Raw genomic sequence first — 112,415 nt, 5'->3', positions numbered from 1 at the left:
TCGCCCTGGTCGCGCCCACCCGCATCGACCCCACCGCCTTTGCCGGCCTGGGCGAACGCCTGCTCTATATCCGGCCCGAAGGCGGCATGCTGGCCCGCACCGCCGCCAGCGCCCTGCCCCAGTTGCCGGCGGCGCAAACCGCGCTGCTGGAGGGCTATGCCGCCGAGGGCTGGACCGATCTCGGTGCCGACCGGCCCGATCTCGTCGACCGCATTGCCGCCCATATGACGGCCATCGGCGGCGCCGATACCGGCAGCGGTCCGGAGCAAAGCGGCGAGGTGGCCGACATCCGCTACCACGTCTTGGGCCAGGGCCCGGTGCTGCTGCTGACGCCGATGGCGCTGGCGCCCTCGCAATGGGAGCCGCTGCTGCCGGCGCTGGCGGAGCGCTTCCGGGTGGTGGCGCTCGCCGGGCCGAAGCTCGGCATGCTGGCGCTGCTGGAGGAGCGCGCGGCGCTGGCCGACTGGCGGCGCATGTGCGCGAGCCTGTTCGACGATCTGGCGCTAGCGCCCGGCGCTTCCGTGCTGGATGTCGGCTGCGGCAGCGGCGCGGTGGCGATCCAGTTCGCCCGCCACACCGGCGGCCGCAACCCGCTGACCGCCCTGGACCTCAGCCCCTATCTGCTGGGCGAGGCGCGGATCGCGGCGGCGAAGGCCGACGCCGCCATCGCCTTCGCGCCCGGCAGCGCCGAGACCCTGCCGTTTGCCGCCGACAGCTTCGACGCCGCCTACACCATCACCGTGCTGGAGGAATGCGACGCGGCCAAGGCGCTGGCGGAGTTGAAACGCGTGGTGAAACCGGGCGGCCGCGTCGCCGTGGTGGTGCGCGCGACCGAGATGCACCAGTGGTGGAACCTGCCGGTCTCGCCGGAAACCCGGGCCCGGTTCAGCCTGCCGGCGCAGTCGGTCTCCGCCGCCGGCGTCGCCAGCGCCAAGCTGTACGACCTGGCGCTGGCCGCCGGTCTGGAGCCGGTGCGCATGGGGCCCTACACCGTCTCCAGCGAGCGCACGGACGGCCCGGTGCTGGGCCAGCCGGAAGCCTATGCCCTATCCCTGCTGACGCCGGCCGAACGGAAAGAGTATTTCGCCGCCAAGGCCGAGGCCATCGCTGCCGGCACGTTTTTCATGACCCGCGGCCATCACGTGTTCGTCGGCACCGTGCCCGGCTGACGGACGCGGCCGCCTCAGGGCCAGACCTGCGGCAGGCGGGTGGCGAGCCAGCCGACCAGGGCGGCGTTGACCGCGACCGGCTGTTCCTGGGCCATCCAGTGGCCGGACGCGATCACCCGTTCGGTCAGGTCCGCACACAGCGCCCGCATCGGCTCGCCCAGGCGCGAATCGACGCTTTCGCAGGTATAGTCGTAGCGGGCGGCCAGGAACAGCACCGGCATCGCCAGCCGCCCGCCACCGGCCGCGCTCTCGGCATAGGCGGCGTTGGCGGCGTGGTTCATATACCAGGAACTGGGGCCGAAAAAGCCGGTGCGGGCCAGGGCGGCGGCATAGACCGACAGGTCTGCCTCGCTGACCACGGCGGCGTCGCGCGGCACGTCCGGGGGCAAATCCGCACCGCCGAACCAGCCGCCGTCGCGACGCACGAACGCGGTCCGGCTCGCCTGGCCCAGCCCCTTGGCAGAGCCGCTGCGGAACAGCGCCTTCACGGCGCGGTAGGGATCCGCGTCGAACGGAGCGATGGCGGCCGCGAAATTCTCCTCGTAGAAGCGCTGGTATTCCCACTGGCCGACGGGAAACTCCGCCTCCGGATACACGCTGCGGTCGATCAGCGGCAGGGCCGGCTCCAGCCCGCGGTCGAGGGCGCCATAGGGGACGCAGAGATTGGCGACGCCGTGGCAGCGCGCCGGATGATGGGCGGCCAGGCTCCACACCGCCGGCGCGCCCCAGTCATGGCCGACCCAAACCGCCCGGTCGATGTCCAGCGCGTCGGCGAGCCCGATCAGATCGCCGACGATCGGGCGCAGGCCATAGTCCTCGTGCCGGTCATAGACGCTGGAACGGCCATAGCCGCGCATGTCCGGCGCGATGGCCCGGAAGCCCAGCCCGCCGAGGCAAGCCAATTGGTGGCGCCAGCTATGGGAGAGTTCGGGCCAGCCATGCACCAGGATCACCGGCGGCCCGTCCTCCGGTCCGGCGGCCAGGAAGAAAGTGGTGTGGCCGTTGGTGCGAACCACGTGTTCCGTCACGGTCATCATGCATCGGCGCCCGGTTGCGGTTTCCGTTGCCGCAGCATAGAGGCGTAGTCCCGCCCCCACAATCGACCTGGGCCCGGCCATGGAATACCCAGGCCGGTTGCGGCCCGGCTCCGGCCACAAAAATACCCAGGCCGGCTTCGGCCTGGGTCTGTGCTCTCTCGGGACTTCGCCTCTTTCGATGAAGCCAACCTAGCACCGCTTTCGCCGGCCTTCTGTGATCGTGGTCACACTTTTGCCAAACTTCGCACCCTGCGCCGGCGGGGACCGGATGGGCGTTCGGCGGACCGGAACGGACGCGCGCTTGACCTGAGACCGCCGCCGCCGCATGAATCGTAGCCCAATCGTCCCAGACCTGGGCCTTCAGGAGGAACCGCCATGGCCGAAACGCTGCGCAACGAACCGAAAGTCACCGAGGCGCTGGCCGAGTTCGCCGCCACCCTGACCTTCGACCGCATCCCGGTGGAGGCCCGCACCGTCGCCCGCCACTGCCTGCTCGACATGGTGGGCGTGACGCTCGCCGGCAAATCCGAGCCGCTGAGCCAGATGCTGCATGCCCAGGTCGAGGACGAGGGCGGCGCGCCGCACGCGACCCTGATCGGCTGGGGCGAGAAGACCTCGACCAGCCAGGCCGCGCTCTACAACGGCTCGGCCGCGCACGCGCTGGACTATGACGACGTGCTCGGCATTTTCACCGGCCACCCGACCGTCGCGGTCATGCCGGCGGTGCTGGCGCTGGCGGAACGCCACGGCAAGGACGGCAAGGCGGTCATCACCGCCTTCGTCGCCGGCGTCGAGGTGCTGGCGCGCATCGGCGGCATGATGAGCAAGGGCCATTACGCCCGCGGCTGGCATTCCACCGGCACGATCGGCGCCATCGGCGCGGCGGCCGGCTGCGCCAACCTGCTGGGCCTGGATGCGGAGGCGACCAACCGCGCCATCGGCATCGCCGCCAGCCAGGCCGCTGGCCTCAAGAGCAATTTCGGCACCATGACCAAGCCGCTGCACGCCGGCAAGGCGGCGCAGAACGGCCTGCTGGCCGCGACCCTGGCGGCCCGCGGCTTCACCGCCCGCGAGAACACGCTGGATATCGCCCAGGGCTTCGGCGACACCATGGCCGAGGGCGTCGACATCGAGCGCGCGCTGGAGCGGATCGGCGAGTTGTTCCACACCCAGGACACGCTGTTCAAATACCATCCGGCCTGCTACGGCACCCACGCGCCGACCGAGGCGGCGCTGCGCCTGCGCCTGCAGGACGGTTTCGACCCGGCCCTGGTCGAGAAGATCGAGATCAACGTGCCGACCAACGCCATCGGCATGTGCGACATCGCCGAGCCGAAAAGCGGCCTGGAGGCCAAATTCTCGCTGGCCCACAATGTCTCGCTCGGCCTGCTGAACAAGGCGGACGGCAGCCTGTCGCTGTATCAGGACGAGACATTCGAGGTCGACGGCGTCGCCGACCTGCGCCGGAAGGTGGTGGTGCACGGTCGCGAGGACTACGAGAAATTCTTCTCCGAGGTGGTGGTGACCCAGAAGGACGGCACCGTGCTGCGCCAGGAATTCGACATCGGCCAGCCGATGACCGACCTGGGCGAGCAGGAGGCCAAGCTGGAAAAGAAATTCCGCGCGCTGGCCACACCGCTGCTCGGCGCCGAAAAGGTGGACGGCATGGTCGCCGCCATTGCCGGCCTCGAAGACCAGGCGGCCATGGCCGGCTGGCTCGCCGACAGCCGGTTCGGCTAAGCCGCGCGCAGAGAGGGTTTATGCTGAACGGCAAACGCATTCTGCTGATCATCGCGGGCGGCATCGCTGCCTATCGCAGCCTCGACCTGATCCGCCGCCTGCGCGAGCGGGGCGCGGACGTGCGCTGCGTGCTGACCCGAGGCGGGGCGGAGTTCGTGACGCCGCTGTCGGTCGCGGCGCTCAGCGAGAACAAGGTCTATCAGGACCTGTTCAGCCTGACCGACGAGGCGGAGATGGGCCATATCCGCCTCTCGCGCGAGGCCGACCTGCTGGTGGTCTGCCCGGCGTCGGCCGATCTGCTGGCCAAGATGGCGCACGGCCATGCGGACGACCTCGCCTCCACCGCGCTGCTGGCGACCGACAAGCCGGTGATGGTCTGTCCGACCATGAATGTGATGATGTGGCAGCACCCGGCCACCCAGGCCAACATGCTGACGCTGGAGGCGCGCGGCGTGTTGCGGGTCGGCCCCGGCGCCGGCAACCTCGCCTGCGGCGAGATCGGCACCGGGCGGCTGGCGGAGGTGATGGACATCGTCGCCGCCATCGAGGGGTTTTTTGCTGCCGAGGCGGCGCCGAAACCGCTCGCCGGCCGCCATGCCCTGGTCACCAGCGGCCCGACCTGGGAGGCCATCGACCCGGTGCGCTATATCGCGAACCGCTCCAGCGGCAAGCAGGGCCATGCCATCGCCGCGGCGCTCGCCCGTCTGGGCGCCCGCACCACCCTCGTCTCCGGCCCCACCGCCATGGCGGACCCGGCCGGCGTCGACGTGGTGCGGATCGAAAGCGCCCGGCAGATGCACGACGCCTGCCACGCCGCCTTGCCGGCGGATATCGCGGTCTGCGCCGCCGCGGTGGCGGACTGGCGCGTCGACCTCGACACCGACAAGAAGATCAAGAAAGACGGCAAGGGACCGCCGCCGCTGCCCTTGGTGGAAAATCCGGACATTCTGAAAAGCCTGGGCTCGCTCGCCGCCAACGCCCGGCCGCGCCTGGTGGTCGGCTTTGCGGCCGAGACCGGCAATGTCGTCGCCTATGCGCGCGACAAGCTGGGCCGCAAGGGCTGCGACTGGATCGTCGCCAACGACGTCTCGCCCGGTACCGGCACGTTCGGCGGCGATGACAACACCGTGCATCTGGTCTCGGCAAACGCGGTGGAGGACTGGCCGCGCATGACCAAGGCCCAGGTGGCGGACCGGCTGGCCGACCGCATCGCGGCGCAGTTCGGCGAGGCCCTGGCGGACGCGGGGCGCGCGTGAGCGCCGCCGTCCGTGTCCCCGTCCCCGTCGCCGTCCGCGTGCTCGACCACGCGGCGAACCTGCCCCTGCCCCGCTACGAGACCGCGCTAGCGGCCGGCTGCGACCTGCTGGCCGCCGTGGCCGAGGGCGCAACCGTCACCCTCGCACCGGGCGAGCGGGCGCTGGTGCCCTGCGGCATCGCCATCGCCCTCCCCGCCGGCTATGAGGCGCAGGTGCGGCCACGCTCCGGCCTGGCGCTTCGCCATGGCGTGACCCTGCTGAATGCGCCCGGCACCATCGACGCCGACTATCGCGGCGAGATCGGCGCGATTCTCATCAACCACGGCGTCGCCCCCTTCACCGTGGAGCGCGGCCTGCGCATCGCCCAGCTGGTGCTGGCCCCTGTCGCCCGCGCCAACTGGCAGCCGGCCAGCGACCTGGACCGGACCGAGCGCGGCGCAGGCGGATTCGGCTCGACGGGGGTTTGACGACGCTTGAGCACGGCCCTTTTTCGGGACGTCATTGCGAGGAGCCCGGATCCATCCGGGCGACGAAGCAATCCATCGGCGGCCGACGTCATGATCCTGCCCGCAGTACACATCATGACCAATGACCGCGTGGGTGGATTGCTTCGGCCGCGCTGCGTCCTCGCAATGACGCCCTCGGGAGTTGGTGCTAGTGTTCGTTCCGGCGTCGTTGCGAGACGAAGCCGGAGCAATGACGCCAGATGAAGATATGGTGACCCCATGATCGACTGGACCGACGAACAACTCGAACGCTATTCCCGCCACATCCTGCTGCCGGAGGTGGGCGGCATCGGCCAGGAGAAGCTGCTGGAGGCCGCGGTGCTGGTGGTCGGCGCCGGCGGGCTCGGCGCGCCGATGCTGCAATACCTGGCCGCCGCCGGCGTCGGCCGCATCGGTGTGATCGACGGCGACACGGTCGACCTCTCCAACCTGCAACGCCAGGTCATTCACCGCAGCCGGGACGTGGGCGTGTCCAAGGCGGAGAGTGCCGCCCGCATGATCGGCGACCTGAATCCGGACGTGCGGGTCGATGTCTACCGCGAGCGCCTGACCGCGGCGAACGCCCTGGAGGTGCTCGCCCCCTATGCCATCGTCGCCGACGGCACCGACAATTTCGCGACCCGCTATCTGCTGAACGACGCCTGCCACCTGGCCGGCAAGACCCTGGTGTCCGGCGCGCTGCTGCGCTTCGAGGGCCAGTTGTCGACCTTCAAGAGCCACCAGGGCACCGGCCATCCCTGCTATCGCTGCCTGTTTCCGGAGCCGCCGGCGCCCGGCACGGTGCCAAGTTGCTCCGAGGCCGGCGTGTTCGGCGCGGTCGCCGGCGCGGTCGGCGTGCAACAGGCGGTGGAGGTGCTGAAGGAAATCCTGGGGATCGGCGAGAGCCTCTCCGGCCGGTTCCTGATGTATGACGGCCTCTACACCGAGTGGCGCAATATCAAGCTGCGCAAGAACCCGGCCTGTCCGCTTTGCGGGGAGCAGCCGACCATTCGGGACCTGTCGCTCCATGCCTGACCAACCCGCCCTCGGCCTGGTGATCCAGAGCGGCCGCGTCGACCGGGTGCATTACGCGCTGCTGTTCGCGACCGGGGCGGCGGCGGTGGGCCGGCCGGTGACGCTGTTCTTCACCATGGCCGGCTGCCGCGCGCTGGCGGGCCTGGACGCCCTGCTGCCGGCCGAGGACGGCACCGCGCCCGGTGCCTACGACGACGCGCTGACCGCCAAGGGCATCGCCGGCTTCGCGGAGTTGTGGGAGAGCCTGGAAGCCCTCGGCGCCCGGTTTCAGGCCTGCGACAGCGGCCTGGTCGCCTCCGGCATGTCCGTACCGCAGGGCGTGACGGTCACGGGCGTGGTCGGATTCCTGGCCGATGTCGGCAGCGACGCGCAATTGCTTTGGGTTTAGCCCCCTAGGCAGGCTAAGCAACACCGCGTAGCATTCGCAACCGACTTCCAATATCGTCACCACAAGGAACGCCCGCCGATGTCCCTGATCAATACCGAGAGCCTCCGGACCCTGTTCGATCCGCAATCGGTGGCCATCATCGGCGCCTCGTCCGAGCCGACCAAGATCGGCGGCCGGCCCATCGACAACATGAAGATCGCCGGCTTCCAGGGCCGGATCATCCCCGTCAACGCGCGCAGCAAGGAAATCCAGGGCCTGCCGGCCGTGCCCTCGCTGCGCGACGTGGCCGAGCCGGTGGACATGGCCATCGTCGTCGTGCCGCAACCGGCGGTCCTGGATGCGGTCACCGCCTGCGTCGAGAAGGGCGTGAAGTCCGCCATCATCCTGTCCAGCGGCTTTGCCGAGATCAACGAGGCCGGCGCCAAGGAACAGGCGCGCGTCGCCGCCATTGCCCGCGAGGGCGGGTTGCGCATCATGGGGCCGAACTGCATGGGCACCATGAACGCCAACACCGGCATGATCGCCACCTTCGCCAACCTGGCCGGCATCAAGCCGCAGACCGGCGGCATTTCCGTCGCGAGCCAGTCCGGCGCGTTCGGCGCCCATTGCTACACGGTCATGCGCGAACGCGGCTATGGCATGAATCTGTGGGCGACCATGGGCAATCAGTGCGACGTGGATTTCTCCGACTGCCTCGCCTTCATGGCCCAGGACCCGAACACCGACGTGGTCATGGGCTATATGGAGGGCATCACCGATGCGCCGCGCATGCTGGAGGCGCTGGAAATCGCCCGCGCCCACAAGAAGCCGGTGGTGCTGATGAAGGTCGGCACGTCCGACGTGGGCAGCGCGGCGGCGGCCTCGCACACGGCCTCCCTCACCGGCTCGGACGCGGTGTTCGACGCGGTGCTGCGCGACTACGACGTCTATCGCGCCCGCACCTATGACGAGATGTTCGACGTCGCCTATGCCTGCTCGGCCAAGAAATTCCCGACCAAGCGCGACCTGGGCGTGATCACCGTCTCCGGCGGCGTCGGCGTCATCATGGCCGATGCGGCGGCCGACAAGGGCTTCGACCTGCCGCCGCTGCCGGAGAGCACGCAAAAGCGGCTGAAGGAAATGGTGCCCTTCGCCGGCACCCGCAACCCGCTGGACGTCACCGCCCAGCTGGTCAACGACCCGACCATCATGCAGCCCATGTTCGAGTCGCTGCTGGGCGACGGCGGCTACACCAACGCCATTTGCTTCATGGCGAGCGTCGGCCTCTATCCGACCATGATGGAGAAGCTGCAACCGGCGTTCGAGGCGGTGGCGAAGGAATTCCCGGACCGGCTCATCACCTTCTCCGCCCTCACCCGCCAGGAAACGCGGCAGCCGCTGGAGGAGCTGGGCTATCTGGTCTACGAGGACCCGGCCCGCGCCATCAATGCCATGGCGGCCATGGTGCATTTCGGCGAGGCCTTCTATGGCGGCAAGGTGCGCCAGGCGCCACCCGCCCTGCCCGCCGGCGCGCCCAAGGTGCAGGCCGGCGCCCAGCTGAACGAGTTCGACGCCAAGAAAATGCTGGCCGCCGCGGGCGTGCCGGTGGTGGACGAGCGCATCGTCCAGTCGGCCGAGGCCGCCGCCGCGGCGGCAAAGGAGATCGGCTTCCCGGTGGTCGCCAAGATCGTCTCGCCCGACATCCAGCACAAGTCGGAGATTGGCGGCGTGCTGCTGAACATCGCCGACGAAGCCGAGGCCGCCGCCGCCTTCGACACGCTGATGCAACGGGGCCGCACCGCCGTGCCGACCGCGCGGCTGGAGGGCGTGCTGTTCGCACCCATGGTCCAGGGCGGGGTCGAGACCATTATCGGCGTGCAGCGCGACCCGGTGTTCGGCCCGGTGGTGATGTTCGGCCTGGGCGGCATTTTCGTGGAGGTGCTGAAAGACGTCACCTTCCGCCTCGCGCCCTTCGGCGTCGACGTGGCGCACGAAATGATCCGCAGCGTGCGCGGCTATCCGATGCTGGAAGGCGTGCGCGGCGCGCCGCCGGCGGATGTGGACGCGCTCGCCGAAGCCCTGGCCGCGGTCTCGGTGTTCGCGGCGGCCAATGCCGAGACGCTGGAAAGCATCGACCTGAACCCGGTCTTGGTTCGCCCCAGGGGCGAAGGCTGCGTCGCCGTCGACGCGCTGATCGTCGCCACGGCGGACTGACCGCACCCGAACCCATCCGATCGCAACCGCAGGGGAGGCTCCCGTCATGGCCAATCTTTCGACCTTCGTCACCAAGATCGAGAACTTCCTGAACAATATCGCCCACCTGGAAATCACCACGGCGGTGGGCGAGTTCAACCTGCGGTACGATCCGGCCACCGGCAAATGGGTGCCGGTGGAGTCCGCGGACGGCCTGAACGCCATCCGCACCGACATCAACCTGTTCCAGGGCGATCTGACCACCGCGATTCACAACCGGTTCGCCGGTGACGCCGGCAACGCGATCCGCGCCTTCCACGAAACCCAGGTCGGCAAGGCCGAGGGCATCGTCAAAGGCAATATCGACGCCTTCAAGGAAATGGTGATCCTGCTCGCCCAGGCCCGGGCCGAGAACGACGGCGCGCACGCGGCCGGGGACGGTCAGGACGGGGCCGGTCACGAGGGGGCCGGTGGTGCCGGCGGCGCCGCGGGTGGCGGCGGCTCCGATAGCTGACGGGCGGCCGCGGCCATGGCCTTTCGGGCAACGCTGGAGCATCTGCTCGCCGACCTCCACAAGCTGGAGATCAACACGATCGAGAAGCCCGGCCTGACGGCGCAGAAAATGCCGGCGCCGCTGCTGGCGATCCACGACATCGTCACCGCCTACGAACGCTTCGACCCCACCACGCGCTCGCACCTGGAAGCCGGGGTGGACGGCGACCGCACCGCCCATTCGCTGATCGGTCGGCTGGAACGGGTGCAGCAGCACGCGACCCAGAAGGCGCAGGCGATGCGGGATGCCGGCGATGCCGCCGACCAAAGCACGCGCCTGATCTACAACCGCATCCAGCAGAACTCGCTCACCGTGCTGGGCATTCTGCGGCGGGCACAGGAGGCGCGCAGCGGCGCCGGCCCCGAAATGGACGCGAAGACCATCGACGGCGTGCTGCGCCAGCAGGCCGCCAGCGCCCCGGACCGGCGCGAGACCGACACCACCGGCCCGATCCCGGACGTGGTCTACAACAAGCCGGCGGACGCGTTGTGGGAGATGGACCGCGGCAAGCTCGACAGCGCCTGGAATGTCTCCCAGGCGGACCGGGCGCAGATCCGCAAGATCTGGGAACTGGGCACGGAAAAGGTGCTGATCCAGACCGTGATCCAGATCGAAGGCGACGTCACCAACCGCATCAGCCCCGGCATCGTGAACCGGGGCAATCAACGCGATTACGTCCTGGAAATCCACCAGCGCGGCGTCGAAACCTCGCTGAACATGTGGTCGTCGCTGGTCGGCGTCGCCCGCGATCTGGTGGGCGCGCTGCTGCGGGCGGTCTAGGCCCCGTGGCGCGCGCGGCCGAACGCTTCCCGCTGACCCGCACGCTGCTGCGGGACGGGGCGTTGGTCGTCGAAACCCCTCTGCCCGACGCTGCCCCATCGGCTCAGAACGCGGCATTGGCTCAGGAGGCGGCTTTGGTTGCCCGGACCCTGATCCAGTTCGACGGCGACATCGTCACCAAGGTTCGCCCCGGCGCCGATCCGGCGCTGGTGGCCGCCCATTTCGCTGCGGTGGACCGGCAAAGCACCGCCCTCGCCAGCGAGTTCCGCACCTTGTGCCGTCGCCTGGCCTGGCTGCTGCGCGGCCTGCTGGCCGGGCGGGTGTGTCTGGCGGGCGGCAGTGGGCTCTCCCTGGCCTCGGGCGGGGCGCTGCTCTGGGGGGAGCACAGCGCCACCGTGGCCGGCTGGCTCAACCTGGCCGGCCCCTGGCTCTGGACGCCGGTGGTGGCGGCGGCCGTCGGGGCGGGGACGGAGGCCGCGCGCAAAACCCTGCTGCGCCGCTTCCGCTCCGCCCTCGGGCTTTAGCCGCCCGGCTCCATCGGGCGTGGCCAGCTATTCCGCCGCGGTCTTGACGCCGGCGTCGGCGCGGTCCAGCGCCTCCCAGTCGAACAGGGACGGCTCTTTCTCGCGGAAGCGGCGCACGGCTTCCTTGTGGAACTCGCTCATGCGCGCAATCGACTGGCCGGACGCTTCCAGCTCCAGCAGCGTGCGGTGATCCTGGTTGTGGGCCTGGTTCAGGATGTTCTTGGCGATGCCGATGGCGCTGGTGGATGCGTTGCGGAAGCGGCCGGCAAAGGCGCGGGCCTCGGCCATGGCGGTGTCCTGGCCGACGATCTTGTAGACCAGCCCCAGTTCCTTGGCCTCTTCGGCATAGACCTTGCGGGCGGTGAACACCAATTCCTTGGCCGTCTGCAGGCCGACCAGGCGCGGCAGCACATAGAAGCCGCCCCAGTCCGGCACCAGGCCGATGCGGCCGAAGGCCTGCATGAACATGGCGCGCGGCGTCGCCAGCACGAAATCCGCCGACAGGGCGATATTGGCGCCGGCGCCGGCCGCCGGGCCATCCACCAGCGCGATCACCGGCAGTTCCAGGTGCACGAGCTGGTACATGGTGTCGTGGCTGTCGCGCATGCGGGAGCGGTTGGCGATCGGGTCCTTGGAGCGGTCGCCCATGCCCTTGACGTCGCCGCCGGCACAGAAGGCGCCGCCGGCCCCGGTGATGATGACCGCCTTGACGTCGCGGCCGGCCCGCTCCTGGCATTCGGCCAGCGCCGCGTTCAGGTCGTCCCGCATTTCGTTGGAGAGCGCGTTCTTCGCCTCCGGCCGGTTGAGGGTGATGGTGGCGATCTCGTCGGAGACCTCGAACAGGGCATGACGGGCTGTCATCGGGGGCGTTCCTTTGCAAGAGAATTTCCGTCACCATCGCGCCCCTCACACAGAAAGGCAAGGCGAGACAAGCAATGACGGTGCGGATCGGAGTAATCGGCCATGGTGCCATCGGCCGGGAGTTGGCGACGGCGATCCGGGACGGACGGGCGGGCGACGCGCACCTGGCCGGCGTGCTGGTGCAGACGCCGCGCGAGCCGCCGCCGGGCCTGCCGCTCACCGCCGACGCGACCGCGTTCTTCGCTGCCCCCATGGACGCGGTGATCGAGTGTGCCGGCCACGGCGCCGTCCGCGCCCATGGCGAGGCCGCGCTGCGGGCGGGGGCGGACCTGTACGTCACCGCCGTCGGCGCGCTGGCCGATGCGGCGCTCAGGGCGCGGCTGGAGACGGCGGCGCGCGCGGCCGGCCGGCGGCTGGTGATCCCGTCGGCCGGCATCGGCGCGCTCGACATTCTGGCGGGCGCCGCGGTGGGCGGCCTCGACCGGGTCCGCATCACCGTGCGCAAGGACGTGGAAAGCTGGCGCGGCACGCCGGCGGAGGCGCTCTGCGATCTCGGCGCCCTCGCCGAGCCGTTCGAGGCGTTTCGCGGCCCGGTGGCCGACGGCGCACCGCTCTATCCGGGCAATGTCAACATTTCCATGGCGACCGCGCTGGCCGGCATCGGGCCGGAGCGGACCGAACTGGTCATCGTCGCCGACCCGACCATCGCCACCCATGTGGTGCGGATCGAGGCCGAGGGCGCGTTCGGCCGGTTCGCATTCGAGGAGGACGTGCTGCCGTCGGACGCCAACCGGAAGACCGGCCGCATCGTCGCCATGGCCCTGATCAAGACGGTGCGGCAGCTCTCCTCGCCGCTGATTGTGGGGGCGTGAGGGCGGCGATCAGCCGATGACCAAATGCTCCAGCAGGATTTTCGTGCCGATGGCGATCAGGCCCAGGCCGCCCAGCGCCTGCACCACCGCCCCCAGCCGGCTGCCGGCGACATGCCCCAGCCGCAGGCCGACCCAGGCCATGGCAAAGGTCACGGCGACGACCGCCAGCAGCATGGGCACGATCCGCTCGGTCATCAGCGCAAACGTCATGCCGACCGCAAACCCGTCGACGCTGGACCCGAACGCGGCCGCCGCCAAGGCGGCCAGGCTCGGCGCCACCATCGCCGCCGGGCCCGCGTCCCCGGTCGTGCCGGCCGCCTGCCAGATCATGCGAATGCCCAGCACGGCCAGGATGGCAAAAGCCAGCCAGTGATCGACCTCGACCAGCCAGGGGCCGAGGCCGCTGCCGATCAGCCAGCCGACCAGCGGCGTCAGCGCCTCCAGCACCGCAAAGCCGGCGGCGATCAGCAGCGAGCGCCGCACCGGCAGATGCGGGAACTGCGCCCCTTTCGCCAGCGACACCGCGAAGGCATCGGCGGACAGGCTGAGGGCAAAGGCGAAGGTGGCAGTGGTGAACATGTTCAAACATCTATTGCGGAAGCTGAACCCAATATACCCGCAATCGCAAAATACTCAAAATGATAATTTGTCACTATACTTGGCCAATCAATTTAGCCAAGGCTAACTTTTGAATATCTATCTTTCAAATGAAGACATGCGACAGATGTTCATTTCGGGCTCCCCTTGCCCGGTGCCACGGCCCCGTCTGGCCCTGCACAGGGCGGCCGGACCCATTGACATACGTTGGCAAACGGGCTTGGCGGCGAAGAGGGTTCATGGGTATAGTCGCGCCGCTTCAACCGCCGAACCTTCGGCCTCCGCCCCTCTGTTCAAACGAGATCAAAATGATGAGGAAACTTTTGCTTGGAGTGGCGGCCGCTGCCGTCGCTTTTGTTGGCGCTGCCCAGGCTGCGGAAACCGTCGACGGTCCGCGCGTCCATTGGAATTACGCCCTGTGGGGCAAGCCGCGTGCGGTGACCACGGCGCTGGAGAATATGGCGAAGTGGCTGCCGGAGAAAACCGGCGGCAAGTTCACGCTGCAACTGCATTGGGGCACCCTGTCGCCGGCGAAGTCGATCCCGGACGGCCTGAAGCTCGGCGCCTTCCAGGGCGGGTCTTATTGCGCCCCCTACTATCCGGCGAAATTCCCGGCCTTCACCGGCCTCGACCTGCCCTTCCTGCCGATTGCGAACCTGGACCAGCTGCGCGCCGTCACCGACGCCTACATGACCGACCCGGTGCTGGTGAAGGAAGCCAAGAAGTGGAACACCCGCTACCACATGGCCTCGCTGCTGCCGCTTTATGAAGTGGTGGGCAAGGGCACCCCGCCGAAACACCTTGAAGACTGGAAGGGCATGCGCATCCGCGCGCTGGGCGCGCAGGGCAGCGCGATGGCGAAGCTGGGCGCGGTGCCGACCAGCGTGCCGGCGCCGGAAGTCTATGTCTCGCTCGACCGTGGCCTGATCGACGCGGCCGCCTTCGCCTATTACGCCCATGACAGCTATCGCACCTGGGAACTGGGCAACTGGTTCACCAGCGGCCTGGCCCTGGGCTCGATCCACTGCGGCTCGCTCTGGAACATCGATGCCTACAACAGCCTGCCGAAGCAGTATCAGGCGTTGCTGAGCGAGTTCGACAACGAACCGGAAGGCTATCCGGCCCAGATCGCGGCGCTGAACGCCGCGGAAGGCGCGATGCCGGCCAAGTTCATCGAACGCGGCCTGACGGAAGTCAAAATCAACCCGGAAGAGCGGGCCCAGTTCGTCGAAGCCGCCGGCAAGCCGGTTTGGGCCGAATGGGTCGCCAAGATGAACGAGACCGGGTATGACGGCCAGCGGCTGATGAACCTGATCCTCGAACTCGCGGAAAAGAGCAAAAACCTCTAAGGACCGGCCCGACGCTGCGGCCACAGACCAACCGGTCCGCGGCCGCAGTGATGGGCAGGATGAAACGTCGGCAATACCTCCTCGGCTTGCAGGGCCAACCTGCAAGCCATTATAGTTTGCCGCGACGCTGGATTCCGGTGTCGCAACAAACAAATACAGCAATGGAGGAACGCCATGAGGAGACTTCTCAACACGATGGTTGCGCTCACGCTGGTTGCGCTGGGCGCACCGGCGGTCACCGCCCGCGCGGCCGAAACGGTCGACGGCCCGCGCGTGCACTGGAATTATTCCGGCTGGGGCAAACCCCGCGCCTCCAGCCGGATCTATGAGAACTTCGCCAAATACATGGACGAGCGCACGGGCGGCCGGTTCACCGTCGGATTGAACTGGGGAACCCTGTCGACGCCGCCGGCTTTGCCTATTACGCGCACGAGAGCTATCGCACCTATGAGCTGGGAACCTGGTTCACCAGCGGGCTCGACATCGGTTCGATTGCGTGTGGCATGATGTTCAACACCGACGCTTACAACCGCCTGCCGCAGCAATACAAGGACCTGGTCTGGGAGTTCAAACGCTCCGACCAGGCCTATCCGGCCCAGATCGCCGCCTACACGGCGAAAGAGGTCTCCGTGCCGAAAATGATGCGGGAGCGCGGCCTGACCGAGGTGAAGATCGGCAAGACCGAACGGACGGCGTTCGAGAAGGCCGGCGGCGAACCGGTCTGGCATGACTGGGCCAGGCAAATGACCGAAGAATTTGGCTATAACGGTGACGAATTGCTGAACCTGATCTTGACGTCGGCGAAAAAGAACGCCGACAAATAGCGACACATCCGATTGCGGGCGGGCGGCCAGAGAGCCGACCCGCCTGCGGTTTTTCCCTTTCAACCCGGCTTCGCGGAGTGGCCCAGATGAGTACCGCCGACGCGCCCGCCGATTCCGTGCTTTACAAAATCGACCAAGCCTATCACGGCATGGAAAAAGCACTGAACTACGTCGCGGCGACCTTGTTGTTTTCCTTGATGTTGCTCGCCTGCGCGGAAGTCGTCGCGCGCAAGCTGTTCAACTCGCCCATCCACGGCCAGGCGGACCTGGTCGAGATCTCGATCCCGACCATGGGCTTTTTCGGCCTGGCCTATTGCCAGCGCGTGGCGGGGCATGTGCGCATGGAAATCGTCATCAACACGCTGCGGGGACGGGCCTACTGGCTGTTCGAGTTCCTCAGCAACCTGGCGACGATCCTGATCTGCGTGCTGATGATCTACGGCACCTATTTCCACTTCCTGCGCGCCTACGAGATCGGCGACAGCACCATGGACGTGGAACTGCCGATCTGGCCGCCGAAGCTGATCATCTGCATCGGCTTCGTCATCCTGCTGGGCCGATTGCTCATCTCTTTCTGCGGCTATCTTCGCATGCTGCAGAACCCGGCCGCCCCGGTCTATGCGGTGCCGCAACGCCATGACATCGAAGAGATCGCCGAGGCGGAAGCCGAAGCGGCCCGCGATGCCATCAGCGATGAAGACGTGGAAGAAGAACTGGAACGCGAAGAGCGCTTCGGGGCCCGACGGGACGAGGAGCGCCGCTAGATGTTGATCGAACCGCTTACGCTCGGCATTGCCGGCGTCGTCGTTCTGGCCGTGCTCGTCGTCATCGGCATGCACGTCGCCTATGCCGGCGCTCTTGTCGGCCTGCTGGGCCTCGTCATGTCCATCGGCGTGACTCGCGTCATTCCCGGCGAAGGCACCTTGTGGGACGCCTTCGTCGCCGGCTTCGACCCCGGCATCGGCATTGCCGGCACCGTGCCGTTCGAGGAACTGGCGCACTACTCGCTCAGCGTGCTGCCGATGTTCATCCTGATCGGCTATATGGCCTTCCATGCCCGCCTGACCCAGGGCGCGTTCTATTGCATGCGCATGTGGTTCGGCGGCATGGCCGGCGGCCTGGGCGTCGCGACCGTGTTCGCCACCGCCGCATTCGCCGCGGTCTCCGGCGCCTCGACCGCCACGGCGGCCGTGTTCAGCCGCATCGCCATTCCGGAAATGCTGAAATACGGCTACCGGCCCGGCTTCGCCGCCGGCGTGGTGGCCGCGGGCGGCACGCTGGCCTCGCTGATCCCGCCGTCGGGCATTCTGGTGATCTACGCGATCATCGTCGAAGAGAGCGTCGGCCGCCTGCTGATGGCCGGCTTCATCCCCGGCATTCTCTCCGCCATCGTCTATGCGGCATCGATCTGGGTGCGGGTCAAGATCAACCCCAAGCTGGCCGGCCCGACCGTCAGCGCCAGCTGGGGGGTCAAGTTCCGGTCGCTCGGCCAGATGTGGGGCATCATCGCCGTCGTCGCCATCATCATGGGCGGCATCTACAGCGGCTGGATGACGCCGACAGAGTCCGGCGCGGTCGGTGCGTTCGTCATCTTCTGCCTGGCGCTCGCCCACGGCATGACCTGGAAGCAGTTCACCCATGGCCTGACGGAATCGGCCCGCACGGCGGTGATGATCATCACCATCGTCTGGGGCATTCTGATCCTGGTCCGCTTCCTCGGCTTCTCGCAATTGCCGGCGGAATTGCAGGACATGGTCACGGGCCTCGACCTGAACCGCTACTGGATCCTGCTGATCATCCTGCTGATGTACGCCGTCCTCGGCATGTTCATGGACGCCATCGGCATGCTGCTGTTGACCTTGCCGCTGGTCCAGCCCATCGTGATTTCCCTGGGCTTCGATGCGGTCTGGTTCGGCATCATCGTCGTGAAAATGGTGGAGATCTGCCTGATCACCCCGCCGATCGGCATGAACTGCTTCGTTGTCGCCGGCGTGCGCCCGGACATTCCGCTGCTGGATATTTTCAAGGGCATCTGGTGGTTCTTCATCTGCGACGTCCTCACCGTGGCGCTGTTCATCGCATTCCCGGGTATTGTGCTGTGGCTGCCGAACCAAATGTTTAACGGGTAACCCCGTCTCGAAAGGAGTAACGCCAATGGCGATGAAAAAAGGTATCAAACAGCTTCTCGAAGAAGCCAATGCGCGCATCAAGACCGTTCCGGTCGAAGAGGCGATCAAAATGCACGGCCGCGACGACGTCGTGTTCGTCGACATCCGCGACGTGCGCGAACTGGAGCGCGACGGCATGGTCGCCGGCGCGGTCCACGCGCCGCGCGGCATGCTGGAATTCTGGGTCGACCCGGAAAGCCCCTATTTCCGGGCGAACCTGAACGACGAGAGCAAGCAATACCTGTTCTATTGCGCCAGCGCCTGGCGCTCGGCGCTGGCCACCGACCGGCTCACCGAGATGGGCATGGAGAATGTCGCCCACATCGAGGGCGGCTTCACCAAGTGGCGCGAAAGCGGCGGCCCGGTCGAGAAGCGGGAGAAAAAGGGCTAAACCCGGCCCCGCCCGCTGTGTGTTGCGCAAACCCCGCCGGACCGACGTCCGGCGGGGTTTGTCATGGCTGGGCGATAGGATGCGCCGACCTAGAGCGTTTTCGGTACTGGCTGACCCATTCTCCTGCCCCATCTCCCGCGCAAGCGGGAGCCCATGCCTGAGAGCTTCTCACAGGACACGGACGGTGTATTGGTCTCTCAGGCATGGGCTCCCGCTTGCGCGAGGACAGGGAAGATGGGGGGGTGAGCCAGCTGGAAAAGAATCCGCACTAATCCACCCGCCTAATCCACCGGCATGTCGAACAGGTATTCGACTTCCACGCGATAGAGGGGCTGGCCCTTGCCCAGATGGCTCGAATAGAGGTTGAAGCCTTGCACGGGCACCGACCCGGCCTCGAACAGGCTGTAGCGCTGCAAAAAGGCAGAGACCCGCCCCACATCCGTATTGCCGAGCCGCGCCAGCGTGACATGGGGCGCGAACTTCCGCGCCTCGGGCGCCAGGCCCACGGCCTGGCAGGCCCGCTCCACCTTGGCCTGGAGTTGCTTCAGCGCCGGCTGCGGCCGCACCCCGGCCCAGAGCGCCGTCGGCAGGCGCCGGCTCTCGAAATGGCCGACGCTGGCGATTTCCAGGTCGAAGGCCGGCACGGTGACTTCGGCCAGCGCTTCGATCAGGTCCTCGAACAGGGCGCCATCGGCCTCGCCGATAAAGCGCAGGGTCAGGTGCATGTTTTCCGGCGGCACCCAGCGGGCGCCGGGAACCCCCTGCTGGATCCGCTCCAGCGCCGCCACCACCCCCGGCGGCAAGGACAGGGCCACGAACAGGCGCATGCGCGCTCCGTCTCAGACGAACAGGGTCAGGACGCCGGTATAGCCATAGATGCGATTGTTCGCGATCTCGCCATTGGCATAGAAGCCGGCCAGCGGAAAATCGCCCAGCGCCTCGCGGATCAACTTCAACTCCTCCCGGTGCGCGAACAGGTTCGGCCCCCGTGCCAGGCACGAGACATAGATGCCGCCTTTCGGCGGTCCCTCCAGGCGGGCGGCGAGGGCGGCCAGCATGCGTTGCAGGTCCTGGCGCGCCGCGTTCGTGTCGCGCAGGCAGAACAGGACCCGGTCGCCCGGATCGGGAGTGGCGGCCACGCCCACCAGCCCCTGGGCCAGGTCGATGCCGGTCAGGTTGCGCACGGTATAGTCGGCCGCATCCGACCCCGGCACCGGAAAGGCCGCGTGCAGGCTCTCGGCAACGGCGCGCAGATCCTCGACCTTGTCGCTGCCCAGGTCCTGGTACAGGCAGGCGAGCGCGCCTTCCCCTTCCAGCTCGATCAACAGGTTTTCGTGCACGCGGGTGACCGCCCGGGCCGGGCCGATGGGCAGACACCCCTGGGTCAGGCTGGTCTTGATGCCCAGGCCGGCCGCGAACAGCACGCCGGAGGCGACGCCGACCTCGATATCGTCGGCGATCACCGGCATCATGCCCTGGGAGGAGGACAGGCCGCCCACCAGATAGCCCGCATGCTCGGCCAGGTCGCCGATGAGTTCGGTCAGGTGCTGGTGATGCGGGTCCGCATGGATCAGGCCGATGCTGGGGCGGGAAACCGCGAGCCAGTCGTCGTCCTCGGCACTGAAATAGGCATCGGCGTCGGGCTGCGCCGGGATCAGCCGGAACGAGTCCGGCGGCAGGCGCATGGTCAGCACGCTGAGCGCGGGAATGGCGAAATACTCGTCGCCGTCGCCCTGGCCGGTCGCATCGGAGGGCGCGGGCAGCGACAGGCCCATCACGCCCATGCCGACACAGCCAACCCAGTGGGCGATGCCGGTTTCCTGGCGCAGGGTCGCGACCACCGCGCCCAGATTGTCCACCAGCGCGTCGCTGGCATAGACCACGCCCAGATTCGCCCCGGTCGGCACCGCGCCGAGCCGCTGCAATGTCGCCGCCATCGCCTGGCGCCAGTCGGAACCGGCGCCGTGGCCGGCGGCGATCGCCAGTGTTGTGGCAAGGTCCGTCATCGCGCCTGTTCCTTTGCCAACAGAGTTTCCACCGCCGGCAGGATGTTCGCGACAATCACCGCGACCCCCGCCACGTTCGGGTGCAGTCCGTCACTCTGAATCAATTCGGGGTGTCCCGGCAACCCTTTCAGAAAAAACGGATACAGGCCAATGCCATACTGGGCCGCCAGGCGGGTATAGGCGCCTTCGAACGCGTCGCGGTAGTCCGGCCCCAGATTGGCGGGCGCGCGCATGCCGGCCAGCAGCACCGTCACGCCGGCCTCTTGCAGGCGGCGGATGATGGCATCCAGATTTTGCTCCATCGCCTGGGGCGAGAGCCCGCGCAGCGCATCGTTCGCCCCCAGTTCCACCACCGCATGGGTCGGCTTCTCGGCCAGCGACCAGTCGAGCCGGGCCAGGCCGCCCGCGGACGTATCGCCGGAAACGCCGGCGTTCAGCACCGCCACGTCCAGGCCGCGATCCGCAAGGGCCCGTTGCAACTGGGCGGCGAACCCGTCCTCCGTCGGCAGGCCATAGCCGGCCGTCAGGCTGTCGCCCAACAGCAGCAGCCGCTTGCCGGCCGCCTCCGCCAGCGGCGGCAGGCAGACGATGAGCCCCACCAGCAAAAGGTTGATCAGAGCCCGGCGAACGCCATATCGGCGAAGAGGCTTACCCGGCGACGCCGCGCCCGCCTCGCCCTTCCGCAACCGGCCAGGCCAGAATGCTCGCACCGTCCAACTCCGCCATCGTATTGGAAAACGTGCATCTCACATTGGAGAGCGCGGCCGGGCCGGTCAACATCCTGCGCGGAATCGACCTGAGCGTGGCGGCGGGCGAAACCGTCGGCATTGTCGGCCCGTCCGGCAGCGGCAAGACCACCCTGCTGATGATCGTCGCCGGCCTGGAACGCCCCTCCGCCGGGCGGGTCGAGGTGGCGCGGCACGACCTGACCGCGCTTTCCGAGGACGCCCTCGCCCGGTTCCGCCGCGATCATATCGGCATCGTCTTTCAGGCCTTCCACCTGGTGCCGACCATGACGGCGCTGGAGAATGTCGCGGTGCCGCTGGAACTGGCCGGCCGCAAGGATGCGTTCGAGCGGGCGGCGGCGGCGCTGGAGGCCGTCGGCCTGGGCCACCGCCTCACCCACTATCCGGGACAGTTGTCCGGCGGCGAGCAACAGCGCGTCGCCATCGCCCGCGCCTTCGCCCCGCGCCCGCGCGTGCTGCTGGCCGACGAGCCCACCGGCAATCTGGACGGCGACACCGGCCAGCAAGTGATCGACCTGCTGTTCGAGCAGTGCGCCCGCGAGGGCACGACGCTGGTGCTCATCACGCACGATCCGGCGCTCGCGGCCCGCTGCGAACGGCAGGTGCGCGTCGCCGACGGCCGCATCGCCGGCACGGAGCGGCCGACAGAGGCGGTGGCGTGAGCGAACTGGCGCTGGCCTTCGCCTGGGCAAGGCGGGAATTGCGCGCCGGCCTGGGCGGGTTCTGGGTGTTCCTGGCCTGTCTGGCGCTGGGCGTCGGCGCGATTGCCGGCGTCGGTGCCGTCAGCCAGGCCGTGCAGGACGCGCTGCACCGCGACGCCCGCGCGCTGGCGGGCGGCGACGTGGTGGTGCGCACCAGCTACGAGCCCGCGAGCGCGGACCAGATCGCCCGGATGCGGGCCGAGAGCCGGACGCTCAGCCAGGGCATCGAAATGCGCGTGATGGCCGGCGGCAGGGAGGCCACCGAGCGGCGCCTGGCCGAACTCAAGGCCGTGGACCCCGCCTATCCGGTCGCCGGCGCGTTTGCCCTGAAAGACGGCGGCGACCTGCACGCGGCCCTGGCCGAGCGCAATGGCCGCTGGGGTGCCGTCGCCGAGCAGGATCTGGTCGACCTGCTGCAACTCCGCCCCGGCGACCCGATCCATGTCGGCAGCCAGACCTACGATCTGCGCGGCGTGATCGCGCGCGAGCCGGACCGGACCACCGGCCTTGCCAGCTTCGGCCCGCGCCTGATGGTGGCCGAGGCCAGCGTTGCCGGCACCGGCCTGATCCTGCCCGGCAGCCTGATCCGCTATGTCTACCGCATCGCCCTGCCGCCCCGCGCCGATGCGCTGGCCTGGGCGGCGGCGCTGGAGGCCCGCTTCCCGACCGCGCCGCTGCGCATCACGCCCGCCAGCCGCGCCGCGCCGGGGCTGGAGGACACGGTGGGCCGGCTCACCCTGTTCCTGACCCTGGTCGGGCTGACCGCGCTGCTGATCGGCGGCATCGGCATCGCCAACGCGGTGCAGAGCTTCATGGGGCGCAAGACCGGCACCATCGCCGTGCTGAAATGCGTCGGCGCACCCGCCCGGCTGATCCTGCTGACCTATGCGCTCCAGACCGCGGCCCTGGCCGTGCTCGGCATCGCCATCGGCCTGGTGCTGGGCACGCTGGCGCCCTTCGCGTTGGCGGCCCTGCTGGAATCGCTGCTGCCAGTGCATCTGGAGCCGACGCTCTATCCGCAGGCGCTGGCCTTGGGCGCGGCCTATGGCGTGCTGACCACCGCGGCATTCGCGCTCTGGCCGCTGTTGAAAAGCCGGCGCATCGCCCCGGCCCGGCTGTTCCGCGACCTGGTGGCGCCCACCGGCGGACGCCCCACCCTGGCCGAGACCGCCGTGATCGCCGGCCTGCTGGCCCTGCTGGCCCTGCTGGCAGTGCTCACCGCCGAGCAGCGCGGTTTCGCGCTCTGGTTCGTCGCCGGGGTGGCGGCGGCGTTCGTGCTGTTCTACTTCGCCGCCCGGGCACTGGCCTGGCTGGCGCGGCGCCTGGCCCGCAGCCGGCTGGTGCGGCAGCGGCCGAGCCTGCGCCTCGGTCTCGCCAATCTCAGCCGACCCGGCGCGCCGACGGTCAGCGTCGTGCTGTCGCTGGGCTTCGGCGTGACCGTGCTGGTGGCGGTCGCCGGCATCGAGGCCAATCTGGGCAAAACCCTGCGCGAGGACCTGCCGGCCGAAGCGCCCACCTTCTTTTTCATCGACATCCAGCCGAACCAGCTCGCCGCCTTCCGCGAGACGATGGCAAGCGTACCCGGCGACCATGACCTGAAGGCGCGGCCGATGCTGCGCGCCCGCATCGTCAAGATCAACGGCAAGCCCGCGCGCGAGGAGGACGTGGCGGAGAATGTGCGCTGGGCCGTCCGCTCCGAGCGGGGCCTGACCTTCCAGGCCGATCCGCCGGAGACCGGCACCATCGTCGCCGGCCGCTGGTGGCCGCCGGACTATCGCGGGCCGCCGCTGATCTCGTTTCATGCGGGCATCGCCGCCGGCATGGGCATCGGCGTCGGCGACACCCTGACCTTCAACATTCTGGGCCGCGAGATCACCGCGACCATCGCCAATCTGCGCGCCGTCGACTTCCGCAGCGTGCGCATGCAGTTCACCACCATTTTCGCGCCCGGCACGCTGGAGTCGGCGCCGCATACGATCCTGGCCACCACCCGCACCCCGCCGGAACATGCCAGCGAGTTGCTGCGCGCGGTCTCCGCCAAATTCCCGAACATCTCGGCCGTGCGGGTGAAAGAGGCGCTGGAGAGTTTCGACCGCCTGATCCGCCAGATCGGCAACGCCATCCGCGTCATCGCCGCCGTCGGCCTGATCGCCGGCGTGCTGGTGCTGGCGAGCGCGGTGGCGTCGGGCCAGCAGGCGCGGCGGCGCAATGCCGTGATCCTGAAAGTGCTGGGCGCGACCCGGCCCGACGTGCTGTCCGCCTATCTCTGGGAATTCGGCGTGCTCGGCATCGGCACGGTCGGCATTGCCGCTGGGATTGGCGGCGCGGCGGCCTATATCGTGGTGACGCAGGTGATGAACCTGCCGTGGAGCCTGCCGCTGGGCGCCATCGCGCTAACCGCGCCGCTGGCTCTCGCGATCACGCTGGTGGCCGGGTTTGCCGGCGTCTGGCAGGCGCTGGGCCAGAAGCCAGCGCCGCTGCTGCGCAATGCCTGATACGCTGGGGCCTGATACGCTGGGGCCTGATACGCTGGGGCCTGACACGTTTGAGCCGCCCCAGGCCAAGGAGACGCCGAACGCCATGCGCAAGACCCTGCTCGCCCTTGCCGTCGCCCTGGTGCCGATCGCCGGCGCGGTGCCGGCCCCCGGCCTGGCGGCCGATCCGCCGCCCGGCGAGGCGCCGCCCGACGTCATGGACGAGGCGCTGGAACGGGTGCTGGATGCGCTCCGCTTCGTTTTGCGCGCGATCCCGCAATACGAGATGCCGGAGGTGTTGCCGAACGGCGATATCATCATCCGCCGCATCCCGCCGGAACCGGAGCCGGCTCCCGCGCCCGAGCCGCCCCCAGAGGACCCCGACCACACCCGCACCTAGGGCGCTCGCGGTCCTGGTTGAGCCACTCTCCTGCCCCATCTCCCGCGCAAGCGGGGACAGGGACGCTTTGCTGGTGAGCCAGCGGGAAAAGACTCCGCACTTAAAGACCGCCCGGTCGAAAACCGGCCGCGTCCGATGGCCTTCGCTCTTGCGTCGCCGGCGCAATGACCCAATATACCCTCCGGTAGCGGCCTTGCCGCTGAGGAATGGCTTAACAAAGATGAGGGACACTACAGCGATGGCGTTCGAAAACCTTCGCACCCAGGCTCAAGTGCGCACCGCGGGCTATGCGGGCGAGATTGACGAGGGCCTGCGGCAACACATGTTGCGGGTGTACAACTACATGACCTCCGGGCTGGTGGTGACCGGTCTGGTGGCATGGGTGATGTTCACCCAGTCCTTCGTCACCCAGGGCGGCGAGGTGGTCGGCCTCACCGGACTTGGCATGGCGGTCTATGGTTCGCCGTTGAAATGGCTGGTGATGCTGGCCCCGCTCGGCTTTGTCATGGCCTTGAGCTTCGGCATCAACCGCATGAGTTTCGGCACGCTGCAAATCGTCTTCTGGGCGTTCGCAGCGACCATGGGCATTTCGCTCGCGACGATTTTCGCCACCTTCACCGGCGGCAGCATCGCGCGGGTGTTCTTCATCACCGCGGGCACCTTCGCCGGCATGTCGCTCTGGGGCTACACCACCAAGCGCGACCTGAGCGGCATGGGCAGCTTCCTGATGATGGGCCTGATCGGCATCATCATCGCCAGCCTGGTCAACCTGTTCATCGGCTCCAGCGCCATCCAGTTTGCCGTGTCCGTGCTGGGCGTGCTGATCTTTGTCGGCCTGACCGCCTATGACACGCAGCGGATCAAGAACGACTATCTGGAACACCGCAGCCATGGCGAGGGCCTGGGCAAGCTGGCCATCATGGGCGCCGTCTCGCTCTATCTCGACTTCATCAACCTGTTCATGATGCTGCTGTCGCTGTTCGGCAACCGCCAGTAACGCGAACCGTCATCCGGACGACCCGGAGGCCGCTGCCGCAACCCCGCGGCGGCGGCCTTTGCGTTTTCGGTGTTCCCCAGAAAGGGCGGAGCCGCCCTTGTTCCCCGGAGGTGGCGGAGCCGCCTTTGTTCCCCGGAGGTGGCGGAGCCGCCATCCGGGGCCGGTGTCTTCATCCGAACACCGCCCCGCCCGTGTTCGCACGATGCGAGCGGCCCCGGATCGGCGCTCCGCACCGTCCGGGGAACACGGGCTTTTCGGGTTGGTTTGGCGCATTCGCCGCGGATGGCCCGTCCAGCCGGAGACTGTCGGGCTCAGGCGGGCGTGCCGCCCTGGCAAGCGTGCCGCCGGAGCCCGGCGCGCACCGCGGCCAGCACCTCGCCCTCGGCGACCCGATAGCCGGCAATCCCCGCGGCCGCGGCCGCCTCAACGTCGCGCGGCTGGTCGCCCACCAGGAAGCTGCGGGCCGGGTCCACGCCCCAGGCCGTCATCAGGTCCCGCACCATCCCCGCCCGCGGCTTGCGGCAATCGCAGGCGCGGGTGAACGGCCCGGTGCCGGCCTCCGGGTGATGCGGGCAATAGCGATAGGCGTCGATCCAGGCGCCTTTGCGCGCCAGGTCGGCGCTCATCCAGGCGTGCAGCGCCTCCACCTCCCGCTCGCCATAGAGGCCGCGGGCGATGCCGGACTGGTTGGTGACCACGAAGGCCAGCCAGCCGGCGCGGTTGACCCGCTGCACCGCCGCCTTCGCTCCCGGCAGCCAGCGAAAATCCTCCGGCCGGTGCACATAGCCGGTGTCGGCATTCAGGCAGCCGTCGCGGTCGAAAAACACCGCCGGCCGTCGGCTCACGGCTAGCCCCACAGAGCGGCCGGCGGCGGATGCAAGCGGCTGCCCTCGTAGACCAGGCCCGGCTCCCGGTCGGCGGCCAGCAGCAGCGGGCCGTCCAGGTCGACGATCTGCGCCCGCGCCGCCACCAGCACCGCCGGCGCCATGGCGAGCGACGTGCCCAGCATGCAGCCGACCATCACGCCGAGGCCCCGCTCCTCCGCTTCCGCCAGCACCGCCAGCGCCTCGGTCAGGCCGCCGGTCTTGTCGAGCTTGATATTGACCAGATCATAGCGCTCGGCGATCCGCGCCAGATCGCGACGGGTGTGAAACGCCTCGTCGGCACAGATCGGCAGCGGGTGGGCAAAGCCCAGCAGCGCGTCGTCCTGGTCGGCGGGGATCGGCTGCTCGACCATGGCGACACCCAGCTCGGCCATGGCTTGGCAGAGCGCCTCGACCGTTTCCGGCGAGGCGCCTTCGTTCGCATCGACGATGAGTTTGGCGTTCGGGGCGGCGGCGCGGATGGCGGCCACCCGCTCGCGGTCGCGCGCGTCGCCCGCCAGCTTGATCTTCAGCAAGGGCCGGTCCGCCTGGGCCGAAGCGGCCGAGCCCATCGCCTCCGGCGTATCCAGCGACAGCGTGTAGGCGGTGGTCAGCACCGGCGGCTCGGGCAGGCCCGCCAGGTCCCAGGCGCGCTTGCCGGCCTGTTTCGCCTCCAGGTCCCAAAGCGCGCAGTCCAGCGCGTTGCGGGCGGCGCCCGCGGGAAGGAGCCCAGCCAACGCTTCCCAGCTCCCCCCCTGCTCCACCGCGTCCCGCACCGTCTCGATCTGGGACAGCACGCTTTCCAGGCTCTCGCCATAGCGCGCATAGGGCACGCACTCGCCCCGGCCGGTGGCCGCGCCCTCGGTCAGGGTCACCGTCACCACCCGGGATTCGGTGCGCGCGCCACGGGCGATGGCAAACCGGCCCCGGATCGGGAAGCACTCGGCGGCGGCCGTCAGTTGCCGCATAGCTGTTCCAGCGCGTCGACGATCGGGCCGGTGCCGGTGGCCAGCGAGTCGACGCAGGGCAGGCCGAACCGGTCCTCGGTGCTCTTCAGCAGGCGTTCGGCGGCGGCGCGCGACAGCAGATGCGTGTCGATGCTGACGCCGACAAAGCGACAATCGGGGTTGGTCAGGGCCGCCATTTGCAGATAGGGCTCGAAACAGTCCTTCAACTCCGGGATCGGCGCGTGCGGCAGGCCGCGCATGTGCTTGCGCGTCGGCTCGTGGCACAGCACCAGCGCATCCGGCTGCGCCCCGTGCAACAGGCCGAGCGTGACGCCGGCGAACGCCGCGTGGAACAGCGAGCCCTGACCTTCGACCACGTCCCAGTGGTCCGGCTCGTTCTCCGGCGTCAGCCATTCCGCCGCGCCGGAGATGAAATCGGACACGACGGCGTCAATGGCCACGCCGCGCTCGGAGATGAAAATGCCGGTCTGGCCGGTGGCGCGAAAATCCACCTTCATGCCGCGCCGCTCCATCTCCCGGGTGATGGCCAGCGCCGTGTATTTCTTGCCGACCGAGCAATCGGTGCCGACGGTCAGGCAGCGCCGCCCCGCGCGCCTGAAACCCTTGCCGGTGTTGAAACTCCGGTCGGAATAGCGCACGTCGTAGAGCTTGCGCCCGTGCTTCGCCGCGGCTTCCGCCACGCCGGGAATGGTGGCGAGGCGGGTGTGCAGGCCGCTGGCGACATCCATGCCGCGGGCCAGCGCGCCGGTGATGGTCTCGGTCCAGTGGTCGGGCATGGTGCCGCCGGAATTGGCGACGGCCACGATCAGGGTCTTCGCCCCCTTTGCCTGCGCCTCGTCGAGGGTCAGATCGGCCAGGCCGGTGTCCGCATTGCAGCCCGCAAGCCGCAACTGGCCGACGCACCAGTCCGGCCGCCAGTCGGCAATGCCCTGGCCCGTCTTGGCCGCCAACTGGTCGGCAACGTCACCCAAAAACAACAGATACGGACGCTCCACGGCAACCCTCCCGGCGTGTTTGTAACCAAGCGCGCATTGAATTTTTCATGTTACGCCGCGAACCGCCCCAGTGCCAAGAAGCGGAGCAACGTAACCGGCTTGGATCGCATCTGGACCGAAAGCGGGCAATCGCACTATGGTGTCACCCCTGCCATTGCCGCCCCAAGGAGCCTTCGTCATGGCACTGACCTGGTCGCACGCGGTCCTGTACGTCAAGGACACCGAGCGCATGCTGGATTTCTACACCCGCGTGCTGGGCTTCCGCATCACCGACCGCGGCCTGATCACCGGCCGCGACGCCGAGATCATCTTCCTCAGCCAGGACCCCGGCGAGCACCACCAGCTGGCCCTGCTGCCCATGCGCCAGGACGAAGGGCCCAGCAACAGCCTGGCCCACCTCGCCTTCCGGGTCGGCGACATGGCGGAATTGCGCGACGCGATCGCGACGCTGCGGGCCGAAGGGGTGGAGATGCGCCCCACCAGCCACGGCAACACCTGGTCGGTCTATTTCCAGGACCCGGAGCAGAACGGCGTCGAGATTTTCCGCGACACGCCCTGGCACGTCGCCCAGCCCCAGGGCAAGACCTGGGACCTCGATGCCGACGACGAGACGCTGGCGGCCTGGACCAAGGCCGAATTCGGCACCGAAACCACCTTCGAGCCGAAAGAGGCGTTCCACAGCCGCAAGGCCAGCGAATGGGGCTAGGCGTCTAGCGCGCTTTCGGCACGGGTTGCCCCCCTCTCCGGCGCCATCTCCCGCGCAAGCGGGAGCCCATGCCTGAGAGCGTCTCACGGGACACGGACTCGGTATTGGTCTCTCAGGCATGGGTCCCTGCTTCCGCGGGGACAGGGAATCTGGGCAGATGAGCCAGCGGGAAAAGACTGCCCCTTCCCGGCCGAACCGCGGCGCTCAGGGCGCCTCCGCCACCATCAGCACGCCGCCCAGGGTGCCGGCGTCGAACGCCTCCAGCAGGGCGCCGTTCTTCTCCGCCATGATCTGATAGACGCGCGGGCTGAACCGGCTCGAAATCTCGCCCTCCAGCGCCGCCAGCCGGTCCATCACGCTGCGGTAGCGCGCGGCAAACACCGCGCTGATGTCTTCCTGCACAAGCACCTCGCAGCCGCGGCCGCCCAGCCAGTCGCGGTATTGCGCCGGCGCGGCCAGGTTTTCCGAGGCCAGGGCGTCCAGAACGGTTTCCTGCATCGCCGGGACCATGGGCCCGGTCTCGACCCAGTCGGTGAAGGCGATGCGACCGCCGGGGCGGACGAGGCGAACCGCCTCCGCCACCGCCTGCACCTTGGCCGGCACGTGGCAAAGCGCATCCTGGCTGAAGATGACGTCGAAGCTGTCGTCGGCGAACGGCAGGTCCTGCGCGTCACCCTGCCGAAAGCCAACCTGATCCGCCAGGCCGCGCGCCTCGGCCCTGGTCAGCGCGGTCTCGACATTGGTCTGCACCAGATCGACGCCGGTCACCTGGCAGCCGCGAGTCTCCGCCAGGCGCAGCGCCGGGCCGCCCAGGCCGCAGCCAATGTCCAGCACCCGGCTTTCCGCAGCGATGGCCGCTTCCGCCGCCAGCCGGTCGGTCGCCTCCAGGCCGCTGAGCGAGAGCACGCTGTCGGTGTCGTAGAGCCGCTCGATCAGGGCGCTGCCCAGGCGGCTGTAATTGGTCTCCAGGGCTTCGAGGGACATGGCCTGTCCTCCTCATTCATCCGGTAAAGGCAGGGTGGTTGCGCCACACCTGTTCCAGGTCGGCCAGCACCGGCTCCGGCAAGGGGCCGGCCGCCTCCGCCGCCAGCGCCTGCTCCAGATGGTCGAGCTCGGCCATGCCGACGACAATGGTGGAAAGCATCGGGCAGGCCAGGCCGAAGCGCAAGCTTGCCTGGGCGGGCGTGCCGAACCGGTCGCCCAGCGCCTGCCAGACGGCGGCGGCCCGCGCCGCCTCCGCCGCGTCGCCGGAATTGGCAGTCACCGGCACTTCGCGCCCGTGCCGCTCGGTCGAGGCCAGATGGCCCGCCGCGAAGATGCGGATGCCCATCACCCCCATATCCTCGGCCCGGCACGCGGCCAGCAGGCCGTCGAAGCGGGTGCTGTTCCAGGCCGCGGGCGACGGCCAGGCGGCGGTTGGGTTCAGGGCGTTGTAATAGACCTGGGCCACGTCGAACCGGCCGGAGGCCACCGCGGCTTCGACCGCGGCGGGCTCGCCCAGCGCGGTCAGGCCCAGATGGTCGCAGAGTCCTTCGGCGCGCAGACCGTCCATGATGTCGGCCAGACCACCGGCCGCCAGCACGTCCGCCGGCCGGAATGTACCGTTGCCGCCGGCGGCGCTCAGCGGGTTGTGCAGGATCAGCACCTCGACCCGGTCGAGGCCCAGGCGGGCGAGGCTCGCTTCGACCGAGCGGCGGGTCTGTCCGGCCAGATCGCCCGCGGCCGGATCGGGCCGGAACTTGGTGGAGAGGCGCGGCCGCGACCCGCCGACGCGCGCCGCCAGCCATTCACCGATCACGGTCTCCGACACGCCATTGCCGTACATGGCGGCGGTGTCGATCCAGTCGACGCCGGCGGCCGTCGCGCGGTCCAGTGCGGCAAAAGCGGTGGAGCGGTCCTTGTGGATCAGCACCCCGCCGACCCAGCCGCCGCCGAAGGTCACGGCGGGAATCTCCAACTCCGTGCGGCCGAAACGACGACGCTGCATCGCCCATCCTCCCATGCTCTCAAGGCCGGCCCCTCGCCGTCCCGGGCCGGCAGTGGACGCACGAAACCGCCAACGGGTCAATCCGCAGGCGAGACCCGCCCATTCCTCACCGAAGGGTAAATGGCAACTCCGGCATTCGGCTCAAAAAATCTGAACGTATCGACAGCACAATCGCCTCTGCCAGCCCGTCAGGGTTCAAGGCCAACCAGCCCAACAGGGTATCGAGGGAAAGTACCGCATCATGCGCGAGGCAATGACACCCGCACCGCGGCCATCGGGCTCCCGGATCGGCCCAACCGGCGCCGAGACCGGCGACGACGACACCCTTCGCCGCCTCGCCACCGCCGAGGCCGCACTGGCGGAGCTTCGCCGCGACGCAGCCCTCCGCGAAGCCGAAGTGCAGCGGCTGACGCTTGCCGACCCGCTCACCGGCCTGCCGAACCACCGCGACTTCACCAACCGCGCCCAGTCCGCCCTGGAGCGTGCGGCGCGCCAGAACGGCAGTGTCGCCCTGCTGCTGATCGACCTGGACGGGTTCCGCGAGATCAATCTCGCCCATGGCAGCGGCGCCGGCGACCGCGTGCTGAGCGAGGTCGCGGCACGCCTGCGCGGCGTGGTGCGCTCCACCGACACCCTGGCCCGGCTCGCGGCCGACGAGTTCGCGCTGCTGCTGGAAAGCCTGGAAGACGAGGCCGCGGCCGTCCACGCGGCCGAGCGGGTGCTGCAAGCCCTGGCCGACCCGATCCGTATCGACGGCCACGCCATCGCCTGCCCCGCCAGTATCGGCATCGCCACCCTGGCCCGGCAGGATGGCCGCACCCCGGTCGGCTGCATCCACAGACTGCGCCAGCATGCCGACATCGCCCTGCACCGGGCCAAGGCGGCCGGCGGCGGCCGATACCAGTTCTTCGACACGGCCCTGCACCGCGAGGTCGAAGAGACCAAACGCATCGAGGCCGCGCTGCAACCGGCGCTGGAGCTGGGCCAGTTCAGCATGGCCTTGCAGCCGCGCATCGACCTGCGCACCGGTGCCGCCTGCGGCGCCGAGGCGCTGGTCCGCTGGCACCATCCCGAACTCGGCTGGATTCCGCCGGACCGCTTCATCCGCATCGCCGAGGCGTCCGGCCGGGTCCTGCCGCTCTGCGCCTGGATCATGGAGGAAGTGTTCCGCATCGCGGCCCGCTGGCGCGCGATCAGCCAGACCCGATCCCTGCCGCTGCTTCCCATCGCCATGAACCTGTCGGCGGTGCAATTGCAGGACGACGAACTGCGCGCGGCCTTGCAGCGTCTGGTGCGGACCTATGCGGTGCCGCCGTCGGCGATCGAACTGGAAGTGACCGAAACCGCCGCCATCGAAGAGATCGGCCAAACCGCCGACCGTCTGGCGGCCCTGCGCGGCGACGGGTATCGGGTCGCCATCGACGATTTCGGCACCGGTTATGCCTCGCTGGCCCTGGCCGTGCGCCTGCCCGCCGACTATCTGAAGATCGACCGCTCCTTCATCGCCGGCATGCTCACCAGCCGCCGGCATGCCGCCGCCGTGGCCACCACCCTGGCGCTGGGCCGCAGCCTGGACCTGTCCGTGGTCGCCGAGGGCGTCGAGACCGAAGCGGAGGCCGCCTATCTCCGCGCCCGCGGCTGCGACGAGGCCCAGGGCTATCTGTACGCGCGGCCGATGCCGTTCGACGCCCTGGTGGACTGGCTGGCCGCCCGCCACTGCCCCGCGAGCGTGCCGGACACGGTCTGACCCGCGCCCGCCGCCTCAGCGGGCGAGCGCGACGACGAACCGGGCCCCGCCCCGAGGCGACGCTTCGACCGTGATATCGCCGCCATGGGTCAGGACGATGTCGCGGGCAATCGTCAGGCCGAGCCCGACGCCGCCCGTCGCCGCATTGCGCGACTCGTCCAGCCGCACGAACGGCCGGAACACGTCCGCCCTCCGGTCCGCCGGGATGCCGGGTCCGTCGTCATCGACGATGATCCGCACCGTGTTCGTCATGGCGGTGAGGCCGATCCAGCAATGGCCGCCATAGCGCAGCGCATTGCCCACCACATTGCCGATCGCCCGCCGCACCGCGTCCGGCCGCACCCGCAGCATCAAGGGCGCCTCGGTCCCGATCTGCACGTCGACCTGATCGTGGCGGAAGGTGCTGGCAAGGCCGATCACCAGGTCCACCATGTCGACCTCGCGGGTCGGCTCGCTCACCTGGTCGCGGGCAAAATCCAGATAGCCCTGGATCATGCCTTCCATGTCGCCGATATCCTGGCGCAGCCCTTCCTTGTCCACGCCGTCGCCCAGCATCTCCACCTCGATCCGCATCCGGCTGAGCGGCGTGCGCAGATCGTGGCTGATCGCCGCCAGCATTTCGGTCCGCCGCCGCACCTGCCGCTGGATTCGCGCCTTCATGCGCTCGAAGGCCCGGGCGGCGCGGCGGATCTCGTCGGCGCCGCGCTCCTGGATCGACCCCAGATCCTCGCCGCGGCCGAACGCGTCCATGGCGACGGCCAGCCGCCGCACCGGCACCACCTGCTTCCAGAGGAAAAACGCCGCCAGCCCCAACACCAGCAAGGCCGTGCCCAGCACCCAGGCCAGAAAAACGAAGGTCGTGGAGGTCGAAACCTGCTTGATCGGAAAGCGGCAATCCAGACGGCCGCGTTCGGTTTCGAAACTCAGATGCAGGTCGTCGCCGAACACCCCTTCGGTCCGGTGCGGATTGTTCGGCAGCGCCCCGTTCAGCGCCCGGTCGAGCGCGGTGATGGTCGGCCGTCGCCACAGGGCCGGGTTCTCGAAGTCGCGCTCCTGGCCATGCGGCACACAGCGCACCTGGGTCGTGCGCTCCAGCAGGATCGCGATATCGGCGGGCAGACCGCCCGCTTCGAAGGACTGGACCAGAAAGGCGATCTCGCCGGTCGTGCCATAGATCAGCCGGCGCTGCACCGTTTCCCAATGGCGTTCGAAAAAGAACCAGGTCGCGATGCTGAACAACAGGATGACCGGGACCGCCACCATCAACAACGAGCGGCGGAACAGGTCCCGGGGCATCACGTCCCGCAGCCTGAGCCGGCCCAGGCGGGGTTTCCCGCTCATGCCAGCGGACGCCCGGCCAGGCGATAGCCGACGCCGCGCACGGTTTGCAGCCAGCTGGGATTGCGGGGGTCGGCTTCCATCTTCTTGCGCAACCGCGCCACCTGCACGTCCACCGCCCGCCAGGTCGTGCCGTCGCCCAGGGCGTCGGCCAGGTCGTCGCGGCTGACCTCGTCGCCCAGCCGACCGGCCAGATAGCGCAACAGGCGCTGTTCCTGGGGCGTGAGCAAAACCCGCTTGCCGTCCTGCGTGAGCAGGCCCGTCGCCACCTCGAACACCAGGTCGCCCAGCGCCAGGCGCTCCGGTTCCTGCGCCGCCGGCGGACGGGGCGCCTCCCCGGCGGGTTCGCGCCGCCGCAGGGTGCGCTCGATGCGCAGCAGCAGTTCGCGCGGGTCGAACGGCTTGGCGATATAGTCCTCGGCCCCGGTGGTCAGGCCGCGCACCCGGTCCCCCGGCGCATCCAGGGCGGTGATCAGCAGCACCGGCGGGCCGTTCGGGTCCTGTGCCAACTCCTCCGCCAGCACCAGCCCGCTTTCGCCCGGCATCATGATGTCGAGCACCACCAGGTCGAAGCTCAACGAGGCCAGCTTGGCCCTGGCATCGGCCGAGTCATGGGCGGCCAGCGCCAGATAGCCCGCATTGGTCAGGTATCGGCAGAGCAGGTTTGCCAGCCGCCGGTCGTCGTCGACGACAAAAATGTGGGCGGCCTCGTCCTGCATGGCGCGGCCGTCAGGCCGGCGCGGCGGGCTGCACCGCCGCCAGCGCCCCGCCGAGCCGCACCGGCTCGATACCGCAGGCGAGCCCGTTCGCGGCCACGCGCACCAGGCAGCCGCAAAGCGTCGCCTCCCCTTCCGCCGGCGTCAGCCGTTCGGACGGCAGCTTGCGGGTGAAGCGATGCAGCGCCGGGCCCGTCTTCATGCCGATGATCGAGCGGTAGTCGCCGGTCATGCCGGCATCGCTCTGATAGGCGGTGCCGCCGGCCAGCAGGTGATGGTCGGCGGTCGGCACATGCGTGTGCGTGCCGATCACGGCGCTGACCCGCCCGTCCAGATGGTGGCCCATGGCCATTTTCTCGCTGGTCGCCTCGCCGTGCACGTCGACGAAAATGGCGTCGACCGCGCCGCCCAGCGGCGCCTGGGCCAGAATCCGGTCGATCCCGGCAAAGGGATCGTCCATGGCGTCCATGAACAGGCGCAGCATCAGATTGGCCACCAGCACGCGCTTGCCGGTGCGCCCGGCCGCCAGCCGAACCCCGTGCCCCGGCGTGCCCGACGGATAGTTGAGCGGGCGCAGCAGCCGCGGCTCGGAATCGATGAAGCCCAGAATGTCCTTCTGGTCCCAGACATGGTTGCCGGTGGTGATCACATCGACGCCCAGGTCGAACAACTGGCTGCAAATCGCCGGCGTGATGCCGAAGCCATGGGCGGAATTCTCGCCGTTCACGATCACCAGTTCCGGCGCGTGCGCGGCGATCAGGCCGGGCAGATGCGCCGCCACCGCGTCGCGGCCGCTGCGCCCCACGACATCGCCGACGAACAGCAGGGAAAAGGCGGCCGGGGAATGCACTGAGGCAGAGGTCATTCAACACACCAAACCCCGCCGCACCCGGAATGACGGGCGGCGGGCCGAACGGAAACGATGCGGAAGCCGCTATGGCCGCTGGCGAGAACAAGCTCCTGGGTCCGTATCACTACGGTGGGAGTCACGTGCCGTGACCACGATCGCGGCAGCGGCGACTCCCGGGTCCAGAAGGCTATCGACCCCGGGGCTTTGCGTGCCTGGCGCGCCAAGCAGCCTCCGCTCGCCTATCTAGTCGTCGTCCGGGTTCGAGGCAAGCGCCGCCAATGTCGCCGACAGCCCGGAAAGCCGCCCGGCCATGCCGTCGGCCCAGGCGCGCAAGGCGCGATTGTCCGCCTCAGCCCGCGCCAGCGTCTCCCGCAGGGCCCGGTTGTCGGCCTGGGCGCTTTCCAGGTCCCGTCGCAGCGCGGCGGCGTCCGAATCGGGCGCCCGCTTCGGCAGGGCGGCCCCGTCCGCGCCATTGCCGCGCTTCACCGCCTGCAACTCGTCCAGCAGGCCGATGGCGGCGATCACCAACATCTGCCGCTCCTCCGCACCGGGCGCGCCACCGCTCAACGTCTGGACGCGGGAATCCAGGGCCGCCGCCATGTCGGTCAGATGATCTTCCTGGCCCGCCGCACATCGCAGGGTATACCGCCTTGTGCCGACCGAAAACGAAACGTCGGGCATATTCGCCTTCTTAGGAGGAAAACAGGCTATGAAATGAGACAACACGTCATCCTGCCATGCTTGACGCATGAGGGGAAGGCGGTCATGTTCCGCGCGCGCTAGCGGGGCCGCGCCTCGCGGCCAGGAAACCCGCATTCCGCCTTTCAACACGCCCCAACGGAGTCCGAACCAGCCCATGGCGCAGGACCCTCTTCGCGACGCCGACACCCTCCACCGCATGGCGAACGCCATCCGTGCGCTCTCCATGGATGCGGTGCAGGCGGCCAATAGCGGCCATCCCGGCATGCCCATGGGCATGGCCGACGCGGCCACCGTGCTCTGGACCCAGTTCCTGAAACACGACCCCGCCAACCCGCGCTGGCACGACCGCGACCGCTTCGTGCTGTCGGCCGGCCACGGCTCGATGCTGCTCTACAGCCTGCTCTATCTGACGGGCTACGAGGACTGCACGCTCGACGCCCTGAAGCAATTCCGTCAGTTGGACGCGCCCACCGCCGGCCACCCGGAATACGGCCATCTGGCCGGGATCGAGACCACCACCGGCCCGCTGGGCCAGGGGCTGGCCAACGCCGTCGGCATGGCCATGGCCGAGCGCCATCTGCGCGCCGAATACGGCGCCGGCCTGGTCGACCACCATATCTATGCCATCGCCGGCGACGGCTGCCTGATGGAAGGCATCAGCCACGAGGCCGCCAGCCTGGCCGGGCATCAAAAGCTCGGCCGGCTGATCGTGCTGTTCGACGACAACGGCATCTGCATCGACGGCCCGACCAGCATGACCGTCGGCGACGACCACACCCAGCGCTTCCTCGCCTATGGCTGGCATGTGGAGAGCGTGGACGGCCACGACATGGCCGCGGTCGCGGCGGCGATCCAGGCGGCCAAAGCCGACGCCCGCCCCTCGCTGATCCGCTGCAAGACCACGATCGGCTTCGGCGCGCCCACCAAGGCCGGCACCGCCGCCACCCACGGCGCGCCGCTGGGCAAAGACGAAATCGAAGGCGCGCGCAAGGCGCTCGGCTGGCCCTATGCGCCGTTCGAGATGCCGGCGGACGTGCTGGACGCCTGGCGCCAGACCGGCCAGCGCGGCGCGGCCGACCGCACCGCCTGGAACGGCCGCCTCGACGCCTCCGAGCGCAAGATGGAGTTTCTGGCCCGCATGGATGGCGTGGTCAACGCCTCCATCGACGCCCGCATCCACGAGATCAAGACGGCCATGCGCGAATCCGGCAAGGGGCCGGCCACCCGCGCCGCCTCGCAGACCGTGCTGGAGACGCTGGCCGACGCCTGCCCCTGGATGGTGGGCGGCTCGGCCGACCTGACGGGCTCGAACAACACCAAGGCCGGCGTGCAGGGGCCGATGACGCCGGACAACCCGGCCGGCCGCTATGTCTATTGGGGCGTGCGCGAGCACGGCATGGCCGCGGCCATGAACGGCATGGCGCTGCACGGCGGCGTCATCCCCTATGGCGGCACCTTCCTGGTGTTCAGCGACTACAACCGCCCGTCGATCCGGCTGGCGGCCCTGATGGGCATCCGTGTCATTCACGTGCTGACCCATGACAGCATCGGCCTCGGCGAAGACGGCCCGACGCACCAGCCGGTGGAGCATCTGGCCGCCCTGCGCGCCATCCCGAACCTGCTGGTGATGCGCCCGGCCGACGCCATCGAAACGGCGGAGTGCTGGCAGATCGCGCTGGAGCACACGCACACCCCCAGCGCCATCGCCCTCACCCGGCAGAATCTGCCGCTGCTGCGCACCGAGGCGGACACGGTCAACCGCAGCCGCGCCGGCGCCTATGTCCTGGCCGACGCCGCCGACGGCCAGCCGGCGGTCACGCTGGTCGCCAGCGGCTCCGAGGTGGAAATCGCCATGGACGCCCGCGCGGCGCTGGCAGCCGACGGCATCGCCGCCCGCGTCGTCTCCATGCCCTGCATGGAGTTGTTCGCGGCCCAGGACGAGGCCGAACGCGCCGCGGTGCTGCCGCCGGACGTGCCCGTGATCGCGGTCGAGGCCGCCATCGGCCAGGGCTGGGATCGCTGGACCGGCGCTGCCGAAAACTTCGTCGGCATGACCGGCTTCGGCGCCTCCGCCCCCTACAAACAGCTGTACGAGCGCTTTGGCATTACCGCAAAAGCGGTAACGGAACGTGCCAAACGGGCGCTTGGCCGCTAAGTTACGGTATTCGATTGAACGACGGCCGCCCGCCATGCGACGGGACGGCCCTTAAAGGAGACAGATGACCATGGCCATTCGGGTTGCAATCAACGGCTTCGGCCGCATCGGCCGCATGGTGTTCCGTGCCGCGATGGAGTCGAACCGCACCGACCTGGAATTCGTCGCGATCAACGATCTGGGCTCGCCGAAGGCCAATGCCCACCTGCTGAAATACGACTCCGTGCACGGCCGCCTGAACCAGGATGTGAGCGTCGACGGCGACACGATCCGCGTCGGCGACCGCGCCGTGAAGGTCTATGCCGAGCGCGACCCGAAAAACCTGCCCTGGGGCGAGCTGGGTATCGACGTGGTGATGGAATGCACCGGCATCTTCACCAAACGCGAGCAGGCCGCCATGCACCTGGAGGCCGGCGCGAAGAAGGTGCTGATTTCCGCGCCCGCCACCGGCGCCGACCTGACCGTGGTCTATGGCGTGAACCACGACAAGATCGCGCCCGAGCACACGGTGATCTCGAACGCCTCCTGCACCACCAACTGCCTGGCTCCGGTCGCCCACGTCCTGAACCAGGCCATCGGCATCGAGCGTGGCTACATGACCACGATCCACGCCTATACCGGCGACCAGAAGCTGCACGACAACCTGCACAGCGACATGCGCCGCGCCCGTGCCGGCGCGCTCAGCCTGATCCCGACCTCCACCGGTGCCGCCCGCGCCGTGGGCGAGGTGCTGCCGGAGCTGAAGGGCAAGCTGGACGGCACCGCCATCCGCGTGCCGACCGCCAATGTCTCGGTCGTCGACCTGAAATTCGTGCCGTCCCGCGCCACCACGGTGGACGAGATCAACGACGCGATCCGCAATGCCGCCTCGAACCAACTGGCGGGCGTGCTGGGCGTCAATGACGAGGAACTGGTCTCCTGCGACTTCAACCACAACACCTATTCCAGCGTGTTCGACCTGACCCAGACCCAGACGGTCGAGGGCACGCTGGTGCGCGTGCTGTCCTGGTATGACAACGAATGGGGCTTCTCCAACCGCATGTTGGACACGGCCGCCGTCTATGGTCGCGCCTAGGCGCCGCTGAGAGGAGACACCCACGCCATGAAGACCACGCAGAAAGTCCGCAAAATCCTCTCCTATTACGAGAGCGACAATCCCGGCACCAAGGCGAACCTCGCCCGCATCCTGATGCAGGGCAAGCTCGGCGGCACCGGCAAGGTGGTGATCCTGCCGGTGGACCAGGGCTTCGAGCACGGGCCGGCGCGCAGCTTCGCGCCGAACCCGGTCGGCTATGACCCGCACTACCACTTCCAGTTGGCGCTGGACGCCGGCCTTTCGGCCTATGCGGCACCGCTCGGCATGATCGAGGCGGGCGCGGATACCTATGCCGGCCAGATCCCGACCATCCTGAAGGTGAACAGTGCCAACAGCCTGGCCCGCATGAAGGACCAGGCGATCACCGGCTCGGTTTCGGACGCGCTGCGCCTCGGCTGCTCCGCCATCGGCTTCACCATCTATCCGGGCTCGGACGACCAGTTCGAGATGATGGAAGAAATCCGCGAAATGGCGGAAGAGGCCAAGTCGGTCGGCCTGGCCGTCGTGGTGTGGTCCTATCCGCGCGGCGGCGACCTGACCAAGGAGGCCGAAACCGCGGTCGACATCTGCGCCTATGCCGCGCACATGGCGGCATTGCTGGGCGCCCACATCATCAAGGTGAAGCCGCCGACGGCGGCCATCGGTCTGGAGGCGGCCCGCAAGGCCTATGCCGACATCGACACCTCGACGCTCACCAAGCGCATCGAGCACGTGGTGCAGTCCTGCTTCAACGGCCGGCGCCTGGTGGTGTTCTCGGGCGGCGAGGCGAAGGGCCTGGACGGCATTCTGGGCGAGATCCGCGAGATCGCCGCCGGCGGTGCCACCGGCTCGATCATCGGCCGCAACACCTTCCAGCGTCCGCGCGACGAGGCGATTGCGATGCTGAACCAGATCATCGACATCTACAAGGGCCGCGGCTGAGGCAGCCGCCCCCTCTCCTCGGCGTCATTGCGAGCGCAGTGAAGCAATCCAGACCGGCCGCTCACCCGGTCGCCTCCTGTCCTGGATTGCTTCGTCGGCCCTGCCTTCTCGCAAAGACGCCGCCGGTTGGTTAGGCAAAGGACCCGCGCCGTGGTCGAAGACGACCGCTTTCTCTACCTGATCTCGCCGGAGTCGGTCACGACGCCGGAGGCCCTGGACGCGTTCGCGCCGAAGCTGGAGGAGGCGCTCGCCACCGACCAGGTCGCGGCGTTCCAGTTGCGGCTGAAAGGCGTCTCCGACGACTGGATCGCCACCGCGGTGCGGCGCCTGCTGCCGCTCTGCCGCGCCCGCGACGTCGCCTTCATCCTGAACGACCGGCCCGACCTCGCCGTCGCGCTGGATTGCGACGGCGCCCATGTCTCGGCGGACGAGGACATGCCCATCGCCAAGGCGCGGGAAATCCTGGGCGAGGACCGCATCCTGGGCGCCACCTGCCGCGACAGCCGCCATATGGCGTTCGAGGCGGGCGAAGACGGCGCCGACTATGTCGCCTTCGGCGCCTTCTTCCCCAGCACCAGCAAGGCCGCCAAGAGCCGCGTGACGCCAGACATGCTGGAATGGTGGAGCGAGATCGCGGTGCTGCCGTCGGTCGCCATCGGCGGCATCACGGCCGAGAATTGCGGCCCGATCTACAAGGCCGGCGCCGACTATATCTGCGTCATCTCCGCTGTCTGGGACCATCCGGCCGGCCCCGCCGCCGGCGTGCAAGCCCTGGTCGACGCCTGCCAGGCCGCCTGAAACCGCTGCACCCCGGCCGCTGCGGAGCGGCGCTCCGCAGCGGCCGGGGAACGCGCCTACCCCATGAACTCGCGGATGATGCGCTCGCGGTCCTGGTCCACGTCCGGCGCGGTCGGGCGATGGCCGTTGTCCTCGAAGCCCGAGAGCTTGATCGGGTTGCCGGCCACCTTCATCTCGCCGAAGGTCGGGTCGTCCACGGTCACCAGCATCTGCCGCGGCCCCATCTGCGGGTGCTGCATGATGTCGGCGACATTGTTGATCTTCGAGGCCGGAATGCCCGCCTCGTCCAGCTGCGGCAGCCATTCCGCCGTATCGCGGGTCATCAGCACCTGTTCGATCATCTCGCCCAGCACCTCGTGGTGCTCGGTACGGCTGCCGTTCGAGGCGAAGCGCGGGTCCGTCTTCAGGTCCTGGCGGCCGATAATGTCACAGAAACGCTCGTACATGACATTGTTGCCGGCGGCGATGATCATGTGGCTGTCCTTGGTCTTGAAGACCTGGAACGGCGTGATCGACGGATGCCGCCCGCCGAGCGGCCCCGGCACCTCGCCCGTCGCCGCATAGCGCGCAATCGCGTTCTCCATCAGCGAGACCTGGCAATCCAGCATGGAGACATCCACTTTCCGCGCGGCACCGGTCACCGCCCGGTCGTAGAGCGCCGAGACGATGCCGATGGTGGTGAACAGGCCCGCGCCCAGATCGCCGATGGACAGGCCGACGCGCGTCGGCTCCGCGTTCGGGCCGGGCTGGCCGGTGATGCTCATAATGCCGCCCATGGCCTGCACCACCATGTCATAGGCGGGCCGTTTCGCGTGCGGACCGGTGTGGCCGAAGCCGCTGCACGCCGCATAGACCAGGTTCGGGAATTTCGGGTGCAGATCCTCCCAGCCATAGCCCAGCTTTTCCATGGTGCCGGGGCGGAAATTCTCGATCACCAGGTCGGCCTTGGCCAGCAGCGCCTCGAAAATCGTCCGGTCGCCCTCGTCCTTCAGGTTGAGCGCGATGCTCTCCTTGCCGCGGTTGACGCTGATGAAATAGGCGGACTTGCCCTCCTTGAACGGCCCGTAATGGCGGGCATCGTCGCCGGTGCCGGGGGTTTCCACCTTGATCACCCGCGCGCCCAGTTCGGCCAGCAGCATGGTGGAATACGGCCCCGCCAGCACGCGGGTCAGGTCGATAACGGTGATGCCGGAGAGCGGTCCTTGCGCCATGAAGCGGTTCCTGCGGATTGGAGTGAAAGCCTGGATCAAGCCGCAACCTAGAAAAGCCGGCGGCGTTGGTCACGCGTTTTGTCGCCGAAACGGTCGGCGGCGGGCCTAGCCCGGTCCGCGTGCGTCGCGCCCTTGCCCTGCGGGATCGGATGGCCAAGGATCGACACCCGTCTCGGCCATCGGTGAGCAAAGCCCCATGACCTATTCCCTCGTCGCCCGCGATCCCGCCTCCGGCGCGCTGGGCGTTGCCGTCGCCAGCCGCTTCTTCGCCGTCGGCGCCATCGTCCCCTGGGTGCGGGGCGGCGTCGGTGCCGTCGCCAGCCAGGCGTTCCCGAACCCGACCTACGGGGTCGATGCGCTCCGCCTGCTGGCGGACGGCGCCGCGCCCGAGGCCATCGTCACCGCCTGCATGGAGCGCGACACAGGTCACCCGCACCGGCAATTGCACCTGGTCGACGCCCGGGGGCGGACCGCCGCCTTCACCGGCCTGCAGTGCATCGACTGGGCCGGCCACGCAGAGGGCGATGGCGTCTCCGTCGCCGGCAACATGCTGGCGGGGCCCAAAGTGGTGGCCGAGGCCCTGCGCGCCTACCGGGCCGCCCTGGACCGGCCGTTTGCCGAACGCCTGCTGCTCGCCCTCCAGGCCGGCGAGGACGCGGGCGGCGACAAGCGCGGCCGGCAGTCGGCCGCGCTGGTGATCCATCGCGATCAGGATTATCCCTGGCTCGACATCCGTGCCGACGACCATGCCGACCCGATAGCGGAACTGCGGCGCCTCTACGCGGTCGCCCAAGAGCGCTTCCTGATCATGGCCGAGGCCATGCCGACGCGCGAGAACCCGCACGGCCTGGCGGACCGCAGCGGCATCGACGCGCGCATTGCCCGCCTGGAAGAGGACCGCCGCCGCCACGGCGAGACCACCGCCTCCCACATGTGGAACCGGCCCTAGAGCCCCACATCGCACCGCACCCGCAAAACAAAATCCCCTAGGCTTTTCAAAGCACTAGGGGATTGTATTGGTGGAGCCAAGGGGAGTCGAACCCCTGACCTCTTGAATGCCATTCAAGCGCTCTCCCAACTGAGCTATGGCCCCGGTAACTCTCGGTTTCCGGCCGGCGGGTGGGGCCGCCGGCGGTGTGGAAGCGGGTGTTTAGCTGTCTTCGTCGTCGCCGTCAACATCAATAACGACGTCTTCGATGCCATCGTCGTCATCGTCCAGATCGTCGCCGTCGTCGATCAACGTGTCGTCGTCGTCGAGCCCGACCTCGTCCAGGTCCAGATCGTCGTCCTCGGCCTCCGGCTTGGCCGCGGCGGCGGCCACGGGCGCCGCCACGACCTCCGCCAGCGGGCGATGGCGCACGAACGCTTCCGGCCCATGCACATTGCCGCAGGCCGGGCAGACGATCGGGTCACGGGCCAGATCGTAGAAGCGCTCGCCACAGGCGACGCACGTGCGCTTGGTGCCGCGCTTCGCTTGCGCTGTGCTCATGCGTTCATCCTTTGCTCAATCGGTGAAGTGGGCAGCGCCATTGCCAGAAAGGCCAGACAGTGTCAAAGACTAATAAACACCTGCGCGCAATCGCGCCCCATTTTCTCCGACAATTCCCGAACCGAGTATTCATGGCCACCGCCACCAACCCTCTTCGCGGCCCGCTGTTCGCCGCGCCGTCCGCCGTTCCGCTCACCGGCCGCGTGCGCGTGCCCGGCGACAAGTCGATCTCGCACCGCGCGCTGATGCTGGGGGGGCTGGCGATCGGCGAAACCCGCGTCACCGGCCTGCTGGAGGGCGAGGATGTGCTGGCGACCGCGGCCGCCATGCGGATGCTCGGCGCCGAGGTCGAGCGCCTGACCGACGGTAGTTGGCGCGTGCACGGCACCGGCGTCGGCGGCCTGGCCGAGCCGGACAACGTGCTCGACATGGGCAATGCCGGCACCGGCGCGCGCCTGCTGATGGGCCTGCTGGCCAGCCATCCGCTCACCGCCTTCCTGACCGGCGACGCCTCGCTCCGCCGCCGCCCCATGGCCCGCGTCACGACGCCGCTCGCCCTATGTGGCGCCCGATTCGTCGGGCGCGAGGGCGGCCGCCTGCCGCTCGCCGTCGTGGGCGCGCGCGAGCCGGTGGCGATCGACTACCGCCTGCCCGTGGCCTCGGCCCAGGTGAAGTCGGCCATCCTTCTGGCCGGCCTGAACGCCGCCGGCACCACCCGCGTGATCGAGCCGGAAGCGACCCGCGACCACACCGAGCGCATGATGCGCCATTTCGGCGCGAGCGTGACCCGCGGCGAGGAAAAGAGCGAGGGCGTGATCGAACTGGCCGGCGAGGCCGTGCTGCGCGGCGCCGATGTGCTGGTGCCGGCCGATCCCTCGTCCGCGGCCTTCCCCATGGCGGCGGCGCTGCTGGTGCCGGGCTCGGACGTGACCTGCACCGATCTCTGCCTCAACCCCGGCCGCATCGGCCTGATCGAGACGCTGCGCGAAATGGGCGCCGACCTCACCATCGAGAACGCGCGCGAGCAGAATGGCGAGCCCGTCGGCGACGTGCGCGTGCGCCATGGCAGGCTCAAGGGCGTGACCGTGCCGGCGGAGCGCGCGCCCAGCATGATCGACGAATACCCGGTGCTGGCCGCCATCGCCGCCGTGGCCGAGGGCAAGACCCACATGCCCGGCATCGGCGAATTGCGGGTGAAGGAGAGCGACCGGCTCGACGCCGTTGCTCGTGGCCTGGAGGCCTGCGGCGTGCGGGTCAGCGCCGATGCCGACAGCCTGACGGTCGCGGGCGGCGAGGCCGTGCGGGGCAACGGCCGGAGCGGCACCGCGATTCGCACCGACCTGGACCACCGCATCGCCATGGCCTTCGCCGTGCTGGGCCTCGCCGCCCGCGATGGCGTCCGCGTCGACGACGCCGCCCCCATCGCGACCAGCTTCCCCGACTTCGTGCCGCTGATGCAGCGCCTGGGCGCCGATCTCCGCGTCGGCGGGGAGAGCGGCAGGGAGACCGGCGCGTGATCGTCGCCATCGACGGCCCCGCCGGCGCCGGCAAGGGAACGCTCGGCAAGCGGCTGGCGGCGGACCTGGGCTATGCCCACCTCGACACCGGCTTGCTCTACCGCGCCGTGGGCGCCCGGCTGCTGGCCGATGGCGTGAGCGACCCGACCGAGCAACAGGCCACGGCCGTCGCCCGCGCGCTGACGCCGGACGACCTCGCCGATCCCCGGGGGCTGCGCAACGAGCGGGTCGGCGCGGCGGCCTCGAAAGTGGCCGCGTTTCCGGGGGTTCGCGACGCGCTGTTCGCCTTCCAGCGGGCGTTTGCGACCCATCCGCCGGACGGGGCCGCCGGCGCGGTTCTCGACGGCCGCGACATCGGCACGGTGATCTGTCCGGACGCCGACCTGAAGCTCTATCTGACCGCCAGCCCGGCCGCCCGCGCGCGCCGACGATTCGAAGAGTTGCAGGCGGCGGGCGACAGGCGTATATACGCCGACATCCTCAAGGACGTTGAGGATCGAGACCAACGGGACAGCGCGCGGGCGACCGCTCCGCTGCGTCCGGCTATAGATGCTGTCGTGATCGATACGACCGATAAGGACGCCGCGACAGTCTATGCGATTGCCATGGATTGTGTGCGGCGGCTAGTTCGGCCCCGATCGGACGGCGAAAACGGAGATACGCCGCTGCGGTGACCGCTATTGCGCGGCCGCCGCTACCACCCCTCTAACCAGTTTGTTTCGGAGTTAAGTGCGCGCCTATGGCTGACACGATGGAAATGGTTCCCGCCGGCGAGGATTTCGCCGCGCTTCTGGAAGAGAGTCTCCAGGAGCAAAGCAGTTTCGAAGGGACCGTCGTCAAGGGAACCGTCGTTTCCATTGAAAACGACATGGCCCTGATCGACGTCGGGCTGAAGTCCGAAGGCCGCGTGCCGCTGAAGGAGTTCGCCGGACCCGGCCAGGATCCGGAACTGCGCGTCGGCGACACCGTCGACATCTATGTCGAGCGGTTGGAAGACAAGAATGGCGAGGCCGTTCTCTCCCGCGACAAGGCCCGGCGCGAGGAAGCCTGGCTCCAGCTGGAGCGCGCGTTCAACGACAGCGAGAAGGTCAAGGGCGTCATCTTCGGCCGGGTCAAGGGCGGCTTCACCGTCGATCTGGCCGGCGCCGTGGCCTTCCTGCCCGGCAGCCAGGTGGATATCCGCCCCGTGCGCGATATCACGCCGCTGATGGGCACGCCGCAGCCGTTCCAGATCCTGAAAATGGACCGCAACCGCGGCAATATCGTCGTCTCGCGCCGCGCCGTGCTGGAAGAGACCCGCGCCGAGGCCCGCAACGAGCTGGTGGCCAACCTCAAGGAAGGCCAGGTGCTGAACGGCGTCGTCAAGAACATCACCGACTACGGTGCGTTCATCGACCTGGGCGGCGTCGACGGCCTGCTGCACGTCACCGACATCGCCTGGAAGCGCATCAACCACCCGTCCGAGGCGCTGAGCATCGGCCAGTCGGTCGAGGTGCAGGTGATCCGCTTCAACCCGGAAACCCAGCGCATCAGCCTCGGCATGAAGCAGCTCATGGCCGACCCCTGGGACGGCATCGAGGCGAAATACCCGGTCGGCACCCAGTTCATGGGCCGCGTCACCAACATCACCGACTACGGCGCCTTCGTCGAGCTGGAGCCGGGCGTCGAGGGTCTGGTGCACGTCTCCGAGATGTCCTGGACCAAGAAAAACGTCCACCCCGGCAAGATCGTCGCCACCTCCCAGGAGGTCGAGGTCCGCATCCTGGACGTGGATCCGGTCAAGCGCCGCATCTCGCTCGGCATCAAGCAGACCATCGAAAACCCGTGGATCACCTTCGCCCGCGAATACCCGGCCGGCACCGAGCTGGAAGGCGAGGTCAAGAACATCACCGAATTCGGTCTGTTCGTCGGCCTGCCGGGCGATATCGACGGCATGGTCCACCTGTCCGACATCTCGTGGGAACGCTCCGGCGAGGATGCCGCCAGCGAGTTCAACCGCGGCGACATGGTCAAGGTGAAGGTGCTCGACGTCGACACCGAGAAGGAGCGCATCTCGCTCGGCATCAAGCAACTCAGTGACGATCCGTTCACCAGCGCGCTGAAGTCCGCCGACAATCTGCGTCGCGGCTCGATCATCACCGGCACCGTCACCCAGGTGAACGACGGCGGCGTCGAACTGGCGATCGAGGGCGATCTGGTCGGCTTCATCCGCCGCTCCGACCTGGCGCGCGAGCGCTCGGAGCAGCGGCCGGACCGCTTTGCCATCGGCGAGAAGGTCGATGCCAAGGTGACCCAGGTCGACAAGGCGTCGCGCCGCATCTCGCTCTCCATCAAGGCGCTGGAGATCGAGGAAGAGAAGGAAGCGATGGCGCAGTACGGCTCGTCCGACAGCGGCGCCTCGCTGGGCGACATTCTGGGCGCAGCGCTGCGCAACCGCCAGAACAACGAGGACGCGTAGCCGCAAGGCTGCGCCCCTCGGCGTCCGCCCGGACCGGCCCGTTTTAGGACTGCCCCAGGTCATGGGATGGACACCCGACCCTAACGGCACGGCCGACCGCATGGTCGACCGTCGCCGCCTCAAACGCCAGGTTGTGCTGTGGCGCAGCCTGGCGTTGGTCGTTGTCACCGTGCTGGCCACGCTGCTCGCCATGCGCCTTGCCGGCGACGACAGCAGCGGCGCCTTTGCCAAAGGCCCGCACATCGCCCGGCTCTCCATCGCCGGCGTCATCCAGACCGACCAATCCCTGCTCGACCGCATCGACCGCCTGACGCGCGACGGCACCGTTCGCGCGGTGCTGCTGCATATCGACAGCCCCGGCGGCACCTATGCCGGCGCGGAAGCGCTCTATGGCGCGCTCCGGCAACTGGCCGCGGCGAAGCCGGTGGTGGCGGTGATGGACGGCGTCGCGGCCTCGGGCGGCTATATGGCGGCGGTGGCGACCGATCATATCGTCGCCCGTGCCGGCACGATCACCGGCTCGGTCGGGGTGATCATGCAGATGCCGCGGCTGAAAGGCCTGCTCGATTCTCTCGGCATCCAGGTGGAGGAAGTCCGCAGCGGACCGCTGAAGGCCACCCCCTCCCCGTTCGAAACGCCGGACGAACCGGCCCGGGCCGCCACCCGCGCCCTTATCGACGACCTGTTCCGGCAATTTCTGACCATCGTCACCTCCCGCCGCCCCCTGGCGGAGCCAACGCTGGAGCAGGTGCGCACAGGCCGCGTCTTCACCGGCCGGCAGGCGTTGCCGCTCGGCCTGATCGACGCTATCGGCGGCGAGGCCGAAGCCCGGCATTGGCTGGCGAGCGAACACGGCATTGCCGCCGACCTGCCGGTTCGCAACGTCGACAGCGACGGTACGGACGATTGGGTGCGTGAAGCCCTCAAACGCCTGGGCGCCGGTTCGCTGTTGCGCATTCAGGGAAGCGTTGACGGCCCCTGGGTCATTTGGCACCCTTCTCTCTAGACCAATTTAACGTCTTTGACGTTAACATCTGGATTTCCCTCGGATGCAGACACACATACGGACTAGAGTACGACATTCGGGCCCGCGTTCAGCGGTTCCCCGAGGTCGATAATGTGTGAATTGGAGCATGGGCCGTGACCAAATCCGAGCTGATCCAGAGAATCGCCGAGCGCAACCCGCACCTCTATCTGCGCGACGTGGAGCGCATTGTCGGCACGATCTTCGAAGAGATCACGGAGGCGCTCGTCACCGGCAATCGGGTTGAATTGCGGGGGTTCGGCGCCTTTTCGGTGCGCCATCGCGACGCCCGCACCGGCCGCAATCCCCGCACCGGCGAGGCGGTGGACGTTGTGGCCAAGCAAATGCCGTTCTTCAAATGCGGCAAGGAACTGCGCGAGCGCCTGAACGGCGACTGATCCGTCCGCGTCCACCCTGCCTTCCGGCTGCGGCGATAAAGTGGTGCCATCGTCGGGCGCCTTTGCGTAAGGTGCCCGCCACCGATTGAGACGACCCGCAAGTTCAGGGAAGGTCCCCCATGCGCCGGATCACACGCTTTTTCGCCTGGGCGCTCGGCATTGTGTTGGGCGTGGCCGCGTTGCTGTTTGCCATCGAATCCCGCGAAACCGTGACGCTGGCGCTCTGGGGCATTCCGGATAGGCTGGAAGTGTCGCTGTTCACCGCCGTGCTCGGCTTCTGGGTGATCGGCTTTTTCTGCGGCGCCATCGTCATGTGGTTCTGCCACGGCGACAGCCGCCGCCTGGGCCGCGCCTACCAGATGGAGGCCGCCGAGACCCGGCGCGAAAACGACAAGCTGAAACGGGACCTCGCCGCCATGCGCGAGGCCGCCGATGCCGCCGACCTGGCGCGCGCGCCGGCGCTCGGCCCCGCCAACAGCAACCGGCAGCAGACCCTGCTGCCGGGCCGCACCGGCTGAACTGCGGAGCCCCGCCATGGCCAAAGCCCCGGTCTTCGTCGCCCTCGACACCACCGACCTCGCGCAAGCGGAGGCGTGGGCCGCGGCCGTCGCGCCGCATCTGGCCGGGGTCAAGATCGGCCTGGAATTCTTCTACGCCCACGGTGCGGCGGGGGCGCAGCGGGTCGCCGCGCACACGCCCCTGTTTCTGGACCTGAAGCTGCACGACATCCCGAACACCGTCGCCGGCGGCCTGCGGGCGGTGCTGGGCCATTTGCAGCCGCGCTATATCAACATTCATGCCGGCGGCGGGCCGGCGATGATCCGCGCCGCGGCCGATGCCGTCGCCACGGCGAGTCCCGCCACCCGCTTGCTGGCGGTGACCGTGCTCACCAGCCTGGACGATGCCGATCTCGCCGCCGTCGGCCAGCAGGGCCCCGCTGCCGAGCAAGTGCTGCGCCTCGCCCGCCTTGCCCGGGCGAACGGCGCCCACGGCGTCGTCTGCTCGCCGGCGGAGGTCGCGATGCTGCGCGCCGAGATCGGGCCGGATTTCGACCTGGTCGTCCCCGGCATCCGCCCGGCCGGCGCCGCGGTCCAGGACCAGAAGCGGGTCATGACCCCGCCCGACGCCATCGCCGCCGGCGCCACCGCGCTCGTCATCGGCCGCCCGATCACCGGCGCCCCCGATCCGGCCGAGGCCGCGCGGCAGATTGCGGCCTCGCTGGCGGCCTAGCATGCCGGTCCGGGCGAAAATCTGCGGCCTGAACACGGCAGAAAGCGTGGCGGCCGCGCTGGAGCATGGCGCGGCCTGGATCGGGCTCATGTTCTTCCCCCCCTCGCCGCGCTTCGTCGCGCTTGACCGGGCCGCTGGCCTCAGCGCCCAGGCGGCCGGCCGGGCCGGCCGGGTCGGCGTGTTCGTGGCGCCGGAGGACGCGCTGCTGGAGGAAACGCTGGCCGCGGTGGCCCTCGACGCGATCCAACTGCACGGCAAGGAGCCGCCGGAGCGCGTCGCAGAGGTGAAGGCCCGCTTTGGCCTGCCGGTCTGGAAGGCCGTTTCCATTGCCGAACCGGCGGATTTGGCGACCGCCCGCCGATACTGCGAGACCGCAGACCGGCTACTGTTCGACGCCAAGCCGCCGAAGGGCAGCAAGCTGCCGGGCGGCAACGCCGTCGCCTTCGACTGGCGCCTGCTGGCGGGCAGCGAATGGCCGCTGCCCTGGCTGCTTTCCGGCGGCCTGCACGCGGGCAATGTGGCCGAGGCGGTGCGGCTCACCGGTGCCGCGGCGGTGGATGTTTCCTCCGGCGTCGAGAGTGCGCCGGGGCAGAAAGACCCCGCGCGCATCCGCGCCTTTCTTGACGCGGTGGCGGCAATCTAGTTTATCCGGCTCTTTCCTTCCCTGAACGCGAGGGATCGGGACCGATGCCCGACATGCTCAATTCCTTCCGCTCCGGCCCGGACGAAAACGGCCGTTTCGGGATTTTCGGCGGCCGCTATGTCGCCGAAACGCTGATGCCGCTGATCCTGGAAGTGGAGCAGGCCTTCCGCGCCGCCCAGAACGACCCGGAGTTCTGGCGCCTGTGGGACTATTACGCCAAGCACTATGTCGGCCGCCCCTCGCCGCTGTATTTCGCCGAGCGCATGACCGCCCATCTCGGCGGCGCCAAGATCTATTTCAAGCGGGACGAGCTGAACCACACCGGCAGCCACAAGGCCAACAACGTGCTGGGCCAGGTGCTTTTGGCCAAGCGCATGGGCAAGACCCGGATCATCGCCGAGACCGGCGCCGGCCAGCACGGCGTCGCCACCGCCACCTTCTGCGCCCTGTTCGATCTGCCTTGCGTCGTCTATATGGGCGCGGTCGACGTGGAGCGGCAAAAGCCCAACGTCTTCCGCATGAAGCTGTTGGGGGCCGAAGTGGTGCCGGTCACCAGCGGCTCGGCCACGCTGAAAGACGCCATGAACGACGCGCTGCGCGACTGGGTCGCCAATGTCGATGATACCTATTACGTGATCGGCACCGCCGCCGGCCCGCACCCCTATCCGGAAATGGTGCGCGAGTTCCAGTCGATCATCGGCCGCGAGGCGAAGGAACAGATCCTGGAAGCCGAAGGCCGCCTGCCGGATACGCTGGTCGCCTGCATCGGCGGCGGCTCCAACGCCATCGGCCTGTTCCACCCCTTCCTGGACGATGCCGGCGTCGCCTGCATCGGCGCCGAGGCGGCCGGCCGCGGCGTCGAGACCGGCGAGCATGCCGCCGCCATCACTGGCGGCTCGCCCGGCGTGCTGCACGGCAACCGCACCTATCTGTTGCAGAACGAGGACGGCCAGATCCAGGAGGCGCACTCCATCTCCGCCGGCCTCGACTATCCCGGCATCGGGCCGGAGCATTCCTGGCTCGCCGACCAGGGCCGGGTGCAATACGTGCCCGTCACCGACCGCGAGGCGCTGGACGCCTTCCAGCTCTGCTCGAAGATCGAGGGCATCATCCCGGCGCTGGAGCCGGCGCACGCGCTGGCCCATGTCTGCAAGATCGCGCCGGACCTGCCCGAGGATCATCTGATCGTCATGAATATGTGCGGCCGCGGCGACAAGGACGTGTTCAGCGTCGCCGATGCCCTGGGAGTAACCCTATGAGCCGGCTCGCCAAACGCTTCGCCGACCTGAAATCGGCCGGCAGGACCGGTTTCGTCGGCTATATCTCCGCCGGCGATCCGGACGGCGAGACCTCGTTCGCGATCCTGAAGGGCCTGCCAGGGGCGGGCGTCGACGTGATCGAGTTGGGCGTGCCCTTCACCGACCCCGCCGCCGACGGCCCGGCCGTCCAGGCCGCCGGCCAGCGGGCGCTGAAGGCCGGCATCAGCCTGCGCAAGGTGCTGGCCATGGTCCGCCGGTTCCGCGAGCAGGACCAGGAAACGCCCATCGTGCTGATGGGCTATTTCAACCCGATCTACATCTATGGCTGCGAGGCGTTCTCCCGCGATGCCGCCGCCGCCGGCGTCGACGGCCTCATCACCGTCGACCTGCCGCCGGAGGAGGACGCGGAGCTGCGCGAGCCCGCAACCGCGGCCGGGCTCGACATCATCCGCCTGACCGCCCCCACCACCGACGACGCCCGCCTGCCCAAAGTGGTCGGCACCGCCAGCGGTTTCATCTACCATGTCAGCATCACCGGCATCACCGGCACCAAATCGCCGACGGTCGAGACGCTGCGGCCCGTGATGGAGCGGTTGCGCCGCCACACCGACCTGCCCATCGCCATCGGCTTCGGCGTCAAGACACCGGAGCAGGCGCGCGAGATCGGCGCGCTGGGCGACGCGGTCGTGGTCGGCTCCGCCATCGTCAACGCCGTGGCCGCAAAACTGGACGCGGACGGCAAGGCCCAGCCGGGCCTGGTGGATCATGTCCTGGCCCTGGTCCGCCAACTGGCCGACGGCGCCCACGGGGCCTGACGCCTCACCGCTTTCCCGGACGCGGCGCCGGGATCTCCGGCGGCGGCTGGCCCTTTGGGAGATCCCGGCGCTGCGGCCGGGAAAGCGAGCCCGTGTTCGGGCTGCAACACCACACTGTCCCACCGCCGCGGCGGACCGGGGCCTTGCCATGACGCCGAAAGGGTTGGCGTTTCCGCCATGACCTCCCCTCCTTCCCTCGCCGCCCCCTCCCTCGCCACTCTCGACCCGGTCGAGCCGTTCGACCCGATCGTGCAGCGCCTCGGCCGCCTGCATCCCAAGGTCATCGACCTGACGCTGGAGCGGCTGCAACGCCTGCTGGCCCGCCTCGGCCACCCGGAGACCGATCTGCCGCCGGTGATCCACGTCGCCGGCACCAACGGCAAGGGCTCCACCGTCGCCTTCCTGCGCGCCATGCTGGAGGCGGCGGGGCACCGGGTGCATGTGCTGACCTCGCCCCACCTGATCGCGTTCACCGAGCGCATCCGCCTCGCCGGCACGCCGATTGCCGAGCCCTATCTGGTGGAGTTGCTGGAGGAATGCGAGGCCGCCAATGGCGAGGCGCCCATCACCTTTTTCGAGATGGCCATGGCCGCGGCCACCCTGGCCTTCGCCCGCACTCCCGCGGACTATCTGCTGCTGGAGGTCGGCCTCGGCGGCCGCTACGACGCCACCAATGTGATTCCGCGGACCGCGGTCAGCGTCGTCACGCCCATCGGCCTCGACCATCGCGAATTCCTGGGCGACACGCTGGCCCGGATCGCCGGCGAGAAAGCCGGCATCCTGAAGCCCGCCACCCCCGCCGTGTTCGCGCCGCAGCCGCCGGAGGCCCTGGCGGTGCTGCGGGCCGAAGCCGCCGCCCTGGACGCACCGACCGCCGAGCACGGCCGCAATTGGCAGGCCGAGCCCTTGCCCGGCGGCGGCTTCCGCTATCGCAGCCAAGCCCTGGACTGGGCCTTGCCGGCCCCGGCGCTGGCGGGCCGCCACCAGATCGCCAACGCCGGCACCGCCATCGCCACGCTGGAGGCCTTGCACCCAACCGGCTTCGACCGGGAGTCCGTCGCCCGCGGCCTGCAACGGGCCGAATGGCCGGCACGGCTGCAACGGCTCGCCGGCGACAGTGTCCTCGCGCGCATGGCCGCGCCGGCCGGTCCGATCTGGATCGACGGCGCCCACAACCCGGCCGCCGCCCGGGTGCTGGCGGACGAACTCGCCACCTGGCCTGCCAGGCCGGTGCTGGTGATGGGAGCGCTCGCCAACAAGGACTATCGCGGCATGCTGGCGCTGCTGGCGCCCGCGGTCGACCGCCTGATCGCCGTGCCGGTGCCGCGCTCCGGCGCCGGCCTCGCGCCCGAGACCCTGGCAGACGCCGCCCGCGCCGCCGGCCTGCCCGCCGAGGCCGCCGACGACCTGCCCCAGGGCACTGGGCGCGCGCCGGCGCCAGCGGCGAGGCACGACCGGTGTTGATTGCCGGCTCGCTCTACCTCGCCGGCGCGGCGCTGGGGCTCAACGGCGGACTCTGAACCGCGACCGGGTCCACAGCGCCAGCAGGCCGACGCCCAGCAGCCCCGCCGCTGCCGGTTCGGATGCCTGCGTGCTGCCGTCGTTCAGGGCCACGAGACTGAAAACGCCGCCGTTCTGGCTCAGGTCGTACTGGAAGCCGCTGCCCAGACCGCTCACCTCGAACTGGGTTCCGGTCAGGTCCAACGTCCCGCCGACATTGAGAAAGTCGAATCCGTCGAGCGCCAGGGGCGAGAAGCCGTTCAGGAACTGGAACTCGATCGTTCCGCCCGCCAGGGTCGCATCGCCCGAGACGTTCAGCACGTCGAACTCCCCGGCGCCGGTGCCGGCGATCTCGATCAGCAGCGTGCCCATCAACAGGTCGAAGTCGCCGTTGACCGTCAGGGTGCCGGGAGAGTTGCCGGGCGCCACCGTGCCGCCGTCGACGATGAGGTTGGCATTGATGGTCCCGTCGCCGTTCAATACGCCACCGGTGCCGGCATAGACATTGGTCGCGTTGATGGTCGCGCCATCGCGCACGGTCAGGGTGCCGGTGCCTGGCCCGCCGCCGCCAACCTCCGACGAACCGACATAGACGCCGTCCAGCGCGTTCAGCTCCGAGCCCGCGCCTTCGACGACGACGGTGCCGATGCCCGCGGCGGGGCGCCCGAAATCGGCGAAGGCCGCGCCGATAAAGACATCGCCGTCGCTGCTGCCCATGGCGTTGATCTTGCCGCCGCTGGTGACATGCACCGTGCCGGTCGCGCCGACCCGGCCGACATCGAGGCGGCCGACGTCGCCGTTAATGTTGAGGGTGGCGCCATCCTCTACGGTCAGGATGCCGTTGCCGCTATCGCGCCCCACCACCACCGTGCTGAACGCCGTGCTGGACAGCGTGACCGTGGTTCCGGCGCCCGTGATCGTGGCGATGCCATTGGCGCTGTCGCGCCCGACATCCAGATTGCTGTTGTCGCCATCGAGCGCGACGCTGGCGCCATTCTCGATGGTCAGGAGGCCGTTGCCGCTATCGCGCCCCACCTGCACCGCGCTGTTTGCCATGGTGGACAACGTCACCGCGGTTCCGGTACCCGAAAACGTCACCTCGCCGTTGGTGTTATCGCTGCCGATGAGGATGAAGGCGCCGCCCGCCTGACCGTCGAGGGTCAGGGTGGAGTTCTCGACGGTGAGCACACCGGTGTTGCCGGAGCCGGATTGGCCCACATGCACCACAGCGACATCGTCCGCATGGTTCGACGTGGAGGTCAGTTTGACACTGCTGCCATTCCGCACGTCGACCGTGCCCTGGGCGCCACCGCGGGCGATGTGAAACGACGCTCCGGTGCCGGAGACCTGAATCGTGCTCGCATCGACGGTGAGGCTTCCGGGTCCGCCGTCGCGCCCGACCATGAGGACTTCGCCATACGTGGCTTGGGAGCCCGGCGTCCCGACCGAGTCGATGATCGACAGCGACGAGCCGTTGTTCAGCGTCAGGCTGCCGCCGCCATCGCGCCCAACCTGGACGCCGGCGGAAAAATCGGCGCCGCTGTCCACGGTCAGAGACAGGCTGCTGGCGTCGAACACGGCATCGCCGCTCGACCCCACCCGGCGCCCGACGGCGAAGAACGGTTGCCCGGTCATGAGGATCTGACCGCCATTGCTGGCGCTGAGAGCGCCGGTGCCATTGTTGCCGATCTTGACCTCGTTGTAGGTGTCGGCCGCACCGGTGGCGAGGGTGCCGTCGTTCAACATGAGTGTGCCGGTGCTATTCACCGTCGAACCGATATGAACCACCGTTCCCAGGACGGTACTGCCGCCATTGATTGTCAAGGACCCGACCGCCGGCGCCATCGGGTCATGGCCGATGCCGATGAAGCCGTCGCCGCCCGGCAGCGGATTGAAAACATTCGTCCCGGTTTCGATCACGGCCGCATGGCCCGCTCCGTATCCGATACAGACCGCGACCACCGAGACTCCAAGCAAGTATTTGATATTCATTGACGTCCCCTTTCTTACCCCAAATATTCAACCCAACTTACTTTAACATCTTACCCCGATAAACGCCTCGTACAACAAAAAAACCCCTGCGCAGCGGCGCAGGGGTTTGCAAACAACAACCGTAAATCGGTGTTTGTTTTATTGTTTTCTAAATATGGTCTTCAACCCATTGCTGCAACGCGCCCTTCGGCGCCGCGCCGACTTTCTGCGCCGCCAGTTCGCCATTCTTGAACAGCATCAGGGTCGGGATGCCGCGCACGCCGTATTTGCCGGGGGTTTGCGGGTTTTCGTCCACGTTGATCTTCACGATCTTCACCCGCTCGCCCATGGCGTCGGAAATCTCCTCCAGTGAGGGGCCGATCATCTTGCACGGGCCGCACCATTCGGCCCAGAAATCGACGACCACGGGCGTGTCGGACTTGAGGACATCCTGGTCGAACGAGGAGTCGGTGACGGGGCTGGTGGCCATGGCGGAAATCCTTCTCTGATGATGGCGCGGGGTTTGCCCACAAGCTAGGTAGCCGCGAGGCCTTCGTCAATCGAAGGCCACATCCACCGCCACCGGATCGAGCCGCGGCACTTCGGTCCAGAGCAAGGCCGCCTCGACCGCACGGTCCGGATAGACACCCCGCAACAGCGCCGCATAGGCCCGCATCTGCCGGGCATAGGCGGGCGGAACCGCCGTGGGCGAGGTCGGCGGCAGCCGATTGGTCTTGTAGTCGACGATCAACACCTTTGCCGGTGTCACCAGCAATCGGTCGACCGTGCCGCTGACGACCGCGCCAGCGACCAGCCCGGTCAACGGCGCCTCCACCAGCGCGTCGGCGGCGAACACCGGCGCGAAGGCGGGATCGTCCAGTACGGCAGCCACCGCGGCGACATGGGCCGCCCGCTCCGCCTCCGACAGGCCGGCATCGGCGAGCAGTCGCGCCGCCACCCTCTCGCGGGCCGCCGGGTCGACGCCGGGCAGGTGCTGCAACAGCCGGTGCAGCAGCGTGCCGCGCCGGAAAGCGGCGCTCGGCGCCGCCGCGCTCGCGCAGGGGCGAGCGCAGCGCCGGCGCCAGCGGGCTCGGCCGCGACGGCGCCAGGGGTCGGGCGGGGCTCGGCTCCGTCGGCGCGGGGCAAAGCGCCCAGTCCGGCAGGGGCGGCGGCGCCTCGACATCCCGTCGTGCGGCCACAGCCGGAAGCAATGGTTCGTCGCCCAGGACGAAACCGTCGCCGCTGTGGTCGCCGACCGCGATCGGGCTGGCCGTCATCGCCCCCTCCGCCACCAGCCGCTCGCACGCCTCCGCCACCATGGCATACCAAGTGGGGCTGGCCGAGCGCTGCCGGGTCTCCCAGCCGCAAATGTAAAGCCGGTCCTCGGCCCGGGTGAGGGCGACATAGAGCAGGCGGGCCTCCTCCTGGGTCTGCGCCTGATGGCGGTCGGCCAGCAGGGCGGCGGAGACCGGGTCGCGCGCCTTGCTGTCGCCCGCGCCCCAGATCCCGACATCGTCCCCGGTCCAGGCCAGTTGCGGGCGCTGGCCGCCGGCATCGCCCGGCGCCCGCGTCGTGTCCGGCAGAATGACGATCGGCGCTTGCAGACCCTTGGCGGCATGCACCGTCAGCAATCGCACCTCATCGCGGTCGCCGGTGTCCAGTTCGCGCTTGATCTCGACATCGTCGGCGGCGAGCCATTGCAGGAAGTGTTGCAAGGTGGGCGGATGGCGACGCGGAAACTCCAGGGCGAGCGACAGGAATTCGTCGACCGGATCGTCCGCCTCCGGCCCCAGATAGCCGCGGATCGCCGCCCGACCGCCGTCCTCGATCAGCAGCCGGCTGTAGAGCGCGAACGGCGCCAGGGTCGGGCCGACCCGGAGCCAGCCCGCCAGCCGCGCCGCATCGGCCCGGTCGGCCTCCGCCTCCTGCAGCGCCCGCCAGAGCGAGCCGGTGCGACCGGCACGGCCGGTGCAACCGGTTCGGCCATGCGCCAGCGCGAACAGGCGCTCGTCGCTCCAGCGGAAAAACGGCCCTTTCAGCACGGTGGCGAGCGTCAGGTCGTCCTCCGGCATCAACAGGAACTGGCCGAAGGCGACCAGATCCTGCACCGCCAGCTGGCGCGCCAGCGCCATGCGGTCGACGCCGGCCACCGGCACGCCCAGCCGCTTCAGCGCCAGCACCAGGGTGCGGCCGAAGCGGCGGCGGCGGCGCACCAGCACCATGATGTCGCCGGCGCGGATCGGCCGGCCGTCGGTCGCGTCCAGGGTCTCGCCGCTGGCGATCAGGTCCCGGATCTTGTGGGCGACCGCGTGGGCCAGCCGGTCCTCGGCATCCAGCCCCTGCTCATAGTCGCGCGGCAGTTGCCAGACATCGTCGATGGCGTCGGCGCCGCTCGGCGGCAGCAGCGGCCAGACCTCGACCCGGCCGGGCGCTTCGCGGCGGTGCGCGGTGTGGGAGACCGGCGTGTCGCCGACGCCGAGGCTCTGCGGGACACGGAACACCGCATCCACCAGGCGCAGCACCGGCGCGGCCGAGCGGAACGAGACCGTCAGCGGCACGTCGCGCCACTCCTGGCCGCTGGCCTCGGCGGCGGCGCGGAAGGCGACGCGGCTCTGGATGAAGCCGGCCGGGTCGGCGCCCTGGAAGCTGTAGATCGACTGTTTCGGATCGCCGACGGCAAACAGGGTGCGCCGGCCCCGCTCCACCCCCTCGCCGGCGAAAAACTCGGCGACCAGCCGCGCGATCACCTGCCATTGCGCCGGGTTGGTGTCCTGCGCCTCGTCCACCAGCACGTGGTCGATGCCCCGGTCGAGCTTGTAGTGCACCCAGGCAGCACCAGGGTCGATCAGCAGCGCGCGCATGCCCAGGATCAGGTCGTCATAGTCCAGCAGCGTGCGGGTCTGTTTCAGCGCCTCATAATGCGCCAACAGCGCGCCGGCGACGGTCAGCAGGGCGCTCGTGTCGGCCAAGGCCGTCGCCTTGGCCACGTCGCCGAACACCCGAACCAGGCGGTCCTGTTCGGCCTCCACGGTCTGGCGCAGCGCGACGTTCTTGAAGACTTTCATGCGGCCCAGTGCCAGCGGCGGGCCATCCTTGCGCAGGAACGCCCCGGCATAGCCTTGCAGATCGCGCCGCTCCGCCGGCGTCGCCAGGAAAACGTCAAGCGCCTCCGCCATGCGGGAGGGGGCCTGGGTGCCATCCGCGGCGAGCGGCGCGATGGCGGCCCGCAGTGCCTCCGCGTCGAATGCCCCGTCGGCACAGGCGGTTCGCAACACCGCCTCCGGCGTAGCGTCGGGCGCGATGCCGAGGGCCGCCGCCACCCGCTTCGCCGTCAGCTCCGCCAGGCGGCTGCGGTTCGCCGCGATCTCGGCGGCCAGCCGCGCAAAGCCGGTCTCGGAGAGGCGGGCCAGCACCCGGTCCCAGGCAACGGCGAGCGGCCCCGCCGGATCGTCGGTCACCGCCCGCACCAGCCGGTCGCGCGCCTGCACCAGCAACAGGCGCTGGTCGCGGTCCTCCAGCACCGCGAAATGGGGCGGCACCCGCGCCTCGACCGGGAAGCGTTGCAGCACGCCCTGGCAGAAAGCGTGCACCGTGTCGATGCGCACGCCACCCGGCGCTTCCTGCACGCGGGCGAACAGGCGCCGGGCACGGTCGAGCGTGTCGGCGTCCGGCGGCGCCCCCAGCAGGTCGGCCAGATGCCGGGCCAGTTCCGCATCCCCCACCCGCGCCCAGAGCGCCAGCCGGTCGGCCACCCGGTTCGCCATCTCGCCGGCGGCGGCCTTGGTGAAGGTCAGGCAGAGAATGCCGTGCGGCCGGGCGCCGGCCAGCAGCAGCGCCAGCACCCGGTCGGTCAGCACCTTGGTCTTGCCGGAGCCGGCGGATGCGTTCACCCAGGCGGACACCGCCGGGTCCGCGGCCAGGCGCTGGTCCCGGCTCGGATCGATCGCGGGCGGTACGGGCGTTCGGTCAGGCATCGCCACCCTCGTCCTGGCCGGTGCGGGCCAGATGGCGGTAGTCGCTGTAGCGCGGCGCCAACAGGGGCCGCGGCTCGGAGAGATAGGGCATGGTCGGGTCCGCGAACTGCGCCAGCAGCCGTTCCAGGCCGGCCCAGGCCTGCTCCGCGGCGGCGACCGGCTCGGTCTTCTCGGTCAGATCCTTGGCCTCGCCCGGAGTATCGCGGCCGCCGCCGACGGCCCAGGCTTCCAGCGCTTCCAGGTCGGCGCCAGCGTGCTGCTGCAAGACCAACATGCCCTCCAACGGCAATTGCGGAGACCAGGCCCGCGCGGCGCTGGCGGTCCAGGCCTTGTCCGGCGCCGGCTCCAGCGCCGGCAGGCTGCCGCTCTTGTAGTCGATGACGACGAAGCCGCCATCCTCCATCCGGTCGAGCCGGTCAAGCCGCGCCCGCAGGTCGACGCTGGTCCCGGCCACGCTCACCGGCCCGCGCAACTCGCGCTCGGTGGCCGCGGCGGCCAGGGCCGGCCAGCGCCCCGCCTCGTGGCCCGCATACCAGCCGGCCATGCGGCAGAAGCGGTGCCACCAGAAGGCGTGCACGCCGGGGCGGTCGCGGAAGGGCGCGAACGCCTGCTCGCCCAGCGCCAGCAATTGCGCCGGCGCATCCTCCGGCCAGACGCCCGGCGTCAGCGTCGCAACGAAGGCGTGCAGCACATGGTGCAGGGTGTTGCCGCGGTCGGCGGCATCCGGTTCCTGGTCGATGGCCTCCAGGGGATAGAGGCGCAGAATGTGACGGGCATAATGGCCATAGGGGTCGCGCACCCAGCGCTCGACATCGCTGACCGAGAGGTCGCGGAAGCGGGCCTCGACCGGCGGCGCCACCGCTGGCAGGTCCGGCGGCGGGCCGCCCGCGGCCGGGTCCAGGGCCGCGGCCCAGGCGAGCCATCGCTCGGCACCCTCGGCCAGCGGGTTCGGCGTGCGGTCGCCGATGGCGCCGGCGGCCTGCCGTGCCGCCAGTTCCAGCCGCGCGAGCCAGCGGGCCGGCACGGTCGGAGCGCCGCCCACCCGCTCAGCCCGGGTCAGCATCACCTCCGGCGCGGCCAGCGCCTGTGCGAAATCGTGCGCGGCCAGGCCGATGCGCCATTCCGGCAGCGGCAGGCCGAAATTCTGGCGCATGTGCCGGCCCATCCACGGGTCCCGCTCCGGCTCCGGCGGCCAGGAGCCCTCGTTCAGGCCGCCCAGAATGGCCAGGTCCGGACATTGCAGCCGCGCCTCCAGCGGCCCGAGAATGGCGAGTCGCGGGTGTTTGCCATAGCGCGGCCGCACGGTCTGGCCGGCCAGCAATTCCTCGAACACGGCCGGATAGTCGCGCGCGCCCACCGCGCCGAACGCCTCAGCCGCGGCCAGCAGGCCGTCCAGCGCCAGCGCCGCCGCCTCGCCGGCCTCGTCGGCCCAGAGCCGTTCCGCGCCCGCCTGTTCCGCGCCCGCCTGCTCCGCGCCCACCTTCTCCTGGCCCGCCTGCTCCGCGCTGGCGGCCAGGGCCTCGGCGGCCCGCACATGCGCCGTCAGCCAGTCGGTGAGCGGTGCGTCCCGCCGGGCAGCCACCGCGGCCAGCGGCGCCAAGGCGGCCTCGATCCGCTCCAACAGCGGCGCGAGTGCGGTTGCAGTATCGGCGTTGGCCGGATCGGCCGCCAGCGCGGCTCGTAGCCCGGCCACGCCGGGGCCGGGCCGCAGTCCGCGCAGAGCCGCGCGCTCCAGGCGGCGCACCTCGGCCCGGTCGACAGCCGCCAACTCGTGTTTCAACAGCGCCAGCAGCGACACCGGCGCCAGTTCGTTGCACGCGGCCTCCGCCACCAAGCGCAGATAGAGGCCGGGCGGCGTCTCCAGCAGCGGCTCGCCGGCGGAATCGTCGACGGCGATCCGCCAGCGCGCCAGTTCCGCCGCCACCCGCCGTGCCAGACCGCGGTCGGCGGTCACCAGCGCCGCGGTCTCCTCGCCGGTCCGTTCCAGGAAGTCGCGGAGCGCAAGCGCAATGGTGCGCGCCTCCGCCTCCGGCCCCGGCGCGGCAACGAGGGTCACGCCCGCCCCCGACACCTCGGCGGCGGACAAGGGTGCGACGGAGGACTCGGTGGCCGGCGGTGCCTCGGCCGGGCGCAGGGCCCGGCGCAACAGGGCGGCGCGTTGCTGCTGGCGCCGGGCGGTGTGCGGGTCGGGACCGCCCCGATCCGAACCGCCGGATGCGGGCCAGGGCCGCACCGCCGACCGGTCGGCCTCCAGGCTTCCGAGCAAGCGAGAGAGGCCGTATTGCGGATGCCCTTCCGGCAGGCAGTCCCAGGCCTCCGGGTCCAGGTCGGTGTCGAGGCCCGGCAGCACCACGGCGCCGGCCGGCAGGGCCAGGATCGCCCGCATCAGCCGCGCCGTCGCCGGCAGCGAGCCGGTCGAGCCGGCGGCGATCACCGGCGTTGGCGGCGGATCCGCCGCCCAGGCGGCGATCTGGGCGTCGATCACGGCCTTGCGCCGCTCGACCGCGTCCATCACCCCTTGCTCCGCGAGAATCCCCGGCCAGTTGTCGGTCAGGATTTCCAGGAAAGTCAGGGTCTCGCCCCAGTGGTCGGCGTATTCCGCCGGCACGAGGTCGGCCAGTTTCGCCGGGTCGCGGTCGTGGATCTGCACCTGGTCGAGCCACTGCCCCAGCGCCTCGGCCAGTTTCAGCGCCTGGTCGGGGCTGAGGGCCTGGTCGGGATTCTGGACCTGGTCGCGCTTCTGGATCAGGCGCGCCAGCAGCAATTGGCGGCGCAGCGGGGCAATCGGCGGTGGCAGATCGGCGATGGTACCGGCCGCGCCGAACGCCTCCGCCTGCCAGTCCTCGGGGTCGAGATCGCCGAGCGGCTCCAGCTTCGGCAGCAACAGCGGCCGGCCGTCGCTGACCCGCAAGAACGCATCGGCCATGGCGAGGCAGGCGCGCCGGGTCGGCAGGAACAGCCGCACCCGGCTGAGTGCGGCCGGGTCGTCGCCCAGGCGCACCAGCAGGCCGCGGGCGAGCGCGTCCAGAAACGGGGTTCCGGCCGGAATGGTGTAAAGGCCGGTCGGCGTCGCGCCGCCGCTCACCAGAGCGTCCCCTGGCGCGCGTGCAGCAACGCCTCGCTCGCCAGATGCAGGCGTTCCGGCGTGCCGGCGTCGATCCAGTCCCCTTCGAAGCGCAGGCCGTAGAGCCGGCCCCGCTCGGCCGCCCGGTCGTAAATGCGATTCAGCGAAAACGCACCGGCCGGCGCGTCGACAAAGGCGCGGGGCGAGAGGATCTGCGCGCCGGTGAAGACAAAGGGCGCCAGGGTCGAGGCGGGCCGCCGCACCAGCCGGCCGTCCGGCTGCATGGTGAAATCGCCGCGGCCGTCATAGCCCTGGGCCTTGACGGTCGGCGCCAGCAGCAACAGCACGTCCATGCGGTCGTCCTGCCAGGCCTCGGCAAGGCGCAGCAGCGAGCGACCGGGTGGATCGAGCCAGATCACGTCGCTGTTCAGCACGTAAAACGGCGTCAGCCCCAGCCAGCGCAGCGCCCGCGCGACGCCGCCGCCGGTCTCCAGCAGGTCCCGCTCGCGCGAGAGGTGCAGACAGGACACGGGCCAGCGGCGCACATGATCCTCCACCCGCTCCGCCAGATGGTGGGTGTTGACCACGTATTCGCGCACGCCCGCCGCCTGCAATTGTTGCAAGGCCAGGTCGATCAGCGCATGGCCGCCGGCCCGGATCAGCGGCTTCGGCGTGGTCGCGGTCAGGCTGGCGAGGCGGGTGCCGCGACCGGCGGCCAGGATCATGGCGCGATGCGGCGGCGGGCAAAGGCTCATGCGGCGGGCTCCGGTAGGCCGGGGATGGGGCGGTCGCCGGCCGGCCAGTGCTCCGCCAGCCATGCGGCCATCGGGGCCAGCGCCGGCTCGCGCGCCAGGCAGAGGTCGACCAGGCCCCACATGCGAGGGATGTGGCGCAGATAGCCGTGCTTGCCGTCGCGCCGCGACACCCGGGCAAAAATGCCGAAATTCTTCAGATGCCGTTGCAGGCCGAGTGTCCAATAGGCCCGCTCGTCGTGCAGGGCGGGGCCGCGGCAGCATAGCGGCGCGCATCGCGTCCGCCAGCGCCGGGTCCACATCGCGCCGCTCGTCCTGCAACAGCGAGACCAGGTCATAGGCGGGCGGGCCGATCAGCGCGTCCTGAAAATCGAGCAGGCCGCACGCACGGACGCCGTCGCGGCCGGCTACCACCATCAGATTGTCGACGTGAAAGTCGCGGTGCACCAGCACCGGCGGACGGGCGTCCAGCACCGGAACCAGGATCGCGTCCAGCGCCTCCAGAAAGGTTCCGCGCACAGTCGCTGACGGCGCCGCACCCCGCGGGCCAATACCAGTCGAACGCATGAGCAGAGTCGTCTCGTTCCGGAAAAAGCCCAGGTCATAGGCAGGCACCTCAATGGCGGTGGCGTCGGCACGGGATTGCAGCGCCACCAGCGTGTCCACCGCCCGCGCGTAGAGCGGGCGCCGGATCGCGCCGGCGTCCAGCAGGCGGGTGAAGGTGGCGTCGCCGATCCTCCCCAGCGCGAACCCCTGGCCGTAGTCCACCGCCGGGACCTCCGGCGCAGACAAACGCCGAGATGGCGAAGATGGGCCGCAACCGGTGACGAAGGGCGAAGCGGCTCCTTAGTCCGGCAGCGCGTCCATCAGCAGGGCCGGATACGGCCCGCCGGTGAGGCGCCGGTAGCTGCGGTAGGAACAATCCGCCGAACGGGGACCAGGGCTCGCATCGCCGAAACCATGCTGCCGCAGGAACGCGCTCGCGAGGGCGTCGCGGTTCATCGTCGGCCTCCTTGTGTCCCGGACGGTGCAGAGCGCCGATCCGGGGCCGGTCTCAGCCTTCGAACACCCAACACCCTCATGCCACCAGCCTCCCGCTCAGGCGTTCGCGCCAACGCTCGTCCTCCGCCTCGAACACGGCCCGCCGGCCGGCGCCGGCTTCCTCCAGGCGCAGCCAGAGCGTCGCGGACGGCAGGGCGTCGCCGGCGCGCTCCGGCCATTCCACCAGGGCCACTCCCGCCGCCAGGGCCTCGTCCCAGCCGAGTTCGAGCAATTCGTCCGGTCCGCCCAGGCGATAGAGGTCGAAATGCCAGATCGCCGGTCCGTCGGCCGGCTCATAGGTCTGCACCAGGGTGAAGGTCGGGCTCGGCACCGGCTCGTCCCGTCCCAGCGCCGCCTGGATCAGGCCGCGGGCGAGCGTCGTCTTGCCGGCGCCCAGGTCGCCCTCCAGCGCCAGCACGTCGCCGGCCGCCAGCACGAGCGCCAGCCGGCCGCCCAGGCGGCGCGTCGCGGCCTCGTCGGCCAGGGTGAGAGTGAGCAGCGTCTGCATGCCCGAATTATAGCCGCGTCCGGCACGGGCGCTAAAGCCTTTGCGGCCATACGCGCTGTTGCGCCCGGCGTCCCGCGGGATAGGGTGCGCCCCGAACCGACGACCCGAGGAGGCGCCGCCATGGCCGACACCCACACCCTCGTTCTGATTCGCCACGGCCAGAGCCAGTGGAACCTGGAAAACCGCTTCACCGGCTGGAAGGATGTCGACCTGACCGAAGCCGGCCAGGAGGAGGCGCGCCGCGGCGGCCGCCTGCTGCGCGAGGGCGGCTACGACTTCGACGCCTGCTACACCAGCGTGCTGACCCGCGCGATCAAGACCCTGAACATCGCCCTGGAAGAAATGGACCGGCTCTGGCTGCCGGTGACCAAGGACTGGCGCCTGAACGAGCGCCACTACGGCGCGCTCCAGGGCCTGAACAAGGCGGAAACCGCCGAGAAGCACGGCGCCGACCAGGTGTTCATCTGGCGCCGCAGCTTCGACATCCCGCCGCCGGCCCTGACTGCCGACGACGAGCGCTATCCGGTCAACGACCCGCGCTACCGCAACCTGCCGAAAGAGGTCATCCCGCTGACGGAGAGCCTGAAGACCACCATCGAGCGCGTGCTGCCCTATTGGGAGGCCGAAATCGCGCCGAAGATCCGGGCGGGCCAGCGCCTCATCATCTCCGCCCACGGCAATTCGATCCGGGCGCTGGTCAAGCATCTGGAAGGCCTGTCGGACGAGGAAATCCCGCTGGTGGAAATCCCGACCGGCGTTCCACTGGTCTACAAGCTGAATGCCGACCTGAAATCGGTGAAGAAATTCTACCTGGGTCAGGAGAAAGAGGCCGCCTGAGGGGCCTTCACTCCGAACAGACCTGAACTTTCCAGAGTCATTTTCCCCGACAAAGCCCGGCCCCTTGCCTGGCTTTGTTGCGTTTCCGCGACCCGCGCTGCCCCAAGCTGCCCCAAGCTGCGACGTATTGCCTTGCCGGTCCGCCGGAATTGCCTGACACTGGCCGTCCTCAACCACAAGCAAACACGGAGGAACGCCAATGTTGGGACGATCGGGCCAAAGGCCCTGTCGCAAGAGAGGCTGGGGCATTGCCGCGGCCATCGGTGCCATCGCCCTGGCCAGCCTGGCCAGTGCGGCGCCGGCGCTGGCCCAGAAACAGGGCGGCGTGCTGCGGGTCTATAACAGCTCCAACCCACCCAGCCTCTCGATCCACGAGGAAGGCACCATCGCGACCGTGATGCCGATGATGGCGGTGTTCAACAATCTGGTGCTGTCCGACCAGTCGAAGCCGAAAAGCTCCATCGACACCGTGGTGCCGGACCTGGCCGAGAGCTGGTCCTATGACGACAGCCAGACCAACCTGACCTTCAAGCTGCGCCAGGGCGTGAAATGGCACGACGGCCAGCCGTTCACCGCCAAGGACGTCAAATGCACCTGGGACTGGGTCAGCGGCCTCGCCAAAAGCGGCTTCCGCAAAAACCCGCGCAAGGTCTGGTTCGACAATCTGAAAGAGATCACCGTCGATAACGACTACGAGGTGACCTTCCATCTGAATGACCCGCAGCCCTCGCTGCTGACATTGCTGGCGTCCGGCCACTCGCCGGTCTATCCCTGCCATGTCCCGGCCAAGACCATGCGCACCGCGCCCATCGGCACCGGCCCGTTCATGTTCAAGGACTTCCAGAGCAACGCCTCGATCCGGGTCGAGCGCAATCCGAACTACTGGAAGGCGGGCATGCCCTATCTGGACGCGATCCAGTGGACGCTGATCCGCAGCCGGCCGACCCGCATCCTGGCCTTCACCGCCGGCGAGTTCGACCTGACCTTTATCGGCGACGTGACCATGCCGCTGCTGGGCCAGGTGAAGGAGCAGGACCCGGAGGCGATCTGCAAGCTGGCGCCGACCAATGTTACGGTGAATCTGGCGGTGAACCGCACCAGCCCGCCCTTCGACGATCCGGACCTGCGCAAGGCGATGGAACTGGCGCTCGACCGGCAAAGCTTCATCGACATCGTCACGCACGGGGTCGGCCTGATCAGCGGCGCGATGCTGCCGCCGCCCGAAGGCGCCTGGGGCATGCCGGCGGAGGAATTGAACAAGCTGGAAGCCTATGCCGGCACGGTGGACGAGCGGCGCGCGAAGGCCCGCCAGATCATGGAGGCGAAAGGCTATGGCCCCAACAACAAGCTGAAGATCAAGGTCTCGACCCGCGACTTCACCGCCTACAAGGACCCGGCGGTGATCCTGGTCGACCAGTTGAACCAGATCTATTTCGATGCCGAGTTGGAAATCGTCGAATCGTCGCTGTATTTCGGCCGCATGATCAAGGGCAACTACCAGGTGGCGCTGAACCTGACCGGCTCCAGCGTCGACGATCCGGACGCGGTGCTGAAGGCCAACTATCTCTGCGGTGCGCAGAACAACTACACCAACTACTGCAACCCCGAGATCGACACGTTGATCCACGCCCAGTCGCGCGAGACCGACCCGGTGAAGCGCAAGGCCATTGTCTGGGATATCGAACGGGCGTTGATCCGCGACGGTGCCCGGCCGATGATCTACCAAGGCAATGTCAACACCTGCTGGCAGCCCTATCTCAAGGGCATCGTCCGCAAGGAGGACAGCATCTACAACGACTGGCGCTTCGAACAGATGTGGTTCGACAAATAGCGCCACCACCCGACCGATCCGTTTGAGGGAGATTTCGCCCATGTCCATGATTCTCGGCGAAGGCGCCTATCGCTACGAAGTCCGGAACGACTGGGCGAAACTCCCGGACGGATGGCAGTTCGACGACGTGGCCGCCGTCGCGGTCGACGCAAACGACAATGTGTACGCCTTCAACCGGGGCGAACACCCGATGATCGTGTTCGACCGCGACGGCAATTTCCTGCGCTCGTGGGGCGAGGGCGTGTTCACCCGCGCCCACGGCGTGCATATCGGCCGCGACGGCACGCTCTGGTGCACCGACGACGGCGACCACACCGTCCGCCAGGTGACGCCGGAGGGCAAGGTGCTGCTGACGCTCGGCATCGCCGGCAAGCCTGCCGCCTATATGAGCGGCCTGCCCTTCCACCGCTGCACCCACACCGCCCAGTCGCCGGAGGGCGACGTCTATGTCTCCGACGGCTATGGCAACAGCCGCGTGCACAAATATTCGCCGGACGGCAAGCTGCTGTTCTCGTGGGGCGAGCCCGGCACCGACCCCGGCCAGTTCAACATCGCCCACAATATCTGCTGCGACGCCGATGGCTGGGTCTATGTCGCCGACCGGGAGAACCACCGCGTCCAGGTGTTCGACAAGAACGGCAAGTACGAGACCCAGTGGGGCAACATGCACCGGCCCTGCGGCCTCTGCATGTGCGGCGCCGGCACCAGCAATTTCTATATCGGCGAGCTGGGCCCCGGCATGAATGTCAACATGGCCCTGCCGAATATCGGCCCCCGCGTCTCGGTCGTCTCCAACACCGGCGAGACCATCGCCCGCATCGGCCATCTGGGCCCCGGCACGGCGCCGAACCAGTTCCTGGCGCCGCACGGCCTGGCGGTGGACCGGCACGGCGACATCTATGTGGGCGAGGTCAGCTTCACCAACCAGCGCAATCTGGGCAAGCCGGTCGGGCCGGAAACGGTGACGCTCCGGAAGTTGGTGAAAGTGGCAGAGTAGGCTAGGCTCCGCCAAACCCGACAGACGAGGACCCGTCCATGATCGACGCCTATTACTGGCCGACGCCGAACGGCTGGAAGCTCTCCATTGCGCTGGAGGAAATGGGGCTGGATTACACCGTGATCCCCATCAATATCGGCAAGGGGGACCAGTTCCAGCCGGAGTTCCTGAAGGTCAGCCCGAACAACCGCATCCCGGCCATCGTCGATCACGACCCGCCGGGCGGCGGCGCACCCATCAGCGTGTTCGAGACCGGAGCCATCCTGCTCTATCTGGCGAACAAGACCGGCCTGTTCTATCCGGGAGACCTGCGCCGGCGCACAGAGGTGCACGAATGGCTGATGTGGCAGATCGGCGGCCTCGGCCCGATGATTGGCCAGGCCGGGCATTTCAAGCTCTACCATTCCGAGAAAATCCCCTACGCCATCGACCGCTATCATGCGGAAATGCTGCGGCTCTACGGCGTGCTCGACAGGCGGCTGGAGGGGCGGGAATACATTGTCGACGACTTCTCCATCGCCGACATCGCCTGCTGGCCCTGGATCATCACCTACAAGCGGCAGGAAGTGGATCTGCAAGGCCAGTTCCCCAATGTCTACCGCTGGTACAAGCTCTGCCAGAGCCGGCCGGCGCTGCGCCGCGGCTATGAGGTGGGCAAGGAATTCGGCAAGCCGAACAAGGGCTGGAGCGAGGAAACCCGCAAGAACATGATGCCCCAGAACCAGGTGAAGCCGTAAGGCCGACCGCGCGTCCCTCCCCTCTCGGCGTCATTGCGAGAAGCCCGGCGGAACGCCGGGCGACGCGGCAATCCATCGGCGCCGCCGCTGGATTGCTTCGTCGGCTGCGCCTTCTCGCAATGACGCCTGATGTTAACTTTGCAATCGTGTGAGCCCCCCCAATGTCCATCACCATCAACGGCATGGCCCATGTCATCCTGACCGTGAGCCAGTTCGAGAAATCCCGCGACTTCTATTGCGAATTGCTGCCGTTTCTCGGCATGACCAAGGTCTATGACGGCAACAATTTCGTCTACCATGTCGGCGCCCGCACCGCGCTCGGCATCCAGCGCTGTTCGGACGAGCATGCCGGCGAAAAATTCGTGCAGAACCGCGTCGGCCTGCACCATCTCTGCTTCCGCGCCCGCTCGCGCGAGGACGTGGACGCGCTTTATGCCAAGCTGACGGCGATGGGTGCCCATATCGACCGCGGCCCGGTCGAGGGCGACTGGGCGCCCGGCTATTACTACATCGTGTTCGAGGACCCGGACGGCATCCGGCTGGAGATCAACTACCTGCCGGGCAAGGGCTTGCTGGCCGGCGAGGACGGCCCCCTCAACCCGTCCGACGACCCGGACTGGGACCAGAACCCGCCGGCCAAGACCTGACAGCGGACGAGCCGGGGGCTTCCCCCGGCAAAGGCCCGGTGTTTCCCGGACTTGATCCGGGACCGGTTTCGGAGTGAGACTCAGCCCCCGGCCCCGGATCAAGTCCGGGGCACAGAAAACGACCCCGGATCAGGTCCGGGGAACACAAGAATGAGAAATAGTTAGGGACCCCGCCCATGACCGCCCCGCCCATGACCGCCCCGACCGACACCCACGATCTCACCGCCCGCAACGGCCTGGCGCATGTCATCGGCGATACGGGCATTTCCCTCTGGCGCGAGCCGATCCCCGTCGCCTTCAAGCGCACCGTGGCCGCCCACGGGCCCCGCGAGGCCGCCGTGTTCTGCGAACAGGGCGTGCGCTGGACCTGGGACGAGTTCGACCGCGAGGTGGACGCGCTGGCGGGCGGCCTGCTGAAGCTGGGCCTCGCCAAGGGCGACCGGGTCGGCATCTGGTCGCCGAACCGCTATGAGTGGCTGCTGACCCAGTACGCCACCGCCCGCGTCGGCCTGGTGCTCACCACCATCAACCCGGCCTACCGCCTGGCCGAGGTCGAATACGTGCTGAACAAGGTGCAGGCCAAGGCGCTGGTCACCGCCGTCGCCTTCAAGTCCAGCGACTATGTCGGCATGGTCCAAACGCTGGCGCCGGAACTGGAAACCTGCGCGCCGGGGGCGCTCAAGGCGGCGAAGCTGCCGCATCTGCGCGCCGTCATCCGCGTCGGCGAGGACAAGACCCCCGGCATGCTCAATTTCGGCGACGTGGTCGCAAGCGGCCGCGACACGCCCGCCGCCACGTTGGATGCGATCACGGCGACGCTGGACCCGGACGACGCCATCAACATCCAGTTCACCTCCGGCACCACCGGCGCGCCGAAAGGGGCGACGCTGTCTCACGTCAACATCCTGAACAATGGCCGCTTCACCGTCGCCCACCAGAGTTTCACCGAGCGGGACCGGCTGTGCATCCCGGTGCCGCTCTACCACTGTTTCGGCATGGTGATGGGCACGCTCGGCTGCGTTTCGACGGGCGCGACCATGGTGTTCCCGTCGGAAGGCTTCGACCCGAACACGGCCTTGCAGGCGCTCTCGGACGAGCGCTGCACGGCGATCTATGGCGTGCCGACCATGTTCGTCGCCATGCTGGGCCATCCGGAGTTGAAAGGCTTCGACCTCTCGCCGTTGCGCACCGGCGTCATGGCCGGCGCCCCCTGCCCGATCGAGGTGATGAAGCAGTGCGTGGCTGAGATGAATCTCCGCGAGGTCACCATCGCCTATGGCATGACCGAGACCAGCCCGGTCTCGTTCCAGACCTCGAAGGACGACCCGCTGGAGCGCGCCGTCTCCACCGTCGGCCGCATTCACCCGCACGTGGAATGCAAGATCGTCGACGAGACCGGCGCCACGGTGAAGCCCGGCGTGCAGGGCGAGCTTTGCACCCGCGGCTACAGCGTCATGAAGGGCTATTGGGACGAGCCGGAAAAGACCGCCGACAGCATCGACGCCGACGGCTGGATGCATTCCGGCGACCTGGCGGTGTTCGACACAGAAGGCTATGCCAACATCACCGGCCGGGTGAAGGACATGGTCATCCGCGGCGGCGAGAACGTCTATCCGCGCGAGATCGAGGAATACCTGTTCCGCCACCCCGCCATCCAGGAGGTGCAGGTGTTCGGCGTGCCCGACCACCGCATGGGCGAGGAAGTGGCCGCCTGGATCGTACCGAAAGCCGGCCAAAGCCTGACCGAGGAGGACGTGAAGGCGTTCTGCCACGGCCAGATCGCGCACTACAAAATCCCGCGCTATGTGCGCTTCGTGCGCGAACTGCCGATGACCGTCACCGGCAAGCCGCAGAAATTCCTGATGCGCGACGCCATGATCGAGGAACTGGGCCTGACCGTCGACAAGACGGCGTGAGGCCGGCCTCCGCGGCCGTTGGCTAGGCTCAGGTCCTTTTCCTTCCAGCTTCGCCGGCACTCGGCCACTTCCATCCCCGCCCCAAACTCGATTTGGGGCCCACGCCTGAGAGGTCACCACAAAGCCCGGACCTTGTGGGACACTCTCAGGCATGGCCCCCGGCTCAAGGCCGGGGAAGCGGCACGACGCGAAGGCCGGGCGAAACCGGAGCCTCCGCAGACCGACGCCCCTCGTCCCGCTACGCCACCAGCTTGCGGTAGAGGTGCCAGGTGGCGTGGCCCAGCACCGGCAGCACCACGATCAGGCCGACAAAGGCCGGGATGGTGCCGAGCACCAGGCCGCCGGCGACGATCAGGCCCCAGACCGCCATGGTCCGCGGATTCTGCCGGACTGCGCGGACCGAGGTGCCGATGGCGGTCGCCAGCCCGACGTCATGGTCCAGCAGGATCGGGTAGGAGACGACGCTGATCGCCAGCGCAACCACCGCGAAGACGAAGCCGACCGCAACGCCGATACCGATCATCGCCCAGCCCGCCGGCGTGGTGAACACGTCGGTTGCGAAGGCCGAGAGCGAGGCCGGCGCCTCCGGCCCGAGGGTCAGGGCGTACAGGACCACGGCCGCGCCCAGCCAGGCCAGGAACAGCGCCAGCAGGATCAGGCTGAGGACGACGATCGCCCCGAAGGACGGCGCCCGGGTCACGCCGAAGGCATGGGCCCAGCTGACCCGCACCCCCTGTTCGCGCTCGCGGCTCATTTCGTAGAGCCCGACCGCCGCCACCGGACCCAGCAGCGCAAAGCCGGAGGCAAGCGGGAACAGCAAGGGCAGGAAGGCCTGGTTCAGGGCAAACCGCGCCAGAACGAGGCCCGCGAGCGGATAGATCAGGCACAGGAAAATCACGTCCGTGCGGCAGGCGGCGAAGTCGTCGAAACCCCGCCGCAGCGCGTCGCGCAGATCGCCGACGGCGATCCGGCGCAGGGTTGGCGGCGCCTCGCTGCCATAGACCGACCGGGTGGCGCCCCTCACATGACCGGCGGCACTGCCGAATTCGGCCGCCGTCCACTCCAACGGGTTCTTGATATGAGCCATGGTCACACCTCCGCGTGAAGCCTTGGCACGGCCCCGGCAATGCGCCATCGAATGGCTGCCCCGCACCCTGCCGAGACCTGCCAGTAACCGCTATCATATAGGACGCTGTGCGCTTTTGTCACTTTACGAGACTGTGATGGCGCGCGGCCATCCCGTTTGCCCCTACCTCGCCGATCCGAAACGAGTGTTTGCCATGACTGTCTCCACCGCCTGCCTGATCACCGGTGCTGCCTCCGGCATCGGCGCGGCCCTGGCCCGGCGCCTGGCGCAGCCCGGTCTCCGCCTGATCCTGCACACCCGCCAAAACCGCCAGGGGCTGGAGGCGGTGGCCGACGCGGTCAGGGCCGCCGGCGCCGAGGCCGAGACGGCCTATGGCGACCTTTCCGAGCCGGCCGCGTGCGCGGCGGCGGTCGCAGCCTGCGGCGGCCGGCTCGACTGGCTGGTGCACAATGCCGGCTTTTCCGACAACCGGCGGGTGGCGGACCTGCCGGCGGACGCGGTGCGCCGGAACCATGCCGGCATCACCGACGCCTTTTTCCAGTTGATCCGCAACGCCCAGCCGCTGTTGCAGGCGAGCGACCGGGGACGGGTGGTGGCGGTTTCTTCCTTCGTCGCCCACCGCTTTCCGCCCGCGGGCAACCTGTTCCCGGCCAGCGCCCAGGCCAAGGCCGGGCTGGAGGCTCTGGCCAGGGCGTTCGCGGCGGAGATGGCGCCCTGGCGCGTGCCGGTGAACGTGGTGGCGCCCGGCTATATCCGGAAGGACGCCGGCATGCCGTCCGCGCTGACGCCGGAGCAGTTCCGGGCCATGGCCGAGCGCGTGCCGTTCGGCCGCCTCGGCCAGCCGGACGACGTGGCCGCGGCCATCGCCTTTCTACTGGGCCCGGATGCCGGCTACATCACCGGCCAGGTGCTGCATGTCGACGGCGGTCTGGGGTTGGGGTGAGGCCAAGGGAGAAAGCGGCCAATTCGGTGTATTTTCCCCTCCCCCGGCGCGATCGGGGGTCCATGCCTGAGCGCTCCCCACAGAGTCCGGGCTTTGGGGGGACGTCTCAGGCATGGGCTCCCGCCTCCGCGGGAGAAGGGGGAGAGGAGAGCCGCTCGCGCCGCAAGCTCGGGGAAACAGCACGGTTCGGTGCCTTCAGCACTGGTGTTCCCCGGCCGCCGCGGAGCGGGGAGCCGGGGCCGGCCGGGTTCATCGAACACCGGCAACTCCCGTGTTCGCAAGCCGCAAGCGATCCCGGATGCCCGCTCCGCAGGCTCCGGGAAACACATGCCCGCTCCGCAGGCTCCGGGAAACACATGCCCGCTCCGCAGGCTGCGGGATAGGGGCTATTTCCAGATCGGGCGGCCGCTGCCGGGCAGGCCGTAGCTCTTCCAGCGCTCGGTGACGCGCTGCACCACGTCGTCGGCCATGCGGATCGGCACGCCCCATTCGCGGGTCGTCTCGCCCGGCCATTTGTCGGTGGCGTCCAGGCCGATTTTCGAGCCGAGCCCGCTCACCGGCGAGGCGAAGTCCAGATAGTCGATGGGCGTGTTCTCGATCATGGTCACGTCGCGGGCCGGGTCCATGCGGGTGGAAATCGCCCACATCACGTCCTTCCAGTCGCGGGCGTCGATGTCCGCGTCCACGACGATGACCCATTTGGTGTAGAGGAACTGGCGCAGATAGCTCCACACCCCCATCATCACCCGCTTGGCGTGGCCGGCATAGGCCTTCTTCATCGACACGACCGCGATCCGGTAAGAGCAGCCCTCCGGCGGCAGCCAGAAGTCGACGATTTCGGGGAATTGCTGCTGCAACAGCGGAATGAACAACTCGTTCATCGCCTCGCCCAGCACGCTCGGCTCGTCCGGCGGCCGGCCGGTGAAGGTGGAGAGATAGATCGGGTCGCGGCGCATGGTGATGGCGCTGACGGTGAACACCGGAAAGCGCTCGACCTGGTTGTAATAGCCGGTGTGGTCGCCATACGGCCCCTCGTCGCCATAGTCGGTGAGCGAGACATGGCCTTCCAGCACGATTTCCGCGTCGGCCGGCACTTTCAGCGGCACGGTCTTGCAGTCGACCAGATCGACCTTGGCGCCCCGCAGCAGGCCGGCAAAGGCGTACTCGCTGAGCGTGTCCGGCACCGGCGTCACTGCCGCCAGGATGGTGCCGGGGTCGGCACCGATCACCACGGCGGCGGGCAGCGGCTCCGGCTTCTCGGACTTCCAGCGGGCGTGATGCTGGGCGCCGCCGCGGTGCTTCAGCCAGCGCATCAGCGTCGTGTCCCGCCCCGTCACCTGCATGCGGTAAATGCCGAGATTATAGTCGTCCTCGCGCCGCGTGCCGGGCCCCTTGGTCACCACCAGCGGCCAGGTGATGAGCGGCGCCGGCTCGCCCGGCCAGCAGGTCTGGATCGGCAGGGCCGCCAGGTCGATCTGGTCGCCCTTGAGCACCACCTCCTGCACTGGAGCTTTCGACACCGTGCGCGGCTTCATGGTCATGACGGTTTTCAGCATGGGCAGCATGCCCATGGCCTCGCGCCAGCCGCCCGGCGGCTCCGGCTGGCGCAGAAAGGCCAGGGTCTCGCCCAGTTCGCGGATCTGGTGCGGCTCGCGCTCCATGCCCCAGGCGACGCGCTCGACCGTGCCGAACAGGTTGGCCAGCACCGGCATGGCGTATTTGGCGCCGTCCTCGCGCCGCACATTCTCGAACAGCACCGCGGGGCCACCTTCGGCCAGCAGGCGGGTCTGAATCTCGGTCAGTTCCAGCACCGGCGAGACCGGCGCCGAAACCCGCACCAGCCGGCCGGTGGTTTCGAGCCGGGTCAGGAATTCGCGAAGGGAGCGGTAGGCCACGGGGTCGGTCTGCCTTTCCGGGAAACGGCGAAGCGCGGGTTAGGACTTTTCCGCGCCGGTTCCCTTACAATGGGTTCTGCCCTAATGCCACTTCCTATTGCCACCTCCAAAGCCAAGCGCCCGGCGCGATGCCGCGGCCAAAGGAACAGCCCGATTGCCCGATCCGGCCCCCGCCTCGCCGCTGCTCTCCCGCCTGGCGGCCCACCATGCCGACACCTGGCGGCACAGCCTGCGGGTCGGCCGGTTCGCCGCCTGGCTGGCCGAGGCGGCCGGCCTGACGCCGCAGTTCGGCCCGGACCTGGCGCGCGCGGCCAGCCTGCACGATATCGGCAAGCTCGCCCTGCCGCCCGCGCTGCTGGACAAGCCGGACGCGCTGACGCCGGCGGAACGCGAGCGGTTTCGCTGCCATGCCGGCGACGGTGCCGCCCGGCTGTCAGAGGCCGGCGATTCGCCCCTGGCCGTGGCGATTGCCGGCCATCACCACGAGCGCTGGGACGGGTCCGGCTATCCCCGAGGGTTGGCCGGCACCGCCATTCCCCTGGCAGCCCGGCTGGTGAGCCTGGTCGATGTCTATGATGCCATCCGGATGCCCCGCGCCTACAGCCCCGCCCATGCGCACGAGGAGGCCATGACGATCCTGCACCGCATCGCCCATGAGTTCGACCCGACCCTGATGGCCGCGCTGCGCGCCCATGCCGATGGCTTGGAGGCCGCCTACCGCCAGGAAACCGGCGCATGAGCCGGCCCCCGGACCGAACCGACGCCCTGGCGCGGGCGCTGGATTATCCCTATGCGGCGCCGGCCGGCTCCTATCTGTTCCGCGACGGGCGGGCGCTGCCCTACCGGCCGCCCGGCCGCGGGGCGCATGGCCGGCGGGTGCCGGTGATCGGCTATGGCTCGAACCGGGCGCCGGAGCAACTGGCGCGCAAATATCCGGGTGCGGCGGAAATCCCGGTCGAGGCCGCCTGGCTGGAAGGCTTCGACGCGGTGCATGCGGCCCGCCTCTCCGGCTATGGCGCCGTGCCGGCAACGCTGGCCCCCTGCCCCGGCATGCGCGTGGCGGTGTCGGTGGCGTGGCTGACACTGGCACAATTGCCGGCCATGCACCGCAGCGAGGCCATCGGCGTCGGCTACGATTTCGGCGTGCTGGAGGCGCCGCTGCTCGGCGAGCACAGCGGCCGCCTGCCCCGCGCCCTGGTCTATGTCGCCCGCAGCGGCGCCTTCGCACCGGCCGGCGAACCCGTGGCGCTCGCCGGGATCCGGGCCGAGGGCCGGCGCTGGCGGGCGCTCGCCCAGGCGGAGATGCAGGAGTATTTGCGCGCGGCACTGGCGCCGGACCAGCCGCTGGAGCGCTTCGTCCTGGATCACGCCGACAACCGGGCCGTGCGGCAACAGCGGGCGGCCTGGCTGGCCAAAACCGCGCAACCATGGCATGAACCGCGCTTCCGTGTCCTTGCCGCCTGCGACCCGCTATGAACCGCACCGCCCTGCTCTCGCCTGCCGACCCGCCGCCCTACACGGTCCTGAATCCGGCCTCGCCGGTGCCGCTGCTGTTCGTCTGCGAGCACGCCGGACACCGGGTTCCGGCCGCGCTCGACGGGCTCGGCATCGCCGAGGCCGACCTGCTGGACCATATCGGCTGGGACATCGGCGCCGAGGCGGTGACCCGGCGGCTGGCGGCGATCTTTGCCGCGCCGGCCGTGGTGGCGACCTATTCCCGGCTGGTGATCGACGCCAACCGGCCGCTCGCCCATCCGGGCTCGATCCCGGAGGAGAGCGACGCGCGCCCGATCCCGGCCAATATCGGCCTGGACGCAGCCGCGCGGCGGGCGCGGCAGGAGGCCTGCTTCTGGCCCTTCCACCGCGCCGTCGCCGCCCAGCGCCGGCGCCTCTGCGAGGCGCAGGCCGCGAAGGGTGGGCCGTCGCCGGTGCTGGTGTTCGTGCACAGCTTCACCCCGGCCATGGCAGACGGCTCGCCCCGGCCGTGGCAGGTGGGCATTCTCTACGACCGCGACGAGCGGCTGGCGGCGCCGTTGCTGCACTTCCTCGGGCAGACCCTGGGCGAGCGGCTGGGCGACAACCAGCCCTATACCGGCCGCGGCGGCACCGGCTTCAGCGCCCAGGTGCACGCGGCCGAACCCGGCCTGCCGCACATCATGCTGGAATTCCGCAACGACCTGCTGCGCGAGGCGGCCGGCGTCCGGCTCTGGGCCGCGCGCCTGGCGACGGCGCTTCGCGCCTGCCCGGACGTGGCACGGGTGCTGTAGGGACGCGCTCTTCCCCGCCGCACTGGGAGCGGACGAAGCGAAAAACCATACCCATCCCCGCGCAGGCGGGGACCCATGCCGGAGAGCCAAATCCCAGAGTCCAGACTTTGTGGGAAGCACTCAGGCATGGACTCCCGCCTGCGCGGGAGAGGGGGCAAAAGGGGAAGGGTGGGACGCAATCCCGGGTGTTCTCAAGCCGCCTCAGGCCGCCAGCACCGGGCTGCTGCCGACGATGGTGGTGCGGTGCGAGACCCGGCGGGCGTGCGGATCGTAGGGCAGGATGCGGTGCATGGTGCAGCGATTGTCCCACATGACGATGTCGTGCGGCTTCCAGGTGTGCTCGTAGACGAAGCGCGGTTCGGAGCAGATGGCGTAGAGCCGGTCCAGCAGGTCTTTCGCCGCCGCCGCATCCAGCCCCTCGACGGCGTCGTTGTAGATCGGGCTGATGAACAGCGACTTGTGGCCCGTCTCCGGATGGCGGCAGACCATGGGCTGCCAGACCGGCGGCATCGCCGCCTTTTCCTCGGCCGTCGGTTCGTATTTCGAGCCGATGCGGTTCAGGTTGGCGAAGTCGTGGCGGCAGCGCCGGCCCGCGATCCGGGCCAGCAGGTCCGCCGGCAGCGCCTCCAGCACCGCCTGCATGTTGGTGAAACAGGTCTGGCCGCCCTCGTCGACCACCTCGATGCCGTGCAGGATCGAGCCCATGCAGGGCACCGGACGGAAGCTGGAATCCGTGTGCCAGATCTTGGTGAGCAAAAGCTGGGTCATCACGTCGGAATCCGGCGGCCGCACGCGGTTGGTCTCGTCCACGTTGGAGACCTTGAAGATCTCCGGCAGCGAGGCGTCCTTGATGATCTTCTGGTGGTGCTCCTCCAACTCGCCGAAGCGGCGGGCGAAAGCCACGTGTTGCGCATCGGTGACGGGCTGGTCGTGCAACACCAGCACCTTGTGTTGCAGCCAAGCCTGTTTCAGGTCGGCCAGGTCCGCGTCGGAAACGGGCCGGGTCAGGTCGAGGCCCGAAACCTCCGCGCCGATGCAGGGGTGAACCGGGGTGACGGTGAGCGCCATGGCGAAACCTCCCTCATGCCGGCTGTTCGGTGAATTCGAAACCCATGGTGCGGCCGTGATAATACAGGCCACCGTCCTGGATGATCAGGAACATGGCCCGCTCGCTGCCATGGTTCGAATGGGAATGCACGCTGACCGGCGGCGTGATCGTGGTGCACCAGGGCGCCCAGTCCTTGCGCCGGCCGTCGATGGTGGAAAAGCAGTTCTCGCCCCGGATCACCAGCGACACCGCCACCGAATTGTGCCGGTGCGGCCGCTGGGTGATGCCCGGCGGCAAATAATTCATCGCCACGGTGAGGGTGGGCAGCGCGTTGCGGCTCGCCTCGTTGGTGTCGGAGGAAAAGATCAGGGCGGAACCCGCCTCTTCCTCGTTCCGGCCGACGCTGTCGATGATGCCGATCTGGCGCTCGATCTCGGCCGCCGGATAGTGCACGACGCCGGTGGGTGCGGCGCCCGGCGCCGGCGCCCGCAAATGCTCGAACGCCAGTTGCGGCTCGTTGGTGACCAGCCACAGCACCGCATCCTCGCTGCCGGCGGTGTAGGCGTGCGGCACCCCGCCCGGCAGCACGAACAGGTCGCCCGGCCCCCACTCCACCGTCTCCTCGCCGCAAACGAGCGTGCCGGACCCCTGGATGCCATAGCCGACGACGCCGGTGGCGTTGAAGTCGGTGGTCAGCGTTTCGCCCGCCCTGACCTTGCCGTAATAGGCCAGGACGAAGGGCGAAGTGGCCGGGAACGGGCATTGCATCGCGTCCGAGACATCGCAGGCGACGAGGCCGGTCGGCGTCTGGCTGGCCAGCGCCTTCGCCGGTTCCTCGGTAAACGCCTTGTCGGGCACCGGCGGCAGAATCACGTTGAAGGCGTTGCCGGTGTTGAAGAAACGGGCGCGCGCCTGGGCCGGATTGGCGGGTTGGGCGGCGGTCTGCGCCGGCAGGTCGCCGATCGACTGCGGCAGGGCGGCGTCAGGCATCGGCAGGATGCTCCTTTGGTCGAACGGAAGGCGGCCAAAACTGTTGCACCTTGCCCGTGGGATGGCAAGCAGCAGCGCGATCCCTCACCGGGCGCCGGCGCCCCCGTTTCTGCCGCAGGCTGCGATGACAGGGGCGCTTCGCGCAGAGGTACTCGGCGACCAGTTCCGTTCACTTCGTTGCGAAGTGTTTAAACTTACGGTTATTTGCGGTTTTGTCGCGCCATTGTTTTTACCATAACATTTTACCGTATTTGTTCAGTCCAAAAATTTTGAATAATTTTCATTGAATCTTTCCAAAAGCAATTCTAGATAAACGCCACATAGAAAAACTATATCAAAAGTTGGAGAGACATGATGTGGAACCCTTTGCGTTGTGCGGTGCGGACCGTCATCGTTGCCGCCGCGATCGGCGCGGCCGCCGGCGGCTCGGCAGGGGCCGTCGCGCTCAATGCCTGCGTTGACGCCCCGTTCGGAACGGGGTCGCTGACCTGCACCGTCGACAACAAAACCGAGTTCAGCGGCTTGGACCCGAACGCATTCCCGGGCACGCCCGCGGGCACGTTCAAAACCGGCCCGAACGACAAGGAGGCGGATGTGGAGGCGGCCCTGAACCATGTGCTGGGGCGCTATGTCGATCTGACCTCGGTCTCGGGGGAACTCAATCGCTCGTCCTCCAACGGCTTCACCCTCACGCCAACGTCCGGCCACGGCCAGCTGACCGCGTTCGACTGGAGCTATGCCGGCAGCGCGACCCTGGCCTATCTGTCGATCAAGGCCGGCGACGCGTTCGCCATTTTCGACATCAACGGCCAGATCGCCGGTTCGGCCGGAACCGACAACCTGCTGGTCGACAAGAAGGGCAAGCCGGTTAACATCGCGCATGTGAGCTTCTGGGGCATCGCACCGCCCTCCGGCCCGGCGATCGAGCCGCCCACCGTACCGCTGCCGTCCGGCCCCGAGGCGCAGGCGGTGTCGTCGCCCGGCATTTTGGCCCTGGCGGGCGGCGGACTGCTTGGGATTGTCGCCCTGCGCCGGCGCCACGCCTGACCGCCGCAACGCCTGAACGCGCGAACCCGGCACGAAGCCTCCGGGACGGGTCGCTCGCGGCCCGTCCTGCGCCTTGGGGCGCAAACGTCGCGGCTCAACTGCCGTTGCCAAATGCGGTCGGGGCGGCTAAGACACGCGCCTGGAACAGGTCGCAGCGGCCCGGTTGGCAGGGCGGTTCCTCCGCAAATCGCGGAGCGGCCCGAAACCCGGTTGGACGCCAACGGGCTGGCCAGCGACCCGGAAAACCCGTAGGGTTATGTTTCGATTGGTGAGCCGCTTTAGCTCAGTTGGTAGAGCATCGCATTCGTAATGCGGAGGTCGTCAGTTCGAGTCTGACAAGCGGCACCATTCAACATTTCACCCCCTGGAACACCCCCTAACACCTTGAACGGCAAGGTGGTTTTGGGAGTTCTAGGTCCTGTTTTTCGGCAGTAGGCCAGACGGTCCGCAAAGGCCAGTTTTAGCACCGTAGAGCGCATGCTCTGATCCCCTTTTTCCCATATTTTCCAAGGATTTGAGAGAAAGATCAGCGCGAGTTCTAGTTTTTCTGCTGCGCCTGCATTCGGCTTTGCCATCCGCTCCAGCTTGTCATGCGCCAGCAGGCGCTCGCGCTCCAGACGCTCGGCCTTGCGCTCATACGCTTTCATTGCGACCGTGCTCTCGCTCTCTGCCAGCCGGTCGAGAACGCCATTGAGCTTGGCCTCTAACTCCGAGATTTCATGGCGAAGGGAATCGCGCGCGGCTTTAACCTGCTCGCTGCGTTGCTGCCATGCATCCATGAACATGGCCCGAGCAACATTGAGCAATGCCTTGCTGGGGCTAATCCGCTTCAAAACTTCCACAAACTCCCCCTCCAGCTTGTCGCGGCGGATTGACTTGCCATAGGACTCGCATGCCTTGTTCTGGCAAAGGTAATAGGGATAGCGCTTGCCGGTCGCGCTTTTCGAGAAGCTGGAATAAAGCGGCGCATCGCAATCCGCGCAGCACACAAAGCCCCTGAGCGCGAACTCCTTGCCGATATCCTTCCGCGCGGGCGCATAGCCCGTCGAGCTTAAGCGCTCCTGGATGCGCTCAAAGGTGGAATAAGAGATCAGCCCCTCGTGATTGCCTTTACGGAGAGGAACGTCCCATTCGAGCGCGCGCACGCACCCGGCATAAAGCGGATGGGTGAGCATGTCGGTGACCTTCTGAAGACGAATGCCGCCATAGGCTTTCTGGATCGGAAACTCGGGCTGATCTTCCAGCCATCGCTGGACTTCGCTCTGCGTTGAGAAGCGCCCACTGGCGAAGCCCTCTAATGCTTCCTGGACGATAGAGGCGATGGGCTCATCGCGCACCAGCACCTTGCCCCCGCCCTTGGCATTCACATAGCGATAGCCGGGGATAGTGCGGAACACCCAATAACCCTGCTCAACACGTGCCTTCATCTTCTGAAGCACCTGGCGGCGGTTCTGCTTGCGCTCAAGCTCGCCCTGGGCCGCGATGATCGTTTCGATGAACTCGCCCTCGGGCGTATCTTCAAAGCGGAAGTTCAGACATTCAGGGCGCGCGCCATGGGCGTCAGAGTGCGGCGCAGCTTTTTATGAAACTCGATATCGCGCGAGAAGCGCTTGAGATCATCAAAGATGATGACGAAGCTGGTATCCTTGGCGGCTTCCAGATAGGCGAAGCAGCGCGACCATGCCGGGCCGGTTCATAAAATCGCCGCCGCCCGAGACATCATCAGGGGAAGACAGCCTCGACCTCATAGCCCCGCTCTATCGCATATTGGCGGCAGCGATGCTCCTGGGATTCAAGGCCCGCTCCATCGCTGCTCTGCTTCTGCTCGACACCCGGCAATAAATGATGGCCTTCTGCTCGGACGCCTCCTTTGCTGTAGCGATACGTTTCGTATTGACGCTCATATCTCCTCCCTTCCTGCCAGGGCAAACGCCTCGGCGAGTGTTTTGCTGATGATTGATGGTCCCCTGAGGTCTACCGGATCGTCCGAAGCTTTTGCGCTGACAGCCGGAGCAATTGGCAATTGTCCACAGCTTTGTTCGGGCTCAAGCCGGTAGCCGAGATCAACGAAGCAGCACATGATCGTCCACAGCGCTATCAGGATGTCTTCTCGGGCTTGCTCATCCAGGCTCCGGATCGTCGAGCTGATCTTCGTAATAGGACAGATCGAGCGTCAGGGATTTACGAACCGGAGCGGATTGCTGCCCTATATCTTTGCGCGTGGTTATCTCCACGTCAGACCTCCTTTTTTAAGCGTGTGTCTTCGTCTTTGTCTTCCCCTTCATTGATGAGAACATAACAAGAACATTACTTGATTATGGCTCACTTGTGAAGGGAAGGTTTTTATTTTGTGCCGTGATCAGCGAGAGGGTTGCTGAGCGCGGCCTTGCGCTTGCTGGGCTTGGCCTTGCTGCTGCTGGACGTATTTTGCCCGGTCCTGCTCCTTCAGCCGGTGGACCGAGGCATAGGCCATCTCCATCAACCGGCCAGCCTTTAAGAGGCTCATGGCCGGGGATGGAGGATGTATCGCGCCAGTTCCTTCCTTGTCCTGATAGCTGTAGGAGAGCGTGGCGTTATACATCGGTCCGCGCTCACCCTCATTCGCCCAGATGGCAGCCGTGATGCGTCCATCGCGGTGGGTCTCAATCGGTGTTTGCCGGACTTGGGAATTGCCTTGGGAATTGCCCTGCGCATTGTCCTGGGCTTGGGTTTGATTGCTCATGGATATCTCCTTCATCTGAGCCTTGGGTTATCGGGATGGGGTATGGGGTTTGCCGCGCTGGCGCTCTTGCCAGTGCTGGCGCAGCGCTTTTGCTGGCGAACATAATCCGCGCGCGCATTGGCGGGCTGCTTTTTGAAGTCATGGCGCAGTGCCTGCGAGGCGCTCGCCAGCCGCCGCTCTCCGGTCGTGATCGCGGCCTCGCGCTCGGCATTGAGGTTCGAATGCACGGCCACTTCCACCTCGCCATTGATAGTGTAATGACGCTCTACATTGAGTGTGGGCCGCGTGGCGGCAATCTTATCCAGCGCATCGCGCGTGACTGGATGTGCTGCCCTTCACGCGGGAAGTTATTGGGCGCGCCACTCCTACGTCGTGTCATGGCCTAAATCCCTTCGCGAAGGACCACTGACCGCTATCTCGGTATTGCGGCCAGTCTCGAAGCTCTCGCGGGGCATCCTCGGTAATCACCTTGCGGTGGCGTTGCCCCCAACGCGTGGCGATCTCCACCGTGCCAGGCCTGGAGTGAAAAGGATCACCCAGGTAAGAACCTGCAAGGTCCCGCCGGGTCCAGTAGCGCGGGATTTTTCGCGAAAAAGGGCTTTTCGAGCACGCCTGGCAGAAATGCATAGGCCCGGCCCATATCGGTGTTGATCACCTCATCGGGGCTGCGAAGATCGCGCGCCATCTTGGCCTTTTGATGCGCAAGGCGGCCCCTGATGGGCGGCGCTCAGCATGGAGGCGAGCGGATCGCCGCCATTCACCATATCCAGCATTGCTTTCGATCTGGCGGCGCGGGCGCGCTCCTGGGCGCTGACATCATCATAAGACAGCGTAATCTTGCCAAGCTGGCGCGAGATCAGGCTGGCCTGATCGACCGATCTTGTGCCGAGATAAATCTGCACCCGCAGGCTCTGGGGAATGATCTCGCTTGCACCCTTCTTGAGGTTATCAAGTTGGCGCGTGGACTGGACCACATAGGCGGTCCTTATGCCGAACCCTGCGGAGATGGTTGCCAAGCTTTCCGCCATCGGCCAAAGGAAATGCGCTATCTCGTTAAGGCACCAGAATTGCGGCCTCGCGCTCATCGGCGCGCGGCGCTTGGCGATCAACGCGGCTGTGAACAACGCCCGGATGACCGGGGCGGTCATTTCCGCATATTCCAAATCCTCCATGATGGAGACCATGCAGGGCGGGCAATCGCTCTCGGTCAAACGCTCGAAAGAGAGATCGAAGGGCGGAGAGAGCGCTTCGCGGATTTGCGTATCCATGATTGGTGAGAAGCTACGGCTGATCTCGTTCTTGATGGCTGACCAGCCGCCCGTATCGCTCTCCTTGGCGCGCTGCTCTTGCAGCATGGTCGCCACCTCGGCGATCTGCGGCTCTGGCTGGCAGGAAATGGCATGCTCAAAGGAAAGCCAGGCCTCACTGGTACTGCCGAGAGCCCTGCCATCCGGTCCGCGAGGTTCGGCAAGGTGACGAAACCTCGCTCGCGTCGTTTCTGTGACGATGGCCGCGGTGACCAGTTTCTGGGCCATGCCTTCGAAATACGCCGCGCGCGGATCGGTGTTGGTTATCCAGTTCTGACCAAAGAGCAGCGCACCGGAACAAGCAAAGGCGAACCCTGGCTTGAAGGGCTCGCAAGGGTTCATGTGGTGAGAAGGCATCCCCGCCGCCCCGCGGGATTGAAGTGAAAGCAAAGCCGCCCGTGAGACACTTGCTGGGCGGCGATGACCGTGTCCTGACGCTTGAGATCAAGCGCGATGATATGATGAGCACCATTCTTATCCTTCAGGTGCCCATCGACCAGCCATGGGATGACGAGAGACCCTTTCAGGCTACGCGCGCCACCGCATAACAGGATAGCGGCCTGGCCGTCCGCAAAGCAGGCGCGGCCTGCCTCATCATGCCCGATATAGGCCCCGGCGCGCTTATAGAGCCCCGCGCGTTTGCGCATGGCGCGGTCCGCAAAACCCGCCGAGCCAAACCTGTGTTCTTGGAAGTCGATCATGGCATTGCCCTCACATGGCCCGGCGCACGGCCAGCAGGCCGAGAGCGCGGTGAAGAGCGCCGAGATGGCAAACCCGGATGGCGCAGAATATGAGCGGCCAGGCGGCGATCTTCGCCGCCAGGTGCAGCTCAGCCCGCCGTCTCATAGGAGTAGAGATCAAGCAGTGCGTGCCAGATCGGCATCTCCACCAACGGCCATACTTGCGGCGTGACAAAGATTGTCCCGGCGATGGCGGCAATGACGGCCACACCGTTGAAGGCGCGGGCAAACCCGCTTGCATTGTTGGAAAGTGACATGCCCGCCCCCTCTATGCCTTGGTCAGCGTCGGCAGCGAGAAGGCCAGCACCGCGATGAAGGCGGCAGCAAGGCCAAAGGGCGCGCATGGGCGTGATCGGTTCGCCGTAAAAGGCAAAGGCAATGCCGAGCGCCAGCATCTGACCGATCATGCCGGTCAGAACGATGGCCGCAGACATCGAGCGGCTAAGCAGGATCAGGAACGGGATATAGCTAACCATCAGCGCGGCGAAGGCGCTTGCGGTCCAGATAATCGTCCAGCGTTGCTCATGGCTGGCGAGCGCCGCGCGGAAGGCCCAGGTCGAACTGGCAAAGCCGCAGGCCGTTACAACCGCGATGCCAATCTCCTGGAGATCAATGGGAAGAGGCTTCATCGCCAAATCTCCTTACTCAATAAAATCGTGGGGTGTAGGACCGGGCGGCGGCAGCCGCCCGGTATCAGGGATGAATGGCCACCATGAGCCGTTGACCGGGCGCAGACGCTCCAGGCGCACGCGCGCCGCGCCATTGGCCTCGAAGAACGCGGGCCACCAGCGGCGCAGTTCGTCATGGGTGACAAACTCAAGGCCCGGCTGCGGCAGGGTCAGCGACTCCACCAACAAGACAGTCACATCCATGCCGGTGAGGGCATCAGGGCGGATCAGGTCGTAATCGGCGCGCTTGGCGAAGCTCGCAAGCCCGGCATCTCGCCGCGCTTCATGCCGAAGGCGGCGGTTTCCGGAGTTCTCCAGCCCATCCGATAGCCAAACAAAGCGCCGGTCCCGCCCCTGGAAACCGGAATAGCGCGAGATTGCGCGCACGCTGGAAAGGATCAGGCTTTCCTGGCCGTCTTATCCGCATCTTGGGTTTCTGCCAGGATACGCTGCACAGCCTCATGGAAATGCGCATTGGCTTCCCCGGCGATGTGGGCAAGGCGCGGACCCGTGGTCTCTGGCGCGCCGATGGCTGCCTGTTCGAACGAAGTCGAAGCCGGGCGGCAGATCACGAAGACCGGCTTGGCGATAGAGCCCGTGCTATCCCTCGCAGTGGTGAAGATCATGATCCGGCCATTGACAGGGGGTCTCTGAGTAGGCCCGCTCCAGCGCGTTCACCAGATCGCGCCGCTGCGCCGCGCTCAGATTCGGATTGACCGAATAATCCAGGAAGATTGCGGTTTGCGCCTGGTTGGGGGCGCGGATAGCAATACTCGGCGCTGATCTGCTCGATCTGTGTGCGTTGGATAAAGCCATAACCGCCGCCGCCAAGCACCATGACCGGCAGGGCCACCAGAGCGACGATCTTGACGAGCTTGTTGGAGCCGCCACGCTTGGGACCCTTGCGTCCACCGCGAGCAGGACGGGTGCGTCTACGATTACTGCGTGCCATCGGAATCTCCTTCTTCATCAAGCAACAGATCGAGATTGGGGAACTGAGCTTCGAACGCGGCCAAGGCCGCATTCACGCCGCTAACGGCTTCAGACCTTGCCGCCTGGAGCCTGGCGATGGCCGCGCGCACCGGCTCGCCATCTTCGCGGCCATGGGCGCGGCAGGTTTTAATCAGATGATCGATCCGGGGCATGAGCAGCGCCTCATAGGCCGCCGCATCGAACCCGTTGGCCTTGGGAGCGGAGCACCCTGGACAAAGCCAAAATCCGATGCCTTGCGCGCGCCCGCCTTTCTGGCTTCCTCGCGCGCGCCGGTTACAGCGTTGTTGTGGGCATCGATCCGGCCTGCGATCTCCAGGAACTGCTCTTCAGCCTCGCGCGGCGCTTCTAAAAGCTCATCCAGCGCGTCTTCGGCGTCCTCCAGCGCATCCTCGGCGGCTTCCTCAATCGCATCGATGGCGGTATCCGCCATCTCTTCGCCCGCCGCCGCGATTGTGCCGGTTGCCTGCTCATAAGCTTCGCCGTAACCGGGGATCGGATCGGCCAGGCCCACATAGCCCTCACGGATCGCCAAAATGGCCGAGCAGGTGCCGATGGCAGTGATGATCAAAGAGAGTGAGTCATCATACGTGGCCAGCGCGCCGATTTCTGAGAACTCGAAGACGCCTTCATGCGAGCCCAGCGCCCGCAGACGCGCTGCGGCAAAGATTAGGACGGCTTCGGCGGCCACACCCGCCAGGGTGCCGAGTTTGGCAGCGCCTCGGATGAGCCCCGCGCGCCGGATCGGCGCGGCGCTCGGAGGCGGCAAACACATCGTAGGGCTCGCGGTAGGAAAGGTAGCGCAGACCCAGAAAGCCGGTCAGGACGCCGACGATTATATTAACGCCCGCAAATATAAGGCCGTAGGCAAGGCCCGGAGCGACATCGACTTTGCCGCCCGAGATCAGAACGCCGCCCGCCATCAAGGCTTCCATAAGCCAGAAGCTGACGATGATCAGCAGCGTCTTGAGGATATCGGGCCGGACGGGCTTGCGGATCGTGTGATGGGTGAGCCTGGAGCAACCGGAAATGATCGCCCGCCGCGATCCGGCGCGCCGACAATGCCGAAAGCCCGGCCTCGGTGCGAGCCTTGATCGCGTCGATGGCCTGGATGCACGCTTCCATCGCTTGAATAGCGCGCTGCGCTTCGCGCGCGGTAGCTTCCGGCAGAACAACAGCGCGGAGCCCGGCCAAAATTTCACTGGCGTCCGCACGGGCGCGGCAAGGAGGTTCCGCTTTTGTTTCAGCGGCTTTCGGGCTTTTGATTTGAGGAAGGGCCATGACATTAGGCAAGCCTCCAGTGTTTCGCCAAACGGGTGGCGATGGGGAAATTCAGGAATTGAGGGATGTCGCGCCTGCGTTGGTCTTACTTGCCGAGCGGGACGCTTGGGTCACCTATCGAGCCGTGAGCCGATTGTCAGATTGGCTCAAGGGCGTCAGCAAATGCGATGAAGTGATCGGAAATCGCGTTATCTCCTCCATGCATGTCTCGTGAACCGGGGAGCATCGAGGGATATATGGGTCAAAAATTTGACCCAGTCAATGTCTATTTTCTCTCAGGGTATAAGATACAGCCGTTCACGGTGCAGCCGAGTTTGTTAAGTATCTCTATTTGCACATCGATTGTGGCTGTCCCATTCCTTGCGCTTTGAACGGTCCCCTTGCTTTTTCTGAGGAATGCCGCAGCTTCTCGCAAGGATAGCTCACGATCATCCAGCACCTCTGAAATTGCCTGAGCGAGTCCTTCGCGCGTAATCGCACCTTCAAAATTGTCCTAAGATTACCTTTTCCCAACTCAATTACAGTACCGGAAATATCGCCCTGCGCCGGTATTTCGCTTATGGGGCCAAGTTCATTTAATATATCGAGCGTACAAACAGCACATAACGGCCCGATTATCACAAATGGATACTTATTAAGTACCAGATTTGCGATAATAATTGCAAGGTCATATTTATCTTCTTCGTTCACATTTCCTATAACGCTGAAAATTTCTTCCCTGTTAGCCTGGTACCAATCCTTGCCCTCTTCGGTGATTTTATCATTGCTTGAGGACAGATCGCTCAAATCCCCGGAAAATGCGAGCGCCCCACTTGCCTCCCGCAGCCGTGATCCGATGGTGTAAAAAGCCGTTCACTTGGCTCATCAAGCCAACCAAAAAATTTCTTCGTCGTTGATTGAGTTGTGCCTTTGCAATGTGCTGGCCTATCGCCCGTAGTCTTTGAGTTCAGCGACGTCGAATGTGTTCAGATAATCATGATACCCCAAGCTATCCCTCATGCTCCTGGGAAGCCCATTCCATACGAAGCTGTTTTTAAGAGAAATGGCATCCACGTTGTTCTCACTCATCATTGGAAACAAGCCGCTTGCACCGGCAATGACGATGCGCCGCCAAAGAGTCATTATAAGTTCTGCTTCCTCTATCTCGGAATTGAAGATCGAAAAATGCTCCGGCTGAGAGCATATTCTGCTCGCTCAATCAGATATCCAAACCGAGAATAAGCCGAAGGATAGCGCCCGCGTTCCTCTAAGTCGTAGATGCGCGCATAATCCGGATGGTAAATTGGATTTTCGGCCCACTCGCGCCATTTTGATCGTTCTTCCAATGGCTTCATTGATTTCACTCCACATGATGCAGTAGCAAACCGCGCGGAAGAACGCCTGAAGCGTTTCTTGCGCATCGGGTTGCTTCGAGATCGCGTCATAGAAAGTACTAAAAACGCTAGCAGGTCCGCCTCCAGGCTCATCCTGCTGATGCCCAAAAAATAGGTCAGCCGATGTGCGGTAATCGGCACTCTGGTCCGCTTTCTCTTGGACATCTCGTCCAGAACATTCGCCAAATCCTGTAGCCGGAATGACGAAAGATTCAAAGGCGTCTCCACGTTGAACCGGTTACCGTGATTCAGCCCTATATGCGAATATTCGTGCGCCAGCACGAAGCTTGTCAGCAACCGGCAAAACTTTAGCTCGTCATCTGAAACCCCGCAAAATGCCCGCATCACTCGCAGGCGTATCGCATAAAAATGCTTTCACCGACTCGCGCGCAATAAGTAGGATTCCCTCTATATCATCGAATTTTTACGTTAACCTTCTCGGCTCCGACGTTTTTCTGCCAGTCACTCGCAGGGATACTTTTTTGAAATATGCCGCGAACAAAGCTGCAAATCCAGGCAGTCTGCGGCGTATGCTGAGAAAAATGAAGATATACGGAACTTTAATGGGAACGCCTTCTAGATACTCAAAGTGCTTTATCAGTCCGTTTAGAGCCACAGAGTGAATAGAGGAAAATGGAATCATATCCATATCTTCTGTTGCGATGGAAATTCCATCTGGAGGGACATAATAATTGAAGCTATCGACAACGAAACGTGCGCAGACCGAAAGTTCCCTTTGATAAATCGGGTCCTGATATGGGGTAAGACGTAAATGTTCGAATACGCGCTTTGCGCCGGGCGGATTTACGCTTATGGCTTTTTCCATTGTGTCGTCGATGCGTTTTTCGGTCATGTGCGGCGCACCGGGACCGATTAACTCAAGGAAATCCTTTTGAATTTTCTCAATTTGCTCCAACGCGTGAGCCGGGTGCGAATTGGCAAGCATCCTATCGAACAAAGTCTCACCACCTTCCAGGCGACTGCCGGATCAAGATCGCAGGAGTTTAGCCAGAAGCAGTGGCGGCGTCGAGAATTCGGCTGGCTCCAACTTCACAGACGCAGCATCGGCGCATGACGAACCAGGCGAAAACGCCTTCGAGCGTGACGGCGAGTGTAGTACACAGAAAGAACCGTATACAGATTGTATACAGACCGGAGGCAGAAATAAGGACGAAGGCAAGATGTGCGCCGTATACGGCGCATCTTGCCCTACGTCGCTACCGCGACTTCGGGAGGGCGTGCCGCCCCCGTTTCACCCCCTGCTTCATAGCGCTTCCGGGGTATCGAACCCGTTCCAGCGCCATAAATCGTGTCACCACTCATTCACGAGCGAGGATTCTCGTCCCCGCATAGCGTGGTTGTAACGATCACGATGTCTAATCGGTTAAGTGATGCTGCGCCTTTTCAATCAACGACGACCTCGCCTCCGCTATGGTCAACCAACTACCTCTCGCGGCGATAAGTGCATGGATCAACCGATGGCAGGTGGCGCAAAAGTGCCGTATCTGACATCCCTAACTTTGCCAGGCCCTTGCTCCGCAAGAGGAACTAAGTGGTGCACTTCAAATGCTGCTTCTTCGAATAAATGCCCAAGATGTGCAAAACTTGCAGCGCAGATATCACATGAAAGGGCGCCAGACTCTTGCCGCTTTGCAGAACCCTTTTCCTGAGTTTTGGATCACGCTCTCGCCTCTTATGAGCCCCAGTCACAATCTCTCCCCCTCAAAAAACACTATGTCATCTTCTTCATGGGCTCTAAATCAAGATCAAAACACCGAATGGCTGATCTTATCGTCTGTGCTATTTCTTGAGTTTTAGCGCTTCGACTCCCTAGCTGTTCCCAGATTTCTCTATCCATGCGTGAATTGTGCGGTAGCCCTCCGCCTTCGGCAGCTTGTCGAATGTTGTTCAACTTTAAAACGACGGCAGATGCCGAGCGGAAGTTTTTACGATTTCGGTATTTTCCCATCATCAGGTTGCTCCGAAGGCAATCCGAGAGTTCAATAATGCTAGGATCGGAAGCTGCGGGTATTTCGCCATTCAATTTCAGATAAAGATCAAGAGCAAGTATCGTTTCTTCCCTAGTCCAACTTGGATTCCGTAATTTCTCGTTCATTGCGTAGTTCCTTCAATTCGTGCTTCTTTTCTTTCAGCAACTCTCTGAGAACGCCTGCTATCCCATCTTCTGTCTTCGTCTCGCATTCCATACGACGATAACGTCCCATCCATCGTTTCGAAGTTGGTGCTCGCACGCGGCGTCGCGCGCGATGTTCCTCTCAAATTTTGCCCTCAGAACTCTGCCCGGGTCTTAGGTGTACTAGCTTTTTTGCAGCCCTAGGTGGCGGTGCCAAAAACAACCGTGAACAAAAATGGCAGTGCGGTACTTTTTAAAACAATGTCGGGCGAACCTGAAAGTTTATCGTTATGAACTCTAAATCTGAACCCTCTCGAATGAAGAAAACGGCGAACGGCCATTTCTGGTGTAGTGTCACGCCGCCTCACAGCCCTCATTATTTTTGAGCGATTTTCAGAATTTTTCGACCAAATCTAAATCACTTATATTTTTCATATAGGATTTTGTTGCATTCTACCCAAAACTACACTACAATGCGTCTATGGCTCAATTCATTTCCAGACCCACATACGGCTTCGATCCGGCCTCCGAAATTAAAGTCGCCAAGGCGCTAGAGAGCCTGGATGACGATTGGATGGTCATTCACTCAGTCGCTTGGCAAGGGCGTCGAGGAAAGCGACAGGGTGACGGAGAGGCCGATTTCATACTGTTGTCGAAATCGGTTGGAGCCATCGTCTTGGAGGTAAAGGGGCGGAGTGTTCCTCAATAATGGTCGCTGGATGTCCGAGGATAGGCGCGGCGACATGCACGTTATTAAGGGACCCGTTCGTACAAGCAACTGCCTCTAAGGTAGCTCTCCACAAATGGCTTTCGGACTGCGCTGTCGCTTGATATTCCGACGATGCATGCCGTCGCATTTCCTGATGTTTCGGTGCCGCCAAATCTGGGACCGGCTGGAACGCCACAGATTGTGATCGATCGGTCAGGAATGACGAATATAGTAGGCTGTCTACAAATTATCATCTCCCACTGGAACCCAAAGTGCGCACTCAGGCTCAAAGAACTGAAGCGTATAGTCAATGCACTCGCGCCGACTGTGGTCGTCCGCAGAACTCTGGCCGACGACACTTACGATGCGGAGCACGCCCCAGTCCGGTTGACTGACGAACAAAGGCGGGCTTTCGTCGGATTGCGGCGCGCGCGCCGTGCGGCGGTGTTCGGTGGCCCAGGGACCGGCAAGACATTGCTGGCCTCTGAGAAAGCGGCGCAGTTGGCCGAAGACGGGCATAAGACGTTGCTCGTATGCTACAATGCTCTTCTCGCCCAAGCTCTTGCACGATCTAAAGTTCTTGAAAACGTCCAGGTGTCGACCTACCACTCCCTTTGTTTCTCCGTAATGAAGAAAGCTGGCCTCGCTATTCCGTCCCCCGTTCCGGATGCGTGGTGGAGCATGAAGCGCCAATTTCGCTGATAGAGGCGTGCGGTGTATTAGAAGAAAATTTCGACGCTATCGTAGTGGATGAAGGTCAAGATTTCTCATCAGATTGGCTTCAGTCTCTTTTGGCGATCTTAAGCGATGATGCAGACTCTCCATTTTATATATTTGCCGATGCTGACCAACGGCTTTGGAGCCGAAATTGGGAACCTGAGCCAGATTGGTTCCCCTACGAGTTGACGATCAATTGCCGCAACACCGAGCCAATTGCGTCTCGGGTTCGCGCGCTGTCGTTCGAAAGGACGGCTCGTCGTTGGGCGCTACCGGTCCCATGCCGAAATGGTCGCAAAAGAGAAGTCCTCAGAGATACCAGACTTTGTCTGCAACCTCGTCGCGACGTTGATTGACGACGGATTCGAAGTGAACGATATCGCGGTCCTATGTGAAGACGTCAAGATCGCTCGTGAGTTAGCCCAGAAGAGCGTCGGCAATGCCGTATTTTGTAAATTTGGCGGGAAAGGCGTCGTGGTCGAGACGATCGCGCGTTTCAAAGGCCTCGACGCTCCGGCGGTGGTCCTTGTCTTGAGCGCGGCGAGTTCCGAACCGGACAGAGACGCCTATGTCGGATCCAGCCGTGCTCGATCATACCTCCACGTCGTAGCCCTGACGGCCAGACAAGGATCGACACATTGAACGACCCCTGATCAAAGCAGCAACGGGAAATACCCTTTGTTGCGATCAAAGAGAACATTCCTATCAAGCTTTGTATTAAAGAGTCTGCATGACGGTTCGCCAAGGTGCAGACATACCGTACATGCGGCACCGTTCGGATTGGAAGAGCATCCAGGGTCAAGCGGACACCGCCTTTCATCGTTCACAATCCTGTCCAAAAGCGTATGCAGATCATGTTCATATAGTGCTTGGAGCCCGCCGAGCACAAAATCGCCACGTGGGACTGCATAGGTGACGAATGCAAGTCCGAACGGAAATAAGAGTTCTGACAATGCGTTTCGATCTATTCCGGCGTAGAACGAAGCGTGTCGGACCGTGCGATGCGAAAAGGAGTGCACGAGGGTCAAAACATCGTCGAAAATTGGTGAGGCATATGGATCGTTTCCGAAAGCCTTCAAAATCGCTTCGTAGTCGGTTCGTGGATTGTCCGTCAGCATTAATCGGATGGTTGCGTGCACGTAGCCAGTGCGCGACTTTGGTTGGATTGAGCCGTGTGACCAGAGCTTCAGTCTCCGCTAGATCACCGTAAACAACGAACGTCCCGTCCTTCTCTACGAACGCCCTAAGCCTGGAACGTCCGGGCTCTTGATCGCCTCGAGTGTATCCATATTGTCCTGTCAAAACCGGAAAACTCTCCACGAGATCAATCCGGTCTATACCCTGCTTCCCGAGTGCCGCCGGATATGTATTTTCATATTTTTGTCGGATGTCATCTCTAGCGTCCGCGGCCATTCTTTGAATCGTCAACCGTGTTTTAGACATCGCCAAAGCGATTGCCGCCGCTTCGTTTTGCGCTTCTTCAATTACCGTGGGCGAAGCTTCGACCCGTGCGGCGGCGCTCTCGGATAGGGTTCGAGGAGGCCATCATCTGGTCCACGGTTGCTGGATCAAGACCTCGATCGAGAAGCTCTCGCCTGAGCGAAGCAGCTTTGGCACCTTCGACTTTGTCGATCCAGTCAGCCTTCATTCCGTCCGCTAACCAGGTCAATGCAGCGGGAGCGCCACCCGCCTGAACGAGTTCCCGCATCTGTTGTTTCGAAGGAGGATTGACGATGACTATAGATCGGGGGGTGTACACAGCGGCGCTTCTGTGAACGCCAAACTCCATCATTTGGCCTTTGCGAGGACCATTGAGTCCACATTGGCACGTCGTGTTCAGGAAAGGTCGTCCCAAGTCTCGATGACAAACAGGGCATGACAGCCTGATCTCGGATAGATCTGTCGTGCCGGGAAGATCCATCCTTACCTGATTGTGGTCACGGCACTCGGGATAATAGGGCTCTCTGATTTCACCGCAGGCATCGTGGAACAATACGAAGGGCAATTGACCGTGTGGTCCATTCGATCCGCACTGACACCTCGCTCGCGGCGATTTATGAAGCCTGTTGCATTGTCGGTTCTTGCACCGCCATCTCTTTGGGAATGGAGCTACCTCACGCCGTCGTGTCGATCCAACGTCTCTACCCGGATCGGACGCCCCGATCTTATCGCCTGAATGAAACCACCGTCCATCGGAGGCGTAGTGTTCGCCCAAGGCGCGATAGCACGTTCCAGCGCCCTTCTGAGTTCATCTAGGTCGACGCCGTGGGCGGCCTCTGTTACCCAGCGGGCGACTTTCCACACTCCTCCTTTCGCGTCGATCGTTTGTTGCGGTAGCAATCCGAAAAGAACCTGTGATGCACTCCGGCTGTCCTTCATTGTGGATCGCTCCCCAAACCGGCACTTGTTCTTCTACGTCGCGAAGCGATAGCATAGGCTTGCCCTGGGACCCAAATCGTTTGACCATTCACTGCCGTTTGCCGGGTCCTCAATATTGGATACAAAACGATCGTACCAGTTTTCCACGTCTTTCATTAGTGAGCGCGTGTCTGCTGTGTCGTACCCAAGACATGTTGCAAATAGCAGCGATCTCTTCCTTCCCAAAATCTGGTACACTGGAGAGATAGCTTCGCAGTTGGTGGCCTTCCAAAGGCTAGTCCCTGCATTCGGTTGATGCATCATTAGAATTCGCGCAAAAGCCAGGCCAGGCATCGTACGCTCCAAAACTCTCCGGCTCTTGCCCGTGATGGGTATAGGCTCAACGAATCTGTCACCCTGGTCTACATATTGCGGAAACAAGCGATACACGCTGGCATCTCGTTCGCGCGCGATTTTATGGACGACGAATACAAGGGATGGCCAGGTTCTCCTGACCCGTGCTGTCGCTTGAATGAATTCGGCGGTCGTCAACGGCAAGCCGAGCATCGTCATCACGTTTAATCTATCGACGTCGACCCGTGGCTCATCATGGATGAGGCCGCTATGACATGAACCCTTTTTGAAAAGTCCGGATCAGGTCTTTCTAAGCGATCCAACACGCTTGAAACGTCTTCAAAAGGCGTTCGTCCGGTTAGAGAAACGACCTGCGGAGGTGGATCGGGAATGTCGCCCCACTGCGTCTCGGCAGAACGCCTCGACGGCATCCAAATCGCGCAAAGTGTTGCCATAAATTACGTTAGTACCGTAGAGGTCGACAAGCCAAGTTACCATGCTTGGATCGACGCCGAACGTCGGAGCCACGGTTGTAGGGTTGTCTCGGTTCTCCCTGATCGCGGTTTGCAAAGACACCGCCATCCTGTCTAAGGCGTACTCAATAGTTTGTCCGCGCGGAGCAACAGCCAAGAAGCGTCGCATAGACTTTTCGTCGGGCCCCGACCAAAAACCGTTCCCGGCTTTCGGTTCCGGCTGCGGAAAAACACGGGCTTGGCGACGATACAGAACCTCCGATTGCCTTTGGTAACCGGAGAGCGTTGCCGATGAGGCTAAGATTTTTGGCGTGCTGTCCGAAAGCTCCTTTTGAAAATGGTCGAACAAGGCTTCGTAGTGAGCGTCAACAGGCTCCTAGATTGTCCCTCAGGAGATGTAACTCGTCTTGAGGCGGTACGTAACTCCGTAAAGCCGGGCGTCCGGGGAGGGGGGCCCGTAGGTGTGTTGCAGCGCGGGTGTAGACAGCCATGGGGTCGCCCAAATCTAACCGCATAGGTGTGTGCCCGTGCTCGGGCTCTGGACAGTAGCCGTTAGAGCGGCGACCATGCCGCGCATGTTAGTTTGGAAAGCAATACCGGCTGCTTTATCCAATGTGCCAACGACGACCGTTGGCAAATAGCGCCAAACTCCGAATCTACGACCCAAATTGGTAGCGGGTCTTTCGGCCCCAATGGCAATTTCGTTAGTGCATCGATGTTCTACGCGCCAAAACTTGCGCCTGAACTTCATGGCGATCGTATCGCGTTTGCAGAAAGGGCAGTTTTTCAACATGCGCAGACGTTCCGGCATATCTGCGTCTTCGAAGTCCCACTGTCCCTGTTCCTTAACAGAACGCGTGTCTTTGATGTCATTTGGCGTCGAGGTGCCCCTGATCAAGAATCCGAGGCCGAACGCGTCACCTCCTAGATCGTAGCGGCTTCGCACAATTTCGGCTGCAGCAAGGGCATTTTGCAAATCGCTGAGTTTGTTGCAAAGAAAGCAGACGTAGGGGAAAACGCGACCATGCGGTGATGCCGGTGGTCTTGCCTCGCATTCGGTCGTAAAATGCGGCGGTAAGTATAAGTCCGAGATAAGTTTCGGTTTTTCCTCCGCCGGTCGGAAACCAAACAATGTCCACTATGTCTGTTTCTTTTCCGATACACGAATCCAAGTTCGCAAGTAAGAAGCCGACTTGAAAGGCCGCCAGGAATCATACTTCGCTTGCCCTTCAGCGTCGCACGTAGAGAGCGCCATTGCCTCGTTCATCAACATGAATGCCCGCGACAATCGCTCGTCGCTTTTAAATAATGCTATACCTCGTTCCAATCGTTCCTTTTTCTTCTTCATAACCGTTTTCTCAGTCTTGAAATGAGTAGCCATGTGCTCGGACCAATCAGCAGTGGCGCTTCGTACTGCTTTTGGGTCCCATGCGACTTCCCCCATTTAGCATGGGCCTTTGCTAGTGCCTCGCAAGAGGGGAGAGGTCGCTCGCTAACTGCGCGAAGCTTAGGTCAGGCTCTTCATCATCGACCGTCCAGAATATCGGTCGTCGCTTGTCGAACTCCTGGTAGATCAATCGTTTCTGAATCCGCCACTTCCCCATCTGACGCCACAATTGATACCATATGCTGGGACACAGCGGTCGTAGCGAAAACTGTCAGGTAAGGCATCAAGTACGAAATCAATGGTTTTTCCGGTTTGATCGCGAGCGTTGCTTCGAACAACCTGCCCTTACAAACCGTTCCCCGATATTGGGTGGTCATGGTCCGATTCGTTGACGAGTTCTGCAACTATCTCAAGTCGACCACTTTGATTCCTCGAACATTCTAGCCTAATTTCGGCCTCCAACCCCGCACAATAAGTAGATAACGCTTCTGTGAAAGGCCGAAGGGCTAAGCCCTGTTCAAGAGCGCCGAGACCGGGCGAGATCACCGTCTCGAACTGCACCGGTTCTGATTTAGTCCACTGGGAATTCCCGCTCGGGCGATGCCAAACGCGGAACTTGGCATTTATACGGAAAGACTGATTTGCATCATTCGGATCAATGAGGAAGCGGACACCGACAGCGCAAGGCTCCAGCCGCTCCGCTCGATCCCCAAGTGCAGATTGCGCGATTTCGTTCCGAGGAGCCAATCGCCCAAGCCAATACTTACCGCGCGGATCGGTCTCGCTAGAGGATTTCGACGCACCTGAAGCATCGGCATGTACCCTTGAGGCCAACCAATCGACGCATTTTCTCCGCTGATAGGTATTTGTCCGTAGTCAGTTCAGATAAATTCATCGCAAAATACCTTTAGAATTGCCAAGTCTTCTCTTGATGGCGAGCCGTCTCAGGCTGCCCAGTGCCTTTTCTTCGAGCTGTCGAATTCGTTCGCGCGTGATGCCGTAACTCTCACCAATCGATTGAAGCGTCTCCTCTGTGCCGTCGAGCCCAAATCTCCGCGTGATGATATCCTTCAATCGATCGTCGTTTAGCTCTTCAATAATTGATCTCACGCTTTGGAAGGTGTCGTTCGAAATAGCGATCTCTTCTGGGCCGGGTTTCGTGTCCGGCACCAAATCCGCGAGCGTGATGCCTTGGTCTGGTCCTACGCTATCTTCTAGGGACACAGTCCGCATCTCGGCAATTTGTGCGATTCTTGCGGTGAAAGCATCGCTCCAGCCCAGCGCTTCAGCGATCTTACGAACCGCCGTTCCTGAATTGTCGGTAATCAGACCAAGGGCGTTCCGTGTCCTCCTGAATTTTGAGATTCTTTCCAGTATATGAACTGGCACTCTGATAGTGCGAGCATCGTTGGCAATCCCACGATGGACCCCCTGTCTAATCCACCAACTTGCGTATGTGCTAAATCGACAGCCATAGTCTGGGTCGAACTTCTCCGCCGCTCGCATCAATCCCATCAGCCCCATCTGAACGAGATCGTCCGCATCGTGCCGATTGCGCATTCGGCGCTCGAATACGAACTTAGCAACCAGACGAATATTGGATTTGATGAGTTTGACGCGCGCGCCTTCTCTCCTGCGGCTAACACGCGTTCGTCAATTTCGGTACGTTGTTCCGGATCAAGCTCTGATACTCTCAGCGCTCTCTGAATTGCTTCGCCGCACGCTGCTTCTTCATCCTCGTTAAGTAGAGGATAAGCACGAGCGGATGCCAAAAGATGATCCAGAGCAGTTGAATACCCTGTGCGGCGACGCTCTCGGTATAGAGCTGTCATCGGTATTCGACGTGTCTTCCGCGATCGTTATGCCTTCAGGCTCTAAGTGCCTTTTCGATAGCGATCGCCTGATCTGGGGCGATGTTTCTTCGAAGATAGAGCCGATCAACAGCTTCCCTAGAAAGCACGTTTCCGGAGGATTCAGCATCGTCTGAAAGGTCCTCTAATGTCCTTTCGAATAGGTCAGAACTTGAAAATGCTTCTGCCATAGCATCACGCGTAGCTCTGTAAATGGTCTCGGATGCTTGCGCCTATGACGCGGCCTAACAGGGGAGGAACGGCGTTTCCAATCATACGCCCGACGTGCTTCATTCCAGGAAAAGGCGCACTCCTAGGAACGAATTCGTAATCTCGAGGAAACGTCTGAAGCAGCGCGGCTTCTCGTAACGACAGAGCGCGATCCTGCTCTGGATGTCCGAACCGTCCGTTACCAAACCCGAAGCATTGTCCCGTGATGGTCGGGGACGGTTTATCCCATTCCATTCGTCCATACACGCCTGGGTATGTCTTTCCGGATTCTTTCAAGTGACATTTTGCAACTAACTCTTTTGGCCAGTCACGCCAAGTCCCGCCAGGCCTGGAGACCTTGATCCGTTTCATGTTCAACTCGGAAAGACGACTCGTTCGATGAAGGCCATCTACCGCGTCGACGTCTCCTGCACCCAGTGGCGGCAGGCTCTCGATCGTCTCGCGTACGGTTGTCCAGTCGTTTTCATTCGGATGAGTGGGCTTCATTAATGTGATCGGCCCCAATCGCGATGCGAGCAACACTAATCGTCTTCTAGTTTGAGCCGCTCCATAATGTCGACAGTCAACAGGCCCGTACTCTACTTCGTACCCAGCAGCCGTGAGTTTTCTCACGAACTGTCGGAACATCGCCGTACCTTGAAGGGGAGTTACATTCTCCATAGATACGATATCCGGGTTTGTCTCATCTACGAGTTCGGCGAATCTTCGTAGCAGTACCCAACGTTGTTTATGGCTCCCCGTGGTCCCTGTGTGTATGTAGAAACGGCTGACATGGAGCACATCCAACCAAAACGCGAATGTCCGCCCCTGCCCACGCCGCCTCTGCTTCGTTAGCGGTATATTCTCGAACGTCCTTACAAATAAATCTCGATTCCGTATTCTTTTCAAAAGGGTACCTGCAATATTCGTCGATATCGACGCCTTCTACTACAGTCAAGCCAGCCTCTTCAAGTCCATAAGTCAGACCACCGGCACCACAAAACAGATCAATCGCTCGAATATCTTTAAAATTCATTTGCCGACAATCTACCATTGTTTCAAAGTCATAGACAAATTTATTCTCAGAGCTGCCCCTGTCTCGAGACACCGAGCTCCGCCTTCTGACCGCTTTAGTCTCTCCGATCGACCAATGCCGAACCGATGCCGGATTCTTTTCAGCATACCTCATGTAGGGGTTTCCCTTTTTCCTCCACTATATAAGCTTTTACCCCACCAACCGTGCGCAATCTAGATCAATCCTTAAGTTTTCAGACGTTGTTTCGCTATCAAGCTGCATAGCGCGCCGTTCCGTCCGGGTGCTCGTAAACTGAGCCTGTGCTTTGCATGTCTTAGCCCTGCGGCTTCGACCCCTCGCGCATTCAAAGGGAGCAGCCCGGCGGGCCGCACATTGTCTCTCCTTCCTGGGGGCTCCGCCCCGGCGCACTTCGAACAAAATAGATCGAACAGAAAATTGCGTTGCTGGTTCCCCTGAAGGTCGCCCCCAACAACGCAGATTTTCTTTCGCCGATTTTTCTCCGCTTGCACCCCAGCCTCGGCGATGAGGGCCAAGGGTTGCAGCAGCAACCCAACCCCTATGAGGAGAAAACCAATGACCATGACTTTCTTTGCACAGCCCTATGACATTTCAGCGACCGGCTTTTATTTTGAGAGCGGTGAGGAGTTCGCCGAAAGGGCTGCCAAGGCCAGAAACGATTACGGCCAGCGCGTCGAAGAGTTTGAAATCCAGTTCATCGATGGCGAGGCGATTGACGCGGCGCTGGCAAGCGCCATCGGCATCCATCAGGGGAATATCGCTGCCTTTATCGAATTGGCCGAAGGGCTGGATGAACACGAAAAGCGGGTTCTGATCATCGCAGGCGCAGAGCTTGGCTATGCCATCGATCCGAAGGAAGCCGACCCGGAGGCCTTCGATATCGATATTTACGAAGGGGTGACCATGCGCGAACTGGCGGAGCAATTCGTCGATGAAGGGCTATTCGGTCAAATCCCCGAGCACCTGGCCCATTACATTGACTATGACACCATCGCCCGCGATTTGGCGATGGACTACACCGAAACCGAAATCGCGGGAGTAGGATGATTTATCGGAGCGCCTGATAAGGCGCTCTCGTGCAATTTGAAAATTAGCAGCTTCCCAAAATTCTATCGGATGCTGATTTCTATATTGATCGGAATTGATGTTTTCGATGGTTGCTCGTTATCTAATTCCTGACAATACATTCTGCCAATAGCCACTGAAGCCTCGTCATAACGGCCTCGAAACGCCATTCCCGTTGCTTCGGCGATATTTTCTAGTGGGGTTTCATCTGGATCAAATTCAAAATCAAAATAATCAATTATATTACACCTGTAATTGTCGCAAGAGACCTTAAAATTTCCCATGGCTCTCGAAAAATCCATCATAATACCAGATGTACTTAATTCTGATCCGTTAATATCCGATAGTGTCGAATTTAAAGGATATTCATTCCGGAAAAAGCCATTCATAAAATTAATTCCATTTTCGGTATCTATTAAAATTTCACCTTTCCTCCAGAAAGTATCTGCTTTGCCACAGTATTTTCTGGTTCTTCTTCAGCTTGTGAATCTACGCCAAGACGTCTCCACATTCTTTCCACGAGGTTTTGACGGGGGTCTGCTTGGGTTTTCAGCTCTGCTATTATCAAAGATTGTATTGTTGCGGCGTATTCGGGCGGAATTTTGCATCTAAATCTTCTCTACCAAATGGTTTGGTATCACTTTTAAGCATTTTTTGCATCAAAGTAGTGCTTAATTTTGGGCCTACTACTAACTCGTGGACAGAAATCGAAGTCTGGAGAGCCTTCCTTAATAGATACTTAGTTGCATCTTCACTGACCACAGCGGCTACTGCCGCTATCCCAAAAACACCAGAGATAAAATTTTTCTTAAAAGACATCATTTACATTTTATAAAATTGTTATTATGTATAATATAATTTTATTATTTAGTCAATATAATTGAAACGGATATTGATATTTATTATTCATCGAAAATGATAAAACGCGTCGATTTTATGTATCTCTTCTTCGATATTTATAGAGAAGGACCGTTGAAATTACGTGATCGCCGCCTTGGTCTTTTTGCCTTCGCGCTTTTGCTTCCGCACATAGTCTTGCGCTTCTTGTTCGCGGGCAGGCTCAGCCGAAGGTCTCATTGGAGCCAATCGGTTGATATCTTCACCGAGTTCGAAATTTGGATCAACTTATGGCCCGACTTGATCGCCCGCGCCTTGTCCATGAGTTCTTGCCGGGCGGTTTTCTGGAATTCAGCCAAAGCAGCATGTTCGGCGCGGTCGCGGCGCAGCGCCAGCTTCGCCGCCTCAGGTTTTCGGCTGCATGGTGCGCTTGCGCGCGCCTGTGATCCGGTCAAGAAGGCCGCGCCAGCCCGTGCGGATACGCTGGGCTCTAGCCGCTTCTTCCCTTTGGCTCCTGGCCTTTTGCTCTTCTGCAAGACGCTTGAGTGCCTCATCCTGTGCCCGCAGCGCCCGGCGGCGACGCTCGGCAATGTCTTTGAGCCTGGCTTTCGCGGTTTGCGCCTGAGTTGCCCGCAGTTCATGGAGCCGGTCAGTTATACGCTTCGCCGCTTCGTTTCGTGCGGCGATCACGTCCAGGAGAGTTTGAGAGGTAGTGACTTTATCGGCAACCTGGCACGTCTTGATCCCCACCCATCTGGCAATGGCATAGACCTCGCCGTTGTGATCCACGGCTACGACGCCGCGCCGATCTCCTTTTGCCAGGATATACCCCCGCTCTTTGAGGGCATGGGCGAAGGTGGTTTGTGTATCCGAGATCGCCCAGCAATCCTGGAACATCTCCTTGAGCCTGGCCGGGTCTTTCTTGGCGCGTTTGGCTTGTTGCCATTCCGCCAAGGAATAGTTGCGCGGATCACGCTCTTCATGACGAACAAAGCCTCTTGGCATGCTCCAGCCATGCTCAAGGTACAGTTCTCGGCCCAGATCATTCAGCTTGCGGCGGTCATAGGACATCTGCACCGCTTTCATGCTCTCTATGTCGATCCGGCACCAGACAGCATGGGCATGGCGGCGGAGCCGCCCATCGCTTCCGATCTTCTCATGAAACACGATGGCTCTTGGCTGGCCTGAGAGCCCAAGGCGCTCTTCCGCCTTGTTAATGGCCTCTTCAAAGAGTTCAGGGGTTGGTTCGGCCTCATGCGGCGGGTTCAGGCTTAAAGAATAGAGATGCTGCTTGCAGCGCGTCCCTCGGCTGACCCCATAAGATTCCAGGAATGCGCCATGCAGATCATCAGACACAAAGCCTCTGATCTCATGCACGATCACGCGCTCATTTTCTTCCTTGAGAAGATGCTGGGCCAGTTCTCTGGCTCCCCCGCGCTGATTGCCCACCAATATCATCCGGGCCTCACTTTTAGGCCTAGGGCACGGATCAGATCATCACGCATGGCAGATACATCTTCGAAGGCGCGCCGGGCGCGGCGTCAGTCTCCGGGGAGAGAAGAACACGCCCGTCCTCAGCAACCTCAAACGCAAGGGCGAGATCATCAGCCAGGCCGGAGCGTCCGAGAGCACCAGCACCCGGCCCAGAGCTTCATGGTCCTTGATTGGGGATTGGCCACGGGTTCGGCGCGGCGCATGATCACCATTGAGGACCCGCTCGCGCACATAGCGGCTCAGAGGTAAGCCTGGGGCTGATCGTTCAAGCGTGCTCTTCTCGGCATCATCGACCCGGAACGAGATAACGTGCGAAGCCGCCTTGCAGGGCTTCTTGCGCACCGAAACCGCCGGAGAGTTGGCGCACGCGTTGAACGTTTCTTGCAGAGAATTGTTGGTTGGAGGAACAATCAGGCGCGTCATGGCTGCGGCCCTCCAAACTCAGGACCGCCTCGCTCATCACCGCCCCCCAAATCCGGGCTGACAATCTCTAAAGATTGCGGTATGCCACCAATATCAGCCTGCTTGAGAAGCGCGCCCCATTCCTCTAAACACTCCAAAGTGCGTTCTAGATCATTCTCCTTAGGCGCACCATTTTGACAACTCTTTGAATTTCCTTATTGTTTCTGACGCTGAGGAAACGCTACTGAGCTAACACATTGATTTAATGTTATTTAAAGTTCGATTCCTGTTGGCGCTTGGCAATAGACAGCCTGAGACATCGCCATGGATTACACCGAAACTGAAATCGCGGACGAAAGACTGATTTATAGGAGCGGCTAGAAAGACGTTCCCATTCAAGTGAAGGCCAAATAAGAGCCGAAATTAAATACAAAGGCTCTGGTGGGGTTCAGCTTGTATGCCCGCTTTCAGGTTCATGCCCTGTGTTTCTGCTTCAAGAAGCTCAGCAAAAGCCGCATATATCTCCGGATCATCTACTATCTTCTGAGCTGCTTCAGGTGAGATCATGAGTTTTGTCTCTGTTTCATCTAATCGCGTTCCTATAACAACATAAACAGGGTTTTGACCAACCGGAATGCCAATTACATCGAGAAAACTGCGTTTTAGATTTGAGTCGAAAGCTGTTGCATAGTCTCTTGGCGCAAGCTGCCACTCATATCCACCTGTATGATACCTCCACATGGAGTGATCATTACTTGCATAAGCATTCCCGGGAAGCCTATCGAGTAACGGGCGATCTCCTCGAACACAGGCAAAATAAGTGTCCTTATACCTTTCTGGCATATGGACTGCCATCGGTTCGTTTGGATCGCCGGGAGTTAAATTGCGTCGCGCATCTCCAGCAGCAGAACTAAAGCCATCGGTTGTCATTAATTTCTCCAAGATTTAATAATTAAAAAATATTTTCATAATATATTGCATTTGGGAATAAATGTCAAACTTCAATCTTCTGATTCATTAATGATGGAGCCAATAAGCTCATTTAATATTTGAAAATTCCTGATGCCCACTAGGCTTGGCCCTATAGCCTCGGCGCAGGCCCTTCATGGTTCCTTGGCCTTGGCCTGCAGGCTTCGCGCTTTTGCTTCCGCACATATTCTCGCGTTTCTTTCTCCTGGGCATAATCAGGCGAAGGGCTCATCGGTGCTAATCGGTTGATGTCCTCGCCGAGGCTCTCGCTGGATCGCCTTGTGGTTGGTTTTATGGCCCGCGCCTTTTCCAATAGCGCCTGCCGGGCTTTGTTCTGGAACTCAGCCAAAGCGGCATGTTCGGCGCGGTCACGCCGCAGCGCCAGCTTCGCCGCTTCGAGGTTCTCAGCTATGATACGCCTACGCGCGCCTGTAGCCCGGTCGAGAAGTCCGCGCCAGCCCCTGCGAACGCGCTGACTTCTAGCCGCTTCTTCCCTTGGTTCCTGGCCTTCTGCTCTTCTGCAAGGCGCTTAAGCGCTTCATCCTGTGCCCGTAGCGCCCGGCGGCGCTTGCGGCAATGTCTTTGAGTCTTGCTTTCGCGGTATGCGCCTGGGTTGTCCTCAGTTCATGGAGCCGGTCAGTAATGCGCTTGGCCGCTTCGTTCCTTTGCGGCTGTTACATCCGGGAGGGTTTGGGTGTTAGCGATTTTATCGGCAACCTGGCGCGTCTTGATCCCAACCCATCTGGCGATGGCATAGACCTCTCCGTTGTGATCCACGGCAACAACGCCGCGCCGGTCTCCGCGTGCGAGGATGTAGCCGCACTCTTTCAGGGCGTGAGCGAAGGTGGCTCGGCTGTCCGAGATCGCCCAGCAATCCTGGAACATCGCCTTAAGCCTGGCCGGGTCTTTCTTTGCCCGCTTGGCCTGTTGCCATTCGGCCAGGGAATAATTGCGCGGATCACGCTCTTCATGACGAACAAAGCCTCTGGGCATGCTCCAGCCATGCTCAAAGGTATAGCTCACGGCCCAGATCATTCAGCTTGCGGCGATCATACGACATCTGCACCGCCTTCATGCTCTCTATGTCGATCCGGCACCAAACAGCATGGGCATGGCGGCGAAGCTTGCCGTCTTGTCCAATCTTCTCATGAAACACGATTGCTCGCGGCTGACCGGAAAGCCCAAGGCGCTCTTCTGCCTTGTTGATGGCCTCTTCAAAGAGTTCCGGGAGGGCTCGGCCTCATGCGGAGGTTCAGGCTTAAAGAATAGAGATGCTGCTTGCAGCGCGTCCCTCGGCTGACCCCATAGGATTCAAGGAATGCGCCATGCAGGTCATCAGACACAAAGCCTCTGATCTCATGCACGATAACGCGTTCATTCTCTTCCTTGAGAAGATGCTGCGCCAGTTCTCTGGCTCCCCGCGCTGATTGCCGACCAGTATCATCCAGGCCTCACCTTCAGGCCCAGCGCGCGGATCAGATCATCGCGCATGGCAGATACATCTTCGAAGGCGCGCCGGAGCGCAGCATCAGCTTCAGGAGAAAGAAGAACGCGCCTTCCTCCGCAGCCTCAAATGCAAAAAGCCAGATCATCGGCCAAACCGGGCGTCCGAGAGCACCCAGCACCCGGCCCAGGGCTTCATGGTCCTTGATTGGGGATTGCCCGCGCGTTCGGCGCGGCGAATGATCACCATTGAGGACCCGCTCACGCACATAGCGGCTCAGTGGCAAGCCCGCCGCAGAACATTCAAGCGCGCTCTTCTCGGTATCATCAACCCGGAATGAGATGACGTGCGATGCCGCTTTACGGGGTTTCTTTGGCTTGGCAGCCAACGGAGAAGCCGCAGACGCGTTGAAAGTTTCGTGCAGAGACTTATCGGCTGGAGCAAAAATCGGAGGCGTCATGGCTGCGGCCCTCCAAACTCAGGGGCTGCCTGGCTCATCACCACCGCCAGAATCCGGACTGACAATCTCCACAGATTGCAGTATTCCGCCAATATCAGCCTGCTTGAGAAGCGCGCCCCATTCCTCTAAACACTCCAAAGTGCGTTCTAGATCATTCTGGTTAGGCGCACCATTCCCCTCGCTCCCCTCTCCTGAAATCCCTCACCTGCCCCTTTGCACGGCACGAGTGGGCCGGGCGTTTTTAGGTCGGCACTCAAGCCGCTGGCGAAGCGCGCGGCGAAGGCCGGTTTCGGCTGTGCGAGCGACTGGGATTGGAGGCGGTTCTGCGGGCTCGGCCATGGCGACCGGGTGCCGGATGCCAATGCGCGGTCCGATTTCCGCGAAGCTGCAATCGCGGCAACGCAATGCCCACTGCCGGCGGCTTGCCATGCGCCAGGCAAACACTGAAACCGCGGCCAGGCCGCGCGCAAACTTCCTTGGCGCATCCGGTCGACGACGGGGAGCGAGGCGACGATGGCAGAAGTTTTTGAAATCCCTGGTGAGCCCGGCAGGATTCGAACCTGCGACCCACTGATTAAAAAGTTCTTTTTGGCCATATTTTCAACGCTTTGAAATCGCACATTTTCCCTCCATGTCCATGTATATATAATTGATATGCAACGGTTATACATTGCCTGCGCCCGGAAACCGTGAGACATTGTTCGGACACGAATACGCATTATATGTGCGGACATAGTGCGGACACGGGAGCCTACTGATAATGAAACTGACTGACGCCAGCGTTAAGAAGTTGGAGGCGCCTGAAAGGGGCAACCGCATTCACTACGACACCGAGGTTAAGGGCTTCGGCGTTCGCGTGACGGCGAAGGGATCGCGGGCATTTGTTTTGAATTATCGGACGCGGGCCGGCCGGGAGCGTCGGATAACGATAGGCTCGTTTCCAGACTGGACAACGGGCGCGGCGCGGGCGGAGGCGGCAGACCTGAAAAGGCGCGTCGATGGCGGCGACGATCCGCTTGGCGAGGTCGAAGCCGACCGCGGTGCAAAGACGGTTGCCGACCTGTGCCAGCGTTACACCGCGGAACAGCTACCCCGTCTGCGGGAAGGCAGCCAGCGCGATTATGCGGCGCTGATCCGGCGGTTTATCCTGCCGGAATTGAAGCATAAAACGGTTGCCGAGGTGGCGTTCGCCGACATCGACGGCTTGCACCGTAAGGTCACGAAAAGCAGCGGGCCATATACCGCAAACCGAATGCTTGCCGTAGCTTCCAGAATGTTCGCGCTGTCGATCCGCTGGCAATGGAGGACCGACAACCCCTGCCGAGGCGTGGAGCGAAACACAGAGGAAAAGCGGCATCGTTATCTATCAGGCGACGAACTGGCACGGCTGACTCAGGCGCTGGCCGAACATGACGACCAGCAAGCGGCGAACATCGTCCGGCTGCTTTTGTTGACGGGCGCCAGACGCGGCGAGACGCAGGCGGCGCGCTGGGCAGACTTCGACTTGGCGGCGGGAGTCTGGACGAAACCGGGCGCGACCACGAAACAGAAAAGTATGCACCGCGTGCCACTAAATGCGCCGGCCCGCCAGCTACTGGCGGCATTGCGGGAGGATGCGCCCGCTGGCGCCGAATACGTCTTTCCAGGCCGCGGCGGCGAAGGGCACCGGCAAGAGATAAAGACCGCGTGGCGGCGCCTCTGCATCGCGGCCGGGATCGTCACCGCCGGCAAACCTTCGGCCCGCCTGCACGATCTGCGCCACACTTACGCCAGTGTGCTGGCCAGTGCGGGGCTTAGCCTGCCGGTCATTGGGGCGCTGCTGGGGCACACGCAGCCTGCAACGACGGCTCGGTACGCGCATCTGCTGGACGATCCTTTGAGGGCCGCGACCGAACGCGCCGGGGCCATCGTCATGCCGACGGCTGGCAGTGGTGAAATTTTGAAACTACGGGGTTAAGGCGGTGGATTTTGCGGACTTCGACGAAAGCTTTTTGATCGCAGCGAGGGGAGGCGACCTTGCGCCATTGGCAAAAAAGCTGCGGGATGGTGGCCGTCTCACGGATTGCGAGCGCGCTTTTCTTGCCGATCACCTGGAAGGAAAAACCAAACGGAAACCGGGCCGAAAAAGCCGCTTGCAAAGGCTGGACGAGTTCGTCGCTGAGGCATACGCCGATCTAACCGTGCACGGGGCGCCGAAAGATGCGGTTCAATATGAGATTGCGCAATACATTGGAGAGACGACGGCAAGCGTCCGCAAGCGAGTAAAGCGGGCGCGTCGAAGCTACCGGCTGTATGTTCTGCGCACGATGGGAGTGATGGGGAGCCGCCGGCAGTCCGCTCCTTACAAGGAAGCGACCGGGCCGGCCCTATTCGACCTGCCGCCGTGGGCGGTGGAAGCATACAAAAAATGTTTTCCGAACGAATTGCCTCGTTAATTCGTTCCATGCTTTGACGTGCCATGTCGCGGTTGTCCGGATACTAAACAGGTGTTTCCTGTCCACGGATCAAGGGCACCGCACGATGAATATCAAATTGGTTGACGACGAACTGATTCCAGACGTTGACTTGGCTTCGCTCTGGAAAACGACCACGCGCACTTTGCGACGCTACGATAACGAGCGCGACGGCCTTCCTTATGTTCTGGTCTCGGGCAAAAAATACCGACCCGTGAAGGCCTGCTCCGAATGGTTGGCCAGCCGTATCCGCCACCCGAATCCGAAGCGCGACCGCCGCACCGCGCGAGGCGCCTGATGCTTGGCACTGCGCTGTCTGACATGAAAAACGCCGCCCCGACTGGCATCGGGAGCGGCGCGATCTTCAATGGCTCGCTGAGGGGCGATTCCAAGGCCGATGCTACCGCATACGACCCTGATGGTCAAGGCGGTGCAGCATGACAGACAGCACCACCTTCTCCGATCTTGGGGCCGCCGCTCTGAAATACGCCGAAGACGGCT

109 protein-coding genes, 2 tRNA genes and 5 pseudogenes (1 of these 116 running past the window's edge) are annotated in these 112,415 nt (G+C 65.3%); 61 read left to right on the top strand and 55 right to left on the bottom strand.

Annotated features, from left to right (window positions below; genetic code table 11):
• A protein-coding gene (locus H6844_19745) for a methyltransferase domain-containing protein (GenBank protein ID MCB9931636.1) crosses the window boundary here: on the top strand, positions 1–1,169 show its 3' portion. Its footprint begins 127 nt before the window's first position; 1,169 of the gene's 1,296 nt are visible here — the last part of the coding sequence; its start codon lies beyond the left edge, outside the window; the stop codon is at positions 1,167–1,169.
• 14 nt (positions 1,170–1,183) lie between these two features.
• Here the strand turns inward: H6844_19745 and H6844_19740 are convergent, their stop codons facing one another.
• The gene (locus H6844_19740) at positions 1,184–2,203 is read right to left on the bottom strand and encodes an alpha/beta hydrolase (protein MCB9931635.1); all 1,020 of its coding nucleotides are present in this window, start codon (positions 2,201–2,203) and stop codon (positions 1,184–1,186) included.
• A 378-nt stretch (positions 2,204–2,581) separates the two neighbouring features.
• On the opposite strand from H6844_19740, the gene H6844_19735 reads away from it, so the two are divergent.
• The 9 genes from H6844_19735 (at position 2,582) to H6844_19695 (ending at position 11,139) form a co-directional block, all read left to right on the top strand.
• The gene (locus H6844_19735) at positions 2,582–3,946 is read left to right on the top strand and encodes an MmgE/PrpD family protein (protein MCB9931634.1); all 1,365 of its coding nucleotides are present in this window, start codon (positions 2,582–2,584) and stop codon (positions 3,944–3,946) included.
• Positions 3,947–3,966: 20 nt separating this feature from the next.
• A complete protein-coding gene (gene coaBC / locus H6844_19730; protein MCB9931633.1) occupies positions 3,967–5,202 on the top strand; it encodes a bifunctional phosphopantothenoylcysteine decarboxylase/phosphopantothenate--cysteine ligase CoaBC in 1,236 nt (411 codons plus the stop codon).
• Complete coding sequence (dut, locus tag H6844_19725; GenBank protein MCB9931632.1) at positions 5,199–5,669, top strand: dUTP diphosphatase; 471 nt, start codon at positions 5,199–5,201, stop codon at positions 5,667–5,669. Before coaBC ends, dut begins: the two co-directional genes overlap by 4 nt.
• A gap of 258 nt (positions 5,670–5,927) precedes the next feature.
• Positions 5,928–6,722, top strand: a complete 795-nt coding sequence (moeB, locus tag H6844_19720) for a molybdopterin-synthase adenylyltransferase MoeB (protein ID MCB9931631.1) — start codon at positions 5,928–5,930, stop codon at positions 6,720–6,722.
• Entirely contained in the window at positions 6,715–7,110 is a 396-nt protein-coding gene (locus tag H6844_19715) for a DsrE family protein (GenBank protein MCB9931630.1), read from the top strand. The genes moeB and H6844_19715 overlap by 8 nt, the downstream gene beginning before the upstream one ends.
• A 78-nt stretch (positions 7,111–7,188) precedes the next feature.
• A complete protein-coding gene (locus H6844_19710) occupies positions 7,189–9,303 on the top strand; it encodes an acetate--CoA ligase family protein (protein ID MCB9931629.1) in 2,115 nt (704 codons plus the stop codon).
• A 46-nt stretch (positions 9,304–9,349) separates the two neighbouring features.
• Entirely contained in the window at positions 9,350–9,796 is a 447-nt protein-coding gene (locus H6844_19705; GenBank protein ID MCB9931628.1) for a hypothetical protein, read from the top strand.
• Between the two features lie 15 nt (positions 9,797–9,811).
• The gene (locus H6844_19700; protein MCB9931627.1) at positions 9,812–10,615 is read left to right on the top strand and encodes a hypothetical protein; all 804 of its coding nucleotides are present in this window, start codon (positions 9,812–9,814) and stop codon (positions 10,613–10,615) included.
• Positions 10,616–10,620: 5 nt separating this feature from the next.
• On the top strand, positions 10,621–11,139 hold the full coding sequence (locus H6844_19695) for a hypothetical protein (GenBank protein MCB9931626.1): 519 nt from the start codon (positions 10,621–10,623) through the stop codon (positions 11,137–11,139).
• A gap of 27 nt (positions 11,140–11,166) precedes the next feature.
• On the opposite strand, the gene H6844_19690 is transcribed toward H6844_19695, so the two are convergent.
• Positions 11,167–12,000 (bottom strand): enoyl-CoA hydratase/isomerase family protein, encoded by an 834-nt coding sequence (locus H6844_19690; GenBank protein ID MCB9931625.1) that lies wholly within the window; start codon positions 11,998–12,000, stop codon positions 11,167–11,169.
• A gap of 74 nt (positions 12,001–12,074) precedes the next feature.
• Here H6844_19690 and H6844_19685 point away from each other — a divergent pair, with 74 nt between their 5' ends.
• Complete coding sequence (locus H6844_19685; GenBank protein ID MCB9931624.1) at positions 12,075–12,872, top strand: aspartate dehydrogenase; 798 nt, start codon at positions 12,075–12,077, stop codon at positions 12,870–12,872.
• A gap of 9 nt (positions 12,873–12,881) precedes the next feature.
• Here H6844_19685 and H6844_19680 read toward each other — a convergent pair whose 3' ends face one another.
• Entirely contained in the window at positions 12,882–13,451 is a 570-nt protein-coding gene (locus H6844_19680) for a manganese efflux pump (GenBank protein ID MCB9931623.1), read from the bottom strand.
• Positions 13,452–13,777: 326 nt separating this feature from the next.
• On the opposite strand from H6844_19680, the gene dctP reads away from it, so the two are divergent.
• The 6 genes from dctP (at position 13,778) to H6844_19650 (ending at position 18,201) form a co-directional block, all read left to right on the top strand.
• Positions 13,778–14,818, top strand: a complete 1,041-nt coding sequence (gene dctP / locus H6844_19675; GenBank protein MCB9931622.1) for a TRAP transporter substrate-binding protein DctP — start codon at positions 13,778–13,780, stop codon at positions 14,816–14,818.
• Between the two features lie 174 nt (positions 14,819–14,992).
• A complete protein-coding gene (locus tag H6844_19670; protein MCB9931621.1) occupies positions 14,993–15,325 on the top strand; it encodes a hypothetical protein in 333 nt (110 codons plus the stop codon).
• Entirely contained in the window at positions 15,322–15,642 is a 321-nt protein-coding gene (locus H6844_19665) for a hypothetical protein (protein ID MCB9931620.1), read from the top strand. The genes H6844_19670 and H6844_19665 overlap by 4 nt, the downstream gene beginning before the upstream one ends.
• An 86-nt stretch (positions 15,643–15,728) precedes the next feature.
• Positions 15,729–16,406, top strand: a complete 678-nt coding sequence (locus tag H6844_19660) for a TRAP transporter small permease (protein MCB9931619.1) — start codon at positions 15,729–15,731, stop codon at positions 16,404–16,406.
• Positions 16,407–17,771, top strand: coding sequence for a TRAP transporter large permease (locus H6844_19655; protein ID MCB9931618.1), 1,365 nt, complete (start codon positions 16,407–16,409; stop codon positions 17,769–17,771). It abuts the gene before it with no gap.
• Positions 17,772–17,796: 25 nt separating this feature from the next.
• Positions 17,797–18,201 (top strand): rhodanese-like domain-containing protein, encoded by a 405-nt coding sequence (locus tag H6844_19650; GenBank protein MCB9931617.1) that lies wholly within the window; start codon positions 17,797–17,799, stop codon positions 18,199–18,201.
• A gap of 281 nt (positions 18,202–18,482) precedes the next feature.
• Here the strand turns inward: H6844_19650 and thpR are convergent, their stop codons facing one another.
• Genes thpR through H6844_19635 form a run of 3 tightly spaced genes read right to left on the bottom strand, consistent with a single transcriptional unit; the run spans position 18,483 to position 20,797 of the window.
• On the bottom strand, positions 18,483–19,028 hold the full coding sequence (gene thpR / locus H6844_19645; protein MCB9931616.1) for an RNA 2',3'-cyclic phosphodiesterase: 546 nt from the start codon (positions 19,026–19,028) through the stop codon (positions 18,483–18,485).
• Positions 19,029–19,040: 12 nt separating this feature from the next.
• Positions 19,041–20,207 (bottom strand): FIST C-terminal domain-containing protein, encoded by a 1,167-nt coding sequence (locus tag H6844_19640; GenBank protein ID MCB9931615.1) that lies wholly within the window; start codon positions 20,205–20,207, stop codon positions 19,041–19,043.
• Positions 20,204–20,797: an arylesterase gene (locus tag H6844_19635; GenBank protein MCB9931614.1), complete on the bottom strand. Its 594-nt coding sequence runs from the start codon at positions 20,795–20,797 to the stop codon at positions 20,204–20,206. The genes H6844_19640 and H6844_19635 overlap by 4 nt, the downstream gene beginning before the upstream one ends.
• 110 nt (positions 20,798–20,907) lie before the next feature.
• On the opposite strand from H6844_19635, the gene H6844_19630 reads away from it, so the two are divergent.
• The 4 genes from H6844_19630 (at position 20,908) to H6844_19615 (ending at position 25,525) form a co-directional block, all read left to right on the top strand.
• On the top strand, positions 20,908–21,615 hold the full coding sequence (locus H6844_19630; protein ID MCB9931613.1) for an ABC transporter ATP-binding protein: 708 nt from the start codon (positions 20,908–20,910) through the stop codon (positions 21,613–21,615).
• Positions 21,612–24,149 carry an FtsX-like permease family protein gene (locus H6844_19625; protein MCB9931612.1) on the top strand — a complete coding sequence of 846 codons (2,538 nt, stop codon included), beginning with the start codon at positions 21,612–21,614 and terminating at the stop codon, positions 24,147–24,149. The genes H6844_19630 and H6844_19625 overlap by 4 nt, the downstream gene beginning before the upstream one ends.
• Before the next feature lie 85 nt (positions 24,150–24,234).
• A complete protein-coding gene (locus H6844_19620; protein ID MCB9931611.1) occupies positions 24,235–24,528 on the top strand; it encodes a hypothetical protein in 294 nt (97 codons plus the stop codon).
• A gap of 238 nt (positions 24,529–24,766) precedes the next feature.
• Positions 24,767–25,525: a Bax inhibitor-1/YccA family protein gene (locus H6844_19615; protein MCB9931610.1), complete on the top strand. Its 759-nt coding sequence runs from the start codon at positions 24,767–24,769 to the stop codon at positions 25,523–25,525.
• A 311-nt stretch (positions 25,526–25,836) separates the two neighbouring features.
• On the opposite strand, the gene H6844_19610 is transcribed toward H6844_19615, so the two are convergent.
• The 3 genes from H6844_19610 to H6844_19600 are packed head-to-tail and all read right to left on the bottom strand — an operon-like array spanning position 25,837 to position 28,393.
• The gene (locus tag H6844_19610; GenBank protein MCB9931609.1) at positions 25,837–26,382 is read right to left on the bottom strand and encodes an HAD family hydrolase; all 546 of its coding nucleotides are present in this window, start codon (positions 26,380–26,382) and stop codon (positions 25,837–25,839) included.
• Complete coding sequence (ycjG, locus tag H6844_19605; GenBank protein MCB9931608.1) at positions 26,373–27,356, bottom strand: L-Ala-D/L-Glu epimerase; 984 nt, start codon at positions 27,354–27,356, stop codon at positions 26,373–26,375. The genes H6844_19610 and ycjG overlap by 10 nt, the downstream gene beginning before the upstream one ends.
• Entirely contained in the window at positions 27,344–28,393 is a 1,050-nt protein-coding gene (locus H6844_19600) for a DUF1611 domain-containing protein (protein MCB9931607.1), read from the bottom strand. The genes ycjG and H6844_19600 overlap by 13 nt, the downstream gene beginning before the upstream one ends.
• Positions 28,394–28,529: 136 nt before the next feature.
• Here H6844_19600 and H6844_19595 point away from each other — a divergent pair, with 136 nt between their 5' ends.
• On the top strand, positions 28,530–29,057 hold the full coding sequence (locus H6844_19595; GenBank protein MCB9931606.1) for a VOC family protein: 528 nt from the start codon (positions 28,530–28,532) through the stop codon (positions 29,055–29,057).
• A gap of 204 nt (positions 29,058–29,261) precedes the next feature.
• On the opposite strand, the gene H6844_19590 is transcribed toward H6844_19595, so the two are convergent.
• Both H6844_19590 and H6844_19585 read right to left on the bottom strand, forming a co-directional pair.
• Complete coding sequence (locus tag H6844_19590) at positions 29,262–30,041, bottom strand: methyltransferase domain-containing protein (protein MCB9931605.1); 780 nt, start codon at positions 30,039–30,041, stop codon at positions 29,262–29,264.
• Positions 30,042–30,057: 16 nt separating this feature from the next.
• Positions 30,058–31,044, bottom strand: coding sequence for an aldo/keto reductase (locus tag H6844_19585; GenBank protein ID MCB9931604.1), 987 nt, complete (start codon positions 31,042–31,044; stop codon positions 30,058–30,060).
• Between the two features lie 241 nt (positions 31,045–31,285).
• Between H6844_19585 and H6844_19580 the strand changes: the two genes are divergently transcribed.
• Complete coding sequence (locus tag H6844_19580) at positions 31,286–32,791, top strand: EAL domain-containing protein (GenBank protein MCB9931603.1); 1,506 nt, start codon at positions 31,286–31,288, stop codon at positions 32,789–32,791.
• 15 nt (positions 32,792–32,806) lie between these two features.
• On the opposite strand, the gene H6844_19575 is transcribed toward H6844_19580, so the two are convergent.
• From H6844_19575 to H6844_19560, 4 genes are all read right to left on the bottom strand, one after another.
• The gene (locus H6844_19575; GenBank protein MCB9931602.1) at positions 32,807–34,132 is read right to left on the bottom strand and encodes a HAMP domain-containing protein; all 1,326 of its coding nucleotides are present in this window, start codon (positions 34,130–34,132) and stop codon (positions 32,807–32,809) included.
• Positions 34,129–34,848, bottom strand: coding sequence for a response regulator transcription factor (locus H6844_19570; protein ID MCB9931601.1), 720 nt, complete (start codon positions 34,846–34,848; stop codon positions 34,129–34,131). Before H6844_19570 ends, H6844_19575 begins: the two co-directional genes overlap by 4 nt.
• 10 nt (positions 34,849–34,858) lie before the next feature.
• Positions 34,859–35,710 (bottom strand): YmdB family metallophosphoesterase, encoded by an 852-nt coding sequence (locus tag H6844_19565; protein MCB9931600.1) that lies wholly within the window; start codon positions 35,708–35,710, stop codon positions 34,859–34,861.
• A 228-nt stretch (positions 35,711–35,938) separates the two neighbouring features.
• The gene (locus tag H6844_19560) at positions 35,939–36,376 is read right to left on the bottom strand and encodes a cell division protein ZapA (protein MCB9931599.1); all 438 of its coding nucleotides are present in this window, start codon (positions 36,374–36,376) and stop codon (positions 35,939–35,941) included.
• 175 nt (positions 36,377–36,551) lie between these two features.
• On the opposite strand from H6844_19560, the gene tkt reads away from it, so the two are divergent.
• From tkt to thiE, 4 genes are all read left to right on the top strand, one after another.
• Positions 36,552–38,552, top strand: coding sequence for a transketolase (gene tkt / locus H6844_19555; protein ID MCB9931598.1), 2,001 nt, complete (start codon positions 36,552–36,554; stop codon positions 38,550–38,552).
• A gap of 70 nt (positions 38,553–38,622) precedes the next feature.
• Positions 38,623–39,627 (top strand): type I glyceraldehyde-3-phosphate dehydrogenase, encoded by a 1,005-nt coding sequence (gap, locus tag H6844_19550; GenBank protein MCB9931597.1) that lies wholly within the window; start codon positions 38,623–38,625, stop codon positions 39,625–39,627.
• Between the two features lie 27 nt (positions 39,628–39,654).
• A complete protein-coding gene (locus H6844_19545; protein MCB9931596.1) occupies positions 39,655–40,569 on the top strand; it encodes a class I fructose-bisphosphate aldolase in 915 nt (304 codons plus the stop codon).
• A 150-nt stretch (positions 40,570–40,719) separates the two neighbouring features.
• The gene (gene thiE / locus H6844_19540) at positions 40,720–41,367 is read left to right on the top strand and encodes a thiamine phosphate synthase (protein MCB9931595.1); all 648 of its coding nucleotides are present in this window, start codon (positions 40,720–40,722) and stop codon (positions 41,365–41,367) included.
• Positions 41,368–41,423: 56 nt separating this feature from the next.
• On the opposite strand, the gene H6844_19535 is transcribed toward thiE, so the two are convergent.
• On the bottom strand, positions 41,424–42,578 hold the full coding sequence (locus H6844_19535) for a CoA transferase (GenBank protein ID MCB9931594.1): 1,155 nt from the start codon (positions 42,576–42,578) through the stop codon (positions 41,424–41,426).
• Between the two features lie 196 nt (positions 42,579–42,774).
• On the opposite strand from H6844_19535, the gene H6844_19530 reads away from it, so the two are divergent.
• A complete protein-coding gene (locus tag H6844_19530; GenBank protein ID MCB9931593.1) occupies positions 42,775–43,527 on the top strand; it encodes a DUF1028 domain-containing protein in 753 nt (250 codons plus the stop codon).
• Between the two features lie 68 nt (positions 43,528–43,595).
• Here H6844_19530 and H6844_19525 read toward each other — a convergent pair.
• Positions 43,596–43,671: transfer RNA gene (locus tag H6844_19525), tRNA-Ala, on the bottom strand.
• 57 nt (positions 43,672–43,728) lie between these two features.
• Positions 43,729–44,067: an FYDLN acid domain-containing protein gene (locus tag H6844_19520; protein MCB9931592.1), complete on the bottom strand. Its 339-nt coding sequence runs from the start codon at positions 44,065–44,067 to the stop codon at positions 43,729–43,731.
• Positions 44,068–44,198: 131 nt separating this feature from the next.
• Here H6844_19520 and aroA point away from each other — a divergent pair, with 131 nt between their 5' ends.
• The 11 genes and pseudogenes from aroA (at position 44,199) to H6844_19465 (ending at position 54,931) form a co-directional block, all read left to right on the top strand.
• On the top strand, positions 44,199–45,584 hold the full coding sequence (gene aroA, locus H6844_19515) for a 3-phosphoshikimate 1-carboxyvinyltransferase (protein ID MCB9931591.1): 1,386 nt from the start codon (positions 44,199–44,201) through the stop codon (positions 45,582–45,584).
• Positions 45,581–46,258 carry a (d)CMP kinase gene (locus H6844_19510; GenBank protein ID MCB9931590.1) on the top strand — a complete coding sequence of 226 codons (678 nt, stop codon included), beginning with the start codon at positions 45,581–45,583 and terminating at the stop codon, positions 46,256–46,258. The genes aroA and H6844_19510 overlap by 4 nt, the downstream gene beginning before the upstream one ends.
• A gap of 65 nt (positions 46,259–46,323) precedes the next feature.
• On the top strand, positions 46,324–48,042 hold the full coding sequence (gene rpsA / locus H6844_19505; GenBank protein ID MCB9931589.1) for a 30S ribosomal protein S1: 1,719 nt from the start codon (positions 46,324–46,326) through the stop codon (positions 48,040–48,042).
• Between the two features lie 61 nt (positions 48,043–48,103).
• A complete protein-coding gene (gene sppA, locus H6844_19500; GenBank protein ID MCB9931588.1) occupies positions 48,104–49,048 on the top strand; it encodes a signal peptide peptidase SppA in 945 nt (314 codons plus the stop codon).
• 134 nt (positions 49,049–49,182) lie between these two features.
• A complete protein-coding gene (locus H6844_19495) occupies positions 49,183–49,464 on the top strand; it encodes an integration host factor subunit beta (GenBank protein MCB9931587.1) in 282 nt (93 codons plus the stop codon).
• A 119-nt stretch (positions 49,465–49,583) separates the two neighbouring features.
• On the top strand, positions 49,584–49,982 hold the full coding sequence (locus H6844_19490; protein ID MCB9931586.1) for a hypothetical protein: 399 nt from the start codon (positions 49,584–49,586) through the stop codon (positions 49,980–49,982).
• 16 nt (positions 49,983–49,998) lie between these two features.
• On the top strand, positions 49,999–50,694 hold the full coding sequence (gene pyrF, locus H6844_19485) for an orotidine-5'-phosphate decarboxylase (protein ID MCB9931585.1): 696 nt from the start codon (positions 49,999–50,001) through the stop codon (positions 50,692–50,694).
• Position 50,695: 1 nt separating this feature from the next.
• Positions 50,696–51,337 carry a phosphoribosylanthranilate isomerase gene (locus H6844_19480; GenBank protein ID MCB9931584.1) on the top strand — a complete coding sequence of 214 codons (642 nt, stop codon included), beginning with the start codon at positions 50,696–50,698 and terminating at the stop codon, positions 51,335–51,337.
• Positions 51,338–51,381: 44 nt separating this feature from the next.
• Complete coding sequence (gene trpB, locus H6844_19475) at positions 51,382–52,596, top strand: tryptophan synthase subunit beta (GenBank protein MCB9931583.1); 1,215 nt, start codon at positions 51,382–51,384, stop codon at positions 52,594–52,596.
• The gene (locus H6844_19470) at positions 52,593–53,411 is read left to right on the top strand and encodes a tryptophan synthase subunit alpha (protein MCB9931582.1); all 819 of its coding nucleotides are present in this window, start codon (positions 52,593–52,595) and stop codon (positions 53,409–53,411) included. Before trpB ends, H6844_19470 begins: the two co-directional genes overlap by 4 nt.
• 177 nt (positions 53,412–53,588) lie before the next feature.
• Positions 53,589–54,931: pseudogene (locus H6844_19465) on the top strand (bifunctional folylpolyglutamate synthase/dihydrofolate synthase).
• Here H6844_19465 and H6844_19460 read toward each other — a convergent pair.
• Positions 54,915–56,756, bottom strand: coding sequence for a hypothetical protein (locus H6844_19460; GenBank protein ID MCB9931581.1), 1,842 nt, complete (start codon positions 56,754–56,756; stop codon positions 54,915–54,917). The pseudogene H6844_19465 and the gene H6844_19460 sit on opposite strands and share 17 nt — an antisense overlap.
• A 6-nt stretch (positions 56,757–56,762) precedes the next feature.
• On the opposite strand from H6844_19460, the gene H6844_19455 reads away from it, so the two are divergent.
• Entirely contained in the window at positions 56,763–56,906 is a 144-nt protein-coding gene (locus H6844_19455) for a hypothetical protein (GenBank protein MCB9931580.1), read from the top strand.
• Positions 56,907–57,051: 145 nt separating this feature from the next.
• On the opposite strand, the gene trxA is transcribed toward H6844_19455, so the two are convergent.
• From trxA to tsaE, 6 genes and pseudogenes are all read right to left on the bottom strand, one after another.
• Positions 57,052–57,372, bottom strand: a complete 321-nt coding sequence (trxA, locus tag H6844_19450; GenBank protein ID MCB9931579.1) for a thioredoxin TrxA — start codon at positions 57,370–57,372, stop codon at positions 57,052–57,054.
• Between the two features lie 66 nt (positions 57,373–57,438).
• Positions 57,439–60,856 (bottom strand): annotated as a pseudogene (addA, locus tag H6844_19445) (double-strand break repair helicase AddA).
• On the bottom strand, positions 60,849–63,941 hold the full coding sequence (gene addB / locus H6844_19440) for a double-strand break repair protein AddB (GenBank protein MCB9931578.1): 3,093 nt from the start codon (positions 63,939–63,941) through the stop codon (positions 60,849–60,851). The pseudogene addA and the gene addB overlap by 8 nt, the downstream one beginning before the upstream one ends.
• Entirely contained in the window at positions 63,938–65,440 is a 1,503-nt protein-coding gene (locus tag H6844_19435) for a phosphotransferase (GenBank protein MCB9931577.1), read from the bottom strand. The genes addB and H6844_19435 overlap by 4 nt, the downstream gene beginning before the upstream one ends.
• Before the next feature lie 78 nt (positions 65,441–65,518).
• Positions 65,519–65,674, bottom strand: a complete 156-nt coding sequence (locus H6844_19430; GenBank protein MCB9931576.1) for a hypothetical protein — start codon at positions 65,672–65,674, stop codon at positions 65,519–65,521.
• A gap of 76 nt (positions 65,675–65,750) precedes the next feature.
• Entirely contained in the window at positions 65,751–66,221 is a 471-nt protein-coding gene (gene tsaE, locus H6844_19425; protein ID MCB9931575.1) for a tRNA (adenosine(37)-N6)-threonylcarbamoyltransferase complex ATPase subunit type 1 TsaE, read from the bottom strand.
• A gap of 120 nt (positions 66,222–66,341) precedes the next feature.
• Between tsaE and gpmA the strand changes: the two genes are divergently transcribed.
• The 6 genes from gpmA (at position 66,342) to H6844_19395 (ending at position 73,186) form a co-directional block, all read left to right on the top strand.
• Entirely contained in the window at positions 66,342–67,058 is a 717-nt protein-coding gene (gene gpmA, locus H6844_19420) for a 2,3-diphosphoglycerate-dependent phosphoglycerate mutase (protein ID MCB9931574.1), read from the top strand.
• 199 nt (positions 67,059–67,257) lie between these two features.
• A complete protein-coding gene (locus H6844_19415) occupies positions 67,258–68,889 on the top strand; it encodes an ABC transporter substrate-binding protein (protein ID MCB9931573.1) in 1,632 nt (543 codons plus the stop codon).
• Positions 68,890–68,929: 40 nt separating this feature from the next.
• Positions 68,930–69,886, top strand: coding sequence for a hypothetical protein (locus H6844_19410; protein ID MCB9931572.1), 957 nt, complete (start codon positions 68,930–68,932; stop codon positions 69,884–69,886).
• A 38-nt stretch (positions 69,887–69,924) separates the two neighbouring features.
• The gene (locus H6844_19405) at positions 69,925–70,623 is read left to right on the top strand and encodes a glutathione S-transferase N-terminal domain-containing protein (protein ID MCB9931571.1); all 699 of its coding nucleotides are present in this window, start codon (positions 69,925–69,927) and stop codon (positions 70,621–70,623) included.
• Positions 70,624–70,784: 161 nt separating this feature from the next.
• Complete coding sequence (locus H6844_19400) at positions 70,785–71,270, top strand: VOC family protein (GenBank protein ID MCB9931570.1); 486 nt, start codon at positions 70,785–70,787, stop codon at positions 71,268–71,270.
• A gap of 191 nt (positions 71,271–71,461) precedes the next feature.
• Positions 71,462–73,186 (top strand): AMP-binding protein, encoded by a 1,725-nt coding sequence (locus H6844_19395; protein MCB9931569.1) that lies wholly within the window; start codon positions 71,462–71,464, stop codon positions 73,184–73,186.
• A 238-nt stretch (positions 73,187–73,424) separates the two neighbouring features.
• Here the strand turns inward: H6844_19395 and H6844_19390 are convergent, their stop codons facing one another.
• Positions 73,425–74,273, bottom strand: a complete 849-nt coding sequence (locus tag H6844_19390; protein MCB9931568.1) for a DUF2189 domain-containing protein — start codon at positions 74,271–74,273, stop codon at positions 73,425–73,427.
• Positions 74,274–74,466: 193 nt separating this feature from the next.
• Here H6844_19390 and H6844_19385 point away from each other — a divergent pair, with 193 nt between their 5' ends.
• Positions 74,467–75,216, top strand: a complete 750-nt coding sequence (locus H6844_19385) for an SDR family oxidoreductase (GenBank protein ID MCB9931567.1) — start codon at positions 74,467–74,469, stop codon at positions 75,214–75,216.
• 386 nt (positions 75,217–75,602) lie between these two features.
• Here the strand turns inward: H6844_19385 and H6844_19380 are convergent, their stop codons facing one another.
• The gene (locus H6844_19380; protein ID MCB9931566.1) at positions 75,603–77,111 is read right to left on the bottom strand and encodes a UbiD family decarboxylase; all 1,509 of its coding nucleotides are present in this window, start codon (positions 77,109–77,111) and stop codon (positions 75,603–75,605) included.
• A gap of 154 nt (positions 77,112–77,265) precedes the next feature.
• Here H6844_19380 and H6844_19375 point away from each other — a divergent pair, with 154 nt between their 5' ends.
• Genes H6844_19375 through H6844_19365 form a run of 3 tightly spaced genes read left to right on the top strand, consistent with a single transcriptional unit; the run spans position 77,266 to position 79,378 of the window.
• Positions 77,266–77,850 (top strand): HD domain-containing protein, encoded by a 585-nt coding sequence (locus H6844_19375; GenBank protein ID MCB9931565.1) that lies wholly within the window; start codon positions 77,266–77,268, stop codon positions 77,848–77,850.
• Positions 77,847–78,587, top strand: coding sequence for a hypothetical protein (locus H6844_19370; protein MCB9931564.1), 741 nt, complete (start codon positions 77,847–77,849; stop codon positions 78,585–78,587). The genes H6844_19375 and H6844_19370 overlap by 4 nt, the downstream gene beginning before the upstream one ends.
• Positions 78,584–79,378, top strand: a complete 795-nt coding sequence (locus tag H6844_19365; GenBank protein ID MCB9931563.1) for an N-formylglutamate amidohydrolase — start codon at positions 78,584–78,586, stop codon at positions 79,376–79,378. Before H6844_19370 ends, H6844_19365 begins: the two co-directional genes overlap by 4 nt.
• A gap of 201 nt (positions 79,379–79,579) precedes the next feature.
• On the opposite strand, the gene H6844_19360 is transcribed toward H6844_19365, so the two are convergent.
• Both H6844_19360 and H6844_19355 read right to left on the bottom strand, forming a co-directional pair.
• Positions 79,580–80,446, bottom strand: a complete 867-nt coding sequence (locus tag H6844_19360) for a TauD/TfdA family dioxygenase (GenBank protein MCB9931562.1) — start codon at positions 80,444–80,446, stop codon at positions 79,580–79,582.
• A gap of 13 nt (positions 80,447–80,459) precedes the next feature.
• Positions 80,460–81,416: a cupin domain-containing protein gene (locus tag H6844_19355; protein MCB9931561.1), complete on the bottom strand. Its 957-nt coding sequence runs from the start codon at positions 81,414–81,416 to the stop codon at positions 80,460–80,462.
• Positions 81,417–81,767: 351 nt separating this feature from the next.
• On the opposite strand from H6844_19355, the gene H6844_19350 reads away from it, so the two are divergent.
• Positions 81,768–82,463, top strand: a complete 696-nt coding sequence (locus H6844_19350; protein ID MCB9931560.1) for a hypothetical protein — start codon at positions 81,768–81,770, stop codon at positions 82,461–82,463.
• Positions 82,464–82,735: 272 nt separating this feature from the next.
• Positions 82,736–82,811: transfer RNA gene (locus tag H6844_19345), tRNA-Thr, on the top strand.
• Between the two features lie 482 nt (positions 82,812–83,293).
• Here the strand turns inward: H6844_19345 and H6844_19340 are convergent.
• The 12 genes and pseudogenes from H6844_19340 to H6844_19285 form a co-directional block, all read right to left on the bottom strand.
• Positions 83,294–83,890 (bottom strand): annotated as a pseudogene (locus tag H6844_19340) (recombinase zinc beta ribbon domain-containing protein).
• 932 nt (positions 83,891–84,822) lie between these two features.
• Positions 84,823–85,185 (bottom strand): hypothetical protein, encoded by a 363-nt coding sequence (locus H6844_19335; protein MCB9931559.1) that lies wholly within the window; start codon positions 85,183–85,185, stop codon positions 84,823–84,825.
• An 11-nt stretch (positions 85,186–85,196) separates the two neighbouring features.
• Positions 85,197–85,412 carry a hypothetical protein gene (locus H6844_19330; protein ID MCB9931558.1) on the bottom strand — a complete coding sequence of 72 codons (216 nt, stop codon included), beginning with the start codon at positions 85,410–85,412 and terminating at the stop codon, positions 85,197–85,199.
• A gap of 429 nt (positions 85,413–85,841) precedes the next feature.
• Positions 85,842–86,834: a type IV secretory system conjugative DNA transfer family protein gene (locus tag H6844_19325; GenBank protein MCB9931557.1), complete on the bottom strand. Its 993-nt coding sequence runs from the start codon at positions 86,832–86,834 to the stop codon at positions 85,842–85,844.
• A complete protein-coding gene (locus tag H6844_19320; GenBank protein ID MCB9931556.1) occupies positions 86,831–87,193 on the bottom strand; it encodes a hypothetical protein in 363 nt (120 codons plus the stop codon). The genes H6844_19325 and H6844_19320 overlap by 4 nt, the downstream gene beginning before the upstream one ends.
• Positions 87,194–87,321: 128 nt before the next feature.
• On the bottom strand, positions 87,322–87,861 hold the full coding sequence (locus H6844_19315; protein MCB9931555.1) for a hypothetical protein: 540 nt from the start codon (positions 87,859–87,861) through the stop codon (positions 87,322–87,324).
• A 12-nt stretch (positions 87,862–87,873) separates the two neighbouring features.
• Positions 87,874–88,287, bottom strand: a complete 414-nt coding sequence (locus H6844_19310) for a hypothetical protein (GenBank protein ID MCB9931554.1) — start codon at positions 88,285–88,287, stop codon at positions 87,874–87,876.
• Positions 88,288–88,298: 11 nt separating this feature from the next.
• Positions 88,299–88,526, bottom strand: a complete 228-nt coding sequence (locus H6844_19305; GenBank protein ID MCB9931553.1) for a hypothetical protein — start codon at positions 88,524–88,526, stop codon at positions 88,299–88,301.
• Positions 88,523–88,852, bottom strand: coding sequence for a hypothetical protein (locus H6844_19300; GenBank protein ID MCB9931552.1), 330 nt, complete (start codon positions 88,850–88,852; stop codon positions 88,523–88,525). The genes H6844_19305 and H6844_19300 overlap by 4 nt, the downstream gene beginning before the upstream one ends.
• The gene (locus H6844_19295) at positions 88,839–89,045 is read right to left on the bottom strand and encodes a hypothetical protein (protein ID MCB9931551.1); all 207 of its coding nucleotides are present in this window, start codon (positions 89,043–89,045) and stop codon (positions 88,839–88,841) included. Before H6844_19295 ends, H6844_19300 begins: the two co-directional genes overlap by 14 nt.
• Positions 89,024–89,581: a hypothetical protein gene (locus H6844_19290; GenBank protein MCB9931550.1), complete on the bottom strand. Its 558-nt coding sequence runs from the start codon at positions 89,579–89,581 to the stop codon at positions 89,024–89,026. Before H6844_19290 ends, H6844_19295 begins: the two co-directional genes overlap by 22 nt.
• 149 nt (positions 89,582–89,730) lie before the next feature.
• Positions 89,731–90,171 carry a hypothetical protein gene (locus H6844_19285; GenBank protein ID MCB9931549.1) on the bottom strand — a complete coding sequence of 147 codons (441 nt, stop codon included), beginning with the start codon at positions 90,169–90,171 and terminating at the stop codon, positions 89,731–89,733.
• Here H6844_19285 and H6844_19280 point away from each other — a divergent pair.
• On the top strand, positions 90,170–90,385 hold the full coding sequence (locus H6844_19280) for a hypothetical protein (protein MCB9931548.1): 216 nt from the start codon (positions 90,170–90,172) through the stop codon (positions 90,383–90,385). The genes H6844_19285 and H6844_19280 overlap by 2 nt on opposite strands.
• 113 nt (positions 90,386–90,498) lie before the next feature.
• On the opposite strand, the gene H6844_19275 is transcribed toward H6844_19280, so the two are convergent.
• The 4 genes and pseudogenes from H6844_19275 to H6844_19260 all read right to left on the bottom strand — a co-directional run bounded on the left by H6844_19275 (position 90,499) and on the right by H6844_19260 (position 94,055).
• On the bottom strand, positions 90,499–90,957 hold the full coding sequence (locus H6844_19275) for a hypothetical protein (protein MCB9931547.1): 459 nt from the start codon (positions 90,955–90,957) through the stop codon (positions 90,499–90,501).
• 1,011 nt (positions 90,958–91,968) lie between these two features.
• On the bottom strand, positions 91,969–92,502 hold the full coding sequence (locus H6844_19270) for a hypothetical protein (GenBank protein MCB9931546.1): 534 nt from the start codon (positions 92,500–92,502) through the stop codon (positions 91,969–91,971).
• 774 nt (positions 92,503–93,276) lie between these two features.
• A complete protein-coding gene (locus tag H6844_19265; GenBank protein ID MCB9931545.1) occupies positions 93,277–93,660 on the bottom strand; it encodes a hypothetical protein in 384 nt (127 codons plus the stop codon).
• Positions 93,661–93,861: 201 nt separating this feature from the next.
• Positions 93,862–94,055: pseudogene (locus H6844_19260) on the bottom strand (hypothetical protein).
• A 104-nt stretch (positions 94,056–94,159) separates the two neighbouring features.
• Between H6844_19260 and H6844_19255 the strand changes: the two are divergent.
• The 3 genes from H6844_19255 to H6844_19245 all read left to right on the top strand — a co-directional run bounded on the left by H6844_19255 (position 94,160) and on the right by H6844_19245 (position 95,746).
• A complete protein-coding gene (locus H6844_19255) occupies positions 94,160–94,387 on the top strand; it encodes an NERD domain-containing protein (GenBank protein MCB9931544.1) in 228 nt (75 codons plus the stop codon).
• A 132-nt stretch (positions 94,388–94,519) separates the two neighbouring features.
• Positions 94,520–95,089, top strand: coding sequence for an AAA family ATPase (locus H6844_19250; GenBank protein ID MCB9931543.1), 570 nt, complete (start codon positions 94,520–94,522; stop codon positions 95,087–95,089).
• 303 nt (positions 95,090–95,392) lie between these two features.
• Entirely contained in the window at positions 95,393–95,746 is a 354-nt protein-coding gene (locus H6844_19245) for a hypothetical protein (GenBank protein ID MCB9931542.1), read from the top strand.
• A 4,067-nt stretch (positions 95,747–99,813) separates the two neighbouring features.
• Here H6844_19245 and H6844_19240 read toward each other — a convergent pair.
• Together H6844_19240 and H6844_19235 are read right to left on the bottom strand one after the other, a co-directional pair.
• Entirely contained in the window at positions 99,814–100,053 is a 240-nt protein-coding gene (locus tag H6844_19240; GenBank protein MCB9931541.1) for a hypothetical protein, read from the bottom strand.
• A gap of 514 nt (positions 100,054–100,567) precedes the next feature.
• Positions 100,568–101,284, bottom strand: coding sequence for an RNA polymerase sigma factor RpoD/SigA (locus H6844_19235; GenBank protein ID MCB9931540.1), 717 nt, complete (start codon positions 101,282–101,284; stop codon positions 100,568–100,570).
• Positions 101,285–101,441: 157 nt separating this feature from the next.
• Here H6844_19235 and H6844_19230 point away from each other — a divergent pair, with 157 nt between their 5' ends.
• The gene (locus tag H6844_19230) at positions 101,442–101,663 is read left to right on the top strand and encodes a hypothetical protein (protein ID MCB9931539.1); all 222 of its coding nucleotides are present in this window, start codon (positions 101,442–101,444) and stop codon (positions 101,661–101,663) included.
• A 58-nt stretch (positions 101,664–101,721) separates the two neighbouring features.
• On the opposite strand, the pseudogene H6844_19225 reads toward H6844_19230, so the two are convergent.
• Positions 101,722–102,772, bottom strand: a pseudogene (locus H6844_19225) (DNA cytosine methyltransferase).
• 573 nt (positions 102,773–103,345) lie between these two features.
• On the opposite strand from H6844_19225, the gene H6844_19220 reads away from it, so the two are divergent.
• Positions 103,346–103,837, top strand: coding sequence for an antirestriction protein ArdA (locus tag H6844_19220; protein ID MCB9931538.1), 492 nt, complete (start codon positions 103,346–103,348; stop codon positions 103,835–103,837).
• Positions 103,838–103,899: 62 nt separating this feature from the next.
• On the opposite strand, the gene H6844_19215 is transcribed toward H6844_19220, so the two are convergent.
• From H6844_19215 to H6844_19185, 7 genes are all read right to left on the bottom strand, one after another.
• Positions 103,900–104,244, bottom strand: a complete 345-nt coding sequence (locus H6844_19215; GenBank protein MCB9931537.1) for a hypothetical protein — start codon at positions 104,242–104,244, stop codon at positions 103,900–103,902.
• A 175-nt stretch (positions 104,245–104,419) separates the two neighbouring features.
• Positions 104,420–104,677, bottom strand: a complete 258-nt coding sequence (locus H6844_19210; GenBank protein ID MCB9931536.1) for a hypothetical protein — start codon at positions 104,675–104,677, stop codon at positions 104,420–104,422.
• 420 nt (positions 104,678–105,097) lie between these two features.
• On the bottom strand, positions 105,098–106,150 hold the full coding sequence (locus H6844_19205; protein MCB9931535.1) for a relaxase/mobilization nuclease domain-containing protein: 1,053 nt from the start codon (positions 106,148–106,150) through the stop codon (positions 105,098–105,100).
• Between the two features lie 39 nt (positions 106,151–106,189).
• Positions 106,190–106,609 carry a hypothetical protein gene (locus H6844_19200; GenBank protein ID MCB9931534.1) on the bottom strand — a complete coding sequence of 140 codons (420 nt, stop codon included), beginning with the start codon at positions 106,607–106,609 and terminating at the stop codon, positions 106,190–106,192.
• Positions 106,610–107,011: 402 nt separating this feature from the next.
• The gene (locus H6844_19195) at positions 107,012–107,518 is read right to left on the bottom strand and encodes a hypothetical protein (GenBank protein ID MCB9931533.1); all 507 of its coding nucleotides are present in this window, start codon (positions 107,516–107,518) and stop codon (positions 107,012–107,014) included.
• A gap of 675 nt (positions 107,519–108,193) precedes the next feature.
• A complete protein-coding gene (locus tag H6844_19190; protein MCB9931532.1) occupies positions 108,194–108,580 on the bottom strand; it encodes a bifunctional DNA primase/polymerase in 387 nt (128 codons plus the stop codon).
• Positions 108,581–109,032: 452 nt separating this feature from the next.
• Complete coding sequence (locus H6844_19185) at positions 109,033–109,461, bottom strand: hypothetical protein (protein ID MCB9931531.1); 429 nt, start codon at positions 109,459–109,461, stop codon at positions 109,033–109,035.
• 754 nt (positions 109,462–110,215) lie between these two features.
• On the opposite strand from H6844_19185, the gene H6844_19180 reads away from it, so the two are divergent.
• The 3 genes from H6844_19180 (at position 110,216) to H6844_19170 (ending at position 112,212) form a co-directional block, all read left to right on the top strand.
• Positions 110,216–111,418, top strand: a complete 1,203-nt coding sequence (locus H6844_19180; GenBank protein ID MCB9931530.1) for a site-specific integrase — start codon at positions 110,216–110,218, stop codon at positions 111,416–111,418.
• Positions 111,419–111,422: 4 nt separating this feature from the next.
• Positions 111,423–111,896: a hypothetical protein gene (locus H6844_19175; GenBank protein ID MCB9931529.1), complete on the top strand. Its 474-nt coding sequence runs from the start codon at positions 111,423–111,425 to the stop codon at positions 111,894–111,896.
• 85 nt (positions 111,897–111,981) lie between these two features.
• Positions 111,982–112,212 (top strand): hypothetical protein, encoded by a 231-nt coding sequence (locus H6844_19170; protein MCB9931528.1) that lies wholly within the window; start codon positions 111,982–111,984, stop codon positions 112,210–112,212.
• The last annotated feature ends 203 nt before the right edge of the window (positions 112,213–112,415 follow it).

It is taken from the genome of Alphaproteobacteria bacterium (assembly GCA_020638555.1).
GTDB lineage: Bacteria > Pseudomonadota > Alphaproteobacteria > Bin95 > Bin95 > JACKII01.
The sequence above is the reverse complement of the archived record's forward strand: the minus strand, read 5'-3'. Positions and strand labels throughout refer to the sequence as shown.

What these genes read in the sequence shown, in the direction of transcription:
- H6844_19415 (MCB9931573.1), top strand. Translation starts at nt 67,258, where the DNA reads ATGTTGGGACGATCGGGCCAAAGGCCCTGTCGCAAGAGAGGCTGGGGC.
- H6844_19360 (MCB9931562.1), bottom strand. Translation starts at nt 80,446, where the DNA reads ATGGCGCTCACCGTCACCCCGGTTCACCCCTGCATCGGCGCGGAGGTT.
- H6844_19320 (MCB9931556.1), bottom strand. Translation starts at nt 87,193, where the DNA reads ATGATCGACTTCCAAGAACACAGGTTTGGCTCGGCGGGTTTTGCGGAC.
- aroA (MCB9931591.1), top strand. Translation starts at nt 44,199, where the DNA reads ATGGCCACCGCCACCAACCCTCTTCGCGGCCCGCTGTTCGCCGCGCCG.
- gpmA (MCB9931574.1), top strand. Translation starts at nt 66,342, where the DNA reads ATGGCCGACACCCACACCCTCGTTCTGATTCGCCACGGCCAGAGCCAG.
- H6844_19205 (MCB9931535.1), bottom strand. Translation starts at nt 106,150, where the DNA reads ATGATATTGGTGGGCAATCAGCGCGGGGGAGCCAGAGAACTGGCCCAG.
- H6844_19740 (MCB9931635.1), bottom strand. Translation starts at nt 2,203, where the DNA reads ATGACCGTGACGGAACACGTGGTTCGCACCAACGGCCACACCACTTTC.
- H6844_19280 (MCB9931548.1), top strand. Translation starts at nt 90,170, where the DNA reads ATGACATTAGGCAAGCCTCCAGTGTTTCGCCAAACGGGTGGCGATGGG.
- trxA (MCB9931579.1), bottom strand. Translation starts at nt 57,372, where the DNA reads ATGGCCACCAGCCCCGTCACCGACTCCTCGTTCGACCAGGATGTCCTC.
- H6844_19535 (MCB9931594.1), bottom strand. Translation starts at nt 42,578, where the DNA reads ATGGCGCAAGGACCGCTCTCCGGCATCACCGTTATCGACCTGACCCGC.
- H6844_19170 (MCB9931528.1), top strand. Translation starts at nt 111,982, where the DNA reads ATGAATATCAAATTGGTTGACGACGAACTGATTCCAGACGTTGACTTG.
- moeB (MCB9931631.1), top strand. Translation starts at nt 5,928, where the DNA reads ATGATCGACTGGACCGACGAACAACTCGAACGCTATTCCCGCCACATC.
- H6844_19240 (MCB9931541.1), bottom strand. Translation starts at nt 100,053, where the DNA reads ATGACCACCCAATATCGGGGAACGGTTTGTAAGGGCAGGTTGTTCGAA.
- rpsA (MCB9931589.1), top strand. Translation starts at nt 46,324, where the DNA reads ATGGCTGACACGATGGAAATGGTTCCCGCCGGCGAGGATTTCGCCGCG.
- H6844_19395 (MCB9931569.1), top strand. Translation starts at nt 71,462, where the DNA reads ATGACCGCCCCGACCGACACCCACGATCTCACCGCCCGCAACGGCCTG.
- H6844_19355 (MCB9931561.1), bottom strand. Translation starts at nt 81,416, where the DNA reads ATGCCTGACGCCGCCCTGCCGCAGTCGATCGGCGACCTGCCGGCGCAG.
- H6844_19365 (MCB9931563.1), top strand. Translation starts at nt 78,584, where the DNA reads ATGAACCGCACCGCCCTGCTCTCGCCTGCCGACCCGCCGCCCTACACG.
- H6844_19410 (MCB9931572.1), top strand. Translation starts at nt 68,930, where the DNA reads ATGTCCATGATTCTCGGCGAAGGCGCCTATCGCTACGAAGTCCGGAAC.
- sppA (MCB9931588.1), top strand. Translation starts at nt 48,104, where the DNA reads ATGGGATGGACACCCGACCCTAACGGCACGGCCGACCGCATGGTCGAC.
- H6844_19630 (MCB9931613.1), top strand. Translation starts at nt 20,908, where the DNA reads ATGCTCGCACCGTCCAACTCCGCCATCGTATTGGAAAACGTGCATCTC.
- H6844_19460 (MCB9931581.1), bottom strand. Translation starts at nt 56,756, where the DNA reads ATGGCGCCGGCGGTCGGGTCCTTGACAATCAATGGCGGCAGTACCGTC.
- ycjG (MCB9931608.1), bottom strand. Translation starts at nt 27,356, where the DNA reads ATGCGGCAACTGACGGCCGCCGCCGAGTGCTTCCCGATCCGGGGCCGG.
- H6844_19230 (MCB9931539.1), top strand. Translation starts at nt 101,442, where the DNA reads ATGCCAAAAGATGATCCAGAGCAGTTGAATACCCTGTGCGGCGACGCT.
- H6844_19615 (MCB9931610.1), top strand. Translation starts at nt 24,767, where the DNA reads ATGGCGTTCGAAAACCTTCGCACCCAGGCTCAAGTGCGCACCGCGGGC.
- H6844_19405 (MCB9931571.1), top strand. Translation starts at nt 69,925, where the DNA reads ATGATCGACGCCTATTACTGGCCGACGCCGAACGGCTGGAAGCTCTCC.
- pyrF (MCB9931585.1), top strand. Translation starts at nt 49,999, where the DNA reads ATGGCCAAAGCCCCGGTCTTCGTCGCCCTCGACACCACCGACCTCGCG.
- H6844_19195 (MCB9931533.1), bottom strand. Translation starts at nt 107,518, where the DNA reads ATGACAACCGATGGCTTTAGTTCTGCTGCTGGAGATGCGCGACGCAAT.
- H6844_19305 (MCB9931553.1), bottom strand. Translation starts at nt 88,526, where the DNA reads ATGATCTTCACCACTGCGAGGGATAGCACGGGCTCTATCGCCAAGCCG.
- H6844_19560 (MCB9931599.1), bottom strand. Translation starts at nt 36,376, where the DNA reads ATGCCCGACGTTTCGTTTTCGGTCGGCACAAGGCGGTATACCCTGCGA.
- H6844_19300 (MCB9931552.1), bottom strand. Translation starts at nt 88,852, where the DNA reads ATGGCACGCAGTAATCGTAGACGCACCCGTCCTGCTCGCGGTGGACGC.
- H6844_19215 (MCB9931537.1), bottom strand. Translation starts at nt 104,244, where the DNA reads ATGAATGGCTTTTTCCGGAATGAATATCCTTTAAATTCGACACTATCG.
- H6844_19315 (MCB9931555.1), bottom strand. Translation starts at nt 87,861, where the DNA reads ATGAAGCCTCTTCCCATTGATCTCCAGGAGATTGGCATCGCGGTTGTA.
- H6844_19185 (MCB9931531.1), bottom strand. Translation starts at nt 109,461, where the DNA reads ATGACGCCTCCGATTTTTGCTCCAGCCGATAAGTCTCTGCACGAAACT.
- H6844_19665 (MCB9931620.1), top strand. Translation starts at nt 15,322, where the DNA reads ATGATGTTCAACACCGACGCTTACAACCGCCTGCCGCAGCAATACAAG.
- trpB (MCB9931583.1), top strand. Translation starts at nt 51,382, where the DNA reads ATGCCCGACATGCTCAATTCCTTCCGCTCCGGCCCGGACGAAAACGGC.
- coaBC (MCB9931633.1), top strand. Translation starts at nt 3,967, where the DNA reads ATGCTGAACGGCAAACGCATTCTGCTGATCATCGCGGGCGGCATCGCT.
- H6844_19575 (MCB9931602.1), bottom strand. Translation starts at nt 34,132, where the DNA reads ATGAGCGGGAAACCCCGCCTGGGCCGGCTCAGGCTGCGGGACGTGATG.
- H6844_19585 (MCB9931604.1), bottom strand. Translation starts at nt 31,044, where the DNA reads ATGCAGCGTCGTCGTTTCGGCCGCACGGAGTTGGAGATTCCCGCCGTG.
- tkt (MCB9931598.1), top strand. Translation starts at nt 36,552, where the DNA reads ATGGCGCAGGACCCTCTTCGCGACGCCGACACCCTCCACCGCATGGCG.
- H6844_19390 (MCB9931568.1), bottom strand. Translation starts at nt 74,273, where the DNA reads ATGGCTCATATCAAGAACCCGTTGGAGTGGACGGCGGCCGAATTCGGC.
- H6844_19400 (MCB9931570.1), top strand. Translation starts at nt 70,785, where the DNA reads ATGTCCATCACCATCAACGGCATGGCCCATGTCATCCTGACCGTGAGC.
- H6844_19650 (MCB9931617.1), top strand. Translation starts at nt 17,797, where the DNA reads ATGGCGATGAAAAAAGGTATCAAACAGCTTCTCGAAGAAGCCAATGCG.
- H6844_19595 (MCB9931606.1), top strand. Translation starts at nt 28,530, where the DNA reads ATGGCACTGACCTGGTCGCACGCGGTCCTGTACGTCAAGGACACCGAG.
- H6844_19385 (MCB9931567.1), top strand. Translation starts at nt 74,467, where the DNA reads ATGACTGTCTCCACCGCCTGCCTGATCACCGGTGCTGCCTCCGGCATC.
- H6844_19580 (MCB9931603.1), top strand. Translation starts at nt 31,286, where the DNA reads ATGCGCGAGGCAATGACACCCGCACCGCGGCCATCGGGCTCCCGGATC.
- H6844_19490 (MCB9931586.1), top strand. Translation starts at nt 49,584, where the DNA reads ATGCGCCGGATCACACGCTTTTTCGCCTGGGCGCTCGGCATTGTGTTG.
- H6844_19250 (MCB9931543.1), top strand. Translation starts at nt 94,520, where the DNA reads ATGCATGCCGTCGCATTTCCTGATGTTTCGGTGCCGCCAAATCTGGGA.
- H6844_19715 (MCB9931630.1), top strand. Translation starts at nt 6,715, where the DNA reads ATGCCTGACCAACCCGCCCTCGGCCTGGTGATCCAGAGCGGCCGCGTC.
- H6844_19545 (MCB9931596.1), top strand. Translation starts at nt 39,655, where the DNA reads ATGAAGACCACGCAGAAAGTCCGCAAAATCCTCTCCTATTACGAGAGC.
- tsaE (MCB9931575.1), bottom strand. Translation starts at nt 66,221, where the DNA reads ATGCAGACGCTGCTCACTCTCACCCTGGCCGACGAGGCCGCGACGCGC.
- gap (MCB9931597.1), top strand. Translation starts at nt 38,623, where the DNA reads ATGGCCATTCGGGTTGCAATCAACGGCTTCGGCCGCATCGGCCGCATG.
- H6844_19470 (MCB9931582.1), top strand. Translation starts at nt 52,593, where the DNA reads ATGAGCCGGCTCGCCAAACGCTTCGCCGACCTGAAATCGGCCGGCAGG.
- H6844_19325 (MCB9931557.1), bottom strand. Translation starts at nt 86,834, where the DNA reads ATGAACCCTTGCGAGCCCTTCAAGCCAGGGTTCGCCTTTGCTTGTTCC.
- dctP (MCB9931622.1), top strand. Translation starts at nt 13,778, where the DNA reads ATGATGAGGAAACTTTTGCTTGGAGTGGCGGCCGCTGCCGTCGCTTTT.
- H6844_19705 (MCB9931628.1), top strand. Translation starts at nt 9,350, where the DNA reads ATGGCCAATCTTTCGACCTTCGTCACCAAGATCGAGAACTTCCTGAAC.
- H6844_19255 (MCB9931544.1), top strand. Translation starts at nt 94,160, where the DNA reads ATGGCTCAATTCATTTCCAGACCCACATACGGCTTCGATCCGGCCTCC.
- H6844_19700 (MCB9931627.1), top strand. Translation starts at nt 9,812, where the DNA reads ATGGCCTTTCGGGCAACGCTGGAGCATCTGCTCGCCGACCTCCACAAG.
- H6844_19520 (MCB9931592.1), bottom strand. Translation starts at nt 44,067, where the DNA reads ATGAGCACAGCGCAAGCGAAGCGCGGCACCAAGCGCACGTGCGTCGCC.
- H6844_19350 (MCB9931560.1), top strand. Translation starts at nt 81,768, where the DNA reads ATGATGTGGAACCCTTTGCGTTGTGCGGTGCGGACCGTCATCGTTGCC.
- H6844_19295 (MCB9931551.1), bottom strand. Translation starts at nt 89,045, where the DNA reads ATGCCCCGGATCGATCATCTGATTAAAACCTGCCGCGCCCATGGCCGC.
- H6844_19590 (MCB9931605.1), bottom strand. Translation starts at nt 30,041, where the DNA reads ATGTCCCTCGAAGCCCTGGAGACCAATTACAGCCGCCTGGGCAGCGCC.
- H6844_19265 (MCB9931545.1), bottom strand. Translation starts at nt 93,660, where the DNA reads ATGAACGAGAAATTACGGAATCCAAGTTGGACTAGGGAAGAAACGATA.
- H6844_19660 (MCB9931619.1), top strand. Translation starts at nt 15,729, where the DNA reads ATGAGTACCGCCGACGCGCCCGCCGATTCCGTGCTTTACAAAATCGAC.
- H6844_19735 (MCB9931634.1), top strand. Translation starts at nt 2,582, where the DNA reads ATGGCCGAAACGCTGCGCAACGAACCGAAAGTCACCGAGGCGCTGGCC.
- H6844_19670 (MCB9931621.1), top strand. Translation starts at nt 14,993, where the DNA reads ATGAGGAGACTTCTCAACACGATGGTTGCGCTCACGCTGGTTGCGCTG.
- H6844_19655 (MCB9931618.1), top strand. Translation starts at nt 16,407, where the DNA reads ATGTTGATCGAACCGCTTACGCTCGGCATTGCCGGCGTCGTCGTTCTG.
- thpR (MCB9931616.1), bottom strand. Translation starts at nt 19,028, where the DNA reads ATGCGCCTGTTCGTGGCCCTGTCCTTGCCGCCGGGGGTGGTGGCGGCG.
- H6844_19430 (MCB9931576.1), bottom strand. Translation starts at nt 65,674, where the DNA reads ATGAACCGCGACGCCCTCGCGAGCGCGTTCCTGCGGCAGCATGGTTTC.
- H6844_19690 (MCB9931625.1), bottom strand. Translation starts at nt 12,000, where the DNA reads ATGACAGCCCGTCATGCCCTGTTCGAGGTCTCCGACGAGATCGCCACC.
- H6844_19245 (MCB9931542.1), top strand. Translation starts at nt 95,393, where the DNA reads ATGGTCGCAAAAGAGAAGTCCTCAGAGATACCAGACTTTGTCTGCAAC.
- H6844_19370 (MCB9931564.1), top strand. Translation starts at nt 77,847, where the DNA reads ATGAGCCGGCCCCCGGACCGAACCGACGCCCTGGCGCGGGCGCTGGAT.
- H6844_19220 (MCB9931538.1), top strand. Translation starts at nt 103,346, where the DNA reads ATGACCATGACTTTCTTTGCACAGCCCTATGACATTTCAGCGACCGGC.
- H6844_19530 (MCB9931593.1), top strand. Translation starts at nt 42,775, where the DNA reads ATGACCTATTCCCTCGTCGCCCGCGATCCCGCCTCCGGCGCGCTGGGC.
- H6844_19285 (MCB9931549.1), bottom strand. Translation starts at nt 90,171, where the DNA reads ATGGCCCTTCCTCAAATCAAAAGCCCGAAAGCCGCTGAAACAAAAGCG.
- H6844_19565 (MCB9931600.1), bottom strand. Translation starts at nt 35,710, where the DNA reads ATGACCTCTGCCTCAGTGCATTCCCCGGCCGCCTTTTCCCTGCTGTTC.
- H6844_19570 (MCB9931601.1), bottom strand. Translation starts at nt 34,848, where the DNA reads ATGCAGGACGAGGCCGCCCACATTTTTGTCGTCGACGACGACCGGCGG.
- H6844_19455 (MCB9931580.1), top strand. Translation starts at nt 56,763, where the DNA reads ATGGCCGATGCCGATGAAGCCGTCGCCGCCCGGCAGCGGATTGAAAAC.
- H6844_19710 (MCB9931629.1), top strand. Translation starts at nt 7,189, where the DNA reads ATGTCCCTGATCAATACCGAGAGCCTCCGGACCCTGTTCGATCCGCAA.
- H6844_19210 (MCB9931536.1), bottom strand. Translation starts at nt 104,677, where the DNA reads ATGATGTCTTTTAAGAAAAATTTTATCTCTGGTGTTTTTGGGATAGCG.
- H6844_19685 (MCB9931624.1), top strand. Translation starts at nt 12,075, where the DNA reads ATGACGGTGCGGATCGGAGTAATCGGCCATGGTGCCATCGGCCGGGAG.
- H6844_19335 (MCB9931559.1), bottom strand. Translation starts at nt 85,185, where the DNA reads ATGAGCAATCAAACCCAAGCCCAGGACAATGCGCAGGGCAATTCCCAA.
- H6844_19480 (MCB9931584.1), top strand. Translation starts at nt 50,696, where the DNA reads ATGCCGGTCCGGGCGAAAATCTGCGGCCTGAACACGGCAGAAAGCGTG.
- H6844_19680 (MCB9931623.1), bottom strand. Translation starts at nt 13,451, where the DNA reads ATGTTCACCACTGCCACCTTCGCCTTTGCCCTCAGCCTGTCCGCCGAT.
- H6844_19640 (MCB9931615.1), bottom strand. Translation starts at nt 20,207, where the DNA reads ATGACGGACCTTGCCACAACACTGGCGATCGCCGCCGGCCACGGCGCC.
- H6844_19620 (MCB9931611.1), top strand. Translation starts at nt 24,235, where the DNA reads ATGCGCAAGACCCTGCTCGCCCTTGCCGTCGCCCTGGTGCCGATCGCC.
- H6844_19200 (MCB9931534.1), bottom strand. Translation starts at nt 106,609, where the DNA reads ATGACGCGCCTGATTGTTCCTCCAACCAACAATTCTCTGCAAGAAACG.